The 92,553-nt window shown below is 70.3% G+C and carries 81 protein-coding genes, 15 pseudogenes and 1 riboswitch; of the genes and pseudogenes, 50 read left to right on the forward strand and 46 right to left on the reverse strand.

The window, feature by feature from the left end; translation table 11 throughout:
- Positions 1–123: 123 nt before the first annotated feature.
- Positions 124–951 (reverse strand): hypothetical protein, encoded by an 828-nt coding sequence (locus E6U81_RS29125; RefSeq protein ID WP_136233035.1) that lies wholly within the window; start codon positions 949–951, stop codon positions 124–126.
- A 292-nt stretch (positions 952–1,243) separates the two neighbouring features.
- On the opposite strand from E6U81_RS29125, the pseudogene E6U81_RS41255 reads away from it, so the two are divergent.
- A pseudogene (locus E6U81_RS41255) lies at positions 1,244–1,417 on the forward strand (helix-turn-helix transcriptional regulator); the annotation flags it as partial.
- Between the two features lie 132 nt (positions 1,418–1,549).
- On the opposite strand, the gene E6U81_RS41260 reads toward E6U81_RS41255, so the two are convergent.
- Positions 1,550–1,786 carry a hypothetical protein gene (locus E6U81_RS41260; protein WP_240804085.1) on the reverse strand — a complete coding sequence of 79 codons (237 nt, stop codon included), beginning with the start codon at positions 1,784–1,786 and terminating at the stop codon, positions 1,550–1,552.
- Between the two features lie 1,224 nt (positions 1,787–3,010).
- On the opposite strand from E6U81_RS41260, the gene E6U81_RS29135 reads away from it, so the two are divergent.
- Positions 3,011–4,054: a hypothetical protein gene (locus tag E6U81_RS29135; protein WP_240804073.1), complete on the forward strand. Its 1,044-nt coding sequence runs from the start codon at positions 3,011–3,013 to the stop codon at positions 4,052–4,054.
- Positions 4,055–4,089: 35 nt separating this feature from the next.
- Positions 4,090–4,374 carry a hypothetical protein gene (locus E6U81_RS29140; RefSeq protein WP_136233036.1) on the forward strand — a complete coding sequence of 95 codons (285 nt, stop codon included), beginning with the start codon at positions 4,090–4,092 and terminating at the stop codon, positions 4,372–4,374.
- 171 nt (positions 4,375–4,545) lie between these two features.
- On the opposite strand, the gene E6U81_RS29145 is transcribed toward E6U81_RS29140, so the two are convergent.
- Entirely contained in the window at positions 4,546–6,582 is a 2,037-nt protein-coding gene (locus tag E6U81_RS29145) for a hypothetical protein (RefSeq protein WP_136233037.1), read from the reverse strand.
- Positions 6,583–7,447: 865 nt separating this feature from the next.
- Here E6U81_RS29145 and E6U81_RS29155 point away from each other — a divergent pair.
- Positions 7,448–8,794, forward strand: coding sequence for an IS21 family transposase (locus tag E6U81_RS29155; protein ID WP_240804074.1), 1,347 nt, complete (start codon positions 7,448–7,450; stop codon positions 8,792–8,794).
- A complete protein-coding gene (istB, locus tag E6U81_RS29160) occupies positions 8,791–9,606 on the forward strand; it encodes an IS21-like element helper ATPase IstB (protein WP_240804075.1) in 816 nt (271 codons plus the stop codon). Before E6U81_RS29155 ends, istB (E6U81_RS29160) begins: the two co-directional genes overlap by 4 nt.
- A 96-nt stretch (positions 9,607–9,702) precedes the next feature.
- Here istB (E6U81_RS29160) and E6U81_RS40565 read toward each other — a convergent pair whose 3' ends face one another.
- Positions 9,703–9,921 carry a hypothetical protein gene (locus E6U81_RS40565; protein WP_206310040.1) on the reverse strand — a complete coding sequence of 73 codons (219 nt, stop codon included), beginning with the start codon at positions 9,919–9,921 and terminating at the stop codon, positions 9,703–9,705.
- Between the two features lie 411 nt (positions 9,922–10,332).
- On the opposite strand from E6U81_RS40565, the gene E6U81_RS29165 reads away from it, so the two are divergent.
- Entirely contained in the window at positions 10,333–10,635 is a 303-nt protein-coding gene (locus E6U81_RS29165) for a hypothetical protein (protein ID WP_136233039.1), read from the forward strand.
- 135 nt (positions 10,636–10,770) lie between these two features.
- Here the strand turns inward: E6U81_RS29165 and E6U81_RS29170 are convergent.
- Positions 10,771–11,007: pseudogene (locus tag E6U81_RS29170) on the reverse strand (type III effector protein); the annotation flags it as partial.
- A 104-nt stretch (positions 11,008–11,111) separates the two neighbouring features.
- On the opposite strand from E6U81_RS29170, the gene E6U81_RS29175 reads away from it, so the two are divergent.
- The 3 genes and pseudogenes from E6U81_RS29175 to E6U81_RS29185 all read left to right on the forward strand — a co-directional run bounded on the left by E6U81_RS29175 (position 11,112) and on the right by E6U81_RS29185 (position 12,541).
- A complete protein-coding gene (locus E6U81_RS29175) occupies positions 11,112–11,543 on the forward strand; it encodes an Hsp20/alpha crystallin family protein (RefSeq protein WP_136233040.1) in 432 nt (143 codons plus the stop codon).
- Positions 11,544–11,637: 94 nt separating this feature from the next.
- Positions 11,638–12,038: pseudogene (locus E6U81_RS29180) on the forward strand (DUF2267 domain-containing protein).
- Between the two features lie 59 nt (positions 12,039–12,097).
- On the forward strand, positions 12,098–12,541 hold the full coding sequence (locus E6U81_RS29185) for a DUF2267 domain-containing protein (protein WP_136233041.1): 444 nt from the start codon (positions 12,098–12,100) through the stop codon (positions 12,539–12,541).
- Between the two features lie 139 nt (positions 12,542–12,680).
- Here the strand turns inward: E6U81_RS29185 and E6U81_RS29190 are convergent, their stop codons facing one another.
- Together E6U81_RS29190 and E6U81_RS29195 are read right to left on the reverse strand one after the other, a co-directional pair.
- Entirely contained in the window at positions 12,681–12,884 is a 204-nt protein-coding gene (locus tag E6U81_RS29190; RefSeq protein WP_136233042.1) for a cold-shock protein, read from the reverse strand.
- Positions 12,885–13,128: 244 nt separating this feature from the next.
- Entirely contained in the window at positions 13,129–13,467 is a 339-nt protein-coding gene (locus E6U81_RS29195; protein ID WP_136233043.1) for a MerR family transcriptional regulator, read from the reverse strand.
- A 1,011-nt stretch (positions 13,468–14,478) separates the two neighbouring features.
- Between E6U81_RS29195 and E6U81_RS29200 the strand changes: the two are divergent.
- A pseudogene (locus tag E6U81_RS29200) lies at positions 14,479–14,866 on the forward strand (ATP-binding protein).
- A gap of 898 nt (positions 14,867–15,764) precedes the next feature.
- Here E6U81_RS29200 and E6U81_RS29205 read toward each other — a convergent pair.
- Complete coding sequence (locus tag E6U81_RS29205; RefSeq protein WP_136233044.1) at positions 15,765–16,154, reverse strand: hypothetical protein; 390 nt, start codon at positions 16,152–16,154, stop codon at positions 15,765–15,767.
- Between the two features lie 377 nt (positions 16,155–16,531).
- Between E6U81_RS29205 and E6U81_RS29210 the strand changes: the two are divergent.
- The 3 genes and pseudogenes from E6U81_RS29210 to E6U81_RS29220 form a co-directional block, all read left to right on the forward strand.
- Positions 16,532–16,729: pseudogene (locus tag E6U81_RS29210) on the forward strand (transposase); the annotation flags it as partial.
- Positions 16,729–17,393, forward strand: a pseudogene (gene istB, locus E6U81_RS29215) (IS21-like element helper ATPase IstB); the annotation flags it as partial. The pseudogenes E6U81_RS29210 and istB (E6U81_RS29215), both read left to right, overlap by 1 nt.
- 51 nt (positions 17,394–17,444) lie before the next feature.
- The gene (locus E6U81_RS29220) at positions 17,445–18,200 is read left to right on the forward strand and encodes a hypothetical protein (RefSeq protein ID WP_136233045.1); all 756 of its coding nucleotides are present in this window, start codon (positions 17,445–17,447) and stop codon (positions 18,198–18,200) included.
- Between the two features lie 215 nt (positions 18,201–18,415).
- On the opposite strand, the gene E6U81_RS29225 is transcribed toward E6U81_RS29220, so the two are convergent.
- The gene (locus E6U81_RS29225; RefSeq protein WP_136233046.1) at positions 18,416–18,697 is read right to left on the reverse strand and encodes a hypothetical protein; all 282 of its coding nucleotides are present in this window, start codon (positions 18,695–18,697) and stop codon (positions 18,416–18,418) included.
- A gap of 376 nt (positions 18,698–19,073) precedes the next feature.
- Positions 19,074–19,394, reverse strand: a pseudogene (locus E6U81_RS41265) (RHS repeat-associated core domain-containing protein); the annotation flags it as partial.
- A gap of 28 nt (positions 19,395–19,422) precedes the next feature.
- Here E6U81_RS41265 and E6U81_RS41270 point away from each other — a divergent pair.
- Both E6U81_RS41270 and E6U81_RS29235 read left to right on the forward strand, forming a co-directional pair.
- A pseudogene (locus tag E6U81_RS41270) lies at positions 19,423–19,544 on the forward strand (IS5/IS1182 family transposase); the annotation flags it as partial.
- Positions 19,545–19,663: 119 nt separating this feature from the next.
- The gene (locus E6U81_RS29235) at positions 19,664–19,852 is read left to right on the forward strand and encodes a hypothetical protein (RefSeq protein WP_136233048.1); all 189 of its coding nucleotides are present in this window, start codon (positions 19,664–19,666) and stop codon (positions 19,850–19,852) included.
- 36 nt (positions 19,853–19,888) lie between these two features.
- Here the strand turns inward: E6U81_RS29235 and E6U81_RS29240 are convergent, their stop codons facing one another.
- The 7 genes and pseudogenes from E6U81_RS29240 to E6U81_RS29275 all read right to left on the reverse strand — a co-directional run bounded on the left by E6U81_RS29240 (position 19,889) and on the right by E6U81_RS29275 (position 24,337).
- Complete coding sequence (locus tag E6U81_RS29240; RefSeq protein ID WP_136233049.1) at positions 19,889–20,248, reverse strand: Imm51 family immunity protein; 360 nt, start codon at positions 20,246–20,248, stop codon at positions 19,889–19,891.
- 47 nt (positions 20,249–20,295) lie between these two features.
- Positions 20,296–20,658, reverse strand: a pseudogene (locus E6U81_RS29245) (ATP-binding protein); the annotation flags it as partial.
- A 10-nt stretch (positions 20,659–20,668) separates the two neighbouring features.
- Positions 20,669–21,529 (reverse strand): DUF4240 domain-containing protein, encoded by an 861-nt coding sequence (locus tag E6U81_RS41980; RefSeq protein ID WP_346766179.1) that lies wholly within the window; start codon positions 21,527–21,529, stop codon positions 20,669–20,671.
- Between the two features lie 266 nt (positions 21,530–21,795).
- Positions 21,796–22,041, reverse strand: coding sequence for a hypothetical protein (locus E6U81_RS29260; RefSeq protein WP_206310041.1), 246 nt, complete (start codon positions 22,039–22,041; stop codon positions 21,796–21,798).
- A 40-nt stretch (positions 22,042–22,081) separates the two neighbouring features.
- A complete protein-coding gene (locus tag E6U81_RS29265; RefSeq protein ID WP_206310042.1) occupies positions 22,082–22,501 on the reverse strand; it encodes a hypothetical protein in 420 nt (139 codons plus the stop codon).
- Between the two features lie 221 nt (positions 22,502–22,722).
- A pseudogene (locus tag E6U81_RS29270) lies at positions 22,723–23,686 on the reverse strand (MOSC N-terminal beta barrel domain-containing protein).
- A 75-nt stretch (positions 23,687–23,761) separates the two neighbouring features.
- Positions 23,762–24,337, reverse strand: a complete 576-nt coding sequence (locus tag E6U81_RS29275; protein WP_240804076.1) for a hypothetical protein — start codon at positions 24,335–24,337, stop codon at positions 23,762–23,764.
- A 504-nt stretch (positions 24,338–24,841) separates the two neighbouring features.
- Between E6U81_RS29275 and E6U81_RS29280 the strand changes: the two genes are divergently transcribed.
- Positions 24,842–25,420 carry a fasciclin domain-containing protein gene (locus tag E6U81_RS29280; protein ID WP_136233050.1) on the forward strand — a complete coding sequence of 193 codons (579 nt, stop codon included), beginning with the start codon at positions 24,842–24,844 and terminating at the stop codon, positions 25,418–25,420.
- Positions 25,421–25,618: 198 nt separating this feature from the next.
- Positions 25,619–25,858: a hypothetical protein gene (locus E6U81_RS29285; protein ID WP_136233051.1), complete on the forward strand. Its 240-nt coding sequence runs from the start codon at positions 25,619–25,621 to the stop codon at positions 25,856–25,858.
- Positions 25,859–26,162: 304 nt separating this feature from the next.
- Here the strand turns inward: E6U81_RS29285 and E6U81_RS29290 are convergent, their stop codons facing one another.
- Entirely contained in the window at positions 26,163–26,909 is a 747-nt protein-coding gene (locus E6U81_RS29290) for a methyltransferase domain-containing protein (RefSeq protein WP_136233052.1), read from the reverse strand.
- A gap of 304 nt (positions 26,910–27,213) precedes the next feature.
- Here E6U81_RS29290 and E6U81_RS29295 point away from each other — a divergent pair, with 304 nt between their 5' ends.
- Positions 27,214–27,645, forward strand: coding sequence for a hypothetical protein (locus E6U81_RS29295; protein ID WP_136233053.1), 432 nt, complete (start codon positions 27,214–27,216; stop codon positions 27,643–27,645).
- 657 nt (positions 27,646–28,302) lie between these two features.
- On the opposite strand, the gene E6U81_RS29305 is transcribed toward E6U81_RS29295, so the two are convergent.
- From E6U81_RS29305 to E6U81_RS29320, 4 genes are read right to left on the reverse strand one after another with little or no spacing between them, the layout of a single operon-like run.
- The gene (locus tag E6U81_RS29305; protein WP_136233100.1) at positions 28,303–29,298 is read right to left on the reverse strand and encodes a DUF5914 domain-containing protein; all 996 of its coding nucleotides are present in this window, start codon (positions 29,296–29,298) and stop codon (positions 28,303–28,305) included.
- A gap of 11 nt (positions 29,299–29,309) precedes the next feature.
- Positions 29,310–30,332 (reverse strand): phytoene/squalene synthase family protein, encoded by a 1,023-nt coding sequence (locus tag E6U81_RS29310; protein WP_136233054.1) that lies wholly within the window; start codon positions 30,330–30,332, stop codon positions 29,310–29,312.
- Positions 30,329–31,852 carry a phytoene desaturase family protein gene (gene crtI / locus E6U81_RS29315; protein WP_136233055.1) on the reverse strand — a complete coding sequence of 508 codons (1,524 nt, stop codon included), beginning with the start codon at positions 31,850–31,852 and terminating at the stop codon, positions 30,329–30,331. Before crtI ends, E6U81_RS29310 begins: the two co-directional genes overlap by 4 nt.
- Positions 31,849–33,006 (reverse strand): polyprenyl synthetase family protein, encoded by a 1,158-nt coding sequence (locus tag E6U81_RS29320; protein ID WP_240804077.1) that lies wholly within the window; start codon positions 33,004–33,006, stop codon positions 31,849–31,851. Before E6U81_RS29320 ends, crtI begins: the two co-directional genes overlap by 4 nt.
- Before the next feature lie 371 nt (positions 33,007–33,377).
- Here E6U81_RS29320 and E6U81_RS29325 point away from each other — a divergent pair, with 371 nt between their 5' ends.
- The 3 genes from E6U81_RS29325 to E6U81_RS29335 are packed head-to-tail and all read left to right on the forward strand — an operon-like array spanning position 33,378 to position 36,911.
- Positions 33,378–34,601 carry a lycopene cyclase family protein gene (locus tag E6U81_RS29325; RefSeq protein ID WP_240804078.1) on the forward strand — a complete coding sequence of 408 codons (1,224 nt, stop codon included), beginning with the start codon at positions 33,378–33,380 and terminating at the stop codon, positions 34,599–34,601.
- 31 nt (positions 34,602–34,632) lie between these two features.
- Positions 34,633–35,355 (forward strand): class I SAM-dependent methyltransferase, encoded by a 723-nt coding sequence (locus tag E6U81_RS29330; RefSeq protein WP_136233057.1) that lies wholly within the window; start codon positions 34,633–34,635, stop codon positions 35,353–35,355.
- The gene (locus tag E6U81_RS29335) at positions 35,352–36,911 is read left to right on the forward strand and encodes an FAD-dependent oxidoreductase (RefSeq protein WP_240804079.1); all 1,560 of its coding nucleotides are present in this window, start codon (positions 35,352–35,354) and stop codon (positions 36,909–36,911) included. Before E6U81_RS29330 ends, E6U81_RS29335 begins: the two co-directional genes overlap by 4 nt.
- Positions 36,912–37,222: 311 nt before the next feature.
- On the opposite strand, the gene E6U81_RS40070 is transcribed toward E6U81_RS29335, so the two are convergent.
- From E6U81_RS40070 to E6U81_RS29355, 3 genes and pseudogenes are all read right to left on the reverse strand, one after another.
- Complete coding sequence (locus E6U81_RS40070; RefSeq protein ID WP_168714767.1) at positions 37,223–37,396, reverse strand: hypothetical protein; 174 nt, start codon at positions 37,394–37,396, stop codon at positions 37,223–37,225.
- 714 nt (positions 37,397–38,110) lie between these two features.
- On the reverse strand, positions 38,111–38,980 hold the full coding sequence (locus E6U81_RS29350; protein WP_136233058.1) for an ECF transporter S component: 870 nt from the start codon (positions 38,978–38,980) through the stop codon (positions 38,111–38,113).
- A pseudogene (locus E6U81_RS29355) lies at positions 38,977–39,777 on the reverse strand (ATP-binding cassette domain-containing protein); the annotation flags it as partial. The gene E6U81_RS29350 and the pseudogene E6U81_RS29355, both read right to left, overlap by 4 nt.
- 1 nt (position 39,778) lies before the next feature.
- On the opposite strand from E6U81_RS29355, the pseudogene E6U81_RS29360 reads away from it, so the two are divergent.
- A pseudogene (locus E6U81_RS29360) lies at positions 39,779–40,804 on the forward strand (hypothetical protein); the annotation flags it as partial.
- 59 nt (positions 40,805–40,863) lie between these two features.
- On the opposite strand, the gene E6U81_RS29365 reads toward E6U81_RS29360, so the two are convergent.
- Positions 40,864–41,352, reverse strand: a complete 489-nt coding sequence (locus tag E6U81_RS29365; RefSeq protein ID WP_136233059.1) for a DUF4430 domain-containing protein — start codon at positions 41,350–41,352, stop codon at positions 40,864–40,866.
- Positions 41,353–41,520: 168 nt separating this feature from the next.
- Positions 41,521–41,594, reverse strand: a riboswitch (cobalamin riboswitch).
- 122 nt (positions 41,595–41,716) lie between these two features.
- Positions 41,717–42,643, reverse strand: coding sequence for a cobalamin-binding protein (locus E6U81_RS29370; protein ID WP_136233060.1), 927 nt, complete (start codon positions 42,641–42,643; stop codon positions 41,717–41,719).
- 365 nt (positions 42,644–43,008) lie between these two features.
- Here E6U81_RS29370 and E6U81_RS29375 point away from each other — a divergent pair, with 365 nt between their 5' ends.
- The 5 genes from E6U81_RS29375 to E6U81_RS29395 all read left to right on the forward strand — a co-directional run bounded on the left by E6U81_RS29375 (position 43,009) and on the right by E6U81_RS29395 (position 48,866).
- A complete protein-coding gene (locus tag E6U81_RS29375) occupies positions 43,009–44,175 on the forward strand; it encodes a S1 family peptidase (RefSeq protein ID WP_136233061.1) in 1,167 nt (388 codons plus the stop codon).
- 484 nt (positions 44,176–44,659) lie between these two features.
- Positions 44,660–45,919: a glycoside hydrolase family 16 protein gene (locus E6U81_RS29380; protein WP_136233062.1), complete on the forward strand. Its 1,260-nt coding sequence runs from the start codon at positions 44,660–44,662 to the stop codon at positions 45,917–45,919.
- A 168-nt stretch (positions 45,920–46,087) separates the two neighbouring features.
- Positions 46,088–46,555 carry a hypothetical protein gene (locus E6U81_RS29385; protein WP_136233063.1) on the forward strand — a complete coding sequence of 156 codons (468 nt, stop codon included), beginning with the start codon at positions 46,088–46,090 and terminating at the stop codon, positions 46,553–46,555.
- Between the two features lie 92 nt (positions 46,556–46,647).
- On the forward strand, positions 46,648–47,610 hold the full coding sequence (locus E6U81_RS29390; RefSeq protein ID WP_136233064.1) for a hypothetical protein: 963 nt from the start codon (positions 46,648–46,650) through the stop codon (positions 47,608–47,610).
- The gene (locus tag E6U81_RS29395) at positions 47,607–48,866 is read left to right on the forward strand and encodes a hypothetical protein (RefSeq protein ID WP_136233065.1); all 1,260 of its coding nucleotides are present in this window, start codon (positions 47,607–47,609) and stop codon (positions 48,864–48,866) included. Before E6U81_RS29390 ends, E6U81_RS29395 begins: the two co-directional genes overlap by 4 nt.
- A gap of 734 nt (positions 48,867–49,600) precedes the next feature.
- Here the strand turns inward: E6U81_RS29395 and E6U81_RS40570 are convergent.
- Positions 49,601–50,122 (reverse strand): hypothetical protein, encoded by a 522-nt coding sequence (locus E6U81_RS40570; protein ID WP_206310043.1) that lies wholly within the window; start codon positions 50,120–50,122, stop codon positions 49,601–49,603.
- A 302-nt stretch (positions 50,123–50,424) separates the two neighbouring features.
- Here E6U81_RS40570 and E6U81_RS29405 point away from each other — a divergent pair, with 302 nt between their 5' ends.
- Both E6U81_RS29405 and E6U81_RS29410 read left to right on the forward strand, forming a co-directional pair.
- Positions 50,425–50,658 (forward strand): hypothetical protein, encoded by a 234-nt coding sequence (locus E6U81_RS29405; protein WP_136233066.1) that lies wholly within the window; start codon positions 50,425–50,427, stop codon positions 50,656–50,658.
- 408 nt (positions 50,659–51,066) lie between these two features.
- The gene (locus E6U81_RS29410; protein ID WP_136233067.1) at positions 51,067–52,401 is read left to right on the forward strand and encodes a hypothetical protein; all 1,335 of its coding nucleotides are present in this window, start codon (positions 51,067–51,069) and stop codon (positions 52,399–52,401) included.
- Between the two features lie 345 nt (positions 52,402–52,746).
- On the opposite strand, the gene E6U81_RS29415 is transcribed toward E6U81_RS29410, so the two are convergent.
- Positions 52,747–54,999, reverse strand: a complete 2,253-nt coding sequence (locus tag E6U81_RS29415) for a hypothetical protein (protein WP_136233068.1) — start codon at positions 54,997–54,999, stop codon at positions 52,747–52,749.
- A 524-nt stretch (positions 55,000–55,523) separates the two neighbouring features.
- Between E6U81_RS29415 and E6U81_RS29420 the strand changes: the two genes are divergently transcribed.
- Positions 55,524–56,864 carry a phospholipase D-like domain-containing protein gene (locus tag E6U81_RS29420; RefSeq protein WP_240804080.1) on the forward strand — a complete coding sequence of 447 codons (1,341 nt, stop codon included), beginning with the start codon at positions 55,524–55,526 and terminating at the stop codon, positions 56,862–56,864.
- On the opposite strand, the gene E6U81_RS40575 is transcribed toward E6U81_RS29420, so the two are convergent.
- Complete coding sequence (locus E6U81_RS40575; protein ID WP_206310044.1) at positions 56,846–57,082, reverse strand: hypothetical protein; 237 nt, start codon at positions 57,080–57,082, stop codon at positions 56,846–56,848. The genes E6U81_RS29420 and E6U81_RS40575 overlap by 19 nt on opposite strands.
- A 261-nt stretch (positions 57,083–57,343) precedes the next feature.
- Here E6U81_RS40575 and E6U81_RS29430 point away from each other — a divergent pair, with 261 nt between their 5' ends.
- Positions 57,344–57,646: a hypothetical protein gene (locus E6U81_RS29430; RefSeq protein WP_136233069.1), complete on the forward strand. Its 303-nt coding sequence runs from the start codon at positions 57,344–57,346 to the stop codon at positions 57,644–57,646.
- Positions 57,647–57,649: 3 nt separating this feature from the next.
- Here E6U81_RS29430 and E6U81_RS29435 read toward each other — a convergent pair.
- Positions 57,650–58,160 (reverse strand): annotated as a pseudogene (locus tag E6U81_RS29435) (IS5/IS1182 family transposase); the annotation flags it as partial.
- Between the two features lie 593 nt (positions 58,161–58,753).
- Between E6U81_RS29435 and E6U81_RS29445 the strand changes: the two are divergent.
- The 4 genes from E6U81_RS29445 to E6U81_RS29460 all read left to right on the forward strand — a co-directional run bounded on the left by E6U81_RS29445 (position 58,754) and on the right by E6U81_RS29460 (position 62,613).
- A complete protein-coding gene (locus E6U81_RS29445) occupies positions 58,754–59,608 on the forward strand; it encodes a class I SAM-dependent methyltransferase (RefSeq protein WP_136233070.1) in 855 nt (284 codons plus the stop codon).
- A gap of 385 nt (positions 59,609–59,993) precedes the next feature.
- A complete protein-coding gene (locus E6U81_RS29450; RefSeq protein WP_240804081.1) occupies positions 59,994–60,701 on the forward strand; it encodes a DUF2993 domain-containing protein in 708 nt (235 codons plus the stop codon).
- 433 nt (positions 60,702–61,134) lie between these two features.
- Positions 61,135–61,854 carry a peptidylprolyl isomerase gene (locus E6U81_RS29455; protein WP_136233071.1) on the forward strand — a complete coding sequence of 240 codons (720 nt, stop codon included), beginning with the start codon at positions 61,135–61,137 and terminating at the stop codon, positions 61,852–61,854.
- 51 nt (positions 61,855–61,905) lie between these two features.
- Positions 61,906–62,613, forward strand: a complete 708-nt coding sequence (locus tag E6U81_RS29460; RefSeq protein WP_136233072.1) for a hypothetical protein — start codon at positions 61,906–61,908, stop codon at positions 62,611–62,613.
- Positions 62,614–62,681: 68 nt separating this feature from the next.
- On the opposite strand, the gene E6U81_RS29465 is transcribed toward E6U81_RS29460, so the two are convergent.
- The 5 genes from E6U81_RS29465 to E6U81_RS29480 form a co-directional block, all read right to left on the reverse strand.
- Positions 62,682–64,292, reverse strand: a complete 1,611-nt coding sequence (locus E6U81_RS29465; protein ID WP_136233073.1) for a serine/threonine-protein kinase — start codon at positions 64,290–64,292, stop codon at positions 62,682–62,684.
- Positions 64,293–65,196: 904 nt separating this feature from the next.
- A complete protein-coding gene (locus E6U81_RS29470; RefSeq protein ID WP_136233074.1) occupies positions 65,197–65,391 on the reverse strand; it encodes a hypothetical protein in 195 nt (64 codons plus the stop codon).
- A 234-nt stretch (positions 65,392–65,625) separates the two neighbouring features.
- Positions 65,626–66,369, reverse strand: a complete 744-nt coding sequence (locus tag E6U81_RS29475) for a DUF6193 family natural product biosynthesis protein (RefSeq protein ID WP_136233075.1) — start codon at positions 66,367–66,369, stop codon at positions 65,626–65,628.
- 272 nt (positions 66,370–66,641) lie between these two features.
- A complete protein-coding gene (locus E6U81_RS40075) occupies positions 66,642–66,860 on the reverse strand; it encodes a transposase (protein WP_168714768.1) in 219 nt (72 codons plus the stop codon).
- Between the two features lie 121 nt (positions 66,861–66,981).
- Positions 66,982–67,242, reverse strand: coding sequence for a hypothetical protein (locus tag E6U81_RS29480; RefSeq protein ID WP_136233076.1), 261 nt, complete (start codon positions 67,240–67,242; stop codon positions 66,982–66,984).
- A gap of 419 nt (positions 67,243–67,661) precedes the next feature.
- On the opposite strand from E6U81_RS29480, the pseudogene E6U81_RS41275 reads away from it, so the two are divergent.
- Both E6U81_RS41275 and istB (E6U81_RS29490) read left to right on the forward strand, forming a co-directional pair.
- Positions 67,662–69,173, forward strand: a pseudogene (locus tag E6U81_RS41275) (IS21 family transposase); the annotation flags it as partial.
- Between the two features lie 46 nt (positions 69,174–69,219).
- A pseudogene (gene istB / locus E6U81_RS29490) lies at positions 69,220–70,020 on the forward strand (IS21-like element helper ATPase IstB).
- A gap of 20 nt (positions 70,021–70,040) precedes the next feature.
- Here istB (E6U81_RS29490) and E6U81_RS29495 read toward each other — a convergent pair.
- A complete protein-coding gene (locus E6U81_RS29495) occupies positions 70,041–70,520 on the reverse strand; it encodes a hypothetical protein (RefSeq protein ID WP_136233077.1) in 480 nt (159 codons plus the stop codon).
- 354 nt (positions 70,521–70,874) lie between these two features.
- Entirely contained in the window at positions 70,875–71,384 is a 510-nt protein-coding gene (locus E6U81_RS29500) for a hypothetical protein (protein WP_136233078.1), read from the reverse strand.
- Between the two features lie 690 nt (positions 71,385–72,074).
- Here E6U81_RS29500 and E6U81_RS29505 point away from each other — a divergent pair.
- The 4 genes from E6U81_RS29505 to E6U81_RS29520 all read left to right on the forward strand — a co-directional run bounded on the left by E6U81_RS29505 (position 72,075) and on the right by E6U81_RS29520 (position 76,562).
- The gene (locus tag E6U81_RS29505; RefSeq protein WP_136233079.1) at positions 72,075–72,476 is read left to right on the forward strand and encodes a GntR family transcriptional regulator; all 402 of its coding nucleotides are present in this window, start codon (positions 72,075–72,077) and stop codon (positions 72,474–72,476) included.
- Positions 72,473–73,447, forward strand: coding sequence for an ABC transporter ATP-binding protein (locus E6U81_RS29510; RefSeq protein ID WP_136233080.1), 975 nt, complete (start codon positions 72,473–72,475; stop codon positions 73,445–73,447). Before E6U81_RS29505 ends, E6U81_RS29510 begins: the two co-directional genes overlap by 4 nt.
- Positions 73,444–74,472, forward strand: coding sequence for an ABC transporter permease (locus tag E6U81_RS29515; RefSeq protein ID WP_136233081.1), 1,029 nt, complete (start codon positions 73,444–73,446; stop codon positions 74,470–74,472). Before E6U81_RS29510 ends, E6U81_RS29515 begins: the two co-directional genes overlap by 4 nt.
- A gap of 794 nt (positions 74,473–75,266) precedes the next feature.
- A complete protein-coding gene (locus E6U81_RS29520) occupies positions 75,267–76,562 on the forward strand; it encodes a glycosyltransferase 87 family protein (RefSeq protein ID WP_240804082.1) in 1,296 nt (431 codons plus the stop codon).
- Between the two features lie 69 nt (positions 76,563–76,631).
- On the opposite strand, the gene E6U81_RS29525 is transcribed toward E6U81_RS29520, so the two are convergent.
- Both E6U81_RS29525 and E6U81_RS29530 read right to left on the reverse strand, forming a co-directional pair.
- Complete coding sequence (locus E6U81_RS29525; RefSeq protein WP_136233082.1) at positions 76,632–77,177, reverse strand: DUF6882 domain-containing protein; 546 nt, start codon at positions 77,175–77,177, stop codon at positions 76,632–76,634.
- A gap of 152 nt (positions 77,178–77,329) precedes the next feature.
- On the reverse strand, positions 77,330–77,776 hold the full coding sequence (locus E6U81_RS29530; protein ID WP_136233083.1) for a DUF1772 domain-containing protein: 447 nt from the start codon (positions 77,774–77,776) through the stop codon (positions 77,330–77,332).
- A 91-nt stretch (positions 77,777–77,867) separates the two neighbouring features.
- Here E6U81_RS29530 and E6U81_RS29535 point away from each other — a divergent pair, with 91 nt between their 5' ends.
- From E6U81_RS29535 to E6U81_RS29560, 6 genes are all read left to right on the forward strand, one after another.
- Positions 77,868–78,446, forward strand: a complete 579-nt coding sequence (locus E6U81_RS29535; protein ID WP_136233084.1) for a TetR/AcrR family transcriptional regulator — start codon at positions 77,868–77,870, stop codon at positions 78,444–78,446.
- Between the two features lie 260 nt (positions 78,447–78,706).
- Positions 78,707–80,011: an aldehyde dehydrogenase family protein gene (locus tag E6U81_RS29540; protein ID WP_168714769.1), complete on the forward strand. Its 1,305-nt coding sequence runs from the start codon at positions 78,707–78,709 to the stop codon at positions 80,009–80,011.
- Complete coding sequence (locus E6U81_RS29545; RefSeq protein ID WP_136233086.1) at positions 79,947–80,654, forward strand: radical SAM protein; 708 nt, start codon at positions 79,947–79,949, stop codon at positions 80,652–80,654. Before E6U81_RS29540 ends, E6U81_RS29545 begins: the two co-directional genes overlap by 65 nt.
- Positions 80,651–81,241 (forward strand): hypothetical protein, encoded by a 591-nt coding sequence (locus tag E6U81_RS29550; RefSeq protein ID WP_136233087.1) that lies wholly within the window; start codon positions 80,651–80,653, stop codon positions 81,239–81,241. Before E6U81_RS29545 ends, E6U81_RS29550 begins: the two co-directional genes overlap by 4 nt.
- A gap of 56 nt (positions 81,242–81,297) precedes the next feature.
- Positions 81,298–82,011: a hypothetical protein gene (locus E6U81_RS29555; protein WP_136233088.1), complete on the forward strand. Its 714-nt coding sequence runs from the start codon at positions 81,298–81,300 to the stop codon at positions 82,009–82,011.
- Between the two features lie 31 nt (positions 82,012–82,042).
- Positions 82,043–83,227 (forward strand): hypothetical protein, encoded by a 1,185-nt coding sequence (locus E6U81_RS29560; protein WP_136233089.1) that lies wholly within the window; start codon positions 82,043–82,045, stop codon positions 83,225–83,227.
- A 339-nt stretch (positions 83,228–83,566) separates the two neighbouring features.
- Here the strand turns inward: E6U81_RS29560 and E6U81_RS40080 are convergent, their stop codons facing one another.
- Together E6U81_RS40080 and E6U81_RS29565 are read right to left on the reverse strand one after the other, a co-directional pair.
- Positions 83,567–83,884: a hypothetical protein gene (locus E6U81_RS40080; protein WP_168714766.1), complete on the reverse strand. Its 318-nt coding sequence runs from the start codon at positions 83,882–83,884 to the stop codon at positions 83,567–83,569.
- A gap of 175 nt (positions 83,885–84,059) precedes the next feature.
- Positions 84,060–85,349, reverse strand: coding sequence for a DUF3533 domain-containing protein (locus tag E6U81_RS29565; RefSeq protein WP_136233090.1), 1,290 nt, complete (start codon positions 85,347–85,349; stop codon positions 84,060–84,062).
- Positions 85,350–85,851: 502 nt separating this feature from the next.
- On the opposite strand from E6U81_RS29565, the gene E6U81_RS29570 reads away from it, so the two are divergent.
- The gene (locus E6U81_RS29570) at positions 85,852–86,301 is read left to right on the forward strand and encodes a hypothetical protein (protein WP_136233091.1); all 450 of its coding nucleotides are present in this window, start codon (positions 85,852–85,854) and stop codon (positions 86,299–86,301) included.
- A 186-nt stretch (positions 86,302–86,487) separates the two neighbouring features.
- Here E6U81_RS29570 and E6U81_RS29575 read toward each other — a convergent pair whose 3' ends face one another.
- Both E6U81_RS29575 and E6U81_RS29580 read right to left on the reverse strand, forming a co-directional pair.
- The gene (locus E6U81_RS29575; protein ID WP_136233092.1) at positions 86,488–87,759 is read right to left on the reverse strand and encodes a hypothetical protein; all 1,272 of its coding nucleotides are present in this window, start codon (positions 87,757–87,759) and stop codon (positions 86,488–86,490) included.
- A 234-nt stretch (positions 87,760–87,993) separates the two neighbouring features.
- Complete coding sequence (locus tag E6U81_RS29580) at positions 87,994–88,605, reverse strand: TetR/AcrR family transcriptional regulator (protein WP_240804083.1); 612 nt, start codon at positions 88,603–88,605, stop codon at positions 87,994–87,996.
- A gap of 174 nt (positions 88,606–88,779) precedes the next feature.
- Between E6U81_RS29580 and E6U81_RS29585 the strand changes: the two genes are divergently transcribed.
- Positions 88,780–89,790, forward strand: coding sequence for an oxidoreductase (locus E6U81_RS29585; RefSeq protein WP_136233093.1), 1,011 nt, complete (start codon positions 88,780–88,782; stop codon positions 89,788–89,790).
- Positions 89,791–89,808: 18 nt separating this feature from the next.
- On the opposite strand, the gene E6U81_RS29590 is transcribed toward E6U81_RS29585, so the two are convergent.
- Entirely contained in the window at positions 89,809–90,117 is a 309-nt protein-coding gene (locus E6U81_RS29590; protein ID WP_136233094.1) for a hypothetical protein, read from the reverse strand.
- A 79-nt stretch (positions 90,118–90,196) separates the two neighbouring features.
- Positions 90,197–91,312 carry a serine hydrolase domain-containing protein gene (locus E6U81_RS29595; protein WP_136233095.1) on the reverse strand — a complete coding sequence of 372 codons (1,116 nt, stop codon included), beginning with the start codon at positions 91,310–91,312 and terminating at the stop codon, positions 90,197–90,199.
- A 182-nt stretch (positions 91,313–91,494) separates the two neighbouring features.
- Here E6U81_RS29595 and E6U81_RS29600 point away from each other — a divergent pair, with 182 nt between their 5' ends.
- On the forward strand, positions 91,495–92,367 hold the full coding sequence (locus tag E6U81_RS29600) for an AraC family transcriptional regulator (protein ID WP_136233106.1): 873 nt from the start codon (positions 91,495–91,497) through the stop codon (positions 92,365–92,367).
- Positions 92,368–92,553: the final 186 nt, after the last annotated feature.

Here is a 92,553-nt window from a genome sequence, read left to right on the forward strand (position 1 = left end):
GAAAGCACGCTCACATCCGCCGGGGTCCATCCCGACCCACACATCCGTCGCTGGGCCGCAGCAGCAGACCACGAGGAAGGCTGAGCCCGACTCTCACCCCTCCTGACAGTTACGGGACAGCCCTTAGTCGTCCGGTGTTCCCTCCCAGTGGCGGGTGTCGAGCACCCAGGGTGCCGCACCTGCGGGCATTTCAACGCGGCCTTCGCGAATCAGGGACTTGGACAGCTTCGCTCCTGTGTCGGTAACGATCTGCGGGCAGAAGAGGCGCACAGGCGCACGTGGTGGCTTGCCAACGGCGTCGAGTGCCCCGTCAACCAGGTGTGACCCGAACACCCAGTCTCCACCTTTCACCATGACGTGGAGCGTCTCCCGTGCCCCGGAGAGCGAGAGTTCCTTCACCAAATTCCGGTACAGCGTCGCCAGATCGAGGTACCCGTTTCCAGTGGCGGTGTCCAGGTCCACCTTGTACGAGCCGTGGTGCAGACACACCGCCCGGATCTCCGCTGCTGAACGGCCGGCCTGGACGAAGGTGCGTTGCGCGTACTTCTCAGCCCAACCGCATGCATGCGCAGGGCAGGGCACCCGAACGTGCGGCATGCCTGTGGACGGGGCCAGCCACCAGCGGGCCGCCGGAAGGCGTGGAAGAAGGTGAAGCCAGGTCTGGCGGAAGTTCTCGCTGCTTTGCTGCTCGGAGTAGTTGTGGACCTCGTGCGGGATGCCGGTCTGGGCGGTCAAGGATTCGAAGAGCGGCCCGTAGGTCTCGGCGACGTGGGCGAGGACAGCACGCTCGCCCAGAGCCTGCGCGTAGGCACGCTGGTAGCGGTTGCCGGTCTTCGGGTCGTGGGCGAGCTCGGCAGGTGCGTTGTCCAGTGCACCGAGGCTTCGATCCCGAATCGTCCCGGACGCGCGCTGCGGTGGCGAACGCCAGGCTTTGGACGAGGGACGTGCCAACGTGCGGCACCCCGTTGATCTGCGTTCCGACTGTGAACACGACACTATCGGGCCGCTGTGCCTTGATACGGGGAGCGAGAACGTCTTCAGCGTGTGTCAGGGCGTTGGCGAGGACCGTGTTTGGGGATGCGGGATGGGCGGTGGCTTCCACTGATACTCCCTCATTTGTTCGATTGGAGAGATGAGTACAGCCCAACCCGCTTCCTCAACGTAGGCGTTGACCGTTGTCCCGCTGTTGTCCCGCAGGCACGGCCGGTAGTCTCTCGCTCACAGTCGATGATGGGATGGGTTCGTGAACGACCCGATTCGGCACCCGCTCGCCTACGCGCGGCAGCTGCGCGACTGGTCCCAGAAGGACTTGGTCAAGGCCCTGCACAGCGCAGCCGCCGCCCGCCCGGAAGGCCTCCGATCTGGCATCGACGTACCTGCCGTCAGCCGATGGGAGAACGGCCATAAGACACCCTCCCTGGAGTCCCAGCTCCTCATTGCGGCTGTCTTCGCCGTACCGGCCGACGAGCTGAACCGGCACCTGTGGCCACACTGGCTGCCTGGCCGGGAGGACCCCTTCCCGCTCGGCCAGGCAAACACCGTCCCAGCCCTACGAGCCGCTCAGAAGGACCTCATGGACCGCCGCAACTTCATGGCCTTCGGGGCCGTCGCGCTCGCCGGCCTGTCCGCCCAGTGGGCCGACCGTGAACCGGGGCGCTTGACCGCCGCCCTGGACCACGACAGGACAGGCTCCGACCTGGTTGACTGGCTGGAATCGGCCAGCACTCGTCTGACCGGCCTGCCGACCGAGCAGCGACAGCACGCGGCGAAACTCTTGGATGCTCATCTCGACACGGTCACCGATCTGATCGCAGGCGGCAGATACAGCGCTGACAACGGTCAGCGGCTGCACCTGCTCGCCGCGTCACTGGCTTCCACTTGCGGCTGGTATCGCTTCGACCAGGGCCAACACTTCACTGCCGGGCGCCTGTGGAACGCCGCCCTCACGAGCGCTCACGCGGCCGGAGACAGGGACATGGGCGCCGGAATTCTCTCCGACTTCGCGTACCAGGCGATCTGGTTGGACAAGCCCGGCAACGCAATCGCACCGCTGTCCAGCGCACTGACGCGGACCAGGCACCCTGCAGCCCGCTCCCTCCTGCACCTACGTCGGGCACGGGCCCACGCGGCCACAGGCGCCGGCCGGGAATGCCACGCCGACCTGGCTACAGCCGAACGCGAGCTCCAGTCGGACACTCGAGAGGCGACACCATCCTGGTGCTCTTGGATGAGCCCTGCGGACCTCGCTGTCGACTCAGGCCACTGCTTCCTTGACTCGGCAAGCCCGCCAAGGCCAGAACTCACATCGGCGAAGGACTGGCCCTTCTACCCAGCTCACGGGACAAACCCGCGGTGTTTTTCTCGCGTCGGAAGCACGCAGCCTGCTACAGGCCCGAGAGATCGAACAGGCAGCGGCCGCCGCCACCCAATCTCTGGATCTGGCCTCCCGAATCGGCGCAGACCGCTGCGTGACCCTCGTGAAAAGCCTGGCCCCGCACTTCCGCGTGCATCGTGACGTGGCTGGTGTCGACGAGCTGATGGCACGCCTCCGAGAGGCCGCTTGACGAGTAGGTGGGACCGTCGGCCAGGTCGCTGCTGGTTCCCCGCCAACGCACGGTGGACCGGCGAGGTCGTAGATGGGCTCACATTCCGCCGGCGCAGGGGTGGTCCGCCAAGGTCGACTGGATGCTCGCCGCGCTCGCGGTGCTCCCCACCGATGCGGGAGTGGTGCAACCCTCGCTCCGACCTGCACACTCCGGCCGGACGGCTGCTCCCCGCACCCGCGGGGATGTTCGCCCTGACGGTGTCGCCCGAGCTGGCACAGTCTCCGGCTGGATGATGGGCGGTGGCCCGAGGCGGGCCACGTTCCGACCGCCGCCCGATCCGGCGTACCGGAACGCAAGGAGCGTGGCAGTGCACCGGCCTGTACCAAGGAATCGCACCAGCAGCTCGTCAGTGTTCATGACGTGCCGGGATGGATCGGGCGGAGGCGCGTCAGGAAGGCACTGCCGTGAGTGACCGCTCCTCGTGGGAATCCCGCAAACTCCGCTACTGGTCCGAGTGCAGTGGCCACTCCCGCCGCACCAGCCACCCGACTCCCGCGGCCTCCCCGGCGCAGGCACGGCTGGAGAGCCTCGTCCTCGAGCGACTGGGCACTCCTCCGGATCTGTGCGCACACCCCTTCGGCATCACCTCGCTGAGCAGCAGCGCCACGTCCCTCGCGCTGCACCTCGACGCCTACATGGGCCTGGGGCGATACTCCTTCCCCGAGCACTGCCTGAGCCGGCTGCTGCCCCCGACTCCCGCACCAGGAAGTGGTGACGACCCGCACGGAATTCCCGGCCTGCGGATGAGCGGCATCGAGGCTGGCGGCCGACAGCTCCACCTGCACACCGTGAAAGACCCTGGTCACACAGCCACCCTCGTACTCACACTGCCCAAGGGGCTGACGGAGGGCTGGGCAGACATCGAGCGCCGGCACCGGCACTGGTGCGACGAGACCGGTCTGCGGCCACTGTGGACGACCCCGCAGCTCGACAGCGTGGAATCCAGCCACCTCAGCGCCTATCCCAGCCTCGAAGCCTCACGGACCCGCCGAGCCGCGGTGGGCAGCGGGCTGCTGCGGCGAATCGCGCTCTTCCACACCGTCGCAGCCTTCTACCGCGTCCAGTGCTGGGACGACGGCGACAGCTGGAAGATCGACGCACGCACCGCCCATCCCCGGGCCCGCCGGCACGACCAGCTCCTGCACCGGCTGTGCCACCCGCGCTGGGGCCTGCCGGTTCGCGTGGCCCACCGGTTCTGCCGCTGCGCCGAGCCGGACGCCCCCTACCAGTGGGACCACACCTGCGCCTTCTACTTCGACGGCCACACCACCGGCAACGACGACCCCATCTACCTGCGCGTCCACGCCAGCCCCGAAGGGCACCACTACGACCGGCAGATCGCAACACTGCACCAGGTCGGCGCCCCAGCGGACTGGATGGCCCGCGCCTTTCCCGAGCAAGCAGTCCAACACCACGACCGGCACCGTCAGACGGAGCAGCTGCAGTAACGGAACGTCGGTCACCGAACGAGAGGACGCCGCGCATGCCCGGACCGGACCTGCCGCCACCAGCAGCACCCATGACCGCGGAGGCCCTCCTCGCCCGCTGGCCCACCGCCGCACCGAAGGCGGAGCTCGTCCACGGCGTACTGGTCTTCGCCGGCGACTTCGACGAGCGTGACGTGGAGGCCGCAAGGCGCACCTATCCAGGCCGTCGTCCCGTGCTGAACGCCGACGGCGGCTTGGAAGTGCACCCGGCCGGCACTGGAGTCCCCACACCACTCGTCAGCCGGACAGCTGGTCCCTCCGGGCAGGAGGGTGGCACCTGAGCTGCCCGCGCCGTGAGTACGCCGTCTTGCCTGGGACACCCAGGCCGGTGGTGTCAGGAAATGCGACGTCCTTCTTTACGGCGTAAGGAAGGGAGAGGCTGCCTCCAGCAGATCGTTGCCACTGGAACCGGCCCAGCGTCGCGTTGGCCGGGCGGCGCAGTGGCGGGTGCCTTAGCCCCACAACTTCCGGGTGAACTCCTTCGCCCACTCCACCCGCTCATGATGGAGGCCGCGGGGCACGCAGGGCAGGTCCGGGCCAACCTGGCACTTCGGGCAGGTGACCTCCTTCGCATGCCACGTCCGCGCCGCCGAGCCCGCGGTCTCCTGTGGTTCCCGCTCTCTCCTGCGCGGCCGAGGAAGCCGGGCTTCAGCCCGGACAGGCGGCGGAGCCTGATGCCGACGTTCCTCGCGGGCGCCCCTCTGATGCTTGCCGGGGACACTGCGGTCGCTGCTCTCAAGAACGCGGCGCAGGCGTTCGTCATGGGGAAGCTGCCGCTTCGCGCTGGGGCCGACTCGATCGTCGTTCTCGCACAGCTTGTCAGGGCCGGCGTAGCATCGCGGGCATGTCATTCGGTACCAGTCGCCGCGTGGCACCTGGTGGTGCAGCCGGGCCGCGGCCTTCACCCTCGCCTCATGCGCCTGGCCCTTCCGGCCCGACTGCAGCCGCTGCTCCTGGAGCGGACGTGCAGGGCTGACCTCATTCTCGTGCGCCTCCGGGGCCGGCTGCATCCGCTCGGCAGAAGCCTCGACCTCTTGCCGGGCTTTCTTCTGTTGCCGGGCCAGCTCTCGTGCGGCTTTCCGCTCATCCAACTCCAGCTGCATCCGCTCGTTGTGGCCGTCCTTGCGCGGCTTCCCGCTGTTGGGCCCCTCGACCAGCACACAGGCCTTGCCCTGCTGCGCGTTGCAGCGCGGACAGCTCCGCTGGATCCAGTACCGCCGCGCCACGCGAAGCTGATCCTGCGGCCTCCTTGCCGCCCGCTTCTTCCAGACCTCCACGCGCCGCGCTTCAACACGGGTCAGCAGTTCCCCGGCCAACACTGCGGACCGCGCAAGCTCCTCCACCTGGGAGCGCAGGTTGGGCGTGTACGCGTCGTACCCGCGAAGACGCTGGAGGGCGTTGCGGACCCGAGCCGCCGCTCTGTGCGCTGCCTTCTCCGTGTCGGCTTCCGCTTCGACTGCGTCCCGGATGAGGTCGTCCAGGCTCTCGAAGTACGTGGTCGCCCGCTCGTAGACGGCGGATTCGGCGTCCGTGTGATCCTCAGCTGCCGTCGCGTTGACGCACATCAGAAGCCTGCGCACCCGCCCAGGCTTCTGCTCAGCGACAGCCTTGTTCAAGTTGTCGAACAGCTTGCGGCGCTCCTCGCCCTGCTCGACCAGCCAGGCCCTCGCGTAGCGAACGGCAGTCTCGAGCTGCTCCTGGAGCTCCCCGTCCACATCCGTCAGATTCTCGATGTCCGCGCACACCTGTTTCACCACGGGCACGGACTCGATCCGACTACGTGCATATACCAGTCGGCGCAGCAGCGCCCGGGCGCGTGCCTCCGGCTCCGCCACTTTCCTCGCCTTACCGGGCGACCACAGCGATGGCCGCGGCGCTGTGCGGGCCTGGACGATCTTCTCAATCGCCGGCGTCGACAACCCGCGCTCCGTCATCTCGCATTCGTCCAGAGCGAACCATTCGATCGGCCGGGCGAATGCCTCGGTCCCGATCTGCACGTGGCGCGCGGTGCCGACGCTGTTCAGGCGGATCCGGTGCACGTACCAGCGGCGGATCAGCGTGTCGCGGTCGACCGGCACCATCGTCCCGAGGACCGGCTCGACAGCGCAGTCCCACACCGGCGCCACCGCCTGGTCCAGATGCACCCGCAGAGCGCCATGCCGCCAGCGCACATCCACAATGGACCCTATCGGCGCCCCTTCGGTGCGGGTGTAGTCGAAGGTCGCCTGCTCCCCGCAGCCGGCGAGCCAGGCCGCGGCCGCCGACCGCACATAGAGGTGGTCTGCGCTGTCCACGCCGCGGGAGCGACGCCCGCACACGTGCGGCAGCCCGGCCGGATCCGGGTAATGCGCGAAATGACAAGCCCGGTCCGTGTACAGCTTCGTGGTCAGCTGCCCGCCGCAGCCGCCGAGCAGAGTCCCGCACCAGAAGGTGTCGTCCTCGTGGACACGGCGGAATGAATCCAGCTCGATCGCTTCCATCGGCAGCATCAACGGCTCATCCGAGTCCGCCCCTCCGAGCACCGCCGTCTGGATCTGTCGCCTGTCCGTGCGCACAAATTCCCCCGTCTCTCCCGCCAACACATCCTGTCACCAGCCGAGTACACCAACCAGATCGCCTTCCGACTCGACTCAGGCCACGCCCCAGCTGCGATGCCCTCGCTGCCCTGTCAAGCACACCGTCGTGGCCTGCCCCTTCCAGGTAGCGCGCTCGGTCCGGGCCCGGCGCATGGCAGCGGTTTCGGTCGCCGCGGTCTGGCGGTGGCGCTGGGGACCCTGCTTGATCGGTGCCGGCGCGTAGTCCGGGACGAGGTCGGGCTCGGGGAAGTCCCGGCGGGACAACTCCCGCATCGCGACGGTCTGCCGCTCCACCGCCTCCGCGATGTGCGGCTTGTCCGCCAGAGACGGGAGCGGGGCCTGGCCTCGATCGCCCGGTGATAGCCATGTACTGGCCCGCCGTACGGCGTGCGGTCTCAAGGACTTTGGGCACGGAGTTCAGGCGGTACGGTCGAGGAGCTCGGACGCGGCTGCCGTGGCCTGGCGCGGGAGGCGGGTAAGTCCGGCCTTCTCGGTGCGGGCCCTGGCCAGGGCGCGGGCCTCGGCGGTTCCCCTGGACTCTGCCCGTTCCCTCTGCTCGCGAAGGCGCTCGGCCTCGGCCTGCCCCTGGGCAAATGATGGGGATATTTGGATTTCCCCACTTGTCGCTCTGGGGTGGGGCAAACCTGCTCTCTTGATCTCCCCATCCATTGTGTGATCCTCCCGGCGTGTCGAACTGGTGTCGGCGTGTCGTGGAAAGCCTGCGTGAGCTTGGAGTTCGGCCTGTTCGGGGGCCTGAATGCTCACTCGGGAGGAAGACGTGGACGCTCATGCTCTGCGTCGTCAGGGATGGACGATCTCGGCGATCGCGCGGCATCTGGGCCGTGATCGCAAGACGATCCGTGCCTATCTGAACGGCGAGCGAACCCCCGGCGAGCGACGCGAGGGACCGGACGCGTTCGTGCCGTTCCTGCCCTACTGCCGCCAGCGCCTGGCCGACGACCCGCACCTGTGGGCCTCGACCTTGTTCGATGAGGTGTCCGAACTCGGTTACGAGGGCGCGTACTCCACCTTCACCCGGGCCCTGCGCCGCTATCAGGTCCGCCCGCACTGCGAACCGTGTCACGCCTCCACCGGCAGGAACGTCGCGGTGATCGCGCATCCGCCCGGTGAGGAGATCCAGTTCGACTGGCTGGAGCTGCCGAATCCGCCGGAGGGGTGGGGAGTGGGTGAGCACGCCCACCTGCTGGTGGGGGCGCTTGCTCATTCGGGCCGGTGGCGGGCGGTCCTTTCGGAGTCCGAGGACTTCCCCCACCTGGTCCAGGCTCTCGACGAGGTCATGCGAAAGCTCGGCGGAACGGCCCGCCGGTGGCGCTTCGACCGGATGGCGACGGTCTGCTACCCCTCCAGCGGGCAGATGACCTCCTCCTCCTCCTCCTTCGCCGCCGTCGCCAAGTACTACGGAGCCGGCGTGGATATCTGCCCGCCCCGCCGCGGCAACCGCAAAGGAGTGGTGGAGAAGACCAACCACTCCGCCGCCCAACGATGGTGGCGCACGGTCCCCGACGGGCTGACCGTCGTCCAGGCCCAGTCCGGCGTCGACAAACTCGCCGCCCGGATGGACGAGCGGCGCCGCCGCATCGACGGGATCGCCACCACGGTCGGTGAGCTTGCCGCGGCTGAGCCGATGCTGGACATCCCGGTGCGACCGTTCCCGGCCGAGTTGGAAGTCGAGCGGACGGTCAGCCCGCAGAGCCTGGTGCAGTTCGAGGGGAACTTCTACTCCGTCCCTCCTGGCCTGCCCGGAATCCAGGTGATGATCCTCAACCGCCTGGGCGAGGACATCCTGCGGATCGCCACGGCGGGTCGGGCGGTCATCGCCCAGCACCGCCGGGCCCCTCGGGGATCCGGGCAGACCATCCGCGACGACGGCCACGTCATCGCACTGGAGCGAGCCGTGCTCGCGTCGTTTTCCGACCGGGCCCCCTGCAAGACCAAGGTCCGAAGGCCGCCCTCGGCGACCGCTCTCGCAGAGGCCGAGCGTCTGCGCGGCCGTCCTGCGGCCGGGGATCCGGCCGAACGGGTCGTGATCGACCTGTCCCACTATGCCGCCGTGGCCGACCGGCTGCGGACAGCTCCCTCACCGAAGGATGAGAACGAGGAGTGAGTACGCCATCGTCGCCGATGCAGATGAGCGAAGCACGCCGCTTCCAGCAGCTGCGAGGCCACCTGTCCTACCTCAAACTCAACGATGCCGCCGAGGCACTCAACCGCGTCCTGGACCAGGCCCGGAGCGAACGGATGTCACTGACCGCGGCACTGGAACGGCTCCTGGAGATCGAGGTCGAGGCCACCGAAGCCCGCCGGCTCGCGGCCCGGCTCCGGTTCGCCTGCCTGCCCGAGCCCTGGACCCTGAACGACTTCGACTTCGCCGCCCAGCCCGGCGTCGACGAGAAACTCATCCGCGACCTGGCCACCCTGCGATTCCTCGACGACGCCTCCAACGTCCTGTTCGTCGGACCGCCCGGAGTCGGCAAAACCATGTTGTCCGTCGCCCTCGGCCGGGCCGCGGTCGAAGCCGGGCACCGCGTCTACTTCACCACCGCCGCCGAGCTCTCGGCCCGCTGCCACAAGGCCGCTCTCGAAGGCCGGTGGAAGTCCTGCATGAACTTCTTCGCCGGCCCGAAACTTCTGGTCATCGACGAACTGGGCTACCTCCCGCTGCCCGAGGACGGCGCTTCCGCCCTGTTCCAGGTGATCAACCAGAGGTATCTCAAATCGTCCACGATCTTGACCACGAATGTCGGCATCGCTGACTGGGCCGGAGCCTTCGGTGACGCCACCGTCGCCGCCGCGATGCTCGACAGGCTCCTGCACCGGGCCGCCGTCGCCGGCATCGACGGCCCCTCCTACCGACTGCGCGGCCACCGGACCCAGGCCGAAACCCTCCGTGCCGGGGTGAACGCCCGTGTCTCCTGACGGCTCCAGCCCCGACACCACCGAGGTTCCATCCGAGATGGCCCGTCTCTGCCCGCACTGCGAGACCGTCTTCACCGTCGCCGAACGCACCAGCCGTCAGGTGTTCTGCTCTCCCACCTGCCGCGAACAGAACCGTCGGCGCATCCCAGTCCAGCGAACCTGCCCGCAGTGCAGGAACGAGTTCACCACCGACATCAGCCCTCGCCGGATCTTCTGTTCCCCGGAGTGCCGGACCGCGGCCCGTGCCAGCAAGAACGCGATGGAGAGCCGGATCTGCCCGGTCTGCGACGGAACCTTCGACTCGGCCAAGACCATCCGGAAGGTCTACTGTTCCCCGACCTGCCGCAGGGATGCCGAACGCTACCGAGAGCAGGCCCGAGAGCAGGATCGAGCCCGCCGCCTCGGTGAGACGCCTTACCCCGCCGCGGCCCCGCCTCCCGTGATGCCCGGTCTGCCGACGACACCGAAACCCGCGGCACGACCTGCCTACCGCCAGGCCCCGGAACGGGACCCGCTAGAGCCCACGGCAACCCGCAACTGCCCCCACTGCCAACAGCCCGTGACAATCGTCGCCCTCCTCGCGACGCCAGAAGCCGCCCGACCCTCCATCCCGACCGGCCTTCCCGATGTCGTCCCACTCCGCCGGGCTCCGTGACACCACCATCAGCTGTCGGCAGCCTGGAAAACCGGCTGCCGATGGCAGGGCCCTACTGGCAGAGTCTGCCCATGGTCTTCTTGCGTTGCGAAGCGGTCCGATGGGTCGACGACGAACCCCAGCCCGGCCTCGTCGAGGTCCGCTTCACCGACGCCCACCACCAGCAGTGGGCCTTCATCGACAAGTGGCCCGTCTTCTCCGGCGACGACCTGACCCCCGACTCCCGCTACCCCGTCGAGGTCGGCGTCCTTTGTGACGTCCTGACCGCCGGCACTTCGGATACGGCCAAGATCTCCATCACTCCCTGGGGGCTCGAATCTCTCGAAGGAGAGACCGAGTTCGAAGTGCGGACTGATCAATTGACCACCAGCTGAGATCCACCATCACCGGGCCCCGCCGACCTGACGGTCGGCGGGGCCCACGCATGCTCTCAGGCTCCCCACCTTCCCCACACCGTTCAAACAGCAACGAAGTGAGGCGAAGAACACCAGCGGCCATTTTCAAGAATCGCCATCATCCCAGCCGGCGAGCTGCTCTCGCACCTGCCGCAGCAGCATCAGGGAGGCCAGAGCCTGCTCGGGGCCGGGCCCGGCGGTGTCGGGCGTGTCGTTCTGGGCACCGCGCAGGGCTTCGTCCATGGCGGCCAGGGCTGCCGCGGCGGCCATGAAGGACGCCGGACTGTGGGCCTCTGGGCCGGGCACAGGTGGCTGGTGGGCTGTGGTCACGGGCACCCCCTCGATTGTCATCAGGCTGACGACGATATGATCGTCATCCATTAGATGACATGTTACAACAGGGTCTGTGCAGCGCATTGGCAGCAACCGCTCGAACCTGCTGGAGGTGTTTCACGATGTTGATGCGCACTGACCCCTTCCGTGAGCTGGACCGGATGGCGCAGCAGCTGATGGGCCCAGGTACCTGGTCGAAGCCGTCGGTGATGCCGATGGACGCCTACCGCGAGGGTGACGAGTACGTGGTGGCCTTCGATGTCCCCGGCGTGACCGCGGACGCGCTCGACATCGACGTCGAGCGGAACACGCTGACCGTCAAGGCCGAGCGACGGCCGACGGCCAAGGTCGACAACGTCAAGATGGAGCTGTCCGAGCGGCCGCTGGGCGTCTTCTCCCGCCAGATCATGCTCGCCGACACCCTCGACACCGAGCGCATCCAGGCCGACTACGACGCCGGCGTTCTCACCCTGCGCATCCCGATCGCGGAGCGCGCCAAGCCCCGCAAGGTCTCCATCGGTGCCGGCTCTGGCCACAAGGAGATCTCCGGCTGACCCAGTCGGGAACCGGTGTGGAGGACGGCCACCTGATCTGCCCCTCCCCGCCCTCCGCACCCCTATGGAACCGACAACACCAAGGGGGCGGCTGATGACCTTGCGACGCGAAGCGTTCCTCGACCGCGTGAAGGAACGCGGCGAATACGACACAGCGGAGGAAGCCGAACGTGCGGCGCGCGTCGTGCTCGCCCTGCTCGGCGCCCACCTGATCGGCAGGGTCCGCGCCCAGCTCGCGGCACGTCTGCCGGAAGGCTTCGCCCTGATCCTGCTCAACCCGCTGCAGAGCGCCGAGCCGCTTTTTTCCCCCCCGAGCGATTCGTCCGCGCGACCGCCGCCTGGATCGAGGGCGCCACCGAGCAGGCCGCGACGTGGGACGTCAGCGCCGCGCTGTCCACCGTCGCCGACACGGCAGGCGAAGACCTGACCGAGCAGATCCTGCTTCAGCTCCCCGTCGGCTACGACCTCCTCTTCGGCCGCCCCCAGCCCAACTGACGAAATCCGGGAGTGCCACGTGCCTGCGCTCCCACGGCTCCTGAAAGGCATGTCCCGCAGTGATCACCGACGCGCGCGTACCGCTCACGCACCAGCAGCCGTGCTCGACGGCATACGAGCAGATGCTGGAGAAGGTCCGATACGAAGGCGCCTACCCCACCCGTGAACGGGCCGAAGAAGCGGTCCGCGTGGTGCTCGCCGGACTCGGACGTCAACTGACCGGTGACGAACGCGGCGACCTGGCCCGCTGCCTGCCCCTGGAGGCGGCACGCGTGCTGACCGTACAGGTCCCCGACACCCAGCCACTGGCCGGCTGGGACTTCATCAAAGACCTCGCCACCCGCTCAGGCACATCCCTGGCCACCACCCGCTGGGACACCGGCGCCGTCTTCGCCGCCGTCACAGCCCACGCCGGCCCCGACCTGACCCACCGCGTCCTCCAACAGCTCCCCACCGACTGGGCCCTGCTGTTCGGCCAAGCAGAACTCACCCCCGCCGCATAGCCACCGAGACGCACGCCCAGAGACACCCCAAAGGCCCAGGCCCTAAGCGGAAGAACACGAAGGCCCTGCTCCGTCCGGAAACGAACCGGAGAGAGCAGGGCCTTGCGGCAAGCTCAGGGGCCCACGGGGCCGGGAAGGGTCAGGCCGGGTTGCTGTTCTCGGCCTGCGGGCCCTTCTGGCCCTGGGTGACGTCGAACGTCACGGCCTGGCCCTCCTGGAGCTCACGGAAGCCGGAGGAGTTGATCGCCGAGTAGTGGGCGAAGACGTCCGGGCCGCCGCCGTCCTGAGCGATGAAGCCGAAGCCCTTCTCCGCGTTGAACCACTTCACAGTTCCCGTAGTCATGTCTCATGCCTTCCAGTCGATGAACGCCTCCCAGAGCATGCGGAAGGCGGATGATCGCCCTGGTTCCTGCGGCAGAGCACAGCAAAACGCCCACGCCGAGGCGTGGGCAAAGGGAACTTCCGAACCACGACAGCTGACGCAGACGCTACACGCCCTCACACGCTGTCACCACAGGAAACGAGTACGCGTCATGCCGTGGCAGGGTGCGCGCGGGCCGCCGAGGACTGGCATGCGCGGCCCCCGCTCAAGCCGCGACGGGTGGATTCGCTGATTCGGCAGCGCGGCGGTATTCGGCGTTGAGGCGCTGGGCGTCTTCGAGCTGGTCTTCGAGGATGACGATGCGGCAGGCGGCCTCGATGGGGGTGCCCTGGTCGACGAGCTCGCGGGCGCGGGCGGCGATGCGCAGCTGGTAGCGGGAGTAGCGGCGGTGTCCGCCGGCGGAGCGCAGCGGCGTGATGAGGCGGGCTTCGCCGATCGCGCGGAGGAAGCCCTGGGTCGTGCCGAGCATGTCGGCGGCCCGGCCCATCGTGTAGGCGGGGTAGTCGTCGTCATCGAGACGGCCGAACGAGTCGTCTGCTGTCATTGCACCTCTCTGTGGAACGCGTGGAGGGGCCCGGGTGCCGTACTGGCACCCGGGCCCCGAAGGAACTACTCACACCATCTGCCGGCCCTGATACTGCGCCGGCCTACTGTTTCCGCACGGCCGGCCTGAACGCTGCCGGGGGTGCGGGGATCGCGGATGCGTGACCGGAGACCACCTCACTATCGATGTCCTGCGGTACCCGGGCTTCGTACTGCTCGCCCGGGCGATCCTGATGGCGCTCGGCTCCTCCGTTCTTTTCCTCTGGATCAATCACTTACCAAACGGGAACTGCGTACTGCTGATACTGCGAACTGCTGGTAACGCGCGTACTGCCCTTTACTGCTGGTGTCGCGTACTGCTGGTGGCCTCTCACAGCACCACCTTCGGCAGCCAGCCCCGTCGCCCATCCTGCATCTACTCTGGCTTAGAACCCCACTGCCGAACCTCCCGGTGCGCGCGCCCGCAGCCGACGCCTTCACCGAGGAACCACTCACTGACTTCACCGCTGGTACTGCCAACTGCACCTACTGCGGGTACTGCCACTGCGGTACTACTCACGGCGGCCCCTGATCACTGCGGGCCACCCGGTCCGGTCACCAGTCCCGTCGCCGTCCTGCAACAACCGTGGCTTCGGAACTCCGTCACCGCACCGTCCTGCGAACTGCAACTGCGTGTACTGCTGCCCGGCAGTTCGTCTCTGCCAGGCCCTGCGGTCCTTCTTGGTTACGTGAGAAACCATAACCAGCTCGCTACCCAATGTCTACTCCGGCGGACACAGATTTCCGCGTGTTCGGCAGTGAGGTAATCAACCTCGAACGAAGACGGGGGTAGGGGCGGCTCCCTATCGGTGCGGCCACAGCCGCTACGGCAGGTGGCACCACGTCTGGCTCGCGCCGCAGCCGCCGCGGGCTACGCGCGTGATCATTCCATCAGCGTCGGAGGCCCTGTCGCTGCCGGGTTAGCCGGTCGCCGGACGGGCACCGGGCATTGACCGGAGACCAGGGTGACCTGATGGACACGATGAGCGTCAACGTCGCAACCGTCCGCTCAGCGACATCCGCCGCCGGCACGCGCGAGAGCGCTCGGGCTTTCCTCGACCGCCTCGTACACCCGATCGCGACCGAGGCGGCCGACACCGTGGTACTGGTCGTCTCGGAGCTCGTCACCAACACCCTGCGCCACGGAGGCGGCACCTGCCTCCTGAACCTGACCGCGCACCCGGACAGCATCGAGGGACCGTCCACGACCGCAATCCGCGGGCCCCGCATATGCGCACCCCCGACCTGAACGGCGGCACCGGAGGATTCGGCTGGCCCTGGTCAACCGCCTCGCCCGCGCCACCGCGGTCACCCGCCGCGCGGCCGGCGGCAAGACCGTCAGCGCCCTCCTCGCCCAGTAACGCCAAGCCGCCGACGCCGACCGGGGCAACGGGCGCCCGCGTCGGCCTGGCCGAGCACGGCCGGCCATCAAAGGCGGCACCCGCCGTCGAGGCCGAATGCGGCGCTGGAGATCGGAGGCGAGGCTGACCCGGGCGTTGTGGGAGGCCGACGACGTTGCCGCGGTACGTCCGTAGATACCTCCCGGGCCCCCAGGTGAGAGCCCCGCGTGGTGTTGTCGGTGACACTCGCGCGGGACCCGTCCCCGGACTGCGACCTGGCCCCAGATCCAAAAGCGCCTGCCGGGCCTGCCCCGCCTGCACGCCGACGACCAGTGCGTGCTCCTGTGGCTGGTAGACGAAGACGGTCGGAGGGGAGAGCCTCTCCTGTCCGCGCTCGTCACGGTCGGAGACGGTTCCCGGCCGTAGCCGAACAGCTCGGCTGGACGAACCCGGTCGCGACCCGTCCGCACACCGGATGGAGCTACGAAGTACTCAGGGTCCACCAGCACTGGCGCCACCGACGCTGAACCGACCGGGTCGCGGCCCTGGGCAAGCCCCCGGACGGGCTTGCCCAGGGTCTCCTCAGGCTTGCCCAGACGCGCTGGCTTGCCCGGCCGCCAAGTTCCCCATCTGGACCTCGCTGGACCGGGGCCCTGGCGGGGCGCAGCCGGGCCGGCTGGGTCTCCGGGTTAGCTTTCGGAGAGTTTCGCGGCGTGGAGGGTCAGGACTAAGGGTTGCCGACCAGGGCGGTGATGAGCTTACGGGCCCTGGCCGTGGCCAGCCGCTTCGCGGCCCTTGGCGAACTCGGCGTCGAACCGCTCCTTGCTCGCCGCCATCGTCGAGCTCGGCGGTGAGCTGGAGCCCCCAGATACCCGTAACGGGCGCTTCAGGGGCACTGTCCTCCCAGAAGGCTGCGCGGTCAGCGCCGGCCGCCGCCGATGCGTCGGTCGTCGGCCAGTGCGGTCAGCGGGCCGAACTCGCGGGCAAGCTGGTTCCACGTCAGTACCTCGCCACAGCGGGCCGGGAACTCCTCCGAGTTGAACTCGGGCATGGTCCAGGTGCCAGTGCCCCGGTCCCGCAGCCACAGGTCCCCGTCACCGTCGACCACAGTCGGCGGGACCGGCACGGGCTCGGCCTGATCGGTGGGCTCCCAGGTGACCCGGCCCGGGTGGGAAGCGCGGCGCAGCTCGGTGGTGGCCAGCCGCGCGGCCAAGTCACGGGTGGACTCTTCGGCATCCTTGACCGACTCGAGTCGGAATGCGTCGTCCAGTACGGGCAGGGCTGGATTCTTGCTGCGCTTTGAACTCATACGCTGACTACCTCCGGTGGGGGGCGTCACATCCGTTATGGCACCCCGTAGAGAAACACGGTATCCGAGGCGGGAGCCGGGCCGGCTACGACCACTGTCCAGGTGGAGACGCTGGCACACCGGGCGGTGGGGCTAAGCTTGTTCTTTATCAACGACGGTCGACGGCCTGTTGCTGCTACCTGGTGGTGCTCAGCGTTGCACGTCCAGGTATGCGTCGTGGCCAGGCGGCGGTGCGTCGAACGCTGCGACGGCCGCATCTGAGGCAGCCGTCCAAGGCTCGGCTGCGTAGTTGACCGCTTCCGCAGGCAGTTCTTCAAGGGACTGCAGAAGGTCCAGAAGAGTAGGCACGGCAAGAGACTACGTCGCTCAGCTCGAACGATCTGGTGGACGCGGTGCTGTGTGCGGACGGTGCGGTGAAGTCCCCGGTGGACTTGACACTGGTGCCCGAGCATCGGCGTGGGCACGGAGCGTTGTACGGCGGCCTGAACCACGGCCGGATCGATATCGGCCGGCTGCGGGCGGTGCTGGCCGGACTGCCACTGCCTCGTTTCGACGACGGGCGCCTGGTCCTGGCGAGCAGATGTCCTACCGCGGATTCCTGGCCGAGCTCCTGATGTCCGAGTGCGACGACCGCGCCCGCCGCAGGTCAGAGCGCCGCTTCAAAGCCGCTGCCTCCCTCGCGACAAGTCTCTGCGGGCCTTCGACTTCGACGCCAACCCGAACGTCGACCCCGCCGCCATCCACACCCTCGCCAAGTGCGAGTGGGTCCGCAAAGGCCAGCCTCTCTGCCTGATCGGCGACTCCGGCACCGGCAGGTCCCACCTGCTGATCGCGCTGGGCACCGAGGCCGCCATGAAGGGCCACCGGGTCCGCCACACCCTGGCCACGAAACTCGTGAACGAGCTCGTCGAGGCCGCCGATGAGAAGCAGCTGACCAAGACCATCGCCCGCTACGGCCGCGTCGACCTGCTCTGCATCGACGAACTCGGTTACATGGAACTCGATCGCCGCGGCGCCGAACTCCTCTTCCAGGTTCTGACTGAGCGCGAGGAAAAGAACAGCGTGGCGATCGCCTCGAACGAATCGTTTGGAGGCTGGACGAAAACGTTCACCGACCCCCGGCTCTGCGCGGCCATCGTCGACCGGCTCACCTTCGGCGGCAACATCGTCCAGACCGGAACCGAGTCCTACCGCCTCGCCCACACCAAAGCCCAGGCCGATCGGGCCGAAGCAGTCTGACCAGCACATCCCGCCAGCAGGGCCCCGAGCCCTGGCACTAGGGTCTGCAGCATGCCCACCCCGTCGGCCGCGAACACTGAACCAGGCCCCGGGCCACGAATCCGCGAGATCTTCCGCACCGTCGTGACCGACCGCTTCGCCGACAGGCCGGCACCCGCGCAGGCGGAGCTCTTGTTCGCCGACGCTCCCTTCGACTCCGACCGGGAGTTCCTGGGCGACTTCTACAACGAAATCCTGCACCAGGACACCTGCAACGAGCTCACGCATGAGGGCGTCCCACTTCTCGCGGCGCTCGCGGCCGATGACCGCGTTCCTCCGCGCGAGCGGATGTCTCTGGTGTCCTTGCTGTTCTCCATCGCCACCGTCACCGAGCGGCACGAGGCCGAATGCTGGCCCCAGGCGCATCCTCATGCGGATCCTGCTGGTGAGGAACGCGCTCGGGTCGCCGTCGAAGCGGCGCTTCCTCAGCTCCTGAACCGGTGGGAGACGGAGTGCGTCACTGTCTGCCTGGCCCTGACGGCCCTGGCGGCGGCCTTCCCATCAGCCGGCACGTCCCAGGACCTGCTGCCCAGCCTGCGGACGCTGGCAGGTCAGTATCCGGGCTGGACCCTGCCCGGGGACTACGTGCGCTTGGCGGGGACCATCACGGTCGGCAAGCGGGAGAACCTCCTCACAGCGGTCGAGGCCCTCACCAGTCAAAACTGGATTCCGACAGTGCGGTCGGCACGGCTCACGGGCCGGGCACTCCACCTCCTCGACCAGATGCTGAGCCAGATCAGGGCAACGGCGAAGACGCAAGATCCCTGAGTCGAAACCGCGGTGCCAAGGCCTGTGCACTCCGGGGCACACTAACGTGCGACATCAAAACTCATCGATGTTGATCACCCAACCCCGCGCCATACGCCTCCCGAACTCCTCGACAAACGACTCCCCCAAGAAGTCGTCGTAGCCATGCTGGGGAAAACCTGGAACGCGAACGGCCCGCCGAGGTCGGCGGGCCGTTCGGGCTGAGGGACCGACGGTCAGTCGGTCACATAGCCTTCAATCCACTCATCCTGATCCACGACCGATTCCTCGACGTAGAAGCAGGTGGGTTCCTCTCTGAAGCCGGGAAGCAGGCGCGCCCGTTCGATGCGGTCCCGCGCGGCCTCTCGGGTCGAGTAAGTACCCAGCAGTTTGACGTCGTCTCCAGCCTGCTCGTCGGCCCAGAAATCATCTGGCTCCACGAAGTGGCCGGCGCCCTCGCCCTCCTGTGGGTAGTGGTGGACATGCCAGAGCAGATAGACCTTGTGCGGTGCGGTCATTTCGCCGCTCACACCTTCCTCAGACGTGCTAGTTGCGGGAAAGGTACTTCCGGACCTTGTTGTAGATGGAGCCGGGCCCCTTCTTGTACGGCGGCCGGTAGCCACCGCCCTTCATGACGCGGTCCGTCGCCTTGTCCAGGGACTCGCCGGGCCCTCGGCGGTGGCCTCTGGCAAAGCTGGGCACGTCGTTGCCCTTTTCCTTACCGGACTTTTTGGCTTCCTTCCACAGGGTACGAACCTTGCGGATCGCCCAGTCCTTCCCGTACCACCAGATCAGGCCGATGATCGCGACGACCGCGCCGACGCCGATGATGGCGAGGACGGTGCCTGCGCTCACGCCGAGTCCTGCGGCACCGACCAGGGCCAGCGCGGTCATGCGCCCGTCGAGGTCGACCATGTTGACGGGGTCGCCGCACACGTACTCGTAGCTGTTGCAGCTGCCGCCTCGTACGGGGTCGGTGGACAGGAAGCGGCCCTTGGTGGAGTCGTACAGGCGGACGCCCATCAGAGTGAGACCCGTGAGGGTCTCCCCCGAACGTTGGTGGCCGCCGAGCCAGTCGTAGCGGGCTTCCGCCTGACTGGCCCGGGCGTTGCCGTACTCGTCGGCGTCCAGAACCGTGGGCGTGACACTCACGTCGAGCGGCAGCAGGAGGCTGACGTCGCCGCGGATAGAGGTCAGCTGGAGGACGGTTGCGCCGGCGCCTGGTGTTATGTCCCTGACAGCGGGCTGCTCCGGCGTGGCTTGGCGTTGCCTGCGGGACTGGACCGAGACCGGCGAGTGGCCGCGCCTTCATGTGGCATCGCTGACCAAACTGCGCCGTGCTGGCATCTGAATCTGGATGACTGCTACGCGCCCCGGCGGGGCTTCCCGGCCGCTTCTGCGTGCCGTCGCGAGGATCGCTGGCGCAGTGGTAACGTCCGCCACTTCCAGGGCGGGGTGCGCCCCCAGCGGATGAGGTGGTGTGGGTGGCCATTCGGGACAGGAGCGAGGTCATCGGGCGCAACGGTCTGGTGGTGTTGCACGTGGCGGTCGGCTACGAATCCTCGGTGGAGAGCCGCGAACCGCGGGACGTGCTCACCCTCACCCGCAAGGTGAACGGGCGCTGCGTGGTCATCTCCGGAGTCTCCCAGCGAGGCTCCTTCTGCGCACCGTGAGGGGCCAACCCCGCATCTCAGGTCGCACGGGTTCTATCAGTTGAGGAAGCGGGGCTTGGCCGCCTGGATGCAGTGGCTGAGGAGCTCGCGGTCGTGGAAGGCGGCGTGTAGGAGCACGGCCAGGTCAGTGAGGGCCTTGAGGTCGGGGCTTGTGACTACGAAGGTGCCGGCCTCTGATCCGAAGAACTGGCGCTTGTCGCCGTTTTCTGGCATGTGGGAGTGGGCCAGTGACTGGGCCAGGCCTTCCCAGCCGTAACCGTGGCGTTCGGCGTCGTGCTCGTCGAAGACATCGGCGACCTGCTCCATGTCGCCATCGAACAGGTAGAGGCAGTGGGAGGTATCGCCTTCACTGCGTTCGTCCAGGCGGAACGGGGCCAGGGCTGATGCGTCGGTCATGCGGTAAGGGTAGAGATGCCCGTCTTCCGAGGCTGCGCGGGGGTCCGTCAGGCTGAGCGGGTGTGCGTCCGCTGCAGCTTGGCCTTGGTCTGTGCCAAGCGGTAGGACTCGGTGCCGGTCTCGATGATCGCGCCGCTGAAAGTGAGCCGGTCGACGATGGCCGCGCAGAGCCGGGGATCGGTGAATGGCCTCGTCCAGCCTCCGAACGATTCGTTACAGGCGATGGCGACACTGTTCTTTCCCTCCCTCTCGGTCAGAACCTGCAACAGCATCTCGGCGCCCCGCCGGTCGAGCTCGAGATAGCCCAACTCGTCGATGCAGAGAAGGTCCACGCGGCCGTAGCGGGCGATCGTCTTGGACAGCTGCTTCTCGTCGGCGGCTTCGACAAGCTCGTTGACGAGCTTCGTGGCGGATCGGCGGTCAGCTGCGGAGCTCGGGCCAGCCATCCTTGTTCGAGCAGGACTCGTAGTCGTAGCGGGTGAGGCGGTCCCATTCCGCTCCGGTCACCCGCTCGAATGCCTCTTCGTGGACGTAGAGGAGTTCTTCGCAGTGTCGTGCGGTGAACGGCGCGAACCGCTCCGGATGACCGAAGACACCCTCGTATGCCCGGCGGCCGGCGGCCACGACGGCAGCCCGCGAGTACAGAAAGCCGTCATCCGACTGCGGAAACGGCGAGCCGTTGGACAACTGCATCCCGAGGACGGGCAGCGTGCCGAAGGCCGCCTGGTCCAGCCGGTACAGAGCTTCCGCGAGACGCTCACCGAAGCCGATGATCTGGCCCACCGGTTCGCGCACGAGAATCTCGGTCAGGCGCGCGCAGCCCTCCTCGAACCCCTGACAAGTCTCCATGCGGGCCTCGCCACCGAGAACCTCGATGAGCTGCCAGAACCGCTCCCATGTCATCACTGGCAGCTCGGGGTCGACGCCCCTCGATGCCTTCACGACGTGATCCCCCTCATCCTCCGCGTCACCGAACGGCTCATCGCTCCACCGGAACCAGGAATGACCGTCCTGGATGTGGAGCAGGAACGCGGCAACCGGCCCCGTAGGCGAGACCAGCGACAGGGTCTTCCTGATCTCCTCGTAGACCCTGTCGAAGCCTTCCCAGTCCTCGGCGTCGGCCAGGGCCCGCGAGCGCGCGAACAACGGCTCGAAAGCGGGGAAGGCTGAGCCAGCGATGAAGCGTCCGCGAAGCCAGGGAAAGTCGGCTTCCTCGATCACGACCTCGCCCACCAGCTCATCCTGGCGTACCAGTCGCCAGACCTGGCCTTCGAATCCCATCGCATCCGACCCTTGCTGTCTGCTGCCCCATTTCGCTGCCCGGCAGTCTCACACACGCCTCTGACACGGCAGCCTGGGAAACGATCACTACAAGCATGGGAAGCGATCTTGCGAGTGCCCGGAAGCTGTACCGCTCGGCCATGGATGCCGTATCCGAACTGAAGGTCGGCCGCCTTGCGCTCCCGGAGTCGGCCGATACGGCAGAACTGCCCCGACCCTCCAGCCCTGAGAACTGACGACCGCCGTTTCGGCTGGTGACACGCTTCTTACCGACACGAGGAGTGCGCTGTCGAGGACCAAGCCGTTCGGCAGCAGTCTGCGGCCGAGGTGAGGTCGGGGAACCGGTCCTGGATCTGGCGCCCGCGCCGGGTCTGCAGCACCAGCCGCTTTCCGGCTGCGGCGGGCGTGAGCAGGAGGGCCCCGTAGCCGTCGAACTTCTGCTCGTAGGCCAACTCGCCCAGGACGCCGGATCCGGGCACCGCTTCCACGGCCTGGGCGAGCATCGGGTCCACCGGCGGCCGCAGGGTCTCCCGGGGGACGTGCCCTTCGCGTTCATGCCGAGGACAGCGCCTTGACCAGCTCGTCACGGCTCATGTGGGAGCGGCCCGGGATGTCGGCGGAGGCGGCCTTCTTGTACAGGTCGGCCTTCGACAGGCCGCTGAGGTCCTTCTTCGGCGTCGAGCGGACGCGCTTCTTCGCTGCCGGCTTCTTCGCGGCGCTCTTGCCGGAGGTGGAGGTGCTGGCTTTGCTTCCGGTGGGTTTCGGGCTGCGGGCGCGCTCCACGCTGGCGCGCAGGGCCTCCATGAGGTCGACAGCGCCGGTGGGCTCCGCGGTCTCGCCCTTCTCGACAGTCTCGCCTGCCTTCTTGGCCTCGATGAGGGCGGCGACCTTCTCCTGGAAGGTGTCCCGGTCCACGGACCCGACCGGGGACAGCAGGGTCGATGTATCCGCAGAGGAGAAGGGGTCTTTCATGGGCGTGATGTCATCACAGGCGGTTGCACCCGGCAGGGTGTACTGCTCCACTCGGCCTTGACCCGGGTCCGCGAGCGGGAGGCGGCAGCAGGGGGTCCGTTGGCCGTGGACTGGCTGTTTCCCGGCCCGCATCCGTGATCCTCTTTGATCCCTTGAGGATCGCAGGGGGAATCTATGGACAGGGCGCGTCTGTTCCAGGACGACCGTGTAGGCGCAAGGGTCTACGCCCGTGAGATCGCGGATGAGCCCTGGGGCCCGTGGCGTGTCCGGGCCGGGTCAGATATCCCCGGACGTTGTGGCGGTGACCAGGTGTCCTCATAGTTCGGCGTCGCCCACTCCTTGACGGCCACCTGGTCGCCGACGGTCAGCTTCCCCGGCGTGATCACGGAGAACTTCGCGCCGAACACAACACCTCCGCTCGGCGCGCGCCGGTAGTCGGCGAGTGTGCACAGGGGCTCCGGCCCCTGCCGTGCTCCGATCTCCTGCGCAACCAGGGTGACGGCACAGCGAACCGCGAGCTTGGCATAGCCCAACTCGGCCCCGCCGATGTTGATGCGGCGTGCGCGGTCCTCGGCATGCGGCAGGGCCGTCCAGTCGCCGCTCTCGTGGTCGTTCGTCCTGGCTGTCGACGACGATATTCGGGCGGAAGCGGTTCATCAACAGGGGCGGGGCACCTCGCTCGACCATCCGCCGGTTGAGGAGGGCGAGGGAGTCGCGGGACAGCAGGTGCACGGCACTGATGTCGGCATAGCGGGACGGGCCAGGGGTCAGGCCATCGGCGATCCGGTCGTGTTCCGGCGGCACACGGACCAGACGGCTGGGGGCGCCGAGGACCTGCGAGAGCCAGCCGGCGGCCTCGTCACCCTGGTCGATCCCCTGGAAGGCGGTGCCGAACAGATCGACGTCACGGCGTGACCCGGACGTCGTCACGTCGAGGCGGACTGAGCCGTGACCATCTGTGCGGTCGGCCGACTCGAGGGTGAGCTGGGCGCCGTCGGCGCTGACGGTGGGCTGGATCAGCGCGAGGCGAGGGTGCCGGCGCTGCGTGCGGAAGGCTCCGTCCTCGCTGATGACCATGAAGGTGCGGTCGTGCGCGAGACCCGCCGGCGTCAGGAACGCATCACTCATCGGCGTGCCCGCGCACCCCTTGACGGGATAGCAGACCAGATCCACAACGCTGGCCATACGCCCCCCTTGAACCCCAGGACCATCATCGTTCCAGCCCCCCACGATCAGGGCCGATCCCACATTCGGTCACCATCACGGACAAGCCCTGTGTCGTCGGTGGTAGGACCAGGTCACCGCTGCCAGGAGCGGACCCCACAGCAGGAGCGGGGCATAGGCGGCGACGAAGAGGACTTCACCAGCCGAGACACCGGGATCCGGACTGGGGGAGGTCAGCAGCCCGCCGAGGAAGAGGACCCACCACAGAACGGTGACCGCGAAAGCTCCCAGCGAAGCGGCCAGGACCGCAAGCCTGCGGTCGACCGGCCGGCCGCCGAGAAACGGAATCCAGCGCGGCACCACTTCCCCCCAGGGCCGAACCAGGCCCAACGTGAGATACGAAGCGGCCTCCGCAACCGCCCCGATCAGCAGTACGTAGCCCAGGCCGATCAACAGGGAGCTGTGCGGGAAGGCGGAAAGGAACTCCTCTCGCTCCATCACCCCGACCGGCACCCCGAGCACGAGCGCGACGCGCCACACACCGGAAGGGACGGTCGACCAGGCCGCGACATGAGCGGCACACACCGCCCAGCACGGGGGCGGCGGGACCAGCGGCACATGGGATTCGGGCGGGGCGGGATACGTCGTCGTCATGATGCGAATCTCCCGCACCGCACAGACCACAACATCACACCGCATGATGATCCGCCTCCCCCACCCGGGGGAGCACGGCCAAGCGGAGCCGCAGACGACACCGGCCCGCCGTGGGGGCACAAAGCCAGTGCACACGTCCCAACAGCAGCCACAGCCGAAAGGACCCGGTCCGCGCCACCCCACCAGCCGCCCCGTCGAGGGCCGGGCACGGCCAGCGGGACACCTCCCGTGCCCGCCAGCCGGTCCAGCTGGCACGCCACAACCGGCACCCGTTCCTGGAAAGTGCCGAAGCCGTCCTGGCGGTCGTCTGCTTGGCGGCCAGGCTGCCACTGGAATGGGAATATTTCGTTCATTCCTACAGCAACCGATCCACCGTTCCGCGCCGAATACCCGGTGGAAGGAGAAGGATCTGGCGCCGCGAGAGCAGGCGGCGGCCCCTTTCCTTCTCGCTCCGTCACCTCGGGGGTGATCGGGCCGCGCGGCGGGGCAGCCAGCACCGGCCCGCCTCCCGGAGGAGAAGACATGAGAACCAGACACGTCCGCCGCTCGGCCGCACTCGCGGCAGCGGCGTTCACCCTTCCCATCACTCTGGGGGTCGCAGCGCCGGTATTCGCAGCCTCCCAGCAGACCGACCCCTACGGCCCGGCCTGCGCATCCCTGCCCAGCCAGGGTTCGGGCAGCCTCGCGGGCATGGCACAGGACCCCGTGGCCACCGCGGCGTCCAACAACCCGGCACTGTCGACACTGGTCACCGCCGTGAAGAAGGCAGGCCTGGTCGACACCCTGAACAACGCCAAGGGCATCACCGTGTTCGCCCCGACCAACGAGGCGTTCGCGAAGATCCCGAAGGCCGACCTCGACAAGATCCTGGCCGACAAAGCAGAGCTGACCAAGCTCCTCACGTACCACGTGGTGGGCGAGAAGATCACCCCCTCGCAGCTCAGCGACGGCTCCTTCAAGACGCTCGAAGGAGGCACCCTGACCACAACCGGATCCGGCGAGAACTTCACCGTCAACGGCAAAGCGAAGATCGTCTGCGGTGACGTCCAGACCTCTAACGGGACAGTCAACATCATCGACACGGTCCTCACCCCGATGTAGCCCGCTGCCGGCTATCGAAGCGGCCGAAGCCTGACGAGGGCCAGCCGCCGCAGCACGGTTCCGCAGATCCCGGATGCCGGGCTGTCGCTCAGTCGGCACGGACTGGGACGACCTCTGGAATGCGTGATGTTGGCGTCTGGGGAATCAGATCCCGAGGAGCGCCACGATCGTCAAGTTGATGCACGAGAGAAGAGCGCCATGATCGTCAAGTTGCTGCACGACAAGGGCCTGCGGAGCGAGCACGCGTACACCGTCGCCTGTCTGACCATCGGGTTGTCCGTCGCCTCCTGGGCGACGTCGATGAAGGTCGAGCCAGCAGGCATCGAGCGGGCGGACCGGTGGGGCATCTTCATCGCGACCTGGCCCGCGACCTGGTTCGGCCTCGGGCTGGCACTGGCCCAGCACGAACACGCTGAAGACCTGCACGAACAGGTGTAGTCACTGATCAAGGCCCGACCGTCCGCGTGGTGCGGAGCAGGCCGGGCCTTGGTCTGCGGCGTAGCCGTCGCGTCGAGCCGACCGGCGTGGCATCGAGCCGCGCGGAAAGGCGTGTGGGGCGTCTCTCGTCCGCCACGCGCCACCATCCCCCGGAACCACATGCGGCCGGCTCTGCGACAGGGCCGGTGTGTGCGGGTCAGTTCTGGTTCACGGGCAGGGCGAGGTCAACCAGTGGGCGTTGAGCTACCGGCGCCACGAGGGTGAGCCCCGGCGGGTGGTGCCAGGGCTCACACGACGTGGTTCGTCAGCGGTTCATCAGGACGAAAACGCCCCACCCGAGGTATTCCCGCTGGTACCTGACGTGCTGGACGGGTGCCGCGGTCAGTTCCGCCCGCATCTCGTCGGCGAGCTCGTCGTGGGGGTTGGCGTCGAGCCAGCGCCGGATGTTGAGCCACTGAGCCGCGACGTACCTGTCCAAGCTGTCCTGGTCGGCGAGGACCATCTCAACCACGTCACAGCCCAGGTCCCCGAACTGCTGGAGCAGTTCCGGCAGCGTGAGCAGGTCGTCCTTGCGGGCCATGTGGCAACCCTCGACGACCGTCTGATCCTCGGGCTCGCAGCGCCAGTACGGCTCACCGATCAGCATCATGCCGCCGGGAGCAAGACTGCGCCGCAGGAGTTCGACAGTTCCGGCCACTCCGGAGCCGATCCAGGTCGCCCCGACGCAGGCTGCGATCCCGACGGGATCGTCGGCGACGTAGCCCGAGGCATCCACATGCACAAAGTCGACCTGGTCGGCAACGCCCAGCTCCGCAGCCCGCTCACGGGCGGTGTCGATGAAGACGGTACTGATGTCGACCCCGGTGCCGGTGACACCATGATCCCGGGCCCAGGTGCACAGCATCTCGCCCTTGCCGGAAGCGAGGTCGAGCATGCGAGTGCCTGGCACCGGGCTGATGGCCTGACCCAGGAGAGCCAGTTTGTCGCTGGTGAACGGGTTGCAGATGCGGTGGCTGCTCTCGCGGATGGTGAAGCTACGCGGCAGATCCATGACAGGGGTTCCTTCGGTTCGTGGAGGTCACAACGGTGGGGCTGAGCGGCCGTCGGGAACTGACCGCAAGAACCTGAGCCGTCATCAAATACACCTCTTCGAACGTATGAAGGATGGGACCGCTCGAGGCTAGGACCACCGTGATCAGCGTGTCCAGCGCAATTGGGACCTGACTGCGGGTGCCCCCGTGCCATGCGGGTCGGCGACCTGACACGGCCTGTGCCGTCAGCGGCACATCCCGCACCACCTCCGGACCGTGCGGGACTCGTGTCGTGCGGCCCTCGGCCTCGGATCGTAGGGCTCAATGGTGCAGGTGAACGAGACACTGGACGATGCCCACCAGGTACCCGACGGGGTCAGTGAGAAGACCGTCGCCGCGCTGGGCGCCCTGTCCAAGGCGCTGGAGACCACCGAGCGGGCGCGAGGGCACCTCTATGGATTCCACCAACTGACGGGAACCGCGGACTTCGAGCTGGACGACGCCGTCAGGCTGCTGAGGGAAGCGGGCCACGAGTCGCAGGCGCGCCTGGTGGAGCAGGAAGTGCTCGGGCGGAACGTCATCCCGGGGCACTGGACCTTCCAGATCATCGAGGCGTACAACGACACCTACTACCGGCCCTTCGCCGGCATCGAGCAGGACATCGTCGCCCAGCTGGGCCAGGGCCGCGACCACCTGTACGAGGCACGCCTGAAGGAGCGTCGGCGCACGCCCGAGCACCCCGACCACACCTTGTAGCCTCACCTCACGGGCGAATCGCCCTCGGAGCTGGAGGAGCCGGCACGTCGGGCCCCCGCGCAGGGCGCTCTTCGACGCCAGTAACCAGTAGGGGGCATGCGCTCAAGCGGGGCGGAGTTCGTGACCGGTAGGCCGTGCTCGGCGCGCAGGCGCTCGGCAACGAGCGAGCGGTGGCATGCCTCCGGATCACGCTCGACGCAGAACAGGGCGGACACTGATCCGTCCGGGAGGTCGCCAGTGCCTCGCGGTTGCGTTTGCCCACGCCCTGGCGATCGTCCTCGCGGTACTGGAGCTGACGCAGTTCCGTCGTCGGTGCCAACGCTTTCAGGTGTCGGTCCGGGCAGGAGGCGCCTCCGGTCCTGGTCGCCGACGTCCTGACAGTGGTGAGCGAACTCGATTACAACGCCGTGAGACACGCAGGGGGCGTCACGGACCTCCAGATCGCCGTCCGGGCCGGCCCGGTCATCATTGGGGTGTCCGACCGCTCGGCTCTCCTGTCTCACCTCAGACCGCCCTCCCCGCCCACAACGGCCCCCTCCCGCGCTCTGACCCCTGGAGGCGTTGTGGGTGCGGGCCCGCCATGAGCAGATGAGCGCCGCAAACCCGGGGGGCGCGCACATGGGGGCTCCCCTCGCCCGGCCGACGTTCGGGCCGGAGTCAGCCGGGGAAACGGCCTGTGGAGCGCAGCTGCCAGCGTCGCTCGGCGTAGGCCAGGTCGTCCCGCCACAGCCGGGCCGCCGCATGGCGCATCACCGGGCGCAGGATCGGCGCGGCCCAGCGGGCGACCGCGAAGCCCGGGCGGTCGGAGGCGGCCACCACGGCTTCGGTCACGGCCGTCCGCGGACGACCGAGCTCGTCCAGCCCCAGGGGGGTCGCGTGGGTCTCCACCACCGAACCCGCGCCCTCCCCCTCGGTGATGCGCATGACGACGGTGCGGGGCCCGGGAGCGGTGAAGACCGCCTGCACGGGTACCACGAGCGGTCCGGCCACCTTGAAGGAGACGTCGACGGTGAACCCGTCCTCGGCGTCGTCCCCGTCGGGCGAGCCGACGACCGTGAGGTCGACGAACGAGTACGGGTGGAACCAGGCCCCGTGCCAGGGATCCAGCCGGTTGGCCACGACGTCCTCGGGTTCGCAGCGCCCGGTGCCCTCATACACGGCAGTCACCCCGTGGGCCGGTGTCGGCCGGGCCGGCACGACGGGTTCGGCCGAGGGTTCCTCCCCGCCGACCTCGTCGAGCCGCACCCACAGGAGGGTTCCGTCGTCGAAGGCTGGCAGCGGCTCCCAGCCCGCGAACGACGTCCCGTCGAGGGCGAGCCCGTGCCAAGGGCACACCAGGGTTCCGCACCGGACCGGGCTGTCCGCAAGAGGAGCGCCGAGGTGGGGGCAGATTCCGGGTCCGGCATGAAGCCTGCCGTCGGTGCCGCGCCAGAGCACGACCTCACGGTCGGCCACGGTGCGGGCCAGGGGCCGGTTGCCGCCCAGCGAGGAGGACGCCCCCACGACGTACCAGTTCCCTGACGGCCGGGCCTGTGCCCGCTTCAGTGCTTCCGTGATCAAGCTCGGCCTGGCGTCGCGCCAAGTCGGCTGTTGCCGGTCCCATGGGACCGGCCTGCGGCGCAGCGAAAGGGGCAGTCGGGCGCGTCGTGCCATCGGTTCGGGTTTCACACGACCTCCTCGGAAACCGGCTGTTTCGGGTCTGCGGGCGCCTCCGGGTCCGGGGTGGCCGGCGCGGGACGTCGTCGGTGGCGCAGCCTGATGGCCGTCAGCCGGGCGAATGCGCCCGCCGCGACCGCCGCGCGTCTGCGGCGCGGGACCACGGCGCGGCGGTGCAGCACGGCATAGCCGTCCGACGCGACGGCGTCCAGGATGCTCCCGTACAGGACGTACGCGGTGCGGATGCAGGGCCGGGACAGCGGATCGAGCATGGCGAGGCCGGGCTGCGCGTCCCGGTAAACGCTGCGGGTGAGTGCCTCGAACTCCCGCAGGGCGGCCAGCACCCGGCGATCCTGGCTGTTGGTGTTCCGGCACCAGTGCAGCAGCTCGCGCTCGACGCCGTGCTCGGCCAGAAGGTCGGAGGGCAGGTAGACGCGGCCGCGGTCGAGGTCCTCGCCGACGTCCCGCAGGAAGTTGGTGAGCTGGAATGCGATGCCGAGGGCTGCCGCGTGCGGCTCGGCTTCCTCCCGCGGCACCACCGTGCCCAGTACCGGCAGCATCTGAAGGCCGATCACGGCCGCCGAGCCGTGCATGTAGCCGCACAGGTCGTCATAGGTGGGGTAGTCCGTTACCACCAGGTCGGACCGCATGGCGGTCATGAAGTCGCGGAAGTGACGGTGGTCGATCGCGTAGCGGTGGGCGGTGTCGGCGAGGGCTGCGACGACCGGCTCGCTGCCGTCATTGTGCTGCAGGCCTTCGTTCAGGCGCCGTTGTAGCGCCGCCAGCCGGGCGCCGCGCAGGGCGCTCTCCGCACCGGGGTCGGTGGAGTCGACGATGTCGTCGGCCCAGCGGGCGAATCCGTACAGCGCGTGTACGGCGGGCCTGCGTTCGGCCGGCAGCAGCCGGGTGGCCAGGAAGTACGTTGTGCCGTGCGCGGCGTTGAGTTCGCGGCAGCGGCTGTACGCGGCTCGCAGCGACGGGTCGGTGATGCCTGCGGCGTCGAGTTCGCGTTCGGACCGGTGGAAGTTCATCGGGCTGCTCCCTCGGGTCGGGCGGAGGTGCGCCGGGAACCGCCGCCCGTGATGCGGGCCGCGGCCAGCTTTCCGGACACCAGGGCGGTCGGTACGCCCACGCCGGGGGTGGTGCCGCAGCCGGCCAGGACGGCGTTGCTCGTGCCGCGGACGAGGTTGCGGGGCCGGAACGGGCCCGTCTGGAGGAAGGTGTGGGCGGCCGAGAAGGGGGTGCCGGCGGCATGCCCTTGGCCGAGCCAGTCTGCGGGGGTGACCAGGCATTCCTCTTCGATGGCCGCCTCGATGCCGTGGAGGCCGCGCCGTTCCAGCTCGCTCAGCAGGCGGGACCGGTACCGCGGACCGAGTTCGCCCCAGGCGGCGCCCGGGGGGCCGATCTCGGTGTTGGGGCAGGGAGCGAGGATGTAGTGCAGATGACGGCCCGGAGGCGCGAGGGTGGGGTCGGTGGCCGTGGGCCGGGTGATGAGCAGGGACGGATCGCTCATCAGTGTTCCGTGCCGGGTGAGTTCGTCGAACGTGGTTCGCCAGGCGGCGCCGAACGAGATCGTGTGATGGCCCAGCTGGGCCCAGGTGCGGTCCGTGCCTGCGTGCAGTACGACGGCGGAGGGAGAGTGCCGCAGCCGGAGCGGTCTGCGGGGGCGGCGTTCCAGGAGCCCGTAGCTGAGGGGCAGGTCGGCGGTGAGGATCACCGCGTCGCAAGGGATGCGGTCCTTCGCGGTGACAACGGCGGTGATCCGCCGGCCGGAACGTTCCAGTCGTGTCACCGGCTCACCGAACCGCAGCTCGGCACCCGCATCGGCGGCGGCGTCCGCCATGGCCTGCGGCAGTGCGTGCATGCCGCCGCGCGGGAAGTACACCCCGGCCACCGTGTCCATGTAGGCGATGACGGCGTAGGCGGCGAGTGCGCGGGCCGGCGGCACACCCGCGTACAGGGCCTGGAAGGAGAAGACCCGCTGGAGCCGCTCGTCCTTGAGGAAGGCACCGATGCGCCGGTCGAGCCGCCCGAAGCCGCCGAGCGCTGCGAGCCGCGCGAGGTCACCGGTCAGCAGGTCCAGGGGCGAGTCGAAGTTCGCGTCGATGAAGTGGCGCATCTGCGCCCGGTAGAGCTGCTGCAGCCAGGCGCGCAGCCTCCGGTATCCCGCCGCCTCGGCGGCTCCGGCGAACTGCTCGACCGCATCGGCCATCGTCTCGCCGTCGGTGTGCACGTCCAGGGAGCTGCCGTCCGCGAACGATGCCCGGTAGGCGGGGTGCAACGGGATGAGGTCCACGCGTCGGTACAGGCTGTCGCCGACCGCGGCGAAGGCTTCGTCGGCGAGATCCGGCATGGTCAGCACTGTGGGACCGGTGTCGACCTGGTAGCCGCCCAGACGGAGCCGTCCGGCGCGTCCGCCCGGCAGGTCGTCCTTTTCGACGACCGTGACTTGGCGGCCCGCGCCCAGCAGGTGCAGCGCGGCCGCCAGTCCGGCCAGGCCCGCCCCGACCACGACCACGTGGTCCGTGCGACCGTTCACGGTGCGGGTCACTGTCGGTGCTCCGGCGCACCGCAGGTGTCCGATTCCGTTGCGGCTGCGGCAGAGGCCCGGTCCGGTGCCCTCCCTGCGGCGCGCGGAGCCGCCGCTGTATCCAGGAGGAGACCGCGCAGGCGGCCGGCGGCACCCGAGTCGGGCAGGGCACCGTCGAAATGACGCAGCCCTCGGCTCAGCAAGCCTTCGATCTTCGCTTCGATCTCCGCCCGGGCACCCGTCCGCACCACCGCCTGCCGTACCTCGTCGAGGTCGGCGGGGGTCAGGTCCTGCTTCCCGAGGGCCGCCTTGAGTACCGTCGAAGCCTGCTGGTCGGCGGTTGCCTCGGCGCGCGCGACCGCCAGCGCTGCCAGGTAGGTCGGCTTTCCGTCGCGGATGTCCTCTCCGCAGATCTTGCCGGTGTGCCGGGGATCGCCGAAGAGGTCGTCGAGGTCGTCGCGCAACTGGAAGGCCAGGCCTACGCAGCGCCCCGCCGAGCACAGCGCTCGCGTGGTGCGCCCATCGGCACCCGCCACCGCCGCGCCCAGCGCCAGCGGACGTTGGACCGAGTACAGGGCGCTCTTGAGGTGGGCGGCGCGCAGCGCCCGGGGCTTGGAGCGTGAGCCGGTGAGCTGGCCCTGGAGGTCGAGGAATTGGCCCGCCACCATTTCGGTCCGCATGTCGCTCCAGACCTCGCGCACCGCGGTCGCCGTCCACGGATCGAGGGCCGTTTCCGCCATTGTGTCGTCCGCCCACGCGAGCGCCAGGTCTCCGGCCAGTACCGCAGCTGCTTCCCCGAAGCGGGCTGCGCGCTGTGGTGTCGTGGTGTCCTTGTATCGGTCCCGCATGTCGACGTGGAGGGCGGGGCGGCCGCGCCGCAGCGCCGATCCATCCATCACGTCGTCGTGGACCAGGGCGCAGGTCTGGAGCAGTTCGAGCGCTGCGCCGATGCGCAGGGTGGCCGCGGCTGTGTGCTCGTCGTTCCCTCCGCAGGCGCGCATCGACCACCAGAGGAGCTGTGAGCGGCTGCGTTTGCCTCCCCCGATCGTGAAGCGTGCGACGTGCCGGGCCAGTTCCTCTGCGAACAGGGTGTCCAGGACGGCCGCCCGGGAGAGCCGGTCCGCGAGGACCTCCTCCAGAGCGTGCCCGATCGCGCCGGGCACGTCGGCGTCCACGGCTTCCGGCTCTACCGTCGCAAGGGTTGCGTCATCCGGGTTGCGCCCACCGGCGGCTGTGTCGTGCGCCGTGCCCGCGGGAGCCTGGCCCGGATGTCGTCGCTGCCGCGAAGACCTTGAAGGGGCCACCAGGCCGGGCTCGGGCCGTGGCGTGGCCGTGGCGTGGTCCTTGGCCTGGGTTCGGCGCATCCCGGTTCCTCTCGGCGTGGTGTCGTTCGCTCGTCATGTGTGCCTTCGGTCCCTTCCCGTGATACGGATGCGGTTCGGGGCAGAGACCCGAACGCGCGGTAATGCCATCGTGCGGACGCGCCTGATCAGGTGACAGCAGCAGAAAGCTGCATCCGGGTTCGGTCCGAGGCAGGAACCCCTGCATGTACGCAGGTGGACCGGGGACGGAGGCAGCAGCCGTGCTGAAGGCGGACGTGGCGATCATCGGAGCGGGAGCCGCCGGGCTGTCGCTGGCCCACCGGCTCAGTGGACATGTGTCCGGTGCCCTTACCCCATCGGTGATCCTCATCGACGCTCCGCCCGGCCCCCTCCGCCCGGGTCCGCGCACCTGGTGCTTCTGGGAGCCGGGGCGCGGCCGCTTCGATGCGGCGGTGCGGGCCCAATGGCGCCACCTGCGGGTGCGGCCGCCTGCGGGCCTCGCGGTCGACGCCGACATCGCGCCGCTGCGGTACAAGATGATTCGCTCCGATGATCTCGAATCCCTCGTCTACCGCGACCTCGCCCGGAGCCCCAACGTCCGGCGCTTCGAAGCGCACGCCGACAGCGTCGAGGAGACCCCGGGCGGTGCCCTGGTGCTGATGACCCCGTCCGGCAGCCCGCCCGGCGCCCTGCAAGCACGCTGGGTCTTCGACTCCCGGCCCCTCGGAACCCTCCCGGCCGCACGCACCACCCTGCTGCAGCACTTCCTCGGCTGGTTCGTCCGCACGGCCCGCCCGGCCTTCGACCCCGGGACCGCCGAGCTCATGGACTTCCGGACACCCCAGCCCTCCGACGGGCTCTCCTTCGGCTACGTGCTGCCCACCAGCCCCCACGAAGCCCTGGTGGAGTACACGGAGTTCTCCCCTCGCGTCCTTACGGCGAGCGGCTACGAGACGGCGCTGCGGCACTACTGCGCGGACGTCCTGTCCCTCGGCGACGTGGAGATCGTCGCGACCGAAACCGGCGTGATCCCCATGACGGACGCTCCGATGCCACGACGGGTCGGCACGTCGGTGTTCCGGATCGGCGCGGCCGGCGGTGCGACCCGACCGTCCACGGGGTACACCTTCGCCGGACTCCAGCGCCAGACCCACGCTGTGGCTGCCGCCCTGCGGCAGGGCCGGCGGCCGGTTCCCCCGGCTGCGCATTCCGTGCGGGCCCGCACCATGGACGCGGTACTCCTACGTGCCTTGGCCAGCGGCCGCATCGATGGCCCCGACCTGTTCTGCCGACTGTTCACCCGCGTGCCGGCCGCCCGGCTGCTGCGCTTCCTCGACGGGCGCACGAACCTGCTCGAGGACCTCGCCGTCGGCCGGCACGCCCCGGCCGGCCCGATGCTTCGCTCGGCAGTCGAGCTGCCCTGCCTGCCCCGCCGTGCCTCCGCCTGACCCCCTCCCCCGCCATCAGTCTGGAGACCCTGTGACCACCCTGCTGCGCGACGAGGACCTCGCCGCCGCGTTCGACCACGCGTCCCGCAGTTACGACGCCTTGGTGGCTGCGAACCCCGGCTACCATGCGCACCTTCGGCGCTCGGTGCGCCGCCTCGGTCTGCCCGGCCGGGGTGAGGGCCTGCACGTCCTGGACCTCGGCTGCGGCACCGGCGCTTCCACGGCCGCGATCCGCGCCGTCCTCCCGGCCGCCGACATCACTGCCGTCGACGCTTCGGCGGGCATGCTGGCCCGGGCCGCCGCCAAGGGCTGGTCGGATCGCGTGCGCTTCGTCCTCGCGCCCGCCGAGCATCTGGTGGAAGCGGGCGTCGACGGGCCGTTCGACGCGGTGTTCGCCGCCTACCTCTTCCGCAACCTCTCCGACCCCGATGCCGTCCTGCGCACCGTCCGTGCCGTGCTGCGCCCGGGCGGTCGGCTCGCCGTCCACGAGTACAGCCTCAGCGGCCGACCCGCCGACCGGGCCGTGTGGACGCTGGTGTGCCGCGGCATCGTCCAGCCCGCCGCGACTCTGATGGGCGACGGGCCGTTGTACCGTCATCTGCTGCACAGCGTCATCCAGTTCGACCGGGCCGGCCGATTCGCCGACCGCATCGCCGAGGCGGGCTTCGACCGCGTCCGCGCACTGCCCCTGCCGGGCTGGCAGACGGGCATCACCCATACCTTCGTGGCCTCACGTGGGCGGGACCTGCGATGAGCCGCCCCGCACACCACCGGTCCGGGACGGCGCGCCGCGGCCGGGACCGCAGAGCTCGCATGCTGCCCGCCCACCAGGGGACCAGGTACGCCACCGGCCGGCACACGGTCGCGGTGGTCGGCGGCGGGATCGCCGGCCTCGCCGCCGCAACAGCCCTCGCCGAACGGGGAGTGGCGGTGACCCTGTACGAGCGCGAGCCCTACCTCGGTGGACGGGCGGGCGGGTGGCCGACCCGCCTGCGCGACGGCACCACCGTGACGATGAGCCGCGGCTTCCACGCGTTCTTCCGGCAGTACTACAACCTGCGGGGGCTGTTGCGGCGGACGGACCCCACCCTGGCACGTCTCGCCGGACTCCCCGACTATCCCCTGCTGCACGCCGACGGACTGCGCGACAGCTTTCGGCGCGTACCGCGCACGCCGCCGTGGAGCGCGCTCGGTTTCGCAGCGCTCAGCCCCTCCTTCCGGATGCGGGATCTCCCTGCCATGGACCCCGTCCGTGCGCTGCCCCTGCTCGACGTCCGCGTCCCCGACGTGTACCACCGTCTCGACGACACCAGTGCCCACGATTTCCTGGAAGCCATCCGCTTCCCCTCGCAAGCCCGCCACCTGGCGTTCGAGGTGTTCTCGCGAAGCTTCTTCGCCGACCCACGACAGCTGTCGGCGGCCGAGATGGCCTTGATGTTCCACATCTACTTCCTGGGTTCCGCCGAGGGCCTGCTGTTCGACGTACCCCGCTCGCCCTATCCGGAGGCGCTGTGGGACCCGCTGGCCGGATACCTGGGCCGGCACAGCGCCGAAGTGCGCACCAACAGCGCCGTCGAGCACGTCGCACCGGCCCGCGACGGGGGGTTCGAGGTCGCCGGGGGACACGATGGCCACAGGTACGACGCCGTGGTCCTCGCCCTGGACGCCACCGGCCTGCGCTCGCTGGCCGCCCGCTCGCAGCGGCTGGGCGACCCTGCCTGGAGGGAGCGGGTGGCGCGCCTGCGGCCGGCGCAGCCCTTCCTGGTCACTCGACTGTGGCTGGACCGGCCCGTCGCCCCGGACCGTCCCGGCTTCCTCGGAACGAGCGGGTTCGGCGGCCTCGACAACATCAGTGTCCTGGACCGTTGGGAGGACGAGTCGGCCCGGTGGGCGGCACGCACCGGCGGATCCGTCGTCGAGCTCCATGCCTACGCGGTGGACCGGCACGCGGCACGCGCCACCGAGCAGCGGCACCTCGTCGACCAGCTCCACCGCGTATACCCGGAGACCCACGGCGCCACGGTCGTCGACGCCCGCCATGAGTGGCGGGAGGACTGTCCGTTGTTCCCGGTGGGCGGTTACGCCGACCGCCCCACCGTTCACACCCCCGATCCCGGTCTGGTGGTGGCCGGCGACTGTGTCCGCACCGACCTCCCGGTCGCGCTGATGGAGCGGGCCGCCACGAGCGGCTTCCTGGCCGCCAACGCACTCCTGAAACGCTGGGGCATCCGAGGACAGGCCCTGTGGACCGTCCCGGACCGGGGCCGGGGCTCCATACTGCGTAAGGCGGCTGAATGGGCGAAACGCTGACCGACCGCCGGTCCGCCCGGGCCAGGCTGGCCCCGGGCGCCCAGTCAGGGCATTCAGCTCCCCGGTTGGTGGCGGGACGCGCCGTGGCCACGGCTGGTCGCCCGCGCTTGTGCGCCGACGGCCCTTGCCACGCCCGGCCGGGGCCCGACTTCCCGTTGGCACGGCGTCGAGAGAGAGCGCCCCATCCGGCTTCGGGGGGGGCGGGGCTCTGGAACGTCGTGCGGTCACCGGCGGCGATGGCTGTTCGCGGTGGTCTCCGCAGCAGAGACACCGTGCATGAACCGCCTGCGGTAGCGCGGGAGGAGCAGGGCTCAGTAGAGCGTGCCGAACGCGGTCCATGCCAGGTACAGGCCGGGCAGGCCGAGGCCGGCGTGGACGCCGAGGAGCCGGCCGAGGGGGATGAGGAGGAGATAGTCGCTGGTCACGGAGGCGACAAGGACGGCACGGGTGTCTCCGGCGGCGCGGAGCAGGGCGGCGTAGGCCATGGCCGTCGCCAGGGGGGGCCAGGCTGAGCAGGGCGAGCGGGATCGCGGCCCAGGCGTGTTCCACGACCACGGGGTCGGAGGTGATCGGGCCGAGGAGGGCGGGGCCGAGGGCGAGGGCTGCCGCGGAGGGTACGGCGAGCATGAGCAGGAGGAGTTTCATGCCCGTGCCGTGCCAGGCCCGTGCGCCCGGAAGGTTGCCCCGGCCGAGTTCCTGGCCCGCGAGGATCGTGATCGCGGTGGAGGCGGAGCCGAGGAAGGTGAAGACGACCAGGGTCAGGTTGTCCACGATCCCGTAGGCGGCGAGGTCGTGGACGCTGATGCGGGCGGCGAAGCCGGCCAGGAGGGCTTCGTTGACGTAGCCGATGCCGAGCGTGCTCATCTCGGGCCAGCCGATCCGCCACAGCCTGCCGGTCTCGGCCCGGCCGGTGGCGGAGTCGCCGGCGGCCCGTGGCAGGTGGGTGCGGGAGTACACCAGGAGGTAGCCGGTCCCGGCGACCGTTGCGGCGAGGGTGGAGAGGGCTGCACCGGTGATGCCGAGGTCGGCGCGGAAAATGAGGAGCAGGCCGAGGGGGAGGTTCACCACGTTGACCAGCAATGCCGTGTACATCGCCGCGCGGGTGGCTCCGATCCCGGCGCAGGCTGCCTGGAGGGTGAAGGAAACGGCGGCGAACGGGACGGCGCACGCCAGGACGCGCAGGGATGCGCACGACGGCTTCAGGTGGTTCGAGCAGCGGCGGGACCAGCCCCTGTGGGCGATGTGGCCGGTCCTTCTTCCGCAGTCCCACGGGGGGCGAAGCGGATGGGGGCCTGGAAGCGCGCCTTGCGGGCTGCGCGGCGGAAGACCGTGAGGACGGCCGGGCCGGCCAGGCAGATGCAGATGAAGTTGGTGACGGCGCGGCCGGTGTCCCAGCCGAGCGAAGTGGCCAGGTCGAAGGCCAGGTAGCGCTGGAACTGCTCGGTGAAGGGCAGGCCGGGCAAGTAGGCGATGGAGCTGTTCGGGTCGAGGGAGAAGGGCCAGAAGGAAAGGTTCAGCAGGAAGCCGAAGAGGTAGCCCGAGAGCGAGCCGTAGACGGCGAGAAGAGCGACTTCCTTGCGGCCGGTGGCTCGGGGGAGGAAGCCGGCGAGCATGCCGACGAAGGCGCAGCCGAACATCTGGTACGGCATCCACGGTCCGACCCCGCCGGTGATGAGGGCGGAGGCGAAGAGGGAGGTGCAGCCGAGAGTGAAGCCGAAGCCCGGGCCGTAGACCCGGCCCGCCAGGACGAGGATGAAGAACACCGTCTCGATGCCCGCCGTGCCCGCGCCGAGGGGGCGGATGGCGGCGTTGACGGCGGACAGGACGCCCAGCATGGCCAGGGCTTTGGAGTTGATGCCGCCCTCGGCGATCTCGGAGATCACCACGCACAGGACGATCACCAGCAGGACACCGAAGATGAGGGGCGGGGCGGAGTTCGAGCCGAACATGCCCGGGGCGACGAGGAAGGGCCAGAAGAAGGCGACGACGCCGAGGAAGCCCGCCAAGGCGATGACGATCCCGGCACGCGCGTTGATGCGGATGGCAGTGGCGCGTGCGGTGGCGGTCATGAGTCGGGGGCCGTTCCGTCGTCGGAGAGGGTGGCGGTCACCTGGGCGACCGTGAGGTACGGGAGCGGGGCGAGGACCTTCGCGGTCTGCGGGGCGAAGACGGGGGAAGCGACGATGACCTCGGTCGTGGGACCGTCGGCGACGATGTCGCCCTCGGCCATCACGACGACCCGGTCGGCGGCGCGGGCGATGAACTCCACATCGTGGGTGGAGATCACGACGGCCCGGCCTTCGGCGGCGAGGCCGTCGACGATGCGGATCAGCTCGCTCTTGGCCCGGTAGTCGAGGCCGCGGGTGGGCTCGTCCAGGAGCAGGACGCGCGGGGCGGCCGAGAGCTGGATGGCCAGCACGAGTGCGAGCTTCTGGCCCTCGGAGAGGTCGCGGGGGTGTGTGGTGTCGGGGATGCCGGGGGCGAGCCGGTCGAGGATGGCGCGGGCTCCGTCGCCCGCGGCCCCGGACTCGGTGTCGGCCTGATCGAGTTCCTGCTTGACGGATTCGAGATAGAGGAGGTCGGTGGGGGTTTGCGGGACCAGGCCGACCAGCCGCCGTGCCTCGGCGGCCGGGAGCTTCTTCGGGTCCCTGGGCTTCGGGTCTCCGTCGGCGGGGACGACGGCCACCGTGCCGGCCTTGCGGGGTCCGGATCCCTGGAGGGCCCAGAGGAGGGAGGACTTGCCGGAGCCGTTGCGGCCCATGAGCGCGGTGATCTCCCCGCCGTGCAGGCCGAGGCCGACCTCCCGTACGGCCGGGACCCCGTGGTAGGTCACCGTGACACCGCGGGCGGTGAGCAGTTGCGGGCGGTCGGCCATCTCCGCCTCCCGCAACCTCATCGCGCACGTCTACTCCTACTGGCAGACGTCCGAGGCGGGCTACTTCGGCCCGTCCGGAAACTTCAACGGCACCGTCTTCGCGGCCCTCGCACTGGGTGGCGCCAAGACCCAGGGCGGTACGAACCGCGTCCCGCAGGCGCTGACCGACTCCATGGTCACGCGCATCCGGGCCAACCAGCACGTGGACGGAGGCTGGACGTACCAGAAGGGCGAGGACAACCCGACCGTCCTGAACTCCGCGAGCGACGTCGACATGACCGGCGCCGCCATGGCCGCGCTCTGCGTCTCCGGAGTTCCGAACACCGACACCGACGTCGTCCAGGCCAAGAACTTCCTCAAGAGCACGCTCGTCTCGAGCAGCGGCGCCTTCAACTCCCTGTACGGGGTCAACACCAGCTCCAACGGATGGGGCGTGGCGGGCCTCAACGCCTGCGGCTTCAACCCGCAGACCGGTGACTTCCTCACCGGCAGCGGCAAGACCCCGATCGACTTCCTGATCGCCAACCAGTACAACCCGGCCGGCGGCTTCAAGTACAAGCCCTCCGACACCAGTCCCACCGCCTACGCCTCCATCGACGCCCTGCGCGCCGTCGCGGGCGGCGGCTTCACCACCGCGCCGCCGGTCCCGGTCACCCCGGGCGCGCCGCAGTGGGTCGCACAGCCGACCTTCACCGCCGGGACGGCCACGAAGCTGGCGCTGACCGTCGACGACGGTGCCGGCAGCCTCAAGGTCTGCTCGGTTTCCTTCACCCCGACCGGGACGACCACCACCCTCGGTGACGTCCTCAACGCCGCGGTGACCTCCGCGGCCCCGTCCGGATGCGTCGCGAGCGTCACGCCGTCCTCCGGCACCGGGACGATCACGGCGGTCAACGGCAAGGCCAACAGCGGCTCCACCACCTGGAAGGTCAGCGTCGACGGCTCCGCCTTCGCGGGCGCCGTCCGCAACGCGGTCATCAACGTGGGCGACACGATCGCTCTGCGGTGGGGCGCCTGATCATCCGATGCCGGTGCGGGGTACGGACCCTGGGCCCGTACCCCGCCCTGCGGTTGGGGCTAGAAGGACGTCCAGGTGAAGGCCACCTCGTCGCCCGCCTTGATCCTGAACTGGCAGCCGCCGACCGGGGTCGGGGTGCCGTTGACGGAGATGCTCCAGTAGGCGGAGCCGCCGCCGCTCACGTTCTTGATCGTGTCGACGGAGTAGTCGTCGAAGGACGAGTACCAGGTGCCGTCCCAGGTGAAGCCCTTCTTGTGGGCGGCGTCGTCGAGGGCGGCGGTCGGGGTGGGGACCTTGGAGGGGTTGGCGCCGCCGTTGGTGCCGTCGCACTTGTGGGTACCGCCGGTGGCGGTGGTGACGTCGTGCCCCTTGGTCTTGATCTTGCCCTTGAACAGCAGCCCGTCGGGGCCCTGGACGGTGCGGGTGACCTTGACGGCCGCGTTCGTGTGGGGCTTGGGGGCTGCCTCGGCCACGGCGGGCGCGCTGGCGAGAGCGAGGCCGAGAGCGACCGTGGTGATCACGGAGCGGCGGGCGGGTATCCGGCGCATGGTGCCTTCTTCCTGAGAGGGACGACCGGTCTGCGCCGACGGTCCCTCCGCCCCCACGCGCTCGTTCGCTGCCCGTCTCCTTGCGGAAACGGGCAGCAGACACCGACTGGGGGTGGGGGGCTTCGCCCTGCAGACCATGACAGTGAGAAGCGGTACGCGTCGCACTCCGGGTACTCCGACTCACGGTGCCCTCGGCCCCGTTCACGGTTGCAGGTCAGCGCCGGAATCCCACCGGCTTCCCCCAGTTGTGCGTGCATTCGGTTGTGGGCCCCGCCGTACCGGCCGGAGCAGAACGCATCGTACGGTCTGGCGGGCACGCGCCGGAAGCACATCCGGAAGAGGTGATCGCGTGAAGCGCGCCGCTTCAGTTCCGGCCGCGGCCCAGCCGCCGGGCCTCCGCCTCGGACACCGGATCCCCGGCCCGTACGCCGTGCAGGACATGGGCGAGCACCTCGGCGCCGCGGACCACGCGCGGACCCGGCCGGTTGAAGTACGCGGGCCCGTCCAGGACCCACACCTCCCCGGCCCGGACGGCGGGCAGCTCCTCCCAGCCGGGCAGCGCGGTGAGCAGGCCGATCTCCGACAGAGTGCGTTCGGGCGGGAAGCCGCAGGGCAGTACGAGGACCACGTCCGGGCGGGCCGCGCGCACCGCCTCCCACGTCATCGGCCTGGTGTGCTCACCCGGCTTCGCCAGCAGGGCCTCTCCACCCGCCGCGGCGATCTGCTCCGGTACCCAGTGGCCCGCCGGCCACAGCGGGTCGAGCCATTCGATGGCGGCGACCCGCGGCCGGTCCCGTCCCCGCGTGAGCCGGCGCACCTCGTTCAGCCGGCCGTGCAGCTCGGCGAGCCGCCGCTCGGCCCGCTCCCGTACCCCGAGCAGGTTCCCGACGGTGAGCAGGCAGTCCAGGACATCACCGAGCGTCTTGGGTTCCAGGCTCAGCACCCGTGGACCGGTGTCCATCACGCGCACCGCCCGGGAGACGCTCTCGTAGGACACCGCGCACACGTCGCACAGATCCTGCGTGAGCAGGACGTCCGGCGCCAGTTCGGCGAGCGCCACCGTGTCCAGGGTGTAGAGCGAGGAGCCCGAGTGGGCGGCCCCGCCGACCCCCTCGGAGATCTCCCGGCTGCTGAGTCCGTCCGCGTCGAATTCGGCACGCGTAACGACGGGTACGGAGGCGACCGCGGCGGGCGGCCAGTCGCATTCGTGGGTACGTCCGACCAGCTCGGAGGCGAGTCCGAGGTCCGCCACGATGTCCGTTGCCGCCGGGAGCAGGGAGACAATGCGCATACCGTGACTCTAGGCCCGACCAAGGGGGGCAGCCGCGCCGACCGCAAGTCCACCGACCCACGGCCAAGGGTCACCGTTCTCCCCATGCGCCGCATCCGCACGCGGCGCATGGGGCGCATGGGGCGCATGGGGCCGGAGTATCAGGAAGCGACCAGTGCCACGCCCGCGAGATCAACGCCGGTGAAGACGCTGACGATTTCGGCCGTCGGTGCCGCGGCCGGTCCTCGGTGATCGTGTGGTCGCGCGGCTCCCGCCGCAGCCGAACCGGAACTTGGTATGGACCTGCCAAATGAGGTCGGTTAGCGTAGCGGACGACGCCTTTGAGAGCGCTCTCAAGCGCTCAATCCCCCACACCAGGAGGTCTCGTGAAACACCCCACCCCCTTACGCGCCGCCGTCGCCGCCCTGCTCCTGGCAGTCGGCCTGGGCGCCACCCACGCCGGCGCGGCGAGCGCCGCCCCGCTTCCGGATCCCGCTGAGTCATCGGCCGCCTCAGCGCCGTCCGCCTCGACCGGACTGCTCGACGCGATGCGCCGCGACCTCGGGCTCACCGCTTCCCAGGCCGAGGAACGTCTGAGCGCGGAGAAGGCCGCCGCGGCCGTGGAGAAGACCGCACGGCAGGCCGTGGGGGGTGCGTACGGCGGCTCGTGGTACGAGCCGTCCACCGGCCGGCTCGTCGTCGCGGTGACCGACACCGCAAAGGAGCCCGAGGCGCGGGCACTGGGCGCCGACACCCGCCTCGTCCGGCACAGCGCCGTCGCGCTGGACCGCGCCAAAGCGCGCCTGGACACGCTGCCTGCCCCCACCGGGGTGGCCGGCTGGCACGTCGACCCGCGGACCAACAGCGTCGTCGTCACGGTCGTACGTACCGAGCGGGAAGCCCCCGCCGTAAGGGCGTTCATCGACCAGGCCCGGGCCGGCGGCCCCGTCACCGTCGCCGAGACGGCGCAGGCGCCCCGTACGTACGCCGCGGGCACCGTCGGCGGCGACCCGTACTACACCGGCAACGTCCGCTGCTCGATCGGCTTCTCCGTACACGGCGGCTTCGTGACGGCCGGGCACTGCGGGCAGGCGGGAGCCGCCGTGCGCGGCTGGGACGGGTCCGCGATGGGCACCTTCCAGGGGTCCTCGTTCCCCGGCAACGACTACGCGTACGTCAGCATCCACAGCGGCTGGTGGACCGTACCGGTGGTGCTCGGCTGGGGCACCATCCCGGACCAGCTGGTACGCGGCTCCGCCGAGGCACCCGTGGGTGCCTCGATCTGCCGGTCGGGCTCCACGACGCATTGGCACTGCGGAACCGTCCTCGCCAAGAACGAGACGGTCAACTACAGCCAGGGCGCCGTCCACCAGATGACGAAGACCAGCGTCTGCGCCCAGGGAGGCGACTCCGGCGGCTCGTTCCTCAGCGGGGACCAGGCCCAGGGTGTCACCTCCGGCGGCTGGGGCAACTGCTCGTCCGGCGGCCAGACGTGGTTCCAGCCGATCAACGAAATCCTCGGCCGCTACGGCCTGACGCTGCACACCGCCTGACCCCGCACACGCTTGAGGTCGGCGTGGTGACGGGCCCTTCCGGTACGGGGCCGGCGGCGCTGCCCGTCGAGGGCCTGGTGTCGGGGACCGACACGGGTGCACCGATCGACGGGCCGCGCGGCACCGGACACCAGCGCATGAGCGAGGAACCGTCGGTCGGCGCCGGGTTCGCGGCCCGGTGCACGCGGTCCGGCGATCGCGTGCGGCTCCGATTCACACCTCGCTGCATCAAGCCAGCCTTAAGAGATCGTTAAGCCGAAAGCCCCGAGGGAAAACCCCAGTTCAGAGGCGTGCGAGGAATGACGCCTGGCGTTGCCATGACAGTTGCCCCTCCGTGATACTCGCCTTGCCCGGGTGACATTGCGTCACCTTTGAGAGCGCTCTCATACCCCCCTCCGGCCGCTCTTCACTGCTCGCCCGGGCCTGGCCCCCTCCCTCTCCCCCTCCTCTCCCCCCACCCCCACCCAGACAAGGAACCATGCCCATGGCTGCTGCTCATCGCGCACGTCACCGCTCTCTCGGCGGAACGGTGCTCCTCGTGGCCATCGCCCTGGTCGCGGCGGTGCTCATGTCCTTCACCCGTTCGGTCGCCCCGCCCGCCGGCGCCGCAGTTGTCGCGCAGTCCTGGTCCGACGAGTTCGACGGCGCGGCCGGCCGCGCTCCTGACGCAGCCAAGTGGACGCTTGAGACCGGAGGTTCGGGCTTCGGCAACCACGAGCTGCAGTACTACACCAACAGCACCTCGAACGCCGCGCTCGACGGCCAGGGCAACCTCGTCATCACCGCGCGGAAGAACACCGACGCCGGTCTCGGCTGCTGGTACGGGCAGTGCCAGTACACCTCGGCCCGGCTGAACACCGCCAAGACCTTCACCCAGGCGTACGGCCGCTTCGAGGCCCGCATCAAAATCCCGCGCGGCCAGGGCATCTGGCCCGCCTTCTGGATGCTCGGCAACGACCTCGGCAGCGTGGGATGGCCCAACAGCGGCGAGATCGACATCATGGAGAACATCGGCCGCGAACCGAACACCGTGCACGGTACGGTGCACGGCCCCGGCTACTCCGGAGCGGGCGGCCTCGGCGCCGCGTACAACCTGCCCGGCGGCCGCGCCTTCGCCGACGACTTCCACGTGTTCGCCGTCGACTGGAGCCCGAACTCCCTGGTCTGGTCGGTGGACGGCACCACGTACAAGACCCTCACGCCGGCCGACACCGGCGGCAACAAGTGGGTCTTCGACCATCCGTTCTTCGTCATCCTCAACCTGGCGGTCGGTGGGGACTGGCCCGGCAGCCCGGACGCCTCCACGTCCTTCCCGCAGACGATGACCGTCGACTATGTCCGCGCCTCCTCCGCCAGCACCCCCGCCGCACGCCCGATCCGTGGCATCGGCGGCATGTGCGTCGACGTCGCGGGCGGCTCCGACGCCGACCGCACCCCCATCCAGCTGCACGACTGCACCGGCAGCGCGGCCCAGCAGTGGACCATCGGGGGCGACGGCACCGTCCGCGCCCTCGGCAAGTGCCTGGACGTCGCGGGCGGCTCCACCGCCGACGGCGCCGTCGTCCAGCTCTACACCTGCAACGGCACCAACGCCCAGAAGTGGACATACACCGCCGCCCGCGACCTCACCAACACCGGTGCGGGCAAGTGCCTGGACGCCAAGGGCAACTCCTCCGCCGACGGCACCCGGTTGCAGACCTGGACCTGCACCGGCGCTGCCAACCAGAAGTGGACGGTCGGCTGACCACCGGCCCCCGCCGCCCGTACCTCGATGCGGGCGTTTGGCTGACGGCGCGGGCCCGGCCGGTTACGGTGCGTATGCCGACGTACGAGAGGGGCCGGGGACGCGCCCGGCCCCTGGCGGCAGCGGGCCCGGTGACCAGGCCCGGTCACGGGGCAGGAGGGCCACATCATGCTGACCGAAGAACTGCTGACGCTCGCCGCCGCGGCGGGCGCCGCGGTGGCGACCGCCGCGGGCACCGACGCCTGGGAGGGGCTGCGTGCCCGCCTCGGCGGCTGGTTCGGCCGGGGCGACGCCCGGCTGGAGGAGAGCGCGCTCGCCGAGTTGGACAGCAGCACCGACCGGCTGCTGGAGGCCGGTACGCCGAACGACGCCGAGCTGGAACGGTACGGTGCGGCCTGGCGGGACCGGGTGGTCGCCACTCTGGAGCAGCTGGACGGCCCCGACCGCGAGAACGCCGCCGGTGAGCTGCGTCGGCTGGTGACCGGGGAGACGGCGCCGGCACCGGCCCCCGGCGGTGGCCAGAACGTCCAGGGCGACATCCGCGTCCACGCCGAGCAGGGCTCGCTCGCCGCTGCCCTGATCAACGGGAACGTCACTTTCAGCCCCCCTCCCCCGCCGGTCCGGCCCGAGGGCTGACCGGACCGGCCTCCGGTGGCACCCCCGCCGGCAACGCCCCTGACGCTCCCGACACCCGCAGCACTTCCGGCTCTTCCGGCGTCTCCGGAGGCGTGAGCGGGACACCTGGCAGCGCGCACGCCTCCGGCGACGGCGTGCTCGCGGTGGGCTCGGCGCACAACGTCTTCTACCACACCCCCGACCGCAGAGCCCGTGCCGTCGGTCCGCTCACCGCCGCGCTCTGCCTGCTGATGGCCGCCGGGGCCGCCGTCGGCGGAACTCTGTGGTGGCAGAGCCGTGACGCGGACGGCGGCGCCGACCGGGCACGGCCCCCGGCGGACACCCGGCCCCGGCCCGCCCCGTCAGGTAGTCCGCCCGTGCTGGTCGCGTCCGTCACCGGACCGGTGAGCGACCTGCCCGGGCGGGACTTCGCCCTGCCGGACGCGTTGCGCATGAGCGAGGCCGAACTGGCTCACTTCGGCTCCGAGATCGTGCCCGACTCGGCGGCGTTCGCCTCCTGGTACGACCAGCACGGCGCGGTGGTGACCGAGTCGGGCACGATCACCGTGGCCCTGCGCGGCAACGCCGCGGAGGAGGTCCAGGTCACCGACATCAACGTGCACAAGAAGTGCGGACCGCCCCTGGACGGCACGCATTTCGAGGGGCACTCACAGGGCGGCGGCGACACGGTGGCGATCGGTTTCGACCTGGACGCGGCCGACCCGTTCCCGCGGCTGCGGGCCCGCACCGGCGCGGGCCTGAAGTGGACGGAGCGCAACTACTTCGACGAGCAGACCCTCACCCTCAAGCCGGGCGAACGGGAGACCCTCAGCGTCGGTGTCATCAGCGCCCGCCACCGCTGCTCGTTCACCCTGGAACTGGTGGTGGCCACCCGGGACGGGGTCCTCACCCAGCAGATCGACCGGCAGGGCAAGCCGTTCGAGCTCACAGCCCGCGCCCCGGCCGGCCAGGACAGCCGCCCGCCCGCCGGATACCGCACGGCCTACGCGCAGGACCGCGACGGCTGGCACCCCGCCGATCCGGCCGCCGCAGCCGCAACGGGGGCGGGCCGATGACCGGGCCGCGGCGGGTCACGGTGGGCCGGCTCGCCGCCCTCGTCGTGCTCGTCCTCGCCGTCGCCATCGCCGCCACCCTGCTGATCAGCCGGGCCACGGACGGCAGTGGGGCACGAGGCGGGGACGGCCGCCCCTCCGCGCCCTCGTCCAAGGGAGCCACTCCCGGCCCCACGGGCGGACCCGCGGGCGGGACACCGTACGCGTACACCACCGAGCAGGAACTGGTCCTCGTACGCGGGGACCGGCCGCCGACCCGTGTTCCACGCGTCTTCGACCTTGCCGACCCGCACCGGAACACGGTGGTGTGGACCCACGACGGGCACCGGGTGGCGTTCCTCTCCGACGACGAGCTGCTCGACCGGCGCGAGGACACCCGGCTGATCACCGTCGACGCCCGGACCGGTGAGGTGCACAGGCTGCCCTGCCCCGGCTGCCACGACCTCGCCCCGGTCGGCGACCACGACGTCATGGTGCTGTCCTACGAGCCCGGTCCCACCAGCGCGTTCCGCATCGACCTGGACCGGCCCACCGCCCCTCGGACCGAGCTCGACAACGGCAGCCACTGGCAGCCGCAGCTCCTCGGCGCCACCCCCACCCACGTCCTCACCGGGCGCTACGAGATGTCCGGCGGCAACCCCGGCATGGAGCTGCGCCTGACCGACTTGGACGGCGCCGGGATCACCGTCTACCCGCGCTTCGAATCGAACGCCTACATGCCGGCAGCGCTCACCGCCGTCGGGGGCGGCCAGCGGATCGCGGTGGCGGCCCGCCACAACCCCGGCGGCTGCACCGCACCCTTCCCGATCCACGTCCTCGGGCCGAAGGGCGAGGTCGGCGGCAGCGACCAGTCGGCCGCTCTGCCGCCCGGCTACATCGCCGGCGTCACGGGCGGGATCGACGTGAGCGACCTGTGGTGGGGACCCGACCAGCACCTGTACGCGACCATCTCCGCCTGGACGTGTGACAAGGGCCAGGGTGCGCAGGACGGCAAGAAGCGGCCGCACCGCCCGGCCACTCTGTTCCGGCTGGACGGTGAGCGGTGGGTGAGCGCGGGCGACCAACCGGCGACCGTCGTCCGTCCGCTGGACCGCGACACCCGGATGGTGCTGGTCATCCCCGACTGCAACGGCCCCGTGGAACGGGCCGACGCCATCACCTACTGCAACACCGGTTCCCTGTACCGGGAGGTGGCAGGGAAGCGGACGAAGGTCGCGGACGGTGTGCTGTCGCTCTCCGCCCCGGCCACTGCTTCCTGACCACGCACCAACCGAAAGCGGACGCCAGGGGTGTTGGCCGTCATCATTCTCGCGAGCGCAGCCTGGCTCAGCATCGCCATGACCCTGCATTCGCTGAGTGTCGTGGTGCCCAGGTCGAGGGACCGGGCCGCCTCGCGCCGGAGGCTCTCAGCCGGCCGGCGCCTGCGGGCGGCCCACAGCGCGGCGAGTTCTCCCACCCGGTCCGCCGGGCTGTCGAGAACGTGGGCGAACGCGGTGCGCACGCGTGCCGCGACGGCGGGTACGTACGTCCCCGTTCCAGGCCGGACGGGGTCCGGACCGAGATGGCGTACTCCCCCGCACGGGATCCGCGAGCCGCTGCGCAAGCGCGGAATCCGGGCGGCCTCCCCGAACGCTGCTTCAACCGCCAGAAGCGGTGGCGGGGCATCGCCACCCGCTGCGAGAAGACCGCAACCATCCGCCTGAGCGGGTCTGTCCGGCCAACGACTCAGGAGCAGAAGCGGAGCGCATCGTCCCGGGCTCCAGGGAAACGGTTTGCCGCGCCATCAGGTCTCAGCTGCCGCTTCGGAACACAAGGCACGCCAGACGGACCGTCATACCAGGGCTGTCGGCGTCGGCGAACCGACAGATCCTCCAGTTCGAGCGCGAGCGCGGCCTGTCCAGGGGTGATGTAGCGCTCGCATTCCGACGCTGGACCCTGCGTGCCGGCCGACCCCGTGGTGCTGATGAGTGGCTCTACGGGTATTCAGACGTTGTCAGAAGCAGGGTCCGACAGTGGCATGTGAGACCAAACCGCGGGCCGCAACTTGCAGTTGTGTTTCCCATGCCGCCTCATCGAGCCCCAGCGTGTACTCGATGCAGCAGGCGCATGGCGGGAGTAGCACCACGAATGCTTGCTCCTCAGCGGTCTCGACCTCCATCTCCGACCACTCGTCCGATGCCAACTCGACAAGATCCACCTCCCCGGCGGTGAATCGCGCGGCCAGCCTGCGCAGCGCGTATCGCCGGGCCAGGTGGCGATCGGGCAGAAGGATCCCCAATTCTTCGAGAGCCTGCTCGAATGCGTCGCGGATGTCCCGGGGGTCCGCATGACGCGGCAGACCGGCGAGCTCACGCAGGGCCGGCGCGTCCGTTCCGATTGCGAGCGCCTGGGCAGCGGTCATCGGCAGCTCTTCCGGACACACTTGATCCGCCTGATACAGCCACGCCTCCACCAGAGGCGGATAGGCGCTGCGGACAGGGCTGTCAGGTTCGGATGGGTCGTCTACCGCTGCCATGATTCACACGATGCCAGCACGGCTCGCGAGAGTGCCCGGAAAATTCGACCGTCCCGGCAGACCGCCCTGCGGGCTGACCCAACTCGTGCTGCCCCGGTGACACTCCGCGACCGCCCCCAAGATCTGTGCCAGAAGCGAGAAACCAGGTGGGTCAGAGCCAGACTCCCTGCCTCAGGTGGGGGAGGGAGTTGGTACGAGCGGAGGAGGTGGCCCGGCTGCTGCTCACCGCAGGATGAACCCATGTCCCGATCCCACAAGAAGAACCTGGCCGCAGCCCTCACCGCCGGGAGGGCGAGCTGGGCATGCCGGGCTTCCCCGCGTCGACTGATGGCTACGCCGCCGTTGCCGACGTCGCGACCGCCCAACTGGCCAACGCGGCCCTCGACCTGCTGATGGCTGTCGTTGCGCTGCTCCTCGCCCGCCTGCTGCGAACTCCCCTGGTCCGCTGGCCGGCGCTCATCGTCTCCTGGGCGGGCATCGCGATGGTGGGGTGGGCGCGGGTGTTCTCGGCTTCGGCGCCCGCGCGGCGGGCCTGACACCGAGCCTGGGTGAGACCCCTCCCCGCATACCCACCACGCTCGCGGCCTTGCTTGTCGGAACATGTGGGTGACGGCCTGGACCATCGCCACGGTCTCCGCCATGCGCAGCAGCCACAGGCAGTGCGCCGCCCGCGCCAACCTGTGAGGTTCAGCGTCATCAGCCGACGTAACGGGTTGGCAGCGAACCATCAACTGCCAAATCGACCTTGGACTTCGACGTGCCCGAGCTGGCCGCGCTCGGCGAGGATGACGACCACGGCCAGGATGCGGCCGGCCGGGGAGACCCCGTCATGAGCGCCTTGACCTCCCAGGCCGGTGCGGAGCGGCGCCCCGCCGAATTTCCGTGTGCCGCCGGGGAGGGCATCGGTGCGCCGGGCCCGTCGCGACGCAATCATGGACGGTGTCATGCGGCCGAAGGGGACGGCCGCCGAGCGAAGGGGGAAGTCCATGGTGTTCGTCGGCACTCACGCCGAGTGGGGGCGCATCGATGCCACGTTGCCGGACCTCGGGTGCGGTCAGGACCGCACCGCGCTGCACCACAAGTCGGCCCCGGTCACGTGCCGTGAATGCGGGTGGCGCCTCCACCTGGTCCACGTCACCCACGGCGGCCGGGACTTATGGCACCTGCGGCACGCCGACCGTGCGCCGCAGTGCGCGGCCGCCGAGGAGAGCATGGCGCACCACCTCTTGAAGCTGGACCTGGCCTGGTACGCCCGGGACGCCGGCGCGGTGGTCGAACTGGAGGCCCGGGCGGACGACGGGGCCTGGACGGCGGACGCCCTGGCGACGATGCCGGACGGGCGGCGCGTGGCGCTCGAAGCGCAGCTGGCGCCGAAGTCCGCAGCGGACATCGAGATGCGCACCGCCCGGTACGCGGCCGCCGGGGTCGAAGTCTGCTGGTTCAGTGACCGGCGGAAGGTCCCCTGGCTGGACAGCACTCCGGCGGTGCGGCTGGCCCGGGCCGAGGACGGCGGGCCGCTCCAGGTCGTGGCCGGCGCGGCCCGTTTCGTGGCGGGGTGGTGCGCCGAGCGGCCACGGTGCGGACAGGTACCGGGGGCGCTCCCGTGCTGCGGCCACGGTGGGTGGGAGGACGCCGAGGTCCCGCTGGACCGGTTCGTGGCCGCCGTCTGCTTGAACACCGTTCGCCCGTACCGGCTTCGGGTGGGGCCGTCGGTGCTGCGGTGGATCACGCGCCCGTATTTCGACCTGGAGGCCCAGCAGCTGGCGGCGACCCAGAACCTGGAGCGGGCCGCCGTGCGTCGGACGGCGGCCCTGCGGCGGGAGGAGCAGGACCAGGCCGCCCACATGTCCTACATCGAGGCCCTGCTGCAGCGTCAAGCGGCGTTGGCGGGGGTGGTCGGCGCGTACGTGCATGAGGAGACCGGACAACCGGTCAAGACCGGCCGGGACCCGGAACCCGCCTTCGCCATGGGCCTCCCGGTCACGGTCCACGGTGAGCTGTACGGGGTGATCTGCCCGGTGGCCGGTCGGATCCCCGCGCAGCGTGAGCAGCTGGACGGCCTGGTCCTGTTCGCCGCGACCCAGCGGGAGGCCGAGCGGATCGCCTCACAGGCGGCCCGGGGCCAACGGGTGGTCGTCCTCCAGGTGCCGGAGCAGCCGACCACCCCGGCCCCGTCATCGCCGGCGGGGGGCAGGGGCCTGACCCGGGTCGGCCGCGGGCCGGGGGCGATCAGCGTGCGGGAGGCGGTCCGCATCATGACGGGGGTCGACCGATACTGACCCGCGCCCAGCCGCGGGTCGGGGTGGTGACGGGTCAGCCGGGGAAGGGGACGGCCGCGTACCGGACGCGTTCGGCCTCCGCCCGGCCCCGGCGGTCATCACACCCGGGCCAGCCACGTTCAGGACGAAGTCGCGGCACCGGGCGCCGGTGAGCCGGACGACGGCGTGAGGGTGCACGAGACACCCCCCGCCGTACGGGGCCGAGGATCCCCACTCCGGTAGGGCGTTCCTCGGGCGCCGGCCACCATGGACTCGTGGTCGGCGGGACCATGCACGAGCTCGTTGGGCCCCGCCCGCATCAACGATCGCCAACTCCCGTCGACGTACGGAGGAACGGGGTCTGGGTCAAGGACGTTGCGGGGCAGGCCGTGCGGCGCTCCCGGCGTTCGCGAACGTCAGGGTCCCGGTCGACTTCAGGGCTGCCCCGCCGTCGGCCGACTGGACCGTGAGGGTCCACTCGTGCACGCCGCCGTAGAGGCGCTTGCCGCTCTGGTCCGTACCGTCCCAGGCGACGTCGATCAGCCCGCGGGCCTCTCCCCCGCTGCGTATCACTGAGGTGATCCCGGAGGTCGTGTTGCGTACCGTCAGCTTCCAGGAGGCGGCCGGCTTGGACAGCCACCAGCGCGTATTGCCGCTGGTGGTGCTCTTGGCCGTGACGGTTGCGGGGATCGACTGGTCGATGACCGTCAGCGGTGAGGTCTTGCCGGTGACTCCGACGAGGTGGATCTCGTCCTGGGCATCCTTGTCGTCGATGTAGGCGACGCCTCCGCCGAACCGGTCGACGGTCCACTGCTTCCAATAGGTGGACAGGTAGGCGGCGTGTTCGCGCACGACCGCGCCGGAGCGCAGATTGTACACGTACAGACCGTCGCGCGTCCGATTCACGACGTATCCGTCCCCGAGCTGCGCCTCGCTGCGTTCCGTGTCGGCGAAGGGCAGCGGGAACGCCTTGCCCGTGGGCGTGTGGAAGGCCGAGTAGGTGTAGGTGGAGGCGTTGCGCGAGCACCACGTGTAGAACCAGTCACCGGCCACCTGGAGTTCGCCTGCACGGCAGCCTGTCCGGAGGTCCACCCGTTTGACGACCTGGTTCGTGCGCACGTCCGTGGCGGCGACGACTCCGGTGTCACCGTCGGGCCGCCACAGGAGGGAGCCCCAGAGGGAGAACACTCCCGTCGCGTCCACGTTGACGTCGAGAACCTTCCCGGCGTCGATGTCGACGACGAACCCGCGGGCTTGACGGTTCACGGTCGCGATCGCCCAGATCACGGCGTAGCGGCCGGAGGCTGCTTTGACCTCCGCCATCCTGAGCGGTCCGGTGGCGGGCGTGCTGAGGGGAAACGTGCGGCGGACTCCGCCGGGGCGCGCCTCCTGAACGAGGAAGTCGCTGTTGCATGCCGTGTCGAGGCAGTTGCTCTGGATGCCCGGGGTGGCCGAGACGAGCCGCCCGTCTCCGGTTGCCCACCCCACGTCATATGAGGGGTGGGAACAGATCAGGTCGTGCATGATGCTGCAGCTCCACGCGGGTGCGGCGGAGACCGTCATGGGGCCCGAGACCGAGGCCCGGTAGGCGTGGGTGCTGTGCTCGAAGTCGTCGATCTGACGGACCGTCAGCTCGCCGTGCGTCAGTGTGGGCCCGTAGCGCTGGACGGGTTGGGACGGGAGGGGCTCCAGCTCCTCCGCCACCGGAATGCCGTGGGCGTTCAGCGAGATGCGGTGGATGCCCCAGTGATAGCGGTCCGGCCCGCCGATGGCGTACAGGTTGCCGTCGGTACCGGCCACGGGGTCGGCCGCGAGTGCGGGCAGGACGGTGCGCGCCGTTCCGCCGGCGAGTGGGTACGCCACCAGCTCCGCCGCGGAGAGGCCGCCGCGGCCATTGAGCACCCAGTCACCGGTCTGGTGCAGGTAGCCGTGGGTACCGACTGCGGTGATCGTCCTGGGTGCGGCGGTGCCCGTCCGGGGCACCAGACTGATCTTGTCCTTCCCGGCGAACACTGCCGTCCACTGCCGGCCCAGGCCGGCGGGGACGTCTCCCAGGTCATTGGCTTGGGCCGGCAGCGGCAGGGCGCGCATCGTCGCCGAGGCGTAGTCGACCAGGCCGAGACGCACGCCGCCGGGGCCTTGATAGCGGAGCAGCGCGCCCTGCGCATCCGTCTGCTTCACGGAGACCTGGCCGTCGATCTGCTCGGACGTCGATACGAGAACGTCCTTGCGCGGTTCGTTGCTGCGGCCCAGCAGGTGCAGGGCGAGCGTGCCGTCCGCCCGCTTTTCGGTCGTCAGCGCCTGGGTGGCCGAGACTGCGGGGAGCCAGGTTCGGTTGGGCTGGGCCGGCAGGGCTTCGGCCGTTCCTGTGGCGAAGTCGCGGATGCTCAGACTGTCCCCGAGACCCGACCCGGCTCGGGGTGTGCACGCTTCCATGTCGCCCAGCCGCAGGGTCCAGGCGTAGTTGCTGCCGTGGCAGTAGTCGCTGCCGGTCTCCTTGCCGTCTTTCAGGCTTCGCCAGTAGGGGGCCCCGTTGACTTCCGGTTGCATCTGAAGTCCGGTGCCGGCAGCGGCGAGCTGCCGCTTGGGCGCCTTCACGCTCGGTGCTGCGGCGATCACCGCTTCGCCTCCCGGCACAGGGGCCGCGCCTGCGACGGATCCCAGTGCAGTGGCAGCCAGGATCAGAGTGAGCCCGGCGGCGCCGAACACACGTGATCGTTTCATTGGGGGTCCCCACCCTCGGATGAGCGCAGGGCGCACTCACGTGCCCGACGCCCCTTGCGGAAAATTGAGCGGAGCATAACAAGGGGGTGGGGACGACAAGGCCTCGGGCTGCTGCAATGCGGCATGGCGGCAATGCGGCATTGCGGCATTGCGGCATTGCGGCATTGCGGCATTGCGGCATTGCGGCATTGCGGCATTGCGGCAACACAGGGTCGCCAGGATGCCCAGGCCGCGCCTTGTGGAGCACCAGCAGGGGTCGCGAGGGCCCACACCGCGCGATCACCACCACCGCCTTGGACCGTCGCCGCCGCCTCATCGGTCGACCTACCGCCTGAGCCGGGCGAGATGGCGGACGGCAGGGGATCGACGCAGGTCAGGGGTGGTCCTGGGCAGGGTGATGGGCGAGCTATCGTTTCGCGGTGATCAAGAACAGGATCCTGTCCACCCTCCTCGTGGCGGCCATGGTGGCCCTGGCGGCACCGTCCGCCTCGGCCGAGCCGACCACCTACGTCAGCACCGGCCCGGTTTTCAATGACCCCAAGGACCCCGGCGGGGTCAAGCAGCGCGCCATCCTCAGCCACCTCGGCCGCCTCGTCAACGGCGCCACCCCCGGCTCGACCATCCGGATATCCCTCTACGTCTTCGGCTCCGGCTGGCTCGCGGACCAGCTCGCGGCGGCCCACCAGCGCGGCGTCAACGTGCAGGTGCTCGTGGACGACGACTCCGTGAACGCCCCCTGGATGGGCACCTCCGGCAAGACCGTGCAGAGCAAGCTGGAGACGGCCTTCGCCAAGGCGCCCGGCGCCGGGCAGCAGTTCGGCAGCTCGTGGTTCAAGAAGTGCGCCGCCGACCAGGCCTGCCTGGCGAAGGGCAGCGGAGGCGTCAACCACAACAAGTTCTTCCTCTTCTCCCGCACCACCGGCAGCGGCTCCCCCACCACCGGAGTCCCGCTCGACGACGTCGTCGTGCAGTCCTCGGGGAACCTGACCTCCGCCGACACCGACGAGCTGTGGAACGACGCCATGACCGTGGTCGGCAACAGCGCCCTGCACACCGGCTACGTCACCTACTTCGACCGGCTCACCGCCGCCGCGCAGACCGGGCCGAACGACCCGCTGCGCGCCGCCGATCTTGACATGGATGTCCAGGCCGGGCCCGCGAAGGCGTACTTCTTCCCCCGCAACCCCGAGGACGTGGTCGTCAACATCCTGACGACCATCGCCACTCCGGTCTCCCCCAGCACCCCCGTGTGCCACGGCAACACCCCCGGCCACGGCACCGCCGACGGCCGTACGGTCATCCGCATCGCCAACGGCCACATCTCCCGCCCCGCGGTCGCCCGCGAGCTGTGGAAGCTCGCCGATGCGGGCTGCTACGTGGACGTGGTCTACGGCAAGCTGTCCGACTACGAGGCCGTCGGAGAGCACCGGGAGACGGCGTACTGGCTGACCCGCTCCACCGCCCTGGGCCGGATCACCCTGCACCGCCTCAACAACGACGACCACACCGACCCGGCCACGGGCGCAGCCGGCACCGCGAGCCACACCAAGTACCTGCTCGTGGAGGGCGCCTACAAGGGCGTCAAGGACCAGAAGATCACCTGGACCGGCAGCCACACCTTCACCGGCCTCGCCCTCACCGCCAACGACGAGACCTACCTGAAGTACGAGGACGCCGCCGTCCACGACGCCTACCGCGCCAACTTCCGCGCCCAGCGCGCCGCGGCAGCGGCGGAGTCCGGCTACGGGGGCGCCCTCTGACGGACCCGCCCGGTGCCGGGACGGCCGGACTCAGTGGTCGCGTCTTCACCGGCGCCTGCACCGGCCCCGGCGTCCGACGCCGCCACGGCCAGGACCGGAGCCTGCGGGGCGGTGCCCGGGGTGGGGGGCACCCCGCCGAAGGGCAGGACCCGCACGGTGCGCACCGCGTCCGCGCCGACCGTGCTGTCCGCCTCGGCCACGATGCGCGCGGTGATCACCTCAGCTGGGTGGCGTAGGCCGGGGAGTCCGGGCGCAGGTCCAGCCGACCGGTCTCGGGGGGCAAAGGCGACGGCCTGAACGTGGTCGGGCAGTTGTGGGGCGACGGCGGCCGCGATGGCCGGCCGCCTCGGTCCAGTACGGCTCCCCCGGCCGCCGGCGCCCCGGGCGGCGGGCGGCGGGTCCGGACGTACACCCTGCTCGGCGCACGGGCCGCTGACGGCCAGCCGGTCCAGGTGCCCAGCAACCGACCCGCTGGGACGATGGACGGCGACACGCACGAAGGCTGTGGCCCGGTGCAGGGTCTCTGCCCTGATGATCACGTGTTCGTGTCCAAGCGTGTGTTCGGTGGGCAGCCGGTCATGCGTGTGCACCTCGATGACGACGGAGACTGGCAGGCGTTCTCGGGTGCCGAACCACGCTGGTTCGGACGTCCGCGGCTGCTTCACGCAGCTCACCTGCTGGAGCTCGACCCGTCGTTGGCCAGCCTGCCTGCCCTGCCGCTGGGCCACCTCGCGACCCGTGACGAGGCTTCCGGGACAACCTGGCAGGTCTTTCAGAGGTGACGGTCAGGCACGGAGCCACAGCCGGACCGCGCCGACAGTACGGTGCCGTGCCGTAGGCCCTCCTGGCGTCCTCCGCTCGACTTCGCTGCGGCGTTTGCGGTGGCCCGCTGCTCCTTCGGCACGGGGATGTTGTGCTTGATCCGGCGTCTTCCCAGGTAGCGGCAGTTGCGGCGTGAGCTGTAGGCCTTGTCGCCGGCCAATGGTCCGGCCGGGTACGGGCCGTACGCCCTGCGGGCGGGGAACGCTGACACATTCGAGGACCTCGATCATCTGCGGTGCGTCGCCCCACTGGCCCGGCGTGACCAGGCACGCGAGCGGGCGGCATCCGCCTTCAACTGCGAGATGGAGTGCGCTGGTCAGGACGCCCCACGACCGTCCGAGCCCTTCGTCAGAGCGGTGGTCCCGGAGCGTCGTCTCTCTTCGGGACGCCTGGCTTCTTCTCTCGGGCACCGGCCGCGTGCTGGTGGGCAAGGCTGGACCTCGAGTCGACGCTCACCATGCTCCGGGCGATACGGTCCGCGGATCGGTGTCCATCACCCGCACCGCCCGGGGGAGCGGGGAGCCCGAGGGGGCGGGCCCGCCGACCGCCTCGGAGATCTCCCGGCTGCTGAGGCCGTCCGCGGACGTGCGGCCCGTCACATTCGTGGGTCTGTCCGATCCGACTCGGAGGCGAGCCCGAGGTGCGCCACGATGTCCGTTGCCGCCGGGAACAGGGAGACAATGCGCATACCGCGACTCTAGGCTCGGCCAAGGGGGGGGCTGGACCTGCCAGGGCGTCCTAACATTCGTGCATGCCGCGTGGCCGCCGTCAGGGAACCCGCACGTCGGCCTCCTCCGCCTGCCCAACGGGTGCGCGCGCCTGCCTCACCGGTCTCCCAGCTGGTCGTGGTGGAGTGCCTGCTGGTTCCGTCCGATCCCCGCGGGCGCGAAGGTCGATGCGAAGAAGTCCAGGGAGACGGTCGCCTGGTCACACTCGGCGAGGGCGCGGCCGGGTCATGGGGGTGGACTGCCGTCGTGCCGGTGACGTCCAGGAATTCGGAGGCGCCGGTAGTCGTGCGTCTCATACCCTCGGCCCGCACTGACCCGTCGAGTATCACCAAGGATTTTGTGAATCACTCCGATCTCCGCGCCAAAGCCCCCTCGCTCGCGGCCGGCATGGCCGCCGCCGATCACAGCCCGGACATCCAGCTGTCCCAGACTCGCCACCGCGCCGCGCTCGTGGAGAGCTGGCACATCGCTCCCGGCTCAACCGTCCTCGAGCTGGGCTGCGGCCAGGGCGACATGACCGCCGTCCTTGCAGAGGCGGTTGGACCCAAGGGGCGCGTGGTGGCCGTTGACGTGGCCGAACCCTCCTATGGGGCGCCGGTCACGATCGGTGAATCGGCAGCCCGGCTCATGGCGGGCCCACTCGGGCCACGCCTCGATTTCCGCTTCGGCACCGACGTCCTCGACCCGTCGGTCGACTTCCCCGAAAACACCTTCGACCATGTGGTGCTCGCGCACTGCTCCTGGTACTTCGCATCGCTCGGACAACTGCAGGACACGCTGGCCCGGGTCCGGCCGTGGGCACGACGACTGCGGTTCACCGAGTGGGACCTGACGCCCACCTCCGACGACCAGTTGGCGCACCTGCTCGCCGTGCTGATCCAGGGGCAGACCGAGGCCGCGGGCTCACATGGCCAAGGCAACGTCCGCACACCCTTCTCCCGTGAGTGCCTGCTGCGGCTCCTGCCCGACGCCGACTGGACGGCCGACGGCAGCAAGCCGGTCGACACCCGGGAACTTCAGGACGGCGACTGGGACATCACGGCTTGCCTCGACCTGGTCGAGAGGGATGACCATCTGGCCGTGCTGCCCGAGCCGGTGCGACAGCTCGTCCTGAGCCAGACCGACGTTCTCCGGGCCATCGCCAAGCCGCGCGGCAACCGCGCACTCGCCGCGTATTCAGTCACCGCGCACTGACATACGACCCCGGCGACCGGCCCGGTCAGAGTTCGGGCGGGGGATGCGGAGGCGTCGGGCGAGACCTTGGCCGACCGAGCTGCCGTGATCGAGATCCGCGCTGGAGGTGCCACCGGCGTCGTCCCCCCGCTACCGATGATGAAGCCCCGCCCGGTGCAGAACTCGCGCAGGGCGGCCGGGCCGCCGCGCTTCGTTGCTCGTCCGGCGGGGGGGCATCACCCCACGGGTCCATCGGGTCAGGATGTGCCCGGGCTACCCGACCCGACCGGGTAGAAGTACAGGTTCCCAGCAGTTGGCCCCACCTGCGGGCACGTTCGGCGACGCCCTTAGGATCGGACGATCCGGTGCATGCAGGGGGCGAGCACCACGGCACGGGGGACACGCAATGAGACGGCGCTGGGTCAAAGTGCTGGTGGTCGTGGTCGTCATCATCGCCGGGCTGTTCGTCGCCGTGGACCGGATCGCGGTGCACTACGCCGAGAAGGAGGCCGTCACACTCGCGCAGGAGAGGTACGGCTACGGGGCGGGATCGACCAACGGCTCGGCCGAGGTCTCGATTCACGGCTTCCCCTTCCTCACACAGGCCGCGGACCTCCGCCTCGACCACGTGACCCTGCGGGCGGGAAACTTCTCGGTCAACACCACGGTCAATGCCCAGGGCGACCACCTCAACGTGCGCACGCTCGACCTGGACCTGCGGGGCCTGACCGTGTCCTCGCTCACCGCGCGCAGCGCCGGTGCCAACCTGGTGACCGGCCGCCTCACCATCGGCTACGAGGACCTGTCCGGCGTGGTGTCCCGGCTGCTCGGCGAGGGCGGCGCCCTCACCGTCGCACCGGACACCGGCGGCACCGACGATGCCCAGGAGGCCGGCCTGCGCATCACCGGGACCTGGAACGGCCGACCGCTGGACACGGTGGCCACCGTAGCGGTCGCGGCCGACGAGTTCGAGCTGCGCGTTCCCGGGCTCGGCGACAGCAAGTACACCTGGCGGGTCCCCATGCCCCAGAACGTCAACTTCACGGCGGCCCGCTCCACCCCGGGCGGGCTGGAGCTGGAGGCCACCGGGCACCAGGTCCTCCTGGGACGCTGAACGGATACCCCGCCCGCGACCCTGCCCCTACTCCGTAGCGAGGCCGCCCACCTCCGCGCCGCGTCGAACTCGCAGAGCCGGCAGGTGACCGAAGCGGGTGCACACGAGCGGCACCCGCGTACGGGGAGGGTGCGAGGCCGCGTCCCTGGCGTGGCCACGACGCGCCCGTCGCATCGAGCGAGGTACGGGCCGCGCGCGGCAACGGCTCGCCCTCCCCCGTCTCCAGCAGCCCGCCCTGGAAAAGACGATGAGCACTCGCGCGAAGAGCGCGGCGGACGCCTGCAGTTGGCGGAGGCAGCAGACGTGGTGGTCGGCGTCCACGCAGCGGATGCTACGGCCACGCTGTTCGGCCGAAACTCCCACTACCGCGGACCACCCCAGACCCTAGACTGCGACCGCTCCAAGACCTGGAGATCACCGGGAGGGCGTTCAGATGAAACGAGCACTGATCAGCGCATCCGCGGCCGTGGCGTTAGTCGTGTCCGGGGGGAGTGTCGCCACCGCTTCCGATGGTGCTCCGCCGCGCACCACACACGGCCCTTGCCAGTACACGCAGACCCCGGACGAGCCGCCGGCGCGCCGTGTTCCGCTGCCGCCCGACCCGCGGCGCACCCCCAGTCGTGGCACGGTTGATGTGGCTGTTCCGACCAGCCAGGGGCCACTCCCGCTGAGTTTGGACCGGGCCAAGGCGCCGTGCACCGTCCAGAGTTTCCTGCACCTGGCACGGCACGGGTTCTACAACCGCACGGTGTGCCACCGTCTGACGGCGTATCCGACGCTGAAGGTCCTGCAGTGCGGCGACCCGACCGGTACCGGCGAGGGCGGACCCGGGTACAAGTACAAGGACGAGCTCCCGGTGGACCTGCCGCCCGCACCCACCGACCCGACCGGCACCCGCCGCCTCTACGCACGCGGCGTGCTCGCAATGGCCAACGCAGGTCCGGACACGAACGGTTCACAGTTCTTCGTCGTCTACGGCGACTCCGCGCTGCGACCGAACTACACCGTCTTCGGCACCGTCGGCGCCGACGGCCTGCAGACACTCGACAACGTCGCCGCCGGAGGCATCGAGCCGACAGCCGAGGACCCGGCACCGGTCGACGGCACACCCGCGCTCCGCACCGAGCTGCTGCGCGTCCGGCCGTCCTGCTGACATAGACGCACCGCGACGCGGCCACGTCCTCCATGAGCATGCCTGGCGCCTGTGGCCGCCTGGGCCGGCCATGACGGCCGCGGCCGCGCCGCGAAGGCTGCCGGACGATCCGCGGGCGCGGGGGCGACGCTGCGGCCCCTCGCCCCGCGGGACGAACGTATCGAACTCGAAGACCTCCTCCGCGCCCACCAGCAGCGCGACCAGCTCGAACTGGATTTCCTCGCCGACCTCCAGGAACGCAAGGCCCTCGCCTCCAGCACCTCGGTCGACGTCACCAGCCAAGGTCCCCTGCGGGGCGAGAGCCCGGCGCGCCGAGCAGGCCGCCGCCCACCGCCCGCCTCCGGCAACAGCAGCGCACCGGCGGCATCACCGGCGACGATGGAACAGCTGTGGACCGGCTGCTGCGCGTCCTGGGGCAGTGGGAGCACAGCCGCGCCGCTCCTCGCGCGCGCGGCCGACCACACCCCGCTGCCCGGTACCGACGCGCGGCTGCCGGTCGAGGCAATGACCGCCTGCGGCTGGCTGCACCTCCCTGGCGCTCGCCGAGGACGGGACGGGCCCGCTCACATTCGGGGGTTCGCACGCCCGCCACCGAACCGCACACATAGTCGACCATGGTTGTTGACCAAGGAAAAATCATCGGTCCGAGCTGGAAACAACCGTTGGCAGGCAGGGCAGCGGGTGGCCTTGGCCTATGCCTCCCTGCGCGAGGCACCACGATCCGAATCCCCCCGGCGCACGCCGGAGAAGTCACCGTGACGGCGGCCGAGGCGCGACAGCGTTGACGGCGGCCACCAACACGGCCGCGTCCGACGGGCGGGGGTGGGTCAGCTGCGGCGGGTGAGGGTGTCCGGAGCGCCCACGGACTGAGCCCCCTCCGACTCCAGGGTCACACGGTCGGGCTGCGTCAGGGTCAGGACGTAGAGGTTGCCCCGGGGACACTCGAAGGTGGCCGTGCGATCGGTCGGGTGGCTGGTCACCGCCGCGAAAACAGCGGAGTCCTGACGGATCTGCCGCAACTCCAGCGCCTCCGTGCAGCCCAGGTTCCGCCCGGTGAGCAGCTCCTTGACATCACTGACCTGCCGGCCCACCAGCTCGCCGACCGCCGCGGCGCTCAGGGTGACCGTGACCGAGAACGGGCCCGTCCTCGCCCGGGTGATCCCGTCCGCGTCCGGCGTCCCCGGCCCCGTGCCGGACCAGGTCCCCACCCACGAGGCGGGCAGCACAACCGCCCCTGACGCGGATGCGGATGCGGAAGCAGATCCAGAGGCGGCCGGGGTCGGGACGTCCTTGCCGCCGCCGTCACGGTCACCGTCGCGGTCGCCGTCCATGAGGAGCCGGAGAGGGAACGCAGCCAGGACCCCCAGGACGGCGACCGCGCCGGCCGCGGCGTACAGCCGGCCCCGGCCGGACGCCCGTCCGGCAGCGGACACAGCAGGGGCAGGAGCCGTAGGAGACGACGGCACAGCGGGCGGGCCCGCCGGTACAGGCGGCACCGGCACCGGCGGGGGTGGTGGGGTGAGGAGGCGGGCCAGCTCGCTCTCCCGGCGGGCGACGTCCTCGGCCAGGGCAGCCGGGACCACCGTCTCCCAGTCCCCCAGCCCCCGCCCGTCCGCGATGGCGGTCAGACGCCCGTGGAGTTCCACGGCAGTGGGCCGCAGTGCCGGATCCTTGGCCAGGCACTCCCCCACCAGTACGGCCAGATCCTGCGGGACACCCTCCAGACCAGGCTCGTCATGCACGATCCGGTACAGCAAAGCCGGCAGCTGCAACTCCTCACCCGCAGCAAGGAACGGGCCACGCCCGGTCGCCGCGTGGACGAGGACCGCGGCCAGAGAGAACACATCCGCCCCAGCCAGCACCTCAGCACCAGTGGCCTGTTCCGGAGCCAGATAGCCGGGAGTGCCGATGACCGCACCGGTCTGCGTGTAACGGGCATCGCGCACCCCGCGGGCGATCCCGAAATCGATCAGGAAAGGCCGCTCGCGGCCCAGCAGCACGTTGGCCGGCTTGATGTCACGATGGACGACCCCGGCCGCCTGCACCGTGACCAACGCAGCCGCCAGCTCCCGGGCCAGACAGTACAAGGCGGGCACGGGCAGCGGCCCCTGCCGGTGAACCCAGTCGGCCAACGACGGCGCCGCCACATACTCCGTCGCCAGCCACTGCGGCGCAGCCCCCGGCGGACTGAAATCGACCACCGAGACCGTCCACGCGCCCCTCACCCGGTCGCTCGTACGTATCTCCCGATCGAAACGCTCGGCGAAATCCGCCGTCTGACTCAGATCCCGGTGCACGGTCTTCAACGCCAACGGCCGCCCCGAGACGGTGCGGGCCAGGAACACCTCGCCCATCCCGCCCTCACCCAACCGCCCCAGCAGCCGGTAACCACCGATCTCCGACGGATCATCGGGCCGCAAATCCTGCACCGACGCCACCCCCACCCCACGCCTGATACCGCCGCGCCCGAGACGGGCCGCCCTGATCACGCCACCCTAAACGCCCTCACGCGCCACAAGGCAGCACCAGGGTTCAGCGAGCTGCCCGCTGGTCATACACGGCCAGTGACAACGCCCGCATCGCGGCATGCGCACGCCCGGGATCCGCGCCCTCGTCGACCGCCTCCAACGCGGCAGCCGCCGACACCCGCACGGCCTGCGGCAGCCCCTCATGCGCACAGACCCGGTAGGCGACACTTCGCCGCGCAGCACGCTCCTCTTCACTGACCCCGAAGGTCGTCAGCGGGAAAGCCGCCGCTTGATACGTCGCCACACTCACCAGCACCGCGTCCGCGACCCCCTCCGCATACCCACCCGGCACCACATCTCCAGAACCCGCAACCGAACCAAGGTCAGGACCGGGACCGTCGGCGGGACCGGAACCAGGACCGGGCACAGGACTGGGACCGGAACCAGGACAGGGCACAGGACTGGGACCGGCAGCAGGAACGGGCACAGTACTGGCGCGGGGGCCGGCCCCGGTGCCGGGAACGAGGGTGGGGTCGGGGCGGAGGAAAGCGGCCACATGCCGGCGCGACAGGAAGGACCCGATCCCCGCACCCAGCCCCGCTGCCACCGCAGCCAAGACCCCCAGAACCCGTCCGCCCAACAGCCACCCGAAACAGCCCCCGCCCGCCACCCCGCACATCACCAGGACAAACGTGATCATCAACTGGATGCGGGCCACGGGCGAAAACCTCATACCCAGCAGTATGCACACCCACCCCACCCACACCCCCCACCCGCAAGCGACCCCGCCTCCACCCGCCGGCACCGGCCGCCGCCTCGGCCCCGAGCCCCGCTTGTATCGGCCGAAGGCCCTCGGACCGGGTATCGGTACTGGTCAGAGGCCAGGCAGGGTCGAGAGTGATCTTCGTATCCGGCGCCGATTGATGCTCGGCGGCAGGTCCCGAAGGATGTCGAGCCGCTCGGCGGACAGCTCGCGGGCGCCAGCCGCGTCCAGGACGCCGCGGATCGTCTTCGGGCCCGCCTGGTACTGCTGGGCGAGGACCTTGACTGCGGCGCCTTCGCCGAACACCTCGCCCCCTCCTTCGCCGCCTGGACCGGGTCGAGCGCGGCGAGGCAGGGCGGGGCGGGGCCTGGCTTCTCGCTGATCGTGTCGGGCTGGCGCACCAGCAAGGCGGCGAGGACGGAGACCGTCAACTCGGTGCCCGGGTCGTCGGAGGCCGGGTCCATGCCGGACAGCAGGCCGGACTCCGCCTGCAGGTGCAGGCCGCGGCGGATGAACTCGGCCGGGTCGCCGGTATGGCTCTCAGGAGTCTTGTGCAGGATTCACATATGACGTCTGGAGCAGGTCGGCGGGGATCCGGCCGACGGCGATGGCGACCGCTTCGGCGGCCGTGGTGACGTGATGCAGGTCGGGGCCGTTCCACCACTCTCTGATGGTGTACTCGCCGGTTCCCCGGGGTGCGTGGATCGAGACGAAGGGCGGGGAGAAAGGGACGTCAGGCGTGTTGGAGAAGCTCAGTGCCCAGTGGCTCGTGAAGGGGTAGAGCCCGCGGAGCTTCGGTTCGACATGGGCTGACTCGATGAGCGCCTTGTACTGCGAGCAGTCGGCGTCATCGGCGTCCTTCAGCAGCCACTGCCACTCTGAGGCGATGACGCCGGCGGGGTTGTTGTCGGGGACCTCGAAACGCCCGGTCAGCGGGTCGAAGGTCGCGGCCTGCCTGATCTCGTCGAGGCTCGCCCCCTCCGCCCAGCCGCGGATCACTCGGGGAAGTGCACGTATGTCAGTGGTGTTGCCGCAGACCATGAGCCTGTCGTTGGACGAGCCCCAGATGGTCCACTTCCGCTCGTGATGCCACGCTGTGACGTAGGCCGAGTGGCGATGCGGGACGACACTGGTGAACGCGGCATGACGCAGCGGATCGGACGGGGTCGCGGCCATGGAGAGGGACATACCTTGGTCGGCAGCTGCGGCTTGGAGTGCTGCGGCGAGGCTGCCGTGGGCGGCCACGTCCGGGTAGAGGATGGCGGGGTCTGGTTCGCGACTCATGGTGTTCCGATCTTCATGCCTGTGTGGCGGCCGTCGCAGGGAGTAAAAGGGAGGCGGGATCCCGATCCGGTGGGAGCGGCGACCCGTTCCGGGAGCGGGCAGGTGGGACGCCCTGACTGGATTCGGAGCGGGGGCGGGGCCGAGCGATTCTGCCCCCGTGCCGCATTCGATGGGCCTGCCCCGACCCTACTCGTCCGCGTCGCCGTCCCTCGGCCTCGAACGGGTCACAGGGTCGCGGCGACGCAGCCAACAGGCTGGTTCCGCGGACCGCTTCAGCGGCCGAGCACAACCAAGTCGGCGTCGGCATGCCCCAGCGGGCCGAGCCGCGGGACGTCCTCGTCCAGGCCGTCGTGCTCGCGCCGGCCGGCGGGCAGGACGCGCAACTGTTCAACGGCGGCGTGCAGGTAGCAGGTGCTCCACAGCACTTCGGCGATGAGGACCAAGGCGGGCGCACCGAGCTGGTCCCCCTCACCCCTCGCGGTCGACCACACGGAGCAGGTGCAGGGGCCCTCGCAGGCGACCCGGCTGAACAGGCCGCCACCGGGGCCGGGTGCGGGAGCCGCCGAGCGAAGGTCGGCGACAGGCCGGTCCGCACCGCCAACTCGTCGAATGTCAGCGCGGCCCCGGCCCGCCGCGCGTGCGACCGCCGAGTCCGCGCCACACCCGGCCCAGGTCCGCCGACGTCAGAAGGCCGACGAGGGAACGGCCTCTGCGAATCTCCACCACAACGGACGTACTTCGGGACAACAACTGCTCGTCGGCGACGACCAATGCGTCGCGCAGGTGGGCGGCGTGGCCGAGCCAGATCAAGGCATGCTGCTGGTCCAGCGTCCGCACCTGATAGGTGCTCGGCCCGCGCGGCTCGTCGAGCACGCGGACATCGAACCGTGAGATCTCAAGAACCAGGCGCTGGCGACTGAGTACCTGAACACGATCTGTAACGCCCCTGCGGATCCAGGAGCTCGCAATGCCAGCGGCTTGGGCCAAACCGTTCACCCCTGTCACGTCAGGCGGGTTCGGGGGGCCTTCGTGCCGAAGGGCGTCGCGCCGGAACTGGTACGTCGGTTCATCGGAATCTATGTGTCCTCCTCGGGTGGTGGCTCCCCAGTCTGCCCGACGGCATGGGCGAGCCGTCGTCGTGGGACTCGCACACATGCGCAGTGGCCGAACGTGGGCACCATGCCCGGGTCGGTCGCCATCCTGGCTCTATAGGCGACAAGTGACTCCAGTCGGAGAGCGATATCGGACTCCACCTCGCGTGGGTGGAGTTCGCGTTGATGGGATTTGCTCCAATGGAGGTCTGGTCGTGGGAGCATCGGGGTGCTAGCGAGCGTGAGGGGACTTCAGTGCCCGGCTCCAAGGTCGAGTTGTATGCCGCGATCCGTCGTGATGCGCGGGAGTTGGGTCTGTCCAGTCGCGCTCTGGCGCTGAAGTACTCGGTGGGTCGGCACACAGTGGCTCTCGCGCTGGAGTCGGCGTGGCCCACCGCCCGGAAGCGGATGCCGCCGCGGGGTTCACGTCTTGATCCGTACAAGCTGGCCATCGACGGGATGCTGCGGGCTGATCTGGACGCTCCGCGCAAGCAGCGGCACACACTCACGCGGATCTTCCACCGGTTGCTCGACGAGTACGGCGCTGAGGAAGTGTCGTACGCGATGGTCCGTGACTACGTCTTCGACCGGCGCCGGGAGATCCGGGTCGAGGAGAGCCGCGGACCGCCGGCCTCGTTCATCCCGCCGACCCACCGCCCGGGCGATGAGGCGGAGGTCGATTTCGGGGACGTGTGGATCAACCTGGCCGGCACCCTGACGAAGTGCTTCCTGTTGCGGGCGGTGGTGGCCCAGGTGCTGGGCCTGACCCGGCGCCGGGTGGAATCCGAGCGGTGGACGGCGTTCCGCTCGCACTCTTCGATCACCAGTTTCTACTGCCACCCAGGCATTGAGGGCGCCCGTGAGAAGGGCGGGGTTGAGGGACAGATCGGCTGGTTCCGCAGAAACCACCTGGTCCCCGTCCCGCAGGTGGACACCCTCGCGGAACTGAATCTGCTGGTCGAGCAGTGGGACCGGCAGAACAACGACCGCCGCATCCGGCTCCGCCCCAAGACCATTGGGGAGTACTTCCAGGCCGAGCGCCCGCTGTTGGTGCCGCTGCCTGACAAGGTCTTCGAGACGGGGTTCGTCTCCTCGGTGCGGGTTGACCGCTACGGGCAAGTCTCGGCCCGCACCAACCGCTATTCGGTGCCGGTGCGGCTGATCGACCAGATGGTACGGATCGTCCTACGCCTCAGAGCTCGTCGTCTACGACGGCCCCAAGGAAGTGGCCCGCCACGAGCGGCTGATCGCCAAGGGCGGATCACAGTTGGACCTGGACCACTATCTCGAGGCCCTGGTCCGCAAGCCTGGCGCCTTTCCCGGCGCCACGCGCTCGAGCAGGCCCGTTCGGCCGGCAAGTTCACCCCGGTCCACGACGCCTGGTGGCAGGCCGCACGCAAGGCCCACGGCGACCCCGAGGGCACCCGGGCCCTGATCTCGGTACTGCTCCTGCACCGGCACATGACCCACGAGGACGTGGTCGCCGGGATCGCGACCGCTCTGAAGGCCGGCGCACTGACCGCGGACGCCGTCGCCCTGGAGGCCCGCAAAGCAGCCGACACCGATGCCCGCGTGCCAGCCCCGCACCAGGAACGGATCACGCGCCCGGCGGAGGGCGGGGCGACGGTGACCTCGCTGACCGCGCGCCGGCTGGCCGCGCTGCCGCCCGACCCCAGGCCGCTGCCGTCGGTGGTTGCCTACGACGAACTGCTACGGCTGCGCCGCCGGCACGCGGACCATCCGCCCAACAGGGGGAATCATGAGCGCAAAGCGCAACCGGGGACTGACCGAGGAAGCCGCGGACGCGGCAGTGGACCAGGCATGCCGAATGCTGCGGCTGCCCACGATCCGAGCCCAGTACCCGGAACTGGCCGCGGCCGCCGAACAGGACCAGATGACCTACCGCGGCTTTCTGGCCGAGCTGCTGATGTCGGAATGACACGACAGGGCCCGGCGCCGCTCCGAGCGGCGCATCAAGGCGGCCGGCTTCCCGCGCGACAAGTCCCTCCGGGCCTTCGATTTCGACGCCAACCCGGCCATCGACCCTGCGGCCATCCACACCCTGTCCTCCTGTGACTGGGTCAAGAAGAGCATGCCGCTCTGCCTGACCGGCGACTCGGGGACCGGGAAGTCACACCTGCTGATCGCGCTCGGCACCGAGGCCGCGATGCACGGCTACCGGGTCAAGTACGTCCTCGCGACCAAACTCGTCAACGAACTCGTCGAAGCCGCCGACGAGAAACTCCTCGCCAAGACCATCGCCCGCTACGGCCGCGTCGACCTTCTCTGCATTGACGAGCTCGGCTACATGGAACTGGACCGGCGAGGCGCCGAACTCCTCTTCCAGGTTCTGACCGAGCACGAGGAAAAGAGCTCTGTGGCGATAGCCTCCAACGAATCCTTCGGAGGCTGGACGAAAACCTTCACCGATCCCCGGCTCTGCGCTGCCATCGTGGACCGCCTCACCTTCGGCGGCAACATCATCGAGACCGGCACCGACTCCTACCGCCTGGCCGTCACACGAGCCCGCGCCGAAGCGGCCGCAGCCGTCACGAGCTGACGTCTATCCAGGTCACGGGGCTAAGTCCTGTCTTCTTTGTCAGCTGCAGGCGCTTGTGGATGGTCCACGGTGGTGCCGTCTGGATTCAGCCCGAAGGCGGCCGCGAGAACGGCGACGAGATCCGCTTCCGGAAGTGCGGCACGTATGCCAGCCACGACCTGAGGGAAGTCTTCATCGTCGATGAAGCCCATGTATTCCTGGCGCAGTCGGTAAATAGCCTCGACAAGCTCGGGCCGTAGTTGCATCCAGGCACGAGACGAACGGATCTGTTCCTCGACCTGGTCCATGAACCAGCGCATGACGTCGTAGGGGACTTCCAAGTGACGCCCGCGAGGGTCGAAACAGACCGTCGGTTCTCGTGCAGGATCCTCGTCGGGGACGACTGCGGTCACAAGGTGGAGTTGCTCGGCGGCGAGCTCCAGTTCCAAGTACCAGGCGTCATCGGCTACGGAGTACATCGCGGTGATCGCGTAGTGGCCATTGGGGTGTGGGAGGGGCATGGCCGCATGCTTTCACGCTCGCCAAGGCGGGGCATCGCGAGCCCTACCGCCACAGCTCGGACCGGCTTGATCCACCGGTCCGAGAGGTCGACCACGATCCAGAACGGCCGAAATATCACCCGCTCACCTGTCCGAGGTGGAGTCACTTCTCACATTCAGATCTTGCCCCTGAGACCCTTGAACGGAGTCAGAACTGACCTACTTCTGGAGTCAGTTGTCACTGACACAGCCACCCTGCACTGCACCACCGATCTGGCCAAGGCCGCCCGGCAGAGAGGGGGCGCGGCCTCGCAGCTGACGGTGCGACAGCACCGCGGTACACATGTTCCGCGCCTGCACCAAGCGTGACCGTGTTCAGGGAGCGGCGGACAGCATGCCGTGGATCCGCCCGCTCTCGCCGGACCTGGCCAGCATGTCCACGATGACCAGCTGGTCGGTGTCGTTGCGCCAGAGGACGGCCGCACCGGACGAAGGCGTCACGTCCTGCACCGTCCCCAGAACGTCCTTGTTGCCCCGGTTGACAGCCTGGAAATCGCCCTGCGACACCGTCCCCGTGTTGCTCACCTGGACGGTCACCGTCTCACCGGGGCTCGTGTACACCCGATCACAACGCTCGAAGCCTTCGGGCGTAACTCCACAGGTGTACGGGACACTGTCTGCCGCGCCGGCAGGCGTGACGACGGCCAGCATGAGCCCGGCGAACACGCCGCACGTGCACCGGCGTAGCCACCGGCCCCGTCGCGTGGCCGGCCGCCCGAAGGGTGCGTCGCCCGGCGCCGGGTGGTCCTCATGCGTACGGTCGGCACGACCGAAGCAGGGTGTGACGCCGCCGACGTCTGCCGGGGCCGGATCGGTGGTCTTCATAAGCTGCTCTTTTCGCCGCCCGATGGGGCGGCGAACGCCTCACCGGCTCCGCTGACGGCGCACACTGCGCCCTCCCTTCGGATTCTCGTCCGGGCTAGTGGCACCCGCAACTGGCCACCAGAACTCCCTGTTCAGCCGGGTTGTCGCGCTGGAGGCGGTGGGAGCGCCGCCGCGCACGGATTTCGGGCTCCATGCGGTTCCGCCTCCCTCAGGTCCGCTCGACTACGGCTCCCTGCGCGGGCCCAGCAGCCCGAAGCTCGGCGGCCGGCTCGGCCGGGTAGGCGTCCGGGGCCGAGGACCGCGCAGGACCCTTGCCTGCTGTGGACGCGACGGAAAGGGATGCGGCAGCAGGGCGGGCGCGGACCGCGGCCGGACTTTCCGCAACACCGCAGTCGATGAGGCGATCGACATGGATCGTGAGAGAGGGGTCACGGTCGCCGCGCTGTCCGACCACAGCAAGTTCACCGGCACGTCCTGCTTCTTCAGCACGTTGCGCCCGCTGCCGTAGCCGTTCAGTGCGACCTCCACCGCCAGGTCGTCCAGGTCATGCGGCATCGGCACCCGCAGCCGCAGCCGCAGCCGCCGAATGCCGGATGCCGGTACCGCGCCTCCGGCCGGCGCCCTCCTTGACATCCGCGCCCCCCTCGATCCACTATTCACTACTCAAATAGTGAAAGGGTGTTTGCCGGGATGATCGAATACCGGATCGACCGGCGCAGCGGGGTTGCCACCTACGTACAGATCGTCCAGCAGACCAAGCAGGCCCTGCGCCTGGGCCTGCTGGAGCCGGGCGACAAGCTTCCGGCTGCCCGAGAGGTCGTGGAGGCCACGGCGGTCAATCCGAACACGGTGCTCAAGGCCTACCGGGAACTGGAACGCGAGGGCCTGGTCGAGGCCCGGCGAGGCCTCGGCACCTTCGTGCGCAGGTCGCTCGGTGCCACACCGAGTGACTCTCCGCTACGCGGCGAGCTCTCCGAGTGGGCGTCGCGTGCTCGGGCGGCCGGCCTGGAGCGGGATGACGTGGCGGCACTCTTCGCTGTCGTGCTGGACGAGCACTTCGATACCACCGAGAAGGAACAGGATCACCGATGACGAGCAGTGCCATAGAGGCAACCGGGCTGGGGAAGGCGTTCCGGCGGCGCGGCGGGTGGGCCCTGCGTGACTGTACGTTTCAGCTGCCGGCCGGACGTATCAGTGCGCTCGTGGGGCCCAACGGCGCGGGCAAGTCGACGCTGCTCGCCCTGGCGGCAGGGCTGATCGCCCCCGGCGAGGGTTCGATCACGGTGCTCGGCGGCCACCCGGCCCACGTGCGGCCCCGGATCGGCTTCGTCTCCCAGGACAAGCCGCTGTACCCGCAGCTCACCGTCGCCGAGACCCTCCACATGGGCGCCGATCTCAACCCCGGCCGGTGGGACGCGGGCACCGCGGAGCGGGTCGCGGCGGGCGGCGGCCTGGACCTCGGGGCTCGCGTCCGCTCGCTGTCCGGCGGCCAGCGCACCCGCGTGGCGCTCGCCCTCGCTCTCGCCAAGCGGCCGGAACTGCTGCTGCTGGACGAGCCGGTGGCCGACCTCGACCCGCTGGCCCGGCACGAGCTGATGGGCACGCTCATGGCCACGGCCGCGCGGTACGGCACCACCATCGTGATGTCCTCGCACGTCATCGCCGAACTGGAGGATTCCTGCGACCACTTGCTGCTGATCGGCGACGGCCGGGTGCGCCTGGCGGGTGACATCGACGACTTGCTCGCCGTGCACTCCCTGATCACCGGGCCCGCAGGCAAGGCTTCCACGGGCGCCGACTTCGACCTGGCCCCGCACACCACGGTGGAAGCCCGTATCACCGGTCGCCAGGCCACCGCCCTCGTCCGTCCCGCAGGCCCGCTGCCCGCCGGCTGGCAGACGAACGACCTGTCCCTGGAGACGCTGGTCCTCGCCCACCTGCGCAACCCGGATGCGCCCCCGCTCACTCTCGGCGCCGCTTCCGCATCTGATTCCGCTTCCGCCTCACTCACGTCCCAGGAAGCGACTTCCGCCTCCGCCATGCCCCAGGAGGAGCCCGCATGACCGCCGTTGCCCCCACCGCTCCCGCGGCCACCCGGCATCCGTCCCCCGCGCCCCGTCTGAGCTGGTGGCTGCTGCGCCTGCACCGGCCGGCACTGTGCGTCTGGGTCGGCCTCGTGGTCCTGCTCTCGGCCGCGCTGCTGTGGCTGGGCGGCCCGCTCACCGACGCCTCCGCGGCGGCGTGGGAGCAGTACAACGCGTGCGCCGGGGCGTCGCAGTGCACGTACGACCAGCCCGCGATCATCCGCTACAAGGACGTCTACTCCGCCACCACGTTCGCCGTCGTCGCCCTCCCCTTCCTCGTGGCCGCCTGGGCCGGGGCCACACTGACCAGCAAGGAACTGGAGACGGGCACCGCTCGGCTCACCTGGGCCCAGTCGGTTTCCCCGGTGCGCTGGCTCACCGTCAAACTCGCCCTCCCGGCCACCCTCGTCGTCGCAGGCACCGGGCTGGTCGTCGCGCTGCACCACCTCGCCTGGTCGGCCGGGAAGGGCCGCATAGACACCGCGAAGTCCTGGTCCGACTTTCCGACCTTCTACTCGGGCGGGCCGCTCACGGTCGCCCTGGCCCTCCTGGGCCTCGTCGTCGGAGTCCTGGTCGGCCTGCTCTGGTGCCGCTCCCTTCCCGCTCTCGGCACCTCCGTCGTCGCCACGACCGGCGTGTTCGCCATCGTCCACACAGCACTGCCCCACCTGTGGCCCAGCGTGCCCCAGGTGCACAACCGGGTGCAGGGCGCTCCGTCGGGCACGGGGATCATGGTCGACGAGGGCGTCCTCACCTCCACAGGCGCCCGACTGTCGGACCCCTACTGCGGCGGCGACGTCTTCCCTGACTGCCGCGCCACGTACGACAAGCTCGACGTCGTCGGCTACTACCGCGACTTCCACCCCCTCTCCCACTACTGGCCCCTCCAGCTCATGGCGACGGCCCTCACCTGCGCCATCGTCGCGGTACTGGTCTTCGCCGCGTACCGCGTGCTGAAGAGCCGTACGGGCGGCACCCCGCGCGGCGCGAGCACCACTGTGTGAGCGCCGCCCCGCGCTCACGAGGCACTGCCCCGTAAGAACTGCCTCGTGAGCACCGGCCCGTGTGCACTGTCGCGTGACTGTCGCCATGTGACGTGAGAGTGCCTGTCCACGCCGTCCCCAGCCTCCCTGCGAACCGGCGAACCGGCGAACCGGCGGGCGGTACGAAGTCGCACGTGAGGCGGGGAGGGGCGCCGGGCAACTTCCCCGCGATCGCGGCTGCCCCGGCACCCGCCACCGCGCCGTTGAGACCGCGCGGCGTGTGCCCGTCCGGCACGGGGTACGGCACCGCGGCGATGACGTCCCGATCCCCGGCCGACAGTGGTGCCGCCACGGCCATCGCCGTCTCATGAAACAGCCCGCGCGCCCTGGGGACCGGCGCGATGGCGCTCGCCGCAGCCCGCTCCAGAGCAAGAGCCGTACGTACGGTGCACGGCCTCCACACCGGGGACTCGCACCGCCATCACGGACCGGGCCGCCGGAACCCGCTCTCAACCGTGACCCTCGCTGTCGCTTTCGCCGGACAGGGCCCCACGCCTCTCAAGGCCGTGATGCAAACCCCTCCGTAGAGCGCTCCGGTACAGACGGCCCTCTCCCGCTTCCCCTCTCACCGCACCCCACTCTCACTTCGTCATGCCCTCATGCCCTCATGCCCTCACCTCTTCTTCAAAGGTTGATGCCTGATGTCGCAAGCAGCTCGAAAACAGGAGCCGCGGTCTCGTTCCGCAGCCAAGCCCTTCGCCGGCGGACGACGGTGGGACCGGCTGGTACTTCTGGCGTGCGCGGTGTCGGCACTCGTGGTGGGGTTGGCGTCGCCCGACCACACCTCTCAGAAGGTGTGGGGGCTGGTCGGCGCGGCGGGATACGCCTGTGCGGCGCTGGTCGCGGCGCGGTCGTCCACGCCGTGGGCCCGAACTCCCGCCGTGGTCGCCGTCACCGGTGCGGCTGCCGTACCGCTGCTGTACCTGTCGGTGATCGGCAGGGCGCAGATGGAAGTCGGCGTCGTGGAACGGGCCGCCGAGCTGCTGTTCTCCACCGGAACTCCGTACAACCCCGCGCCGCACGCCGTACGTGACTTCAATCCCTACCTTCCCGGCATGGCACTCTTCGGGATACCGCACCTGTTGTTCGGTGACACCCCGTTCGCCAGCGCCCGCGTGTGGTTCCTCGTCGGATTCCTCGCGGCCGTAGCGGGAGCCGTGCAGGTGCTGACCAGGGGTGGTGGCCTCACCACGGGGCCGAGTGGCACCGCGCGCGGCGCCACCGCCGGGCTGACGGGCGCCTTCTGGCTGATCGCCTGTCCGGTCGTCGCACTGCCCCTGAGCATCGGCGGCGTGGACCCGCCGGTCATCGGACTGCTCTGCCTTGCCCTGGCCTTCACCCAGCGGGGTCAAGCCGGGCGCGCGGGCCTGGCCGTGGGGGCGGCCGCCGTTCTGAAGTGGACCGCCTGTCCGGCCATCCCGGTGATCGTTGCCGTATTGGCGGTACGGGGTGGCAGGCGTGCCGCGTTCAGGTGCGCGGCAGCGGCCATCGGGCTGGCCGTGCTGGCCATCACGCCCGCGGCGCTGGTCGACACCAGCGCCTTCTACCAGAACGTCGTCCTCTACCCGCTGGGACTCGGCCCCACGGCGTCTTCCGCTCAGAGTCCCCTGCTCGGGCACCTGATCGTTCTGCTGCTTCCGCACGGCAAGGCGGTGACCACGGCGCTGATCGCGTTGAGCGCGGTGGGGGTGGGGGCGTCGCTGCTGGTCCGCCCGCCGCGGACCACCGTCGCCGCCGCCGACAGGCTGGCCCTGGGGCTGCTCCTGGCGATAGCACTGTCCCCGGCCACCCGCATCGGCTACGCCATCTACCCCATCGTCCTCATCGTCTGGCCCCGCTTCACCGCCCGCCTGTCTGCCGACCCGCTGCCGCCCGCCATCCCGCGAGCGAACCGCCATACCACTGGCGGACCCCGGCAAACCGCCTGTGCACCCCCGCCACAGCCGGCCCCCTGCCCCCGCACTGGTCCCCGGCCGGCCACGATCCCCGCCGCCGACGGCAGCGCGGGCACCACGAAACCGACCCGCTACTCGGAACAGCCGACTTCGTAGGCGAAGTCTGCCCACCGAAACACCTGGATCGGCGCCTGCCCGCCCTGCCGAAGGCCAGGCAGGCACCGGTCATCGGATCCGCCAGTCGATATTGACGTTGAAGGTGGACGTGCTTCCATCCGCAGCGGTCAAGGTGACCGGCCCCAAGGTGATGATCACGACGGAGCCGCCTCCCGAGCCCCGATAGAAGCCGGCCGCCCTGGTGATCCGGACGGCCAGAGCCGCGAGGGATGCCGCTACCTGTTCGTCAGCGTCCGCTTTTGCCTGGGTCAGAGCGTGGCGGCCATGGGCTTCTGCCCAGTCCCGAACGCTGCGGGCATCGCGGCTCATCTCCGGGAGGATGCTCTCGTTCGCCCAGGCCCACAGCCACGAGCCCGACGAGGGGGTGAAGCCGGCCAGGATCTGCGCGGGCGCCGTCGCGGTCTTGTCCGGGAACGTACACGTGATGAGCCCGGTCTTCTGATCCAGACCCCAGCGGTCCGCCGAACCCAGTCCCCAGGACACGTGTGCCCGAGCCAGCCGGTCGATGATGTCTTCGCCCTGCAGCAGCGTAGTCAGGTCGGCGGAATCGACTCCCTGAGCCGGTCTCTCCGGCCTGCCGGCCCGTTTGAACAATCCGCACGAGCGCCAGGCCGGCCGGTCAGGTGGGTAACGACGTGATCGGGAGCCTGCGGAGTTGCGCAAACGTCCGCCCAGCGTCGTGGGAGCCGGAGCTCTTATCCAGAGCCATGCACAGGGCGAACCCATGGCGTGGCGGAGCGGTCGTATCAGGTGAGGGCGGCGGCCAGGAGGGCGAAGGCGGCGATGATGACGGCGACGCGGGCGTAGTGGTAGCGCTCCCAGCGGTTCATCTGCTCTTTCCAGTCGGCAGGCCGGTTCTCGGGGGTCCAGGTCTTGCCCCGGTTGTTGATCGGGACGAGCAGCAGGAGCGACATGATCACGCTGAGGATCAGCAGCGCGCCTGCGATGACCACGAGGACGGCGCCGGGGCGGTGCCGTCCGGCGACGGCCCAGATCGCGACGAGGGCGAGTGAGCCGATGTACCAGACCGGCATCACGGCGCCGAGCATCCGGCCCCCGTGGGAGCGGCCGAGTTGGCCGCTGTCCTCGGGAAGGGCGTCGAGGATGCGGTTGATGACGAAGGCGACGGAGAACTCCACCCCCACCATCACGCCGACGACCACGACGGTGAAGACCTCGAGCGCGTTGAGCATGACGACCCCTCCAGATATCTAGCACCGCTAGCTGTTCAGGCAACGCTAGCCCTACCGCCGCTCCGTTGTCTAGCAATGCTAGGATCGGATCATGTCGGTACAGGAACGCAAGCAGCGCGAAAGGGCGGACCGCGAGCGCCTCATCGTGGCGACGGCCCGCGAACTCGCCGAACAGCAGGGCTGGGACGCGGTCACCACCCGCCGGCTCGCCGAGCGCATCGAATACAGCCAGCCCGTCCTCTACAGCCACTTCCGCGGCAAGCGCGAGATCATCGGCGCCGTCGCCCTCGAGGGCGCCACCGAGATGGCCTCCGCCGTACGGGCCGCGGCCTCCGCCGCGGACTGCCCCCGCACCCGGGTCACCGCCCTCGCCCGCACCTACCTGGAGTTCGCCGAACGCAACCCGGCTGTCTACGACGCCATGTTCCAGCTCGACGGCGGTCTGGCGTTCGCGCACGAGGACACTCCGCAGCCACTGAAGGACGCGTTCGCCGCCCTGCTGGAAAGCCTCGGCGACGTCGCCGGAGACGACGTCCACCCGGGACTGTTCACCGAGGTGTTCTGGGCCGCCCTGCACGGGCTGGCCACCCTGACCCGGGCGGGACGGCTGCCCCCGGAGGACACCGATCGGAGGGTGAAGCTCCTGGTGGACCGACTCGCCAGGGCCTGACACACCGTCCGGCAGGCATACGGCCGGGACCCTCGGGCCCCGCCTCTGCCTGCTGCGAGCCGAACCACCGGCCTCGGACGGCGCTCCACACCCCACCCAGGAGCCCGGCCGGCGGGCCCCAGCCGGCTGAGCCTCCGCTGGCGCGCCGCCCCGGCGCTCGCGCTGCGGGCCGGGGCGGAGGCGGTGTTGACCGGTCCACGGGCAGTCCCTAGCGTGTACGCCACTTCGTGAACACCGGGCCTGGGGACCTGGAGGCTGTGGTGACCACTGTTCGTGGCACCGGCACGGGCGACGGCCCACGGCTACTTCGGCTGGCGGCCGACCTCGCCGCGGCTGCCGCCGCGGCAGAACACCTCGACGCGCACCGCGCCGAACTGCTGGACGTCCTCACCCGGTACGAAAGCTTCGAGGCGGCGACCGACGAGATCGGCCGCTCCATCGACACGCTGCGCAACCTCCACCGCGAAGTACCGGGACTGCGCACCGCCCGGGCGGGGACGACCGCGGTGTTCCTCCCGGTGAACCTGCCGCTGTACTCCCTGGTGCTGTTCGCGGCCGTTCCGTCACTGGCAGCGGATTCGCTCACCGCGCGGGGGCCGGCCGCCACGGCCGAATGGCATGCGCAGGTCCTCGCGGTGAGCGGCCTGCGCCGGTACTTCCCCCGGCTGGAACTCGTCCACACCACCCGTCGTGCGTTCCTCCGGGACCGGGTCCGCGATGCCACGACGGTGATCTTCACCGGGCGCTACGAGAACGCCGAGTCGGTCCGGCGGGAGTGCCCGAGAGCGCTCTTCCTGTTCGAGGGCAGCGGGCCGAACCCGATCGTCGTCGGGCCGCGTGCCGACCTCGACGTCTCCTTCGATCGCATCGTCACCGCGCGGCTGTTCAACGGCGGGCAGGACTGCGCCGGACCGGACGCCTACCTCGTGCACACCAGCCGGGCCGAGGAGTTCCTGGCCCGGCTCCTCGCGACCCTCGCCGCACTGCCGACCGGCAGCTACCGCGACCCTCTGGTCCGGGTCGGGCCCGTCCTCAACCGGGCTCCGCTTCGCGACCTCGCCCGCCGGCTGGAGGAGGTCGCACACGACGTGGTCGTCGGCGGGGCTGTCGATCCGGGGACCGCGACCGTCCAACCGACCGTCGTCGTCCGCCCGCTGTCCCACCACGACCGGCTCGTCGAGTTCTTCGCGCCGGTCTTCTACATCCTGCGCTACGGCGGCCCCGCCGAACTCGACGGGTTCTTCGCACGCGACGAGTACACGTCGCGGGCCATGTACGCCTCCTTCTTCGGCGAGGACGTGCCCGCGGCGCTGTACGCGAACTCCACGGTGCTCACCGGCTGCACGGTGCTCGACGTCGAACGGGGCAACGACCCGTACGGCGGCTATGGCCCCCGGGCGAACTACGTCGCCCGCGGCGGCCGGGTGCTGGAGGTCGCGCCCATCCTCATCACCGCCTGCCTCGCCCGCCACGGCGGCGGCGAACCTCCGAGGGAGAGCCATGCCCAAGTCCGTCGTATGGCAGTACAGCAGGGACCGGACGCCGTTACCGGGCGCCGCCCGTGAAGCGCTCGCAGCGCGCGCGGAACTGCTGGACTCGCTCCCCGGGTACGCCGACCCGGGACCGTCGACCGCCTCGACCTGCTACGTATGGCCCACCGACGACTGCGCGGTGGGCTGCGCGCACTGCAACTTCGCCTCCCCGCGGTCCTCGGACAGCATCCCGCGCCATCGCATCGCCGAAGACGTGGACCGCACCATGGAGTTCGTCAACGGCATGGGCCTGTGGAAGGCCGTACTGTCCGGTGGCGGCGAGCCGATGCAAGAGCCCGCCTTCTGCCAGGAGTTCATCGCACGCGTCGACTCCCCGCAGCTCCGGGAAGTGGAGCTGATCACCAGCGGTTCCTTCGCCACCAGCAGGGAAGACGCACGCCACGGCATCGAGGGCCTCGTCGCGGCCTGGCGCGGACGGCCGGCCGCGCGGGCCGCCGCCGCCTTCACGCTGCGGATCAGCGTGGACTGGTTCCACGCCGCGCGGATCGGCCTGCGTCCGGTGGCGGACATCCTGGAAGTCCTGGCAGCGCGGAGTACACCGGCGTCGGCTGCTACATCCGTTCCGTCCTGCTGGACGGCGACACCACCATCGGGGACCTCGCCCTGCTCCTCGGGGCCGACCTGTCGCCCGTCGAGGACTACCAGCAGACGATGACGCTGCCGGACGGACGGACCGTACTCGTCTACTACAAGAACCTCATCCTCGACGGACGGATGACGGCACGCAGACTGGCCGCACTGCCCGTGACGCTGCCGGACGCCTCCCGGGCGGAGGTCTTCGGCGAACGGTTCCGGGCCGCGTCCGGGAAGCAGGTGCCGGCGCGGGTCTACAACGGGCCCTCCGTCGTCCATCTCGACGGCCTCGCCTGCGTCCTGGAGGCTTCGGGTGGCGTGAAGATCCTGGAGGGCCATCACCCCCGCCGGTATCCGACCCTGCCCGACGCCCCGGACTGGCCGCGGGCCCTGGAATTCCTGTACACCGATCCGATCACGGTCGCGCTGGTGGACGGCGGGCCGGAACACCTGGTGGAGCTCCTGTCCGAGGAGTATCCCGAGGCTGCCTCCGTCGCCGCCGACACCAACCAGCTGTACTACCTGAGCGACCGGATCCTCGCCGACCCGCTGGTGAGTCTGCACGCCACGGTGCGGGCGGTGGAGCACCATGTGGCGACCGGCCGGCTCGGCCCCGCGGCGGCCGTCCCGGCTGCCCGTGCGCGTGCACACTGGGAAAGCCTGCGGTGAACGGCCCCGGGGCGAACACTCCCGCGGTGAGCCGCCCTGCGATGAGCGATCCTGGGATGAGCGGTCCTGCGACGAGTGCGCCCGCCGCCCGCCCCCTCGCGATCGTCCTGCTCGGTCCGCCCGCCTCGGGGAAGACCACCGCGGTACGCGGCCTGCTGGCCGAACCCCCCGCTACGGGTACAGCGCACTTCAAGGTCCGAGGCCATCTGGCCCTGCTCGTGTCCGAGGGGGACCGTATCGCCGTGCCGTACCGCGAGCGGCTCCGGCGGCGCGAGGTCCTGCCGGACCCCGTCGTCCGCCACTCCTTCGCGGACTTCGTGCGCAGGACCGCGCCGGCCCCCGTCGTCCTGGTGGAGGGCTACCCGAAGTCCCCGGCCCAACTGGCGGACCTGCGGGGGGTACTGGATGCGGCCGGGGGACGCCTGGGCGGGGCGATCGTGATCGACGCCCCCGACCCGGTGATCCGGGCCCGGGCCGGCCGGCGGCTCGCCTGTCCGGACTGCGACGTGAGCGCCGCAGCCGGAGAGCGGGCCTCCTGCCCCGACTGCGGCGCGCCGATGCTTCCCCGGGCGGACGACCGGCAGGTGCGACTCGACGCCCGCATCGCGCAGTTCAGGTCCTCGGGCCGGTTCCTGTGGGAGGCGCGGGACGCACCGGTCCCGGTCGAGACCCTCGACGGCAGGCTGCCCCCGCAGGCTCTCACCGACCGCCTGCGGGACGCGGTACGACGGCTCACCGGGCCGCACTCCGGCCGGATCACCGTCCCGTGAACCTCTGGCGGCGCAGGAAGCGAGTGCGGACATGGCCATGACCACGACGGTGGTGTTCGGTGCCCGGTCCGGGAGGTGGGAGGGGCTGCGGCCGCTCACCGGTCTCGGCGTGGAGCTGCACGTCGAGCTCTCCGGCATCGGGCCGGCGGAGCTGTTGTTCCTCGTGGCCCCCGACGCTCCGGCCGCTCTCGCCGGGCGCGGCGTCCTGCCGTCCGGCCCGCCGGCCGCGTCCTACGCCGCCTGCGTCGCAGCCCTGCGGCGCGCCGCCCGTGCCGCGGCCGGGCCGGACGTGGAGGTCGAAGCCCTCGGCGCGGTGGCGGCCTTCGCCGGTACGGCCGCCTCCGGCAACCCCGGGGACGCCACCGCCGGCGACACGGTGCCCTTCACCGCCGTGACCCTCGCCGCGGACCGGGTGTTCTCCCGCACCCACCGCTGCCCCGAGCCGGGCGGTCGGCCCTTGAACCGCGCCGACTGGTCGCGGTGGTTCCTGGAGGGCGAGCGGCACGCGTTCGTCGAGGCGGACATCGAGGAGCGCGCCGCGGACGACCTCGACATCGTCGAACGCGAGATCAAACTCGACGCGCCGACCGACCCCCGCGCTGCGGCCCGGCGGCTGCGGCTCGGTGACGGCGTGCACCTGGCGTCCGGCACTCCGGTGCCGGACGTCCACTTCCACCGGGTGTACGACGTGGGTGACTCCGGCCTCTTCGAGATGACCTCCGACCCGGTCGCCGGGCCCCGGCTGCTCAAGTACAAGTACGAGATCGGGACACCGGCGGACCCGGTGTACCGGCGCTTCGAGGTCGTGGAGCCCGCCACCCCCGCCGTCTTCCGGCGCGTGGTGGCCGCCCTCGCCCCGGAAGCCGATCCGGACCGCCTCCGCGTCACCCCGTACTTCGACCGCAACCGGGTGAAGACCAACGTCTACCTGGCCGGCTCGCGCAGCGTCTACGAGGTCTTCGCCGACCATTCGGAGTTCCTCGGCGGCGGCCACCGGCCCTTCGACCAGGTGGAGATCGAGTACGTGGGCGTCATCGACCGGGCCGACCGGGTCGTCGCCTGGGGCCGGGACGGCGGCGGCCACCTCGACGCCGAGTTCGAGACCGTACGGAGGGCGGTCGTCACGGCGTTCGCCGCCCAGGGGATCCCGTTGGCGCCGTCCCGCCGCCGCAAGTACGACTGGGCGGTGGCCGAGTTCTTCCGCCCGGACACGTGACAGCACAGTCCGCTGCCCCTCATGCAGGTGAGCCGTCAAGCCGTGGGCTGGTCGCTGCCCCATTGCCCTCGCGGAACCTGGGCCCTGTCGCCGGCCTCCGGACCGGGGTCCTCCGGCTGTGGCACCGGGCCGGATCCCATGACCGAATGATCGTCGCCCTGCCTTCCCTGGACAAGGCGCCCGCGGGAGGCCGCCACGGGGGTTCGCCTCGTGGATCGGCCGGCGCCCTGCCACAGCGTGGCGACCAGTGGGCCGCGCCTGGGCCGCCAGGGCGACCGAGGGGGCATCGCGGCCATCGGGCCTGCCCACCTCGGCATTGCTCAGCATGACCCATGTGGCTCAGCGGTCCGGTGGGCCCCGGTGTTCGCGGTGGTCGGCCCCCGCCGGCGTGACCTGCGGCGCTGGTTCGGCTGCCGGTTGCCCGGGCGTCGCGGGGCTGTGCGCGCAGGGCGGGCAGCCGGGCAGTGTCGCCCGCTCCGGCCACGTCGTGACCTGTTCGCCGCTGAAGCAGTCGCCGTCCCGGCCGGGAACGACCAGCCGGGGTTCCACGCTCAGGAGCAGGGGAAGGTACTCGCCCTCCGGCAGCAGCGCTCCGAACGCATCGACCACGCCGCCGTCGTCCGGATCGTCCAGTGCGCCGGTGAGCCGTTCCTGCACGCTCCACAGTAGAAGCTGAGCTCGAAGGCAGGATCGTCGTCGACCATGAGCAAGCGGCACCGCGGCCCGCCGCCGATCGCCTGCAGTCCGTGTCGAAGCGCAACCGCGCCTCGGGGCGGGACGCCGAGGCAGCGCGCGTGGCCCGGGCCGGCGTTGCGGCGACCCGGGCGGCCGGTCAGGCCTCGGTCGCCTGGGGCCGGGGCGGCTGCGGGGTGAGCCGCTTGAGGCCCTTGCGGTCGTAGTAGGTGGTCATCGCGAAGCCGAAGAGCAGTGCCAGCACCGTACCGAGCGCGATCATGATCCAGGAGCGGGTGAGGCCGGCGTCGCCGCGCGCGTCGAAGTAGAGGATCGCCCGTACGCCGTCGCTGAGCTGGCGCATCGGTTCGAAGTGCGAGAGGAAACGGTAGAAGTCGGGTACGGCCTGCAGCGGGACCGTCGCTCCCGACGAGGGCAGTCCCAGCACGATGAACACGAACATCGACACGAGCTGCCCGATGCCGCCGAACGCGGCGTTGATGGCCTGGACGCCCAGCCCCACGGCGAGCGCCGCGCAGTACGAGTACACCCACAGCAGCGGCAGGTGGGAGGCGTCCATACCCAGGATGCCGACGCACGCCACCATCACCAGCGTGGTGCTGACGAGCGTGATGCCGGCCGTCATCAGCATCTTCAGGAGCAGCGTCTGCGTCCGGTCGATCGGCACCGTCGGGCGGCGCGTGTGCCAGGGGCCGATCTCGTTGTCGGCGTAGCCGAGGGCGGTGTCCACGCCGTTGCTGATGACGTTGCCGCCCATGAACCCGGCCAGCACGAGCAGCAGGGTGTAGTAGAAGGCCGTCAGGCCCAGCCCGCTGCGGCTGCCGATCGGGTGCCCGACCTGCGTGACGACGTCCACCGGATCGGCCAGCAGCAACCTCGTGGCGGGAGCGGCGGAGGCGCCGGCGGCCGCCGTGAGCTGTTCGCCGACCGCCTGGGACGCGCGGTGGGCGGCCTGCGTCGTGATCTGGCCGGCCAGCGAGGATCCGAGGCTGCCCTTGCCGGGATTGGTGAGCACGGTCAGCGTCGGCAGGCGGGTGGCCTCGGCCGTGGACAGCGCCGTGACGGCGTCGGTGAATCCGGCGGGAACCACCAGCGCGCCGTAGACCTGGCCGGAGTCCAGCTGGTCCCGTGCCTGCGCGAGACTCAGCTTGCGCCATTGCGCCTTGCCGCCCGCCGGGTCGGCGGTGATGGAGGCGGTGATCTGCGCGCCCAGGTTCTGCTGCTGTCCCGGCGGCGGCTTGCCCGTGTCCTCGTTGACCAGGGCGATGGGGAGGTCCCGCAACTGCGCGTTGGGGTTGACGATGCCGCCCATGTAGAGGAGGGACAGCAGCAGGGCCAGCAGGCCCGTGAGGATCGTGGGCACCAGCCACAGCTGGGGGCGGCGTACGAGGGCCGCAGCGGTGGCTTCAGGGGCGACGGTCGGGGGCATCGGGCTCCGTAGCTTCCCGGCGGGCCGGGCTCGAACGACAGGGGAGGCGGCCGCGCCGCACGGGGCCTCAGGATCTCCCCGTAACGGTGGAGGTGGCCGCGCACCTCGCGCAGGGGCCCCGAACCCGCGCCACGGGACCACCGGAACAGCCCACCCCGTATCCCGTATCCCGTATCCCGTATCCCGCGGTGCCCGATGTCCCTCGGTGCGACCGGGTCCGGCGGAAGCGGTGGTGCGGTGGCGCACCTGAACACTGGGCTCGGGAACTCCCCGGCCGGCGGCTGCTGCCGGGGCACGGCGCACCGGATGGCGCACCAGGGACTGCGGCACAACTCGGTCTTTGCATACCGTACTTCGCGCACACCCGCCGGTCACGGTCGTGGCGCGATCAGCGTCAACCGGGGCATACCGCACGGGCAGTGGGGCATGGGGTGGCACTGTCGGCCCGACTCGTAGGATGAGCCCTCGAACATTGCAATCGCAGATTCTTACGGGGGCTCGGGTGAGCAGCACGTCCTTCGACGCGGAGTGGGCCGGACTCAAGGAAGGGACGGCGGCCGCAACGCAGATGCGGCTCGCGAGCGCCGCACCCGACGGCGGCGGGGACGGCGGGGATGCCGGGGGCGAAGATCTCAAGTCCGACCAGGCAGTGTGGAACAAGGCCAGCAACGACGTCGGGCAACTGGTATCAGGGATCAAGAAGGCCCAGACCGCATTCGAGGCCGGCCAAAAGGGCGCGGCCGTCTCCGGCGTGGACAGCGCTGCCGCGCAGAGCGAGCTCTACCAGTCCTGGAAGACGTACCTGGACGGCCTGGCGGGCAAGTGCAGCGCATTGCAGGGCCCGATGGTCCAGGCCGGCAAGGGCCAGGTCGCCAACGACGACGCGCTGCGCGCCGACTTCACCCGAATGAACGACCAGTACAAGGACACGCCCGCCACCGGAGGCCGGTGAACACCGGAACTCAGGAAGCAAGCACAGCAACCGGACCGGGTGCGCGGGACGGGACCGCGTACGAGGCGGCGACGCCCCGGCCCGGCCCGACCCGGCGACCGCACAGGCCGAAACCGGCAGGCTCAGACACGGGTGTCCGGGCGGCGCGCCGGGGTTGCGGCCGGGTCAGAGGTCAAGGGTCAGGGGTCAGGGCTGCAGACTGCGGGAGCGATCCGGGGTCCGCAGTGCCTCCAGCCGCGCCTCGGCCAGCCGCAGGTGATCGGGGTCCAGCAGCGGCAGCGCCCTCAGCAGACCCACCAGCTCCGGCCCCACCGCCAGCGCCTCGGCCCGGTCCTTGACCTGCGTCCAGCAGTACAGAGCCCCCGCTGCGGCGTCACGGACCTCGGCCGCGTCCACCCCCTGCCACTCCAGTCGCGCCTGCCCCGCCCCCGTCCACAAACGGGCCGCCGACACGAAGTCACCCGCCATCCGCGCAAGATCCGCGCGGATCTCCACGCACTGGACCGCCTCAACCGAAATCCGCCCCCACCGCTGCACCACACCCCGCTCCCACACCCTCGCCAACGCATCCGCCTCCCCATGACGGCCACCAACCGCCAGCGCATGAAGACGCGCCCGCGGATCCCCCACCACCACCGAGCCGGGCCCGGGTTCCGCTCCGGGGTCGGCCACGGACACGGGTGCGGCTGCGGCTGCGGGTGCGGGTGCCGGGTCGTGGTGGGGGTGTCCGGGTGCCGCCACCGAACGCATCTCGAGCTCCCGCGCCGACGGCACCACCAGCGTGCCCGGCGCCAGCCCCGCCGACCCCGCCGCCAGTACATGCAGTTCCACATTGGACGGTCGCACCGGAGCACGCCCGAGCTGGTCGATCCACTGACGCGTGTATCCGCTGACTCCGCCGGCGACGCCGTCCCCCGTCGGCGTGGCCGGCCCGCGCACCACCCCGAAGGCCTCCACATCCGGCAGCCCGGCCAGTCCCGGCAGCGTCCCCCACTCCCCCACCAGCGGCCACGCCGCCCTGTCGGCCACCAGATCGACCACCACCGTGGCCACACCCGTCGACCGCGAACGCAATTCCCCCACCAGCCACTCCCACGGCAACGACGTGTACCGCACACTGCCCGCCGTCGTCCCCGCCAAGGCCACGTACAACCGCCGGCCCCGACGATCCGCTGTCAGCCGCCCCGACACGTACACGAACAAGGGACCCGTCGCCCCCACCGCCACCCGCAACCGCGTCAGCACCGTGTTCGGATCACGCACCCCGTCCAAACACACCATGTCCGCCGGCACCCCGCACCCCAGCAACACACCCGCCGGCACCATCGCCAAGGCAGCCACGTTCACACCCGGAGCCAGCAACACCCCACCGCGGCGCACCGCGGCGTCCCCCGCCAGCAGCAGCACATGGCCCCGCCGCCCCACGCCATCACCAACACCGTTGCCACCGAAACCCATGGCCCGACGTTACCCACCCCACAACCCCCGCCGCACACACCCCAACACCCGACCCATCAACACCGCTCCCCCGCAGCAGAGGCCTCGGGTCCCCGCCCGGATCCCCCAACTGCCCTGAGTCCTCCTGAACGTTGCAGGTCAGGCGGCCTCACCGACGGACGTGGCCGGCCCCGGGAACGGCCGAGCAGGGCTGCCGCACCGGAACAGGAAACAGGCGCGGGGCGGACGGCCTCGTCAGGGCGCCGACAGCGCACCGGCCTGTGCGGCCGCCAGCGCGATGTCCACGGCCCGGTCGGCGGTGGTCTCATCGACCGGTTCGCCCGTGAACACCAGGCGGAAGTAGACCGGCGCGACCATGGCTTTCAGGAGTTCGCCGGGATCGGTCCCCGCGGGCAGTTCACCGCGTTCGACGGCCCGGGTGACCACGGGTTCCGCACGCCGGAAGCGGTCCTCGAACAGCGCGTGCCTGATCTCGGCGAGCTCGGGCGTGCGCACGGCGTCCGAGAGGGCGGTGGCCAGCAGGGCCCGGCCCGCGTGCGTGGTCATGGCCGCGACCAGAGACCGCGCCAGAGCACGTAGGTCGTCCTTGACCGCCCCGGTGTCGGGGATCGGGATATCGGTGGCGAAGTGGTGGGTCAGCGCATCCGCGACGAGCCGGTCGGAGGTCTTCCAGTTCCGGTAGATCGTCGTCTTGTGCACCCCGGCCCGCTGGGCGACGGCGTCGACGGTCAGCGCCGCATAGCCCGTCTCCGTGAGCTCGGCGATCGTGGCCGCCAGTACGGCGGCACGCATCCTGGCGCCGCGCCCGACGGCGGGGCCCCGCTGCGGGGCGGACTCGGCAGACATCAATGCAACTCCCAGTTGCTTTATTGGCGGCGCATGCGACAGCATCAGCATATTGCAACCGAGAGTTGCGATAAGGCCATGCCGCACGCCGTCGTGCCGTCATGCGCCCGCGCACCACCCCGCGCACCACCCCACGCCCAGGCTCCGGCCCCGCACCCACGGATCGAGGTCCCCATGGCCCGTACGCCCACCCCGCCCGCCACACCCGTCCCGTCCGCCACGCCCGCCCGAACTTCGCCCGGCGACCGATGGACGCCCGACTCCATCCCCGACCAGTCCGACCGCCTCGCCCTCGTCACCGGCGCCAACAGCGGCATCGGGTACGTCACCGCCCGCGAACTCGCCCGCCGCGGCGCCCACGTCGTTCTGGCCTGCCGCAACCACGAACGCGGACGGGAGGCGATCGAGCGCCTGCGCGCCGAAGTCCCCCACGCCCGCGCCGAACTGCGCCTGCTCGACCTCGCCGACCTGTCGTCCATCCACCGGTTCGCCGAGGGCTGGCCCCACGACCGCCTCGACCTCCTGGTCAACAACGCCGGCATCGCCATGGTGCCGTTCTCCCGGACCGCCGACGGCTTCGAGTCCCAGTTCGGCGTCAACCACCTCGGGACGTTCGCCCTCACCGGCCTCCTCATGCCCCACCTGCTGGCCGCCCCGCACCCGCGCGTGGTCACCGTCAGCAGCGAGGGCCAGCGGTTCGCCCGCTTCGACCTGGACAACCTCGACGCCGAACGCGGGTACCGGACCCTGTTCGCCTACATCCAGTCGAAGCGGGCCAACCTGTACTTCGCCACCGAACTGCAGCGCAGGGCCGACACCGCCGGACTCCCCCTGCGCAGCATGGCGGTCGCCCCCGGGCTCACCCGCACCAACGTCCTCACCGGCGGGGCCAACAGCGCCCGGGGCCGCACCCACGCAGCCCTCATGCGCCTGCTCCTGCGCACCGCCTTCCGGCCCGCACCGGAAGGCGCCAAGACCTCCCTGTACGCAGCGACCGTCCCCGACCTGCCCGGAGGCAGCTACATCGTCCCCGACGGACCGCTCCAGCTCCGCGGCGAGCCCGTCCTGCGCAGCCGCGAACGCGCCCTCCGGGACGCCACCACCGCGCGCCGCCTGTGGACCCTCTCCGAACGCCTCACCGGCGTGCGCCACCCCGTCTCCGCCCGCACACCGCCCCGGAGCTGATCAGCCAGCACACCCTCCTCAGGCCTCGCCGTCGATGCCCGTGACCGCACAAGGCCCCAAGGGCGCATCCTTCTCCGAGAAGCCCAGCGACTCCAGAGCGGCGACCAGGAGACGGACAGCGCCGTCCTCGGCCGCCGCCCGGTCCGCGGCATCGACTTCGAGCCGGACGGAGAAGGTACCGCCCTCGTGGACCGTGAGCAGTTCCACGTCCTCCGTCTCGCTCAGGCCGGTGTGGTGCGATGCCAGCCTTTTCGTCAGCTCGGCACACGTCTCATCGTCGATGTCCTTCAGGAACGTGCCGGGCACGGTGATGACATAGGTGGTCACTACTGCCTCCTGTCTTGTGGCTGGGCCAAACCGTACGGATGCCCCGGTACCGGGCCCCGAATCCCCCGCCGCCCCGCGGTCACCGCAGTCCGCTGTAGGCGGCCATGACGATCTCCATGCCGCGGTTGTCCTCCTGCCGGTCCCGGTCGATCATCTGATTCATGACGTAGGCGACCGTCATACGCGCGGCGGGGTCGCTCACCACCAGCGACCCGCCCCACCCGCCCCACCCGAACGTGCCGCCGAACCCACCGAACCCCACCGTCCACGTCACCGGCGTGCGCAACACGCGGTCATCACCCCGGAACACCTCCTGCCACGCAGGCTCACAGCCCCGGGAGGACAGCAGCCGCACGCCCCCGGCCGACCCGTGGTTCGCCAGCACCGACTGGACGAGAGCGACCGACCGGGCATTGCCGAAACCGTTCACCGCCGGAATCTGCGCCCGCCGCCAGGCCACGGAATTGACATCCCTGACCCGGATCGCCGCCCCCTCATACTCCCGGCGGACGCCGTCCGGCCCCACCGGCGCGCCGGCAGCGAACTCGTCTGTCAGCGACAACGGCTCAATGAGCGGTGCGACACGCAGATCGTGCTCGGCGGACAACCCGAAATGGAAATCCGCGTCCAACGGCCCGGCCACCTCCTCGGCGAAGAACTCACCCAGGCTGCGGCCGGTGACCCGCCGCACGATCTCACCGACCAGGAATCCGAACGTCAGCGCGTGATAGCCGGCAGCTGTCCCCGGCTCCCACTCCGGGGCTTGCGCGGCCAGCCCCGCCGTCACCCTCTCCCAGTCGTACAGTTCCTCGACCGCCGCAAGCCCGGAGAGCTCGGGCAGTCCCGCAGTGTGCGACAGCACATGGCGCACCAGCACGTTCCCCTTGCCGGCCGCCGCGAACTCGGGCCAGTACGCGGCGACCGGCGCGGACAGATCGAGCGCGCCCCGGTCGGCCAGGACCAGCGCGCACAGCGCGGTCATGTTCTTGCTGGTCGAGTTCACACCGGTCAGGGTGTCGCGCCCCCACCCGGCCGAACCGTCCCTGTCGGCGTATCCGCCCCAGAGGTCGACCACCGGCTCGCCGTCCAGGAAGACGGCCGCCGAGGCACCCACGTCACACGTACCCAGCAAACCCGCAAGCACCTCACGCACCGCCGCGAACCGCGGGTCGCACCATCCTTCGATATCAGTCATGAACACAAACCTCGTGCAGGACCCCTGGCCGCCACCCGACCATTCCCGCACCGCTTTCGTCGGGCCCCGTGCGCCGTGGACGACACGGGACGGGAACCAGGCCGCCGGCCTCCCGCGCACCCTGCGACCGATGGCAGGCTGGGCGGTCCCCCCGGTGCAGACACGAGACGATGGAGACAGGCGTGCTGGAACGGCTCAACCAGGCACTCGACCACCTGGAAACCCGCCTCGACCAGGACATCGACATGGCCGAGGTGGCCCGGATCGCCGCCGTGTCCGAATACCACTTCCGGCGGCTGTTCTCCGCCCTCGCCGGAATGCCGCTCCCGCTCTACATCCGGCGCCGGCGCATGACACTCGCCGGGGCCGAGGTCCTGGCCGGAAAGCTGACGCTCCTCGACATCGCGGTCCGCTACGGATACGGCTCGGGCGAGGCATTCGCCCGAGCGTTCCGGTCCGTACACGGCATCGGACCCGGCGAGGCCCGCCGCACGGGTGCGGTCCTCACCGCACAGCCCCGCATGTCCTTCCGCGTGATCGTCGAAGGGAGCACGAGCATGCGCTACCGGATCGTGGAGAAGGAACCGTTCCGGATCATCGGCAGGAAAGCCACGGTCCCGCTCGTGCACGACGGAGTCAACGCAGCCACCACGGCACACGTCGAAAGCATCGACGAACAGACCATCACACGGATGAAGCAGCTCGCCGGCCTGGAACCGGAAGGAATCCTCTCCGCCGCGGTGCACCTCACCGACAGCCGCGAAGAGGGCGCCGAGGTGGACTACTGGGTCGGTGTCGCCACCCCTCCCGCAACGAACGCCGAAGGGCTCGACACCCTTGATGTCCGAGCCGGCACCTGGGCCGTCTTCGACCACCACGGCCCCTATCCGAGCGCCCTCCAGGAATTGTGGCGCGACGTGTTCACGCAGTGGTTCCCCTCAAACCCCTACACGAGTAGGCCGGGCCCCGAACTTCTGCTCACCCGGCCCGTGGAGACCGGCACGGCAACCGGCTCCCAACTGTGGATCCCCGTCGAACGCGCCACCGGCACCTGAACACCGATCCGCACACCGCGTCACACGACCGCAGCCGGCATCGCAAGCGCCTCGTCTACCCTCAAACGCGTGATCGAGTACATCAACCACCTCGGGGCCACCCCGCCCGTCCCCGGACCCGCACCCACCCCCACCACACCCGTCGTCTGGGCCCTCAACACCACCATCGACACCATCGGCGGCCAC

The sequence above is a fragment of the Streptomyces sp. A0592 genome, from assembly GCF_004795115.1.
GTDB lineage: Bacteria > Actinomycetota > Actinomycetes > Streptomycetales > Streptomycetaceae > Streptomyces > Streptomyces erythrochromogenes.

Bases quoted from the DNA above. Each gene is read 5' to 3' on its own strand.
- E6U81_RS41260 (WP_240804085.1), bottom strand. From the start codon at position 1,786: ATGAGCATCCAAGAGTTTCGCCGCGTGCTGTCGCTGCTCGGTCGGCAG.
- E6U81_RS29140 (WP_136233036.1), top strand. From the start codon at position 4,090: ATGCCCGGACCGGACCTGCCGCCACCAGCAGCACCCATGACCGCGGAG.
- E6U81_RS29145 (WP_136233037.1), bottom strand. From the start codon at position 6,582: ATGCTGCCGATGGAAGCGATCGAGCTGGATTCATTCCGCCGTGTCCAC.
- E6U81_RS40565 (WP_206310040.1), bottom strand. From the start codon at position 9,921: ATGGTCTTGGCCGAGTCGAAGGTTCCGTCGCAGACCGGGCAGATCCGG.
- E6U81_RS29165 (WP_136233039.1), top strand. From the start codon at position 10,333: ATGGTCTTCTTGCGTTGCGAAGCGGTCCGATGGGTCGACGACGAACCC.
- E6U81_RS29175 (WP_136233040.1), top strand. From the start codon at position 11,112: ATGTTGATGCGCACTGACCCCTTCCGTGAGCTGGACCGGATGGCGCAG.
- E6U81_RS29190 (WP_136233042.1), bottom strand. From the start codon at position 12,884: ATGACTACGGGAACTGTGAAGTGGTTCAACGCGGAGAAGGGCTTCGGC.
- E6U81_RS29195 (WP_136233043.1), bottom strand. From the start codon at position 13,467: ATGACAGCAGACGACTCGTTCGGCCGTCTCGATGACGACGACTACCCC.
- E6U81_RS29205 (WP_136233044.1), bottom strand. From the start codon at position 16,154: ATGAGTTCAAAGCGCAGCAAGAATCCAGCCCTGCCCGTACTGGACGAC.
- E6U81_RS29220 (WP_136233045.1), top strand. From the start codon at position 17,445: ATGCCCACCCCGTCGGCCGCGAACACTGAACCAGGCCCCGGGCCACGA.
- E6U81_RS29225 (WP_136233046.1), bottom strand. From the start codon at position 18,697: ATGACCGCACCGCACAAGGTCTATCTGCTCTGGCATGTCCACCACTAC.
- E6U81_RS29240 (WP_136233049.1), bottom strand. From the start codon at position 20,248: ATGACCGACGCATCAGCCCTGGCCCCGTTCCGCCTGGACGAACGCAGT.
- E6U81_RS41980 (WP_346766179.1), bottom strand. From the start codon at position 21,529: ATGGGATTCGAAGGCCAGGTCTGGCGACTGGTACGCCAGGATGAGCTG.
- E6U81_RS29265 (WP_206310042.1), bottom strand. From the start codon at position 22,501: ATGAAAGACCCCTTCTCCTCTGCGGATACATCGACCCTGCTGTCCCCG.
- E6U81_RS29280 (WP_136233050.1), top strand. From the start codon at position 24,842: ATGAGAACCAGACACGTCCGCCGCTCGGCCGCACTCGCGGCAGCGGCG.
- E6U81_RS29285 (WP_136233051.1), top strand. From the start codon at position 25,619: ATGATCGTCAAGTTGCTGCACGACAAGGGCCTGCGGAGCGAGCACGCG.
- E6U81_RS29290 (WP_136233052.1), bottom strand. From the start codon at position 26,909: ATGGATCTGCCGCGTAGCTTCACCATCCGCGAGAGCAGCCACCGCATC.
- E6U81_RS29295 (WP_136233053.1), top strand. From the start codon at position 27,214: ATGGTGCAGGTGAACGAGACACTGGACGATGCCCACCAGGTACCCGAC.
- E6U81_RS29305 (WP_136233100.1), bottom strand. From the start codon at position 29,298: ATGGCACGACGCGCCCGACTGCCCCTTTCGCTGCGCCGCAGGCCGGTC.
- E6U81_RS29310 (WP_136233054.1), bottom strand. From the start codon at position 30,332: ATGAACTTCCACCGGTCCGAACGCGAACTCGACGCCGCAGGCATCACC.
- E6U81_RS29325 (WP_240804078.1), top strand. From the start codon at position 33,378: ATGTACGCAGGTGGACCGGGGACGGAGGCAGCAGCCGTGCTGAAGGCG.
- E6U81_RS29335 (WP_240804079.1), top strand. From the start codon at position 35,352: ATGAGCCGCCCCGCACACCACCGGTCCGGGACGGCGCGCCGCGGCCGG.
- E6U81_RS40070 (WP_168714767.1), bottom strand. From the start codon at position 37,396: ATGGCCTACGCCGCCCTGCTCCGCGCCGCCGGAGACACCCGTGCCGTC.
- E6U81_RS29350 (WP_136233058.1), bottom strand. From the start codon at position 38,980: ATGACCGCCACCGCACGCGCCACTGCCATCCGCATCAACGCGCGTGCC.
- E6U81_RS29365 (WP_136233059.1), bottom strand. From the start codon at position 41,352: ATGCGCCGGATACCCGCCCGCCGCTCCGTGATCACCACGGTCGCTCTC.
- E6U81_RS29370 (WP_136233060.1), bottom strand. From the start codon at position 42,643: ATGCGCATTGTCTCCCTGCTCCCGGCGGCAACGGACATCGTGGCGGAC.
- E6U81_RS29380 (WP_136233062.1), top strand. From the start codon at position 44,660: ATGGCTGCTGCTCATCGCGCACGTCACCGCTCTCTCGGCGGAACGGTG.
- E6U81_RS29385 (WP_136233063.1), top strand. From the start codon at position 46,088: ATGCTGACCGAAGAACTGCTGACGCTCGCCGCCGCGGCGGGCGCCGCG.
- E6U81_RS29395 (WP_136233065.1), top strand. From the start codon at position 47,607: ATGACCGGGCCGCGGCGGGTCACGGTGGGCCGGCTCGCCGCCCTCGTC.
- E6U81_RS40570 (WP_206310043.1), bottom strand. From the start codon at position 50,122: ATGGCAGCGGTAGACGACCCATCCGAACCTGACAGCCCTGTCCGCAGC.
- E6U81_RS29405 (WP_136233066.1), top strand. From the start codon at position 50,425: ATGCCGGGCTTCCCCGCGTCGACTGATGGCTACGCCGCCGTTGCCGAC.
- E6U81_RS29410 (WP_136233067.1), top strand. From the start codon at position 51,067: ATGCGGCCGAAGGGGACGGCCGCCGAGCGAAGGGGGAAGTCCATGGTG.
- E6U81_RS29430 (WP_136233069.1), top strand. From the start codon at position 57,344: ATGGACGGCGACACGCACGAAGGCTGTGGCCCGGTGCAGGGTCTCTGC.
- E6U81_RS29450 (WP_240804081.1), top strand. From the start codon at position 59,994: ATGAGACGGCGCTGGGTCAAAGTGCTGGTGGTCGTGGTCGTCATCATC.
- E6U81_RS29455 (WP_136233071.1), top strand. From the start codon at position 61,135: ATGAAACGAGCACTGATCAGCGCATCCGCGGCCGTGGCGTTAGTCGTG.
- E6U81_RS29475 (WP_136233075.1), bottom strand. From the start codon at position 66,369: ATGAGTCGCGAACCAGACCCCGCCATCCTCTACCCGGACGTGGCCGCC.
- E6U81_RS29495 (WP_136233077.1), bottom strand. From the start codon at position 70,520: ATGCCCCTCCCACACCCCAATGGCCACTACGCGATCACCGCGATGTAC.
- E6U81_RS29500 (WP_136233078.1), bottom strand. From the start codon at position 71,384: ATGAAGACCACCGATCCGGCCCCGGCAGACGTCGGCGGCGTCACACCC.
- E6U81_RS29505 (WP_136233079.1), top strand. From the start codon at position 72,075: ATGATCGAATACCGGATCGACCGGCGCAGCGGGGTTGCCACCTACGTA.
- E6U81_RS29510 (WP_136233080.1), top strand. From the start codon at position 72,473: ATGACGAGCAGTGCCATAGAGGCAACCGGGCTGGGGAAGGCGTTCCGG.
- E6U81_RS29515 (WP_136233081.1), top strand. From the start codon at position 73,444: ATGACCGCCGTTGCCCCCACCGCTCCCGCGGCCACCCGGCATCCGTCC.
- E6U81_RS29530 (WP_136233083.1), bottom strand. From the start codon at position 77,776: ATGCTCAACGCGCTCGAGGTCTTCACCGTCGTGGTCGTCGGCGTGATG.
- E6U81_RS29535 (WP_136233084.1), top strand. From the start codon at position 77,868: ATGTCGGTACAGGAACGCAAGCAGCGCGAAAGGGCGGACCGCGAGCGC.
- E6U81_RS29545 (WP_136233086.1), top strand. From the start codon at position 79,947: ATGCCCAAGTCCGTCGTATGGCAGTACAGCAGGGACCGGACGCCGTTA.
- E6U81_RS29550 (WP_136233087.1), top strand. From the start codon at position 80,651: ATGACGCTGCCGGACGGACGGACCGTACTCGTCTACTACAAGAACCTC.
- E6U81_RS29555 (WP_136233088.1), top strand. From the start codon at position 81,298: ATGAGCGGTCCTGCGACGAGTGCGCCCGCCGCCCGCCCCCTCGCGATC.
- E6U81_RS29560 (WP_136233089.1), top strand. From the start codon at position 82,043: ATGGCCATGACCACGACGGTGGTGTTCGGTGCCCGGTCCGGGAGGTGG.
- E6U81_RS29565 (WP_136233090.1), bottom strand. From the start codon at position 85,349: ATGCCCCCGACCGTCGCCCCTGAAGCCACCGCTGCGGCCCTCGTACGC.
- E6U81_RS29575 (WP_136233092.1), bottom strand. From the start codon at position 87,759: ATGGGTTTCGGTGGCAACGGTGTTGGTGATGGCGTGGGGCGGCGGGGC.
- E6U81_RS29580 (WP_240804083.1), bottom strand. From the start codon at position 88,605: ATGTCTGCCGAGTCCGCCCCGCAGCGGGGCCCCGCCGTCGGGCGCGGC.
- E6U81_RS29585 (WP_136233093.1), top strand. From the start codon at position 88,780: ATGGCCCGTACGCCCACCCCGCCCGCCACACCCGTCCCGTCCGCCACG.
- E6U81_RS29595 (WP_136233095.1), bottom strand. From the start codon at position 91,312: ATGACTGATATCGAAGGATGGTGCGACCCGCGGTTCGCGGCGGTGCGT.